Origin of the sequence: Actinospica robiniae DSM 44927 (assembly GCF_000504285.1) — a bacterium.
Taxonomy (GTDB): domain Bacteria; phylum Actinomycetota; class Actinomycetes; order Streptomycetales; family Catenulisporaceae; genus Actinospica; species Actinospica robiniae.
This window is the reverse complement of record NZ_KI632511.1, coordinates 6,320,137-6,434,664: the sequence shown is the minus strand read 5'-3', so window position 1 is coordinate 6,434,664 and position 114,528 is coordinate 6,320,137. Positions and strand designations below refer to the sequence as shown.

99 protein-coding genes, 1 tRNA gene, 3 rRNA genes and 1 pseudogene (2 of these 104 cut by a window edge) are annotated in these 114,528 nt (G+C 70.6%); 25 read left to right on the top strand and 79 right to left on the bottom strand.

All coding sequences use genetic code 11. The features are described 5' to 3' along the window. The 3 genes and pseudogenes from ACTRO_RS27525 to ACTRO_RS27515 all read right to left on the bottom strand — a co-directional run. Window positions 1–437 carry the 5' portion of an NADH-quinone oxidoreductase subunit C gene (locus tag ACTRO_RS27525; protein ID WP_034277019.1) on the bottom strand. 232 nt of this gene lie to the left of the window's left edge, so only the first 437 of its 669 coding nucleotides appear in the window; it begins with the start codon at window positions 435–437; its stop codon lies beyond the left edge, outside the window. Window positions 438–714: 277 nt separating this feature from the next. Next, window positions 715–1,341, bottom strand: a pseudogene (locus ACTRO_RS49890) (NADH-quinone oxidoreductase subunit B); the annotation flags it as partial. Window positions 1,342–1,370: 29 nt separating this feature from the next. Next, a complete protein-coding gene (locus tag ACTRO_RS27515; protein ID WP_034267656.1) occupies window positions 1,371–1,754 on the bottom strand; it encodes an NADH-quinone oxidoreductase subunit A in 384 nt (127 codons plus the stop codon). Window positions 1,755–1,987: 233 nt separating this feature from the next. Between ACTRO_RS27515 and ACTRO_RS27510 the strand changes: the two genes are divergently transcribed. The 3 genes from ACTRO_RS27510 (at window position 1,988) to ACTRO_RS27500 (ending at window position 7,764) form a co-directional block, all read left to right on the top strand. Continuing rightward, window positions 1,988–3,937: a 2-oxoacid:acceptor oxidoreductase subunit alpha gene (locus tag ACTRO_RS27510; protein WP_084316556.1), complete on the top strand. Its 1,950-nt coding sequence runs from the start codon at window positions 1,988–1,990 to the stop codon at window positions 3,935–3,937. Further along, the gene (locus ACTRO_RS27505; RefSeq protein ID WP_051451473.1) at window positions 3,930–4,952 is read left to right on the top strand and encodes a 2-oxoacid:ferredoxin oxidoreductase subunit beta; all 1,023 of its coding nucleotides are present in this window, start codon (window positions 3,930–3,932) and stop codon (window positions 4,950–4,952) included. Before ACTRO_RS27510 ends, ACTRO_RS27505 begins: the two co-directional genes overlap by 8 nt. Window positions 4,953–5,310: 358 nt before the next feature. Further along, window positions 5,311–7,764, top strand: a complete 2,454-nt coding sequence (locus ACTRO_RS27500; protein ID WP_084316555.1) for an amino acid permease — start codon at window positions 5,311–5,313, stop codon at window positions 7,762–7,764. On the opposite strand, the gene ACTRO_RS27495 is transcribed toward ACTRO_RS27500, so the two are convergent. Both ACTRO_RS27495 and ACTRO_RS27490 read right to left on the bottom strand, forming a co-directional pair. Then, window positions 7,713–8,036 (bottom strand): hypothetical protein, encoded by a 324-nt coding sequence (locus ACTRO_RS27495; protein WP_034267650.1) that lies wholly within the window; start codon window positions 8,034–8,036, stop codon window positions 7,713–7,715. The two genes, ACTRO_RS27500 and ACTRO_RS27495, sit on opposite strands and share 52 nt — an antisense overlap. An 87-nt stretch (window positions 8,037–8,123) precedes the next feature. Then, on the bottom strand, window positions 8,124–8,648 hold the full coding sequence (locus ACTRO_RS27490; RefSeq protein WP_034267648.1) for a hypothetical protein: 525 nt from the start codon (window positions 8,646–8,648) through the stop codon (window positions 8,124–8,126). 184 nt (window positions 8,649–8,832) lie between these two features. Between ACTRO_RS27490 and rarD the strand changes: the two genes are divergently transcribed. Further along, window positions 8,833–9,858, top strand: a complete 1,026-nt coding sequence (rarD, locus tag ACTRO_RS27485; protein ID WP_034267645.1) for an EamA family transporter RarD — start codon at window positions 8,833–8,835, stop codon at window positions 9,856–9,858. Here rarD and ACTRO_RS27480 read toward each other — a convergent pair. Beyond that, the gene (locus ACTRO_RS27480) at window positions 9,759–10,241 is read right to left on the bottom strand and encodes a hypothetical protein (protein ID WP_157436478.1); all 483 of its coding nucleotides are present in this window, start codon (window positions 10,239–10,241) and stop codon (window positions 9,759–9,761) included. The two genes, rarD and ACTRO_RS27480, sit on opposite strands and share 100 nt — an antisense overlap. On the opposite strand from ACTRO_RS27480, the gene ACTRO_RS47525 reads away from it, so the two are divergent. After that, window positions 10,219–10,509, top strand: a complete 291-nt coding sequence (locus ACTRO_RS47525) for a hypothetical protein (RefSeq protein ID WP_157436477.1) — start codon at window positions 10,219–10,221, stop codon at window positions 10,507–10,509. The two genes, ACTRO_RS27480 and ACTRO_RS47525, sit on opposite strands and share 23 nt — an antisense overlap. A gap of 10 nt (window positions 10,510–10,519) precedes the next feature. On the opposite strand, the gene ACTRO_RS27475 is transcribed toward ACTRO_RS47525, so the two are convergent. Further along, the gene (locus tag ACTRO_RS27475; protein WP_034267641.1) at window positions 10,520–11,056 is read right to left on the bottom strand and encodes a methylated-DNA--[protein]-cysteine S-methyltransferase; all 537 of its coding nucleotides are present in this window, start codon (window positions 11,054–11,056) and stop codon (window positions 10,520–10,522) included. Next, entirely contained in the window at window positions 11,053–12,519 is a 1,467-nt protein-coding gene (locus ACTRO_RS27470; RefSeq protein WP_034267638.1) for an AlkA N-terminal domain-containing protein, read from the bottom strand. Before ACTRO_RS27470 ends, ACTRO_RS27475 begins: the two co-directional genes overlap by 4 nt. Before the next feature lie 166 nt (window positions 12,520–12,685). Between ACTRO_RS27470 and ACTRO_RS27465 the strand changes: the two genes are divergently transcribed. Beyond that, window positions 12,686–13,582, top strand: a complete 897-nt coding sequence (locus ACTRO_RS27465) for a hypothetical protein (protein WP_157436476.1) — start codon at window positions 12,686–12,688, stop codon at window positions 13,580–13,582. Further along, window positions 13,582–13,851 carry a hypothetical protein gene (locus ACTRO_RS27460; RefSeq protein WP_034267634.1) on the top strand — a complete coding sequence of 90 codons (270 nt, stop codon included), beginning with the start codon at window positions 13,582–13,584 and terminating at the stop codon, window positions 13,849–13,851. Before ACTRO_RS27465 ends, ACTRO_RS27460 begins: the two co-directional genes overlap by 1 nt. Before the next feature lie 25 nt (window positions 13,852–13,876). Here ACTRO_RS27460 and ACTRO_RS27455 read toward each other — a convergent pair whose 3' ends face one another. The 17 genes from ACTRO_RS27455 to ACTRO_RS27375 all read right to left on the bottom strand — a co-directional run bounded on the left by ACTRO_RS27455 (window position 13,877) and on the right by ACTRO_RS27375 (window position 34,677). Beyond that, a complete protein-coding gene (locus ACTRO_RS27455) occupies window positions 13,877–14,899 on the bottom strand; it encodes a polyprenyl synthetase family protein (RefSeq protein WP_245594510.1) in 1,023 nt (340 codons plus the stop codon). A 163-nt stretch (window positions 14,900–15,062) separates the two neighbouring features. Beyond that, window positions 15,063–16,628, bottom strand: coding sequence for an NADH-quinone oxidoreductase subunit NuoN (gene nuoN, locus ACTRO_RS27450; protein WP_034267631.1), 1,566 nt, complete (start codon window positions 16,626–16,628; stop codon window positions 15,063–15,065). After that, the gene (locus tag ACTRO_RS27445) at window positions 16,625–18,172 is read right to left on the bottom strand and encodes an NADH-quinone oxidoreductase subunit M (protein WP_034267628.1); all 1,548 of its coding nucleotides are present in this window, start codon (window positions 18,170–18,172) and stop codon (window positions 16,625–16,627) included. Before ACTRO_RS27445 ends, nuoN begins: the two co-directional genes overlap by 4 nt. A gap of 4 nt (window positions 18,173–18,176) precedes the next feature. Then, window positions 18,177–20,105, bottom strand: a complete 1,929-nt coding sequence (gene nuoL / locus ACTRO_RS27440; RefSeq protein ID WP_051452513.1) for an NADH-quinone oxidoreductase subunit L — start codon at window positions 20,103–20,105, stop codon at window positions 18,177–18,179. Between the two features lie 18 nt (window positions 20,106–20,123). Beyond that, window positions 20,124–20,423, bottom strand: a complete 300-nt coding sequence (gene nuoK, locus ACTRO_RS27435; protein ID WP_034267625.1) for an NADH-quinone oxidoreductase subunit NuoK — start codon at window positions 20,421–20,423, stop codon at window positions 20,124–20,126. Next, window positions 20,420–21,211, bottom strand: a complete 792-nt coding sequence (locus ACTRO_RS27430; protein ID WP_063628082.1) for an NADH-quinone oxidoreductase subunit J — start codon at window positions 21,209–21,211, stop codon at window positions 20,420–20,422. The genes nuoK and ACTRO_RS27430 overlap by 4 nt, the downstream gene beginning before the upstream one ends. After that, complete coding sequence (nuoI, locus tag ACTRO_RS27425) at window positions 21,211–21,882, bottom strand: NADH-quinone oxidoreductase subunit NuoI (RefSeq protein WP_084316554.1); 672 nt, start codon at window positions 21,880–21,882, stop codon at window positions 21,211–21,213. The genes ACTRO_RS27430 and nuoI overlap by 1 nt, the downstream gene beginning before the upstream one ends. Next, window positions 21,872–23,233 carry an NADH-quinone oxidoreductase subunit NuoH gene (gene nuoH, locus ACTRO_RS27420; RefSeq protein WP_063628081.1) on the bottom strand — a complete coding sequence of 454 codons (1,362 nt, stop codon included), beginning with the start codon at window positions 23,231–23,233 and terminating at the stop codon, window positions 21,872–21,874. Before nuoH ends, nuoI begins: the two co-directional genes overlap by 11 nt. Next, complete coding sequence (locus ACTRO_RS27415; RefSeq protein ID WP_034267622.1) at window positions 23,233–25,788, bottom strand: NADH-quinone oxidoreductase subunit G; 2,556 nt, start codon at window positions 25,786–25,788, stop codon at window positions 23,233–23,235. The genes nuoH and ACTRO_RS27415 overlap by 1 nt, the downstream gene beginning before the upstream one ends. Window positions 25,789–25,790: 2 nt before the next feature. Beyond that, window positions 25,791–27,107 (bottom strand): NADH-quinone oxidoreductase subunit NuoF, encoded by a 1,317-nt coding sequence (gene nuoF, locus ACTRO_RS27410; protein ID WP_034267619.1) that lies wholly within the window; start codon window positions 27,105–27,107, stop codon window positions 25,791–25,793. Next, window positions 27,104–27,808, bottom strand: coding sequence for an NADH-quinone oxidoreductase subunit NuoE (gene nuoE, locus ACTRO_RS27405; RefSeq protein ID WP_051451472.1), 705 nt, complete (start codon window positions 27,806–27,808; stop codon window positions 27,104–27,106). The genes nuoF and nuoE overlap by 4 nt, the downstream gene beginning before the upstream one ends. Beyond that, window positions 27,805–29,214, bottom strand: a complete 1,410-nt coding sequence (locus tag ACTRO_RS27400; RefSeq protein ID WP_084316553.1) for an NADH-quinone oxidoreductase subunit D — start codon at window positions 29,212–29,214, stop codon at window positions 27,805–27,807. The genes nuoE and ACTRO_RS27400 overlap by 4 nt, the downstream gene beginning before the upstream one ends. 73 nt (window positions 29,215–29,287) lie before the next feature. Then, on the bottom strand, window positions 29,288–30,019 hold the full coding sequence (locus tag ACTRO_RS27395) for an NADH-quinone oxidoreductase subunit C (protein ID WP_034267616.1): 732 nt from the start codon (window positions 30,017–30,019) through the stop codon (window positions 29,288–29,290). 76 nt (window positions 30,020–30,095) lie between these two features. Continuing rightward, window positions 30,096–30,653: a NuoB/complex I 20 kDa subunit family protein gene (locus tag ACTRO_RS27390; protein ID WP_034267613.1), complete on the bottom strand. Its 558-nt coding sequence runs from the start codon at window positions 30,651–30,653 to the stop codon at window positions 30,096–30,098. Between the two features lie 9 nt (window positions 30,654–30,662). Next, a complete protein-coding gene (locus ACTRO_RS27385; protein WP_034267610.1) occupies window positions 30,663–31,022 on the bottom strand; it encodes an NADH-quinone oxidoreductase subunit A in 360 nt (119 codons plus the stop codon). Between the two features lie 663 nt (window positions 31,023–31,685). Continuing rightward, window positions 31,686–32,996 (bottom strand): geranylgeranyl reductase family protein, encoded by a 1,311-nt coding sequence (locus ACTRO_RS27380; protein WP_034267608.1) that lies wholly within the window; start codon window positions 32,994–32,996, stop codon window positions 31,686–31,688. Between the two features lie 76 nt (window positions 32,997–33,072). Next, on the bottom strand, window positions 33,073–34,677 hold the full coding sequence (locus tag ACTRO_RS27375; protein ID WP_157436475.1) for a N,N-dimethylformamidase beta subunit family domain-containing protein: 1,605 nt from the start codon (window positions 34,675–34,677) through the stop codon (window positions 33,073–33,075). A 52-nt stretch (window positions 34,678–34,729) separates the two neighbouring features. Between ACTRO_RS27375 and ACTRO_RS27370 the strand changes: the two genes are divergently transcribed. Further along, entirely contained in the window at window positions 34,730–35,419 is a 690-nt protein-coding gene (locus tag ACTRO_RS27370) for a demethylmenaquinone methyltransferase (protein ID WP_034267606.1), read from the top strand. A gap of 25 nt (window positions 35,420–35,444) precedes the next feature. Here ACTRO_RS27370 and ACTRO_RS27365 read toward each other — a convergent pair whose 3' ends face one another. The 11 genes from ACTRO_RS27365 to ACTRO_RS27315 all read right to left on the bottom strand — a co-directional run bounded on the left by ACTRO_RS27365 (window position 35,445) and on the right by ACTRO_RS27315 (window position 45,534). After that, window positions 35,445–36,719 (bottom strand): amidohydrolase family protein, encoded by a 1,275-nt coding sequence (locus ACTRO_RS27365; RefSeq protein WP_034276997.1) that lies wholly within the window; start codon window positions 36,717–36,719, stop codon window positions 35,445–35,447. 86 nt (window positions 36,720–36,805) lie between these two features. After that, window positions 36,806–37,951, bottom strand: a complete 1,146-nt coding sequence (mqnC, locus tag ACTRO_RS27360) for a cyclic dehypoxanthinyl futalosine synthase (RefSeq protein WP_034267603.1) — start codon at window positions 37,949–37,951, stop codon at window positions 36,806–36,808. 56 nt (window positions 37,952–38,007) lie between these two features. Then, window positions 38,008–38,865: a menaquinone biosynthetic enzyme MqnA/MqnD family protein gene (locus tag ACTRO_RS27355; protein ID WP_034267600.1), complete on the bottom strand. Its 858-nt coding sequence runs from the start codon at window positions 38,863–38,865 to the stop codon at window positions 38,008–38,010. After that, complete coding sequence (locus ACTRO_RS49125; protein ID WP_051451470.1) at window positions 38,862–39,212, bottom strand: DUF4229 domain-containing protein; 351 nt, start codon at window positions 39,210–39,212, stop codon at window positions 38,862–38,864. The genes ACTRO_RS27355 and ACTRO_RS49125 overlap by 4 nt, the downstream gene beginning before the upstream one ends. A 14-nt stretch (window positions 39,213–39,226) precedes the next feature. Continuing rightward, window positions 39,227–39,781, bottom strand: coding sequence for a GNAT family N-acetyltransferase (locus ACTRO_RS27345; RefSeq protein WP_034267597.1), 555 nt, complete (start codon window positions 39,779–39,781; stop codon window positions 39,227–39,229). Window positions 39,782–39,887: 106 nt separating this feature from the next. Then, complete coding sequence (mqnE, locus tag ACTRO_RS27340) at window positions 39,888–41,051, bottom strand: aminofutalosine synthase MqnE (protein ID WP_034276993.1); 1,164 nt, start codon at window positions 41,049–41,051, stop codon at window positions 39,888–39,890. A gap of 54 nt (window positions 41,052–41,105) precedes the next feature. Beyond that, a complete protein-coding gene (locus ACTRO_RS27335; protein WP_034276992.1) occupies window positions 41,106–41,561 on the bottom strand; it encodes an Lrp/AsnC family transcriptional regulator in 456 nt (151 codons plus the stop codon). A gap of 520 nt (window positions 41,562–42,081) precedes the next feature. Then, a complete protein-coding gene (locus ACTRO_RS27330; RefSeq protein WP_034267595.1) occupies window positions 42,082–42,759 on the bottom strand; it encodes a UbiX family flavin prenyltransferase in 678 nt (225 codons plus the stop codon). 15 nt (window positions 42,760–42,774) lie between these two features. After that, on the bottom strand, window positions 42,775–43,695 hold the full coding sequence (gene mqnP / locus ACTRO_RS27325) for a menaquinone biosynthesis prenyltransferase MqnP (protein ID WP_034267592.1): 921 nt from the start codon (window positions 43,693–43,695) through the stop codon (window positions 42,775–42,777). Then, window positions 43,692–45,158 carry a menaquinone biosynthesis decarboxylase gene (locus ACTRO_RS27320; RefSeq protein ID WP_034267589.1) on the bottom strand — a complete coding sequence of 489 codons (1,467 nt, stop codon included), beginning with the start codon at window positions 45,156–45,158 and terminating at the stop codon, window positions 43,692–43,694. The genes mqnP and ACTRO_RS27320 overlap by 4 nt, the downstream gene beginning before the upstream one ends. A gap of 31 nt (window positions 45,159–45,189) precedes the next feature. Next, entirely contained in the window at window positions 45,190–45,534 is a 345-nt protein-coding gene (locus tag ACTRO_RS27315) for a L,D-transpeptidase (protein ID WP_034267586.1), read from the bottom strand. Window positions 45,535–45,544: 10 nt separating this feature from the next. Here ACTRO_RS27315 and ACTRO_RS27310 point away from each other — a divergent pair, with 10 nt between their 5' ends. Further along, the gene (locus ACTRO_RS27310) at window positions 45,545–45,934 is read left to right on the top strand and encodes a hypothetical protein (protein ID WP_034267583.1); all 390 of its coding nucleotides are present in this window, start codon (window positions 45,545–45,547) and stop codon (window positions 45,932–45,934) included. Between the two features lie 106 nt (window positions 45,935–46,040). Here the strand turns inward: ACTRO_RS27310 and ACTRO_RS27305 are convergent, their stop codons facing one another. From ACTRO_RS27305 to hemL, 8 genes are all read right to left on the bottom strand, one after another. Continuing rightward, the gene (locus ACTRO_RS27305) at window positions 46,041–47,114 is read right to left on the bottom strand and encodes a dihydrofolate reductase family protein (protein WP_034267580.1); all 1,074 of its coding nucleotides are present in this window, start codon (window positions 47,112–47,114) and stop codon (window positions 46,041–46,043) included. Window positions 47,115–47,165: 51 nt separating this feature from the next. Then, window positions 47,166–48,770 (bottom strand): LCP family protein, encoded by a 1,605-nt coding sequence (locus ACTRO_RS27300; RefSeq protein WP_084316551.1) that lies wholly within the window; start codon window positions 48,768–48,770, stop codon window positions 47,166–47,168. 144 nt (window positions 48,771–48,914) lie between these two features. After that, on the bottom strand, window positions 48,915–49,961 hold the full coding sequence (gene ccsB, locus ACTRO_RS27295; RefSeq protein ID WP_034267577.1) for a c-type cytochrome biogenesis protein CcsB: 1,047 nt from the start codon (window positions 49,959–49,961) through the stop codon (window positions 48,915–48,917). Then, complete coding sequence (gene resB / locus ACTRO_RS27290) at window positions 49,958–51,754, bottom strand: cytochrome c biogenesis protein ResB (RefSeq protein WP_051451469.1); 1,797 nt, start codon at window positions 51,752–51,754, stop codon at window positions 49,958–49,960. The genes ccsB and resB overlap by 4 nt, the downstream gene beginning before the upstream one ends. 58 nt (window positions 51,755–51,812) lie before the next feature. After that, window positions 51,813–52,634: a cytochrome c biogenesis CcdA family protein gene (locus tag ACTRO_RS27285; RefSeq protein WP_034267574.1), complete on the bottom strand. Its 822-nt coding sequence runs from the start codon at window positions 52,632–52,634 to the stop codon at window positions 51,813–51,815. A gap of 3 nt (window positions 52,635–52,637) precedes the next feature. Continuing rightward, a complete protein-coding gene (locus ACTRO_RS27280) occupies window positions 52,638–53,222 on the bottom strand; it encodes a TlpA family protein disulfide reductase (RefSeq protein ID WP_034267572.1) in 585 nt (194 codons plus the stop codon). Between the two features lie 88 nt (window positions 53,223–53,310). Further along, window positions 53,311–53,985, bottom strand: coding sequence for a histidine phosphatase family protein (locus ACTRO_RS27275; protein ID WP_034267570.1), 675 nt, complete (start codon window positions 53,983–53,985; stop codon window positions 53,311–53,313). Between the two features lies 1 nt (window position 53,986). Continuing rightward, window positions 53,987–55,291, bottom strand: coding sequence for a glutamate-1-semialdehyde 2,1-aminomutase (hemL, locus tag ACTRO_RS27270; protein ID WP_034267568.1), 1,305 nt, complete (start codon window positions 55,289–55,291; stop codon window positions 53,987–53,989). Window positions 55,292–55,351: 60 nt separating this feature from the next. Here hemL and ACTRO_RS27265 point away from each other — a divergent pair, with 60 nt between their 5' ends. Next, complete coding sequence (locus tag ACTRO_RS27265; protein ID WP_034267565.1) at window positions 55,352–55,861, top strand: SigE family RNA polymerase sigma factor; 510 nt, start codon at window positions 55,352–55,354, stop codon at window positions 55,859–55,861. Window positions 55,862–55,880: 19 nt separating this feature from the next. After that, window positions 55,881–56,597, top strand: coding sequence for a hypothetical protein (locus tag ACTRO_RS27260; RefSeq protein WP_034267563.1), 717 nt, complete (start codon window positions 55,881–55,883; stop codon window positions 56,595–56,597). 12 nt (window positions 56,598–56,609) lie between these two features. Here ACTRO_RS27260 and pth read toward each other — a convergent pair whose 3' ends face one another. The 11 genes from pth to mtrA form a co-directional block, all read right to left on the bottom strand. Beyond that, window positions 56,610–57,185: an aminoacyl-tRNA hydrolase gene (gene pth, locus ACTRO_RS27255; protein WP_034267561.1), complete on the bottom strand. Its 576-nt coding sequence runs from the start codon at window positions 57,183–57,185 to the stop codon at window positions 56,610–56,612. 18 nt (window positions 57,186–57,203) lie between these two features. After that, complete coding sequence (locus tag ACTRO_RS27250) at window positions 57,204–57,827, bottom strand: 50S ribosomal protein L25/general stress protein Ctc (protein ID WP_034267559.1); 624 nt, start codon at window positions 57,825–57,827, stop codon at window positions 57,204–57,206. Between the two features lie 221 nt (window positions 57,828–58,048). After that, entirely contained in the window at window positions 58,049–59,026 is a 978-nt protein-coding gene (locus tag ACTRO_RS27245; RefSeq protein WP_034267555.1) for a ribose-phosphate diphosphokinase, read from the bottom strand. Between the two features lie 230 nt (window positions 59,027–59,256). Continuing rightward, window positions 59,257–60,729, bottom strand: coding sequence for a bifunctional UDP-N-acetylglucosamine diphosphorylase/glucosamine-1-phosphate N-acetyltransferase GlmU (gene glmU, locus ACTRO_RS27240; RefSeq protein ID WP_034276986.1), 1,473 nt, complete (start codon window positions 60,727–60,729; stop codon window positions 59,257–59,259). 154 nt (window positions 60,730–60,883) lie between these two features. Then, a tRNA-Gln gene (locus ACTRO_RS27235) sits at window positions 60,884–60,954 on the bottom strand. Between the two features lie 110 nt (window positions 60,955–61,064). Next, the gene (locus ACTRO_RS27230) at window positions 61,065–61,793 is read right to left on the bottom strand and encodes a response regulator (RefSeq protein ID WP_051451468.1); all 729 of its coding nucleotides are present in this window, start codon (window positions 61,791–61,793) and stop codon (window positions 61,065–61,067) included. Window positions 61,794–61,982: 189 nt separating this feature from the next. Further along, entirely contained in the window at window positions 61,983–62,663 is a 681-nt protein-coding gene (gene hpf, locus ACTRO_RS27225) for a ribosome hibernation-promoting factor, HPF/YfiA family (protein ID WP_051451467.1), read from the bottom strand. 251 nt (window positions 62,664–62,914) lie between these two features. Further along, on the bottom strand, window positions 62,915–63,634 hold the full coding sequence (locus ACTRO_RS27220) for a ComF family protein (protein WP_034267552.1): 720 nt from the start codon (window positions 63,632–63,634) through the stop codon (window positions 62,915–62,917). A gap of 166 nt (window positions 63,635–63,800) precedes the next feature. Next, the gene (locus ACTRO_RS27215) at window positions 63,801–65,630 is read right to left on the bottom strand and encodes an LpqB family beta-propeller domain-containing protein (RefSeq protein WP_034267550.1); all 1,830 of its coding nucleotides are present in this window, start codon (window positions 65,628–65,630) and stop codon (window positions 63,801–63,803) included. Next, entirely contained in the window at window positions 65,630–67,477 is a 1,848-nt protein-coding gene (gene mtrB, locus ACTRO_RS27210) for an MtrAB system histidine kinase MtrB (protein WP_063628080.1), read from the bottom strand. The genes ACTRO_RS27215 and mtrB overlap by 1 nt, the downstream gene beginning before the upstream one ends. A gap of 58 nt (window positions 67,478–67,535) precedes the next feature. After that, window positions 67,536–68,213: an MtrAB system response regulator MtrA gene (gene mtrA / locus ACTRO_RS27205; protein ID WP_034267548.1), complete on the bottom strand. Its 678-nt coding sequence runs from the start codon at window positions 68,211–68,213 to the stop codon at window positions 67,536–67,538. Window positions 68,214–68,401: 188 nt separating this feature from the next. Between mtrA and ACTRO_RS27200 the strand changes: the two genes are divergently transcribed. The 5 genes from ACTRO_RS27200 to ACTRO_RS27180 all read left to right on the top strand — a co-directional run bounded on the left by ACTRO_RS27200 (window position 68,402) and on the right by ACTRO_RS27180 (window position 74,361). Then, complete coding sequence (locus ACTRO_RS27200; RefSeq protein ID WP_157436472.1) at window positions 68,402–69,616, top strand: hypothetical protein; 1,215 nt, start codon at window positions 68,402–68,404, stop codon at window positions 69,614–69,616. Then, window positions 69,613–70,323, top strand: coding sequence for a DUF4129 domain-containing protein (locus ACTRO_RS43965; RefSeq protein WP_051451466.1), 711 nt, complete (start codon window positions 69,613–69,615; stop codon window positions 70,321–70,323). Before ACTRO_RS27200 ends, ACTRO_RS43965 begins: the two co-directional genes overlap by 4 nt. After that, entirely contained in the window at window positions 70,320–71,651 is a 1,332-nt protein-coding gene (locus ACTRO_RS43960) for a DUF4350 domain-containing protein (protein ID WP_051451465.1), read from the top strand. Before ACTRO_RS43965 ends, ACTRO_RS43960 begins: the two co-directional genes overlap by 4 nt. Before the next feature lie 86 nt (window positions 71,652–71,737). Next, the gene (locus ACTRO_RS27185; protein ID WP_051452510.1) at window positions 71,738–72,775 is read left to right on the top strand and encodes an AAA family ATPase; all 1,038 of its coding nucleotides are present in this window, start codon (window positions 71,738–71,740) and stop codon (window positions 72,773–72,775) included. Window positions 72,776–72,993: 218 nt separating this feature from the next. After that, entirely contained in the window at window positions 72,994–74,361 is a 1,368-nt protein-coding gene (locus ACTRO_RS27180) for a DUF58 domain-containing protein (protein ID WP_034276973.1), read from the top strand. Between the two features lie 335 nt (window positions 74,362–74,696). On the opposite strand, the gene rrf is transcribed toward ACTRO_RS27180, so the two are convergent. The 4 genes from rrf to ACTRO_RS27160 form a co-directional block, all read right to left on the bottom strand. Next, a 5S ribosomal RNA gene (rrf, locus tag ACTRO_RS27175) occupies window positions 74,697–74,813 on the bottom strand. 106 nt (window positions 74,814–74,919) lie between these two features. Beyond that, window positions 74,920–78,043 (bottom strand): 23S ribosomal RNA (locus ACTRO_RS27170). Window positions 78,044–78,425: 382 nt separating this feature from the next. Then, window positions 78,426–79,952, bottom strand: a 16S ribosomal RNA gene (locus tag ACTRO_RS27165). The 16S, 23S and 5S rRNA genes sit together here, the layout of an rRNA operon. 454 nt (window positions 79,953–80,406) lie before the next feature. Next, window positions 80,407–81,411 (bottom strand): stage II sporulation protein M, encoded by a 1,005-nt coding sequence (locus tag ACTRO_RS27160; RefSeq protein WP_034276970.1) that lies wholly within the window; start codon window positions 81,409–81,411, stop codon window positions 80,407–80,409. A gap of 95 nt (window positions 81,412–81,506) precedes the next feature. Here ACTRO_RS27160 and ACTRO_RS27155 point away from each other — a divergent pair, with 95 nt between their 5' ends. Next, window positions 81,507–82,376, top strand: a complete 870-nt coding sequence (locus ACTRO_RS27155; protein ID WP_157436471.1) for an RDD family protein — start codon at window positions 81,507–81,509, stop codon at window positions 82,374–82,376. Here ACTRO_RS27155 and ahcY read toward each other — a convergent pair. From ahcY to ACTRO_RS27125, 6 genes are all read right to left on the bottom strand, one after another. Further along, window positions 82,288–83,739 (bottom strand): adenosylhomocysteinase, encoded by a 1,452-nt coding sequence (ahcY, locus tag ACTRO_RS27150; protein WP_034267542.1) that lies wholly within the window; start codon window positions 83,737–83,739, stop codon window positions 82,288–82,290. The genes ACTRO_RS27155 and ahcY overlap by 89 nt on opposite strands. A gap of 97 nt (window positions 83,740–83,836) precedes the next feature. Next, window positions 83,837–84,133 (bottom strand): WXG100 family type VII secretion target, encoded by a 297-nt coding sequence (locus tag ACTRO_RS27145; protein ID WP_051451463.1) that lies wholly within the window; start codon window positions 84,131–84,133, stop codon window positions 83,837–83,839. A gap of 127 nt (window positions 84,134–84,260) precedes the next feature. Next, window positions 84,261–85,397 (bottom strand): SIS domain-containing protein, encoded by a 1,137-nt coding sequence (locus tag ACTRO_RS27140; RefSeq protein ID WP_051451462.1) that lies wholly within the window; start codon window positions 85,395–85,397, stop codon window positions 84,261–84,263. A gap of 5 nt (window positions 85,398–85,402) precedes the next feature. Further along, a complete protein-coding gene (locus ACTRO_RS27135; protein ID WP_034267540.1) occupies window positions 85,403–85,585 on the bottom strand; it encodes a Trm112 family protein in 183 nt (60 codons plus the stop codon). A 5-nt stretch (window positions 85,586–85,590) separates the two neighbouring features. Then, on the bottom strand, window positions 85,591–86,985 hold the full coding sequence (locus ACTRO_RS27130; RefSeq protein ID WP_034267537.1) for a phosphomannomutase/phosphoglucomutase: 1,395 nt from the start codon (window positions 86,983–86,985) through the stop codon (window positions 85,591–85,593). Between the two features lie 46 nt (window positions 86,986–87,031). Further along, window positions 87,032–87,436, bottom strand: a complete 405-nt coding sequence (locus tag ACTRO_RS27125; protein WP_051451461.1) for a DUF3499 domain-containing protein — start codon at window positions 87,434–87,436, stop codon at window positions 87,032–87,034. 168 nt (window positions 87,437–87,604) lie between these two features. On the opposite strand from ACTRO_RS27125, the gene ACTRO_RS27120 reads away from it, so the two are divergent. Next, the gene (locus ACTRO_RS27120; RefSeq protein ID WP_034267534.1) at window positions 87,605–88,060 is read left to right on the top strand and encodes a metallopeptidase family protein; all 456 of its coding nucleotides are present in this window, start codon (window positions 87,605–87,607) and stop codon (window positions 88,058–88,060) included. Window positions 88,061–88,141: 81 nt separating this feature from the next. On the opposite strand, the gene ACTRO_RS27115 is transcribed toward ACTRO_RS27120, so the two are convergent. The 3 genes from ACTRO_RS27115 to ACTRO_RS27105 all read right to left on the bottom strand — a co-directional run bounded on the left by ACTRO_RS27115 (window position 88,142) and on the right by ACTRO_RS27105 (window position 94,345). Continuing rightward, complete coding sequence (locus ACTRO_RS27115; protein WP_157436469.1) at window positions 88,142–89,725, bottom strand: DUF5719 family protein; 1,584 nt, start codon at window positions 89,723–89,725, stop codon at window positions 88,142–88,144. After that, a complete protein-coding gene (locus ACTRO_RS27110) occupies window positions 89,722–93,858 on the bottom strand; it encodes a glycosyltransferase (RefSeq protein ID WP_051451460.1) in 4,137 nt (1,378 codons plus the stop codon). The genes ACTRO_RS27115 and ACTRO_RS27110 overlap by 4 nt, the downstream gene beginning before the upstream one ends. Window positions 93,859–94,087: 229 nt before the next feature. Next, window positions 94,088–94,345 carry a WhiB family transcriptional regulator gene (locus ACTRO_RS27105; protein WP_034267527.1) on the bottom strand — a complete coding sequence of 86 codons (258 nt, stop codon included), beginning with the start codon at window positions 94,343–94,345 and terminating at the stop codon, window positions 94,088–94,090. Window positions 94,346–94,932: 587 nt separating this feature from the next. On the opposite strand from ACTRO_RS27105, the gene ACTRO_RS27100 reads away from it, so the two are divergent. From ACTRO_RS27100 to ACTRO_RS27090, 3 genes are read left to right on the top strand one after another with little or no spacing between them, the layout of a single operon-like run. After that, window positions 94,933–95,310, top strand: a complete 378-nt coding sequence (locus ACTRO_RS27100) for a hypothetical protein (protein ID WP_034267524.1) — start codon at window positions 94,933–94,935, stop codon at window positions 95,308–95,310. Window positions 95,311–95,342: 32 nt separating this feature from the next. Further along, window positions 95,343–96,314 (top strand): 2-phospho-L-lactate transferase, encoded by a 972-nt coding sequence (cofD, locus tag ACTRO_RS27095; protein ID WP_034267521.1) that lies wholly within the window; start codon window positions 95,343–95,345, stop codon window positions 96,312–96,314. Continuing rightward, window positions 96,311–97,654, top strand: a complete 1,344-nt coding sequence (locus ACTRO_RS27090) for a coenzyme F420-0:L-glutamate ligase (RefSeq protein ID WP_051451459.1) — start codon at window positions 96,311–96,313, stop codon at window positions 97,652–97,654. Before cofD ends, ACTRO_RS27090 begins: the two co-directional genes overlap by 4 nt. A 5-nt stretch (window positions 97,655–97,659) precedes the next feature. Here the strand turns inward: ACTRO_RS27090 and ACTRO_RS27085 are convergent, their stop codons facing one another. Beyond that, on the bottom strand, window positions 97,660–98,526 hold the full coding sequence (locus tag ACTRO_RS27085; RefSeq protein WP_157436468.1) for a DNA-3-methyladenine glycosylase family protein: 867 nt from the start codon (window positions 98,524–98,526) through the stop codon (window positions 97,660–97,662). A gap of 121 nt (window positions 98,527–98,647) precedes the next feature. Beyond that, the gene (manB, locus tag ACTRO_RS27080; RefSeq protein WP_034267518.1) at window positions 98,648–99,745 is read right to left on the bottom strand and encodes a mannose-1-phosphate guanylyltransferase; all 1,098 of its coding nucleotides are present in this window, start codon (window positions 99,743–99,745) and stop codon (window positions 98,648–98,650) included. A gap of 147 nt (window positions 99,746–99,892) precedes the next feature. Between manB and ACTRO_RS27075 the strand changes: the two genes are divergently transcribed. Next, entirely contained in the window at window positions 99,893–100,639 is a 747-nt protein-coding gene (locus ACTRO_RS27075; protein WP_157436467.1) for a TIGR03089 family protein, read from the top strand. 5 nt (window positions 100,640–100,644) lie between these two features. Here the strand turns inward: ACTRO_RS27075 and ACTRO_RS27070 are convergent, their stop codons facing one another. Further along, entirely contained in the window at window positions 100,645–101,661 is a 1,017-nt protein-coding gene (locus ACTRO_RS27070; RefSeq protein WP_034267513.1) for a glycosyltransferase family 2 protein, read from the bottom strand. A 54-nt stretch (window positions 101,662–101,715) separates the two neighbouring features. Beyond that, entirely contained in the window at window positions 101,716–102,243 is a 528-nt protein-coding gene (locus ACTRO_RS27065) for an acyl-CoA thioesterase (protein WP_157436466.1), read from the bottom strand. A gap of 97 nt (window positions 102,244–102,340) precedes the next feature. On the opposite strand from ACTRO_RS27065, the gene ACTRO_RS27060 reads away from it, so the two are divergent. Continuing rightward, window positions 102,341–103,618 carry a hypothetical protein gene (locus tag ACTRO_RS27060; protein WP_034267507.1) on the top strand — a complete coding sequence of 426 codons (1,278 nt, stop codon included), beginning with the start codon at window positions 102,341–102,343 and terminating at the stop codon, window positions 103,616–103,618. Window positions 103,619–103,739: 121 nt separating this feature from the next. Here ACTRO_RS27060 and ACTRO_RS27055 read toward each other — a convergent pair whose 3' ends face one another. Continuing rightward, entirely contained in the window at window positions 103,740–104,897 is a 1,158-nt protein-coding gene (locus tag ACTRO_RS27055; RefSeq protein ID WP_245594505.1) for an acyl-CoA dehydrogenase family protein, read from the bottom strand. Between the two features lie 165 nt (window positions 104,898–105,062). Between ACTRO_RS27055 and ACTRO_RS27050 the strand changes: the two genes are divergently transcribed. After that, window positions 105,063–106,397 (top strand): UDP-glucose dehydrogenase family protein, encoded by a 1,335-nt coding sequence (locus tag ACTRO_RS27050; RefSeq protein ID WP_034267502.1) that lies wholly within the window; start codon window positions 105,063–105,065, stop codon window positions 106,395–106,397. 75 nt (window positions 106,398–106,472) lie between these two features. On the opposite strand, the gene purE is transcribed toward ACTRO_RS27050, so the two are convergent. Together purE and ACTRO_RS27040 are read right to left on the bottom strand one after the other, a co-directional pair. Further along, the gene (gene purE / locus ACTRO_RS27045) at window positions 106,473–106,991 is read right to left on the bottom strand and encodes a 5-(carboxyamino)imidazole ribonucleotide mutase (protein WP_034267499.1); all 519 of its coding nucleotides are present in this window, start codon (window positions 106,989–106,991) and stop codon (window positions 106,473–106,475) included. Continuing rightward, on the bottom strand, window positions 106,984–108,159 hold the full coding sequence (locus ACTRO_RS27040; RefSeq protein WP_034267497.1) for a 5-(carboxyamino)imidazole ribonucleotide synthase: 1,176 nt from the start codon (window positions 108,157–108,159) through the stop codon (window positions 106,984–106,986). The genes purE and ACTRO_RS27040 overlap by 8 nt, the downstream gene beginning before the upstream one ends. A 236-nt stretch (window positions 108,160–108,395) precedes the next feature. Between ACTRO_RS27040 and ACTRO_RS27035 the strand changes: the two genes are divergently transcribed. Then, window positions 108,396–108,935, top strand: a complete 540-nt coding sequence (locus tag ACTRO_RS27035) for a GtrA family protein (RefSeq protein WP_169739950.1) — start codon at window positions 108,396–108,398, stop codon at window positions 108,933–108,935. Window positions 108,936–109,130: 195 nt separating this feature from the next. Here the strand turns inward: ACTRO_RS27035 and ACTRO_RS27030 are convergent, their stop codons facing one another. The 4 genes from ACTRO_RS27030 to ACTRO_RS27015 form a co-directional block, all read right to left on the bottom strand. Then, entirely contained in the window at window positions 109,131–110,354 is a 1,224-nt protein-coding gene (locus ACTRO_RS27030) for a sensor histidine kinase (protein ID WP_281177897.1), read from the bottom strand. Between the two features lie 62 nt (window positions 110,355–110,416). After that, on the bottom strand, window positions 110,417–111,088 hold the full coding sequence (locus ACTRO_RS27025) for a response regulator transcription factor (RefSeq protein WP_034267493.1): 672 nt from the start codon (window positions 111,086–111,088) through the stop codon (window positions 110,417–110,419). A gap of 243 nt (window positions 111,089–111,331) precedes the next feature. Then, window positions 111,332–113,251: an ABC transporter ATP-binding protein gene (locus tag ACTRO_RS27020; RefSeq protein ID WP_245594504.1), complete on the bottom strand. Its 1,920-nt coding sequence runs from the start codon at window positions 113,249–113,251 to the stop codon at window positions 111,332–111,334. Further along, on the bottom strand, window positions 113,248–114,528 hold the 3' portion of the coding sequence (locus ACTRO_RS27015; protein ID WP_034267491.1) for an ABC transporter ATP-binding protein. Its footprint extends 561 nt past the window's final position; the window shows 1,281 of its 1,842 coding nt (coding positions 562–1,842); its start codon lies off the right edge, out of view — the gene reads right to left on this strand; the stop codon is at window positions 113,248–113,250. Before ACTRO_RS27015 ends, ACTRO_RS27020 begins: the two co-directional genes overlap by 4 nt.

Sequence of the window (114,528 nt, the reverse complement as noted above, 5' to 3'; positions counted from 1 at the left end):
TCGAAACCGTCCGGCAGCAGCAGCGGCTTGAGGTCCGGGTGGCCCTCGAAGTCGATCCCGAACATCTCGAAGGTCTCCCGCTCGTGCCACGCGGCGCCGCGGTAGACGCCCGTGGCCGTGGCCAGCCGGGCCCGGCCGTCGGCACTCTTGGGCACGCGGGTACGCAGGATCAGACCGCGGGCTCGGCCCAACCCGGCCGCGCGGTCCTCGGTCGCGCAGACGAACGCGGCGACCAGGTAGCCGACGTCGAGCTCGTCGACGGCGGTGAGCCAGTCCAGGAAGTCGGCGCCGAGCCCGTCGCGCGCGGCCGTGAGCGCCGCGACCCAGCCCTCGGCCGGGACGGTGGCCAGCACTCGGCCGTACTGCTCGGCCACCTCGGCGCTCTCGCCCAGCACCTGGCTGATCCGCGCCGGCAGCTCGGGATTCTCAGCGCTCACGGTCACGGTCCTGCTCCCAGGCCTGGTCCTCGACCGCCCGGTCGAACAGTTCCATCCCGTGGTCCCGGGCCTTGCGCAGCTCGCGGAAGTAGCGGCGGCGCGGCGGCCGCTTGCGCACGGCGGGCAGTTCGGCGGTGGTCTCGGTGATGATCGGCAGCTGCTCGGTCGGCTGGTCGGTGGCCGGCCGCAGCGGCGCGGGCTCGGGCGACGCGGGCGGCTCAGGCGACGCGGTCAGCTCCGTCGGCTCCGTCGGCTCGGCCGTCGCCTCCGTCGGCGGTTCGGGCGCGGCCGCGGGCGCGGGCTCGGCCGTCGGCGCGGGCGCGGCGGCGACCGACGGCGCGGGGACCGGCTTCGGCCCCTCCCCCGCCGGCACGGCCGGCGTCGCCGGCTTGGCCCGTCCCGGCCCGATCTGCTCCCGGGCGATCCGCTCCTGCAGCTTCACGATCCCCTGCAGCAGCGCCTCCGGCCGCGGCGGGCAGCCGGGCACGTACACGTCCACCGGGATGATCTGGTCCACGCCCTTGGTCACGCAGTACGAGTCCCAGTACGGGCCGCCGCAGTTGGCGCAGGAGCCGAACGAGATGACGTACTTGGGCTCGGGCATCTGCTCGTAGAGCCGCTTGACCGCCGGCGCCATCTTGTCGCTGACCGTGCCGGAGACCACCATCAGGTCGGCCTGGCGCGGACCCGGAGCGAGCGGGATCACGCCGAGCCGGATGAAGTCGTGCCGGGCCATCGAGGCCGCGATGAACTCGATCGCGCAACACGCCAGGCCGAAGTTGAACACCCACAGCGAGTAGCGCCGGCCCCAGTTGAGCACCAGCTTGATCGGCTTGGGCGCGAGCTCGAAGGCCGAGCCGAAGCGCCGGTCGGCCCCCTCGTCGGCGGGAACCGTCCCCGGCATCCCGAGCGGCACCGGCGAGCCGGTCCCGGTCACTGCTGCAGCCACGTCAGCACGCCCTTCTTATAGGCGTAGAGGATTCCCACCGCGAGGAATCCGAGGAATACGAACATCTCCACCAGCGTGGTGCCGCGGAATCCGGGCGCGGCGAACACCGTCGCCCACGGGAACAGATACACCGAGTCGACCGCGAAGATGACGTAGAGGTAGCCATAGACGTAATAACGCACATGGGTGTGCGCCCAGCCGGAACCGACCGGATCCACCCCGCATTCATAGCTCAGCTGTTTCTCCGGGGTCGGCCGCAGCGGCGCGAGCAGCCGGTTCGCCAGGAACGCGGCCGCCACGAAGAACACCCCGAGCAACAGCAGGATACCGATGATCGAGTACGCGGAGTAGTACGTCGTGTCTTTCATCTCGCGACTCCCACCACTCCGACCGGCCGACCTCGTCGCACAAGCGTACCGGCCGTCCGCGGGCAGCCTACGCAAGCGTGCGGAGCCGCACGGCCGCCGCCCCCTTCCGGTCCCCTCCACCCCGTCGGCGGACGGGATGATCTGTGATCTGAAGGGCGCTCAGGCGTACGATGACTTTCACGCGATGTGTACGTGGCTTCACAAATCCGCAGGACGGAAGACGGTGATGGGCGATGGCGTTGCAGACGGCTGAGGCGGGCACGGGCCCGGCTGACGCGGAGCGGGGCTCTCCCGGCGACAAGCCGGTCGAGTCCCTCCACCGGGTGGTGATCAGGATCGCGGGCGACTCCGGTGACGGAATGCAGTTGACCGGTGACCGCTTCACCCAGGAGACCGCCGCCTACGGCAACGACCTGTCCACGCTGCCGGACTTCCCGGCCGAGATCCGCGCCCCCGCCGGCACCCTGCCCGGGGTCTCCGCCTTCCAGCTGCACTTCGCCGACCACGACATCCTCACCCCGGGCGACGCCCCGGACGTGCTGGTGGCGATGAACCCGGCGGCGCTCAAGACCAACCTCAAGGCCGTGCCGCGCGGCGGGACGGTGATCGTCAACACCGACGAGTTCACCTCCCGGGCCCTGAAGAAGGTCGGCTACGAGCAGGACCCGCTGCAGGACGGCACGCTCGATGCCTACCGGGTGCACCGGGTGGCGCTGACCTCGCAGACCGTCAAGGCGCTGGACGGGCACCCGCTCTCGCGCAAAGAGGCCGAGCGGGCCAAGAACATGTACGCCCTCGGCCTGCTCTCCTGGCTCTACCACCGGCCGGTGGACCAGACGCTGCGCTTCCTGGAGCAGAAGTTCGCCAAGCGGCCGGAGATCATCGCGGCCAACCGGGCCGCCTTCCAGGCCGGCTGGAACTTCGGCGAGACCACCGAGGAGTTCGAGGTCTCCTACGAGGTGGCCCCGGCCTCGCACCCGGCCGGGCGCTACCGCAACATCTCCGGCAACCCGGCGCTGGCCTACGGGCTGGTCGCGGCCGCCCAGCGCAGCGGGCTGACGCTGTTCCTCGGCTCCTACCCGATCACCCCGGCCTCGGACATCCTGCACGAGCTGGCCAAGCACAAGGCCTTCGGCGTGCGCACCTTCCAGGCCGAGGACGAGATCGCGGCCATCGGCGCGGCGCTCGGCGCCTCGTACGGCGGCGCCCTGGGCGTGACCACCACCTCCGGCCCGGGCGTGGCGCTGAAGTCCGAGGCGATCGGCCTGGCCGTCTCGCTCGAGCTGCCGCTGGTCATCTGCGACATCCAGCGCGGCGGGCCGTCCACCGGCCTGCCCACCAAGACCGAGCAGGCCGACCTGCTGCAGGCGATGTTCGGGCGCAACGGCGAGTCGCCGGTCCCGATCGTGGCCCCGCGCTCGCCGGCCGACTGCTTCGACGCCGCGCTCGAGGCCGCCCGGATCGCGCTGACCTACCGCACCCCGGTGTTCCTGCTCTCCGACGGCTACCTGGCCAACGGCTCCGAGCCCTGGCGCATCCCGCGGGTCGAGGACCTGCCCGACCTGACCGTGCGCTTCGCCCGGCCGGAGGAGTACCAGGGCGCGCCGTTCATGCCCTACCAGCGCGACCCGGAGACGCTCGCCCGGGCCTGGGCGCTGCCCGGCACCGCGGGGCTCGAGCACCGGATCGGCGGCCTGGAGAAGGCGGACGTCACCGGCGAGATCTCCTACGACCCGGCCAACCACGACCACATGGTGCGCACCCGCGCGGCCAAGGTGGCCGGGATCGCCAAGACCATCGCGCCGCTGGAGGCGGACGACCCCTCCGGCGAGGCACGGCTGCTGGTGCTCGGCTGGGGCTCGACCTATGGCCCGGCCCAGGCCGCCTGCCGGCTGGTGCGCGAGCAGGGCGGCCAGGTCGCGCACGCGCACCTGCGCCACCTCAACCCGTTCCCGCCGAACCTGGGCGAGCTGCTCGCCCGGTACGACCGGGTGCTGATCCCGGAGATGAACCTGGGTCAGCTCGCACTGCTGGTGCGGGCGCAGTTCCTGGTGGACGCGACCGGCTACAACAAGGTGCGCGGGCTTCCGTTCACCTCCACCGAGCTGGCCGAGGAGATCGGGCGGATCCTGCTCGAGGTCGCGAGCCGTTCCGTCGAAGGGGCGAAGAACTTCCATGCTTGATGTGACCGTCAAGAACGGCGCGCCGGTCGCCCGGGACTTCAAGTCCGACCAGGAGGTGCGCTGGTGCCCCGGCTGCGGGGACTACGCGGTGCTGGCGGCGGTGCAGAGCTTCCTGCCGAGCCTCGGCCTGGAGCGCGAGAAGATCGTGTTCGTCTCCGGCATCGGCTGCTCCTCGCGCTTCCCGTACTACCTGAGCACCTACGGCATGCACTCGATCCACGGCCGCGCCCCGGCGATCGCCACCGGCCTGGCCGCGAGCCGCACCGACCTGTCGGTGTGGGTGGTCACCGGCGACGGCGACGCCCTGTCCATCGGCGGCAACCACCTGATCCACGCCCTGCGGCGCAACGTGAACCTGAAGATCCTGCTGTTCAACAACCGGATCTACGGGCTGACCAAGGGCCAGTACTCGCCCACCTCCGAGCCCGGCAAGGTCACCAAGTCGACTCCGTACGGCTCGCTGGACGCCCCGTTCAACCCGATCTCGCTGGCGCTCGGCGCGGAGGCCACCTTCGTCGCCCGGACCATCGACTCGGACCGCAAGCACCTGACCGGGGTGCTGACCGCGGCCGCGCAGCACAAGGGCACGGCGCTGGTGGAGATCTACCAGAACTGCAACATCTTCAACGACAACGCGTTCGAGCACCTCAAGGCGCCGGGCGAGCGGGACCAGCACCTGCTGCGGCTCGAGGCCGGCGCCCCGCTGGTCTACGGCGACCGCAAGGTGGTCTGGGACGGCGAGCGCGGCGCGCTGACCGCCGTCGAGGAGTCGGACGAGCGTCCGGCGGTGCTGCACGATCCGACCGATGACGACCCGACCTACGCGTTCGCCGTCGCCCGGCTGCAGGACCCGGCCAGCCTCTCGCCCACCCCGATCGGCGTCTTCCGGAGTGTGATCCGGCCCACGTACGACGATCTGATGGAGCAGCAGCTGGCGGACGCCGGCCACGGATCGAACACGCCCGACCTCGCCGCGTTGCTGGCCGGCGCGGACACCTGGACCGTCGGCGAGTAACAGTCCGGCGGCGCCGTCATTCTGCTCGGCTTGCGGAGCCCCACCACGCCCGACCTCACACCAGGTCAGGCGGGTGGGGCTCTCGGCGTCACCGGGCCCGCACACGTGGCCGCCGCGCCGCCCAGGCCACAGTTCGGTAACTCATTCGGCCTAACTCAATTCTTCTTGCAGAGTTCTCACTCCGCACTTGGCCCGACAAGTGGATGAACGGACCGGCGGGGTGGTAGGAACGATCATTGGTATGGGCATGAGAAAGTCGCCAAAGGCGTCAGAAGGCGGCAAAAGCCTCTTGTGCACCGATACCACAGCGGGCTAAGGGCCCGAGGGCAGGACCAAGCGAGCAGAGGCTACGGGACACATGACCACCTCGACCACGAGGACGGCCGGCACCGAGACGGCGCAGCCGCCCGCGTTGTCCGCCACGGCGGTGAACATCCCGGAGAGCCTCGGCTACCGGATCAAGCGCAAGGCGCTGGGCAAGCCGCTGGTCAACGACCAGCTCTACGGCGAGAAGCTCTCCCGCCCGATCGCCCTCGGCGTGCTCGCGCCGGACTGCATCTCCTCCTCCGCGTACGGCACGGAGCAGATGCTCACCCAGCTGATCCCGGTGTTCGGCCTGACCGGATTCGTGCTGGTGATGCCGATCACCGGCGTCATCCTGGTCCTGCTGTTCGTCCTGACGCTCTGTTACCGCGACGTCGTGTCCGTGTACACCCGCGCCGGCGGCTCCTACGTGGTCGCGCGCGAGCAGTTCGGCGTGAAGGTGGCCCAGGTCGCCGCCGTCGCGCTGCTGATCGACTACGTCGTGACCGTCGCCGTGCAGATCTCGGCCGGCACCATCGCCGTCTCCTCCTATCTGTCGCTGACGTTCAACATCGACATCACCGGGTGGAGCCTGTGGATCTCCATCTTCATGATCTGCCTGCTGTGCTACGGCAACCTGCGGGGCATCCGTGAAGCCGGCCGCGCCTTCGCCTTCCCGATGTACTTCTACGTGGCGATGATCGGCCTGACCGTCATCGCCGGCCTCGTCCGCCTGGTGGTCGGCGACCTGCCGCAGGCGAACAACTTCACCGACCCGCGCTACGGCGGCGCGCTCGGCCTGCACCTCGACACGGGCGCCGGCACCCAGGCCATCCTGACCTTCGCCGCGATCTCCGGACTGCTGCGCGCCTTCGCCAACGGCGGCTCCTCGCTGACCGGGCTCGAGGCCATCTCCAACGGCGTGTCCGTCTTCCGCAAGCCCAACGGCCGCAACGCGCGCAAGTCCATGTTCTGGATGTCGCTGATGCTGGGCACCCTGGTGCTCGCGATCTCGATCCTGGCCTGGAAGACGCAGGCGACCCCCTACTCCAGCGGCAGCCCGTCCGTGATCGGCCAGCTCGCCAGCCTGATCTGGGGACACGGCGCGTTCGGCAACGTGATGCTCACGATCGTGCAGCTGGCCACGGCGCTGATCCTCTACGCCGGCGGCAACACCTCGTTCAACGGCTTCCCCTTCCTCGCCTCGTTCGTGGCCGAGGACTCCTTCCTGCCGCGCCAGTTCCTGCACCGCGGCCACCGGCTCTCCTTCTCCAACGGCATCATCGTGCTCGCGGGCCTGTCGCTGCTGCTGCTGATCGGCACCGACGGCAACCTGACCCGGCTCGTCTCGCTCTACGCGATCGGCGTGTTCACCGGTTTCACCATGGCCGCGGCCGGCCTGTTCCGCTACCACTCCCGCCGCAACGAGAAGAACCGCACGATCAAGCTGGTGATCAACGGCACGGCCTGCGTGCTCAGCGCCGCGGTCGTGCTGATCTTCGCTGTGTTCAAGTTCACCGAGGGCGCCTGGCTGGTCGTTGTGGTCTTCCCGATCGGCGTGTTCGCGCTGATCAAGCTGAACGAGCGATACCGCCGGGAGGCGGCCGCGCTGGCCGGCGCCCCGGCGAGCGCCAGCGTGCCGACACTGACCCGCAACACCGTGCTGGTCCTGGTGGACTCGGTGGACCTGGCCGTGGTCAAGGCCCTGCGCTACGCCCGGTCGCTGCGCCCGGTGGAGCTGCGCGCGGTGCACCTGATGATCGACTCCAAGCACGCCGAGCATCTTCGCAAGCGCTGGGACGCCTCGGTCGCCGCCGACGTCCCGCTCGAGGTGATCGAGGTGCCGGACCGCCGGCTGCGCCGGGCCGCGGCCGAACTCGCGGCGCGCACGGCCGACGAGTCGAGCAGCGAGGTGACCATCATGCTGCCGCGGCGCGCGTTCGCCCCGACCAGCCGACTGCTGCACGACCGCACCGCGGACAAGATCGCCTCGGCGGTCTCCCGGCTGCCGCACGTCGCGGCCATGATCGTACCCTTCGACGTGGTCGAGGCGATCGAGGAGATGGACACCGGCGAGACCCCGACCGGCAACGGGCCGGAGCACCACGGCCCCCGTCCGCCGCGTCCGGCCCGGCGCACCAAGAAGATGCTGCTCAACACCGAGTGCCCGACCCCGGACGAGGAGGCTCAGGCTCCGGCGAACCCGCACGACCCGATCGCCGTGCGCGAGGTGCGCTGGCGCAACCGGGCCACGCTCGAGGGCCGGATCCGCTCGGTCTACGTCGGCCCGGTCTCCGGCTCCCCCGCGCTCGAGGCCGAGCTCTACGACGAGACCGGCGGCATCACCCTGGTCTTCCTCGGCCGCCGCTCCATCCCGGGCATCGAGCCGGGCGCGAAGATAAGGGTCGAGGGCATGGTCGGCGAGACCGAGGGCTACCTGGCCATGACGAACCCGTCCTACCGCCTGCTGCCCCGCGAGGGCAACGGCGACGAGGAGGAAGAGGGCTGAGCCGCAACGCGCCCCGTCGGCTCGGCCGGGGCCGTCGCGGCGCGCCGGCGCCACTCCCCCGCGGCATAACTGACCAGCAGGAACGGCAGTATCGTGGCGAGCAGCTGCTGATGCCGGAAGCCCCAGACCCCCGCGGCCGCGGCGGAGGTGGCCGCCGCGGCCAGCGCCCAGTCCAGGTTCGTGCGCCGCGGCACCCGCGGCCCGGCGTAGACCCCGGCCACCGCGACGAGGGCGCCGACGGCGGCGGAACTGAATACGCTGATATGTCTCACAATCCGGACACTCTAGGCCATCAGAGCGCAAACGTGTGTACCCCCGTCATCCGACGGGGGTACACACGTTCGGGTGGTGACGCCGGGTCAGGCGGCGGCCGGGACCAGGCTCGGGGTGCGGGCCGCGCGGGCGGCCAGGCCGAGGGTGCGCGCCACCAGCATCGCGATCGCCATGAACACCAGCGCGTCGGTCAGGGCCGCGACGGTGAGCTGGTGGGCTATGCCGAAGCGCACCAGCTGGCCCGGGAACCAGTTCACGCTGCCGTAGGAGAAGGCCATCCGCGCGCCGATCACGGCCGTCCACAGCGCCGCGTAGCCCCACCCGGCCCGGGAGACCGGCTTGCCCGTCTCCGGCACCCGGCGCACCCGCATCAGCGCGGCGGCGGCCAGGCCGCAGACCGTGCCGAGCAGGATGCCGGCGAGTTCGAGGACCAGGCCGGTGCCGGAGGCGGCCGGGCTCTTGATGAACAGCGGGACGATCACGGCGGCCACGATCAGCGGTCGCAGGATGCGGGCCTTGCCGATCTTGCGGGCCGGACCCAGGTCGGTGGCGAGCACCGAGCCCAGCACGAGCACGTTGACCAGCAGGGCCTGGGACACGGAAGACGACATCTCAACGCTCCGGAACTCGTGGCCGCCTCGTGCGGCCGGTGGCTTGTCGTGCTGACAAGGAACACTCTCGTCTTCGAGGCGGTACCACCGGATCGGAGCGCACGGGTAAACGCGGTACCAGGCGGCGCCGGCGCCGCTACAACCGTGGTACCAGTACGGTAATAATCTAACTACACTCATGCCTATGACAGCGCAGGCGGCCGCGACCGAGCAGCGACGCGGCCTCATATACGGGATAGCGGCCTACGCCCTGTGGGGCCTGTTCCCCTTGTACTGGCCGCTGCTCAAGCCCGCCGGGGCGCTGGAGATCCTGGCCAGCCGGATGATCTGGTCCCTGGTCGCGGTGGCCGTCCTGCTCGCCGCCCGCAAGCACTGGTCCTGGTTCGCCGAACTGCGCCGCACCCCGCGCAAGATCGCGCTGCTCGGCGCCGCCGCGGCCCTGGTGAGCGTGAACTGGGGCACCTACATCTGGGCGGTCAACGCCGGGCGGGTGCTCGAGACCTCGCTCGGCTACTTCCTCAACCCGCTGGTCACGATCGTCTTCGGCGTGCTGATCCTGCACGAGACGCTGCGCCCGGTCCAGTGGCTGGCAGTCGGGATCGGCGCCGCGGCCGTGGTCGAACTCGGTGTCGCCTACGGCCAGCTGCCCTGGATCGCGCTCGTGCTCGCCGCGTCCTTCGGCTGCTACGGCCTGTGCAAGAAGCTCGCCAAGGTGCCCGCGCAGGAGTCGATGGCGGTCGAGTCCGCGTTCCAATTCCTGCCCGCACTCGGCTATATGACCTTCCTTCAGGTCGACGGCACCGCCGCGTACGGCCACGTCGCCTGGTACATCACGGCGCTGCTGACCTTCGCCGGCGTGGTCACGCTGGTGCCGCTGCTGCTGTTCGCCGGGGCCACGAACCGGCTTCCGCTCTCCACCGTGGGCCTGCTGCAGTTCCTCGCGCCGATCCTGCAGCTGGCCTGCGGCGTGTTCGTGGTGCACGAGAAGGCGGCGGGCAGCGAGTGGGTCGGCTTCGGCATCGTGTGGCTCGCGCTGGTCGTGCTGACCTGGGACGGCCTGCGCCAGGCGGCCCGGGCCGGGCAAGGCCGGCCGGACGCACCGGACGGGCCTCAGCCCCGGATCCCCCGGCCCGACCAGCCGGAGGGCACGGCGTCCTCGATCACGTCCTCGAACACGGCGGCCCCCGCGGCCCCCGCGGCGGGCAGCTGACCGGCCGCCAGCTGCGGCTCGGCCAGGATCAGGTCCGCTCGCGCGCTCTCGAAGCACTCCCGGTTCACCCGCCGGAAGACGAAAACCGTGAGGGCGGCATAAACCAGGCTCAGGCTGGCCGCGGCGTAGTTCTCGATCTGCGCGCGGATGACGCTGTGCGGCGGCGGATCGTAGAGGATGTGCGTCACCGGGAGGATCGCGAGGAAAGCGACCAGGAACAGCGACGACGGCCAGGAGGTGTACCGGCGCCAGCGGCGGATCGACGGCTGCCGCGCCACCCACAGCCGGCCGACAGGCCCGTGCGTCCGCGCCCGCAACAACAACGCGCCCACCCAGTTGATGCCGTAGGAGAACCCTGCCGTGGCCAGCATCGCCACCAGCATGGGGCCCACATTGAGTATGCCGCCGAATGGCGGTCTGCCGTGGTTTCGAGTCCGCAGCCAGGCGCTGACCAGCTCACCGGCGCCGAAGAGCACCCAACAGCCTGCCTCGACCCACAGTAACCGGGCCGTCGAACGAAACGCGGCGTCGATACTGACGTGGGGCTTCCTCTTGGCCCCCTTCTCCGCCGCCTTTTCGACCTGCCACAGCCAACGCGGAATGCGGGTGGAGGTCGTCGATTTCGCAGCCATGGGCGGGATTATCCGGTAAGGCAGGGCCTTTACGCCAGGGGCTGCGGGAGCACGCCCTCCAGCACCAGGAGCGCCTCCTTGTTCTCCAGGCCGCCGGCGTAGCCGGTCAACGCGCCCTTCGCACCGAGCACGCGGTGGCAAGGGACGACGATGCCGAGCGGGTTGGAGCCGATCGCGCTGCCCACCGCGCGCGCCTGCACCCGCTCGTACCCGAGATCGGCCGTGATGGTGCCGTAGGTCGTCGTGGTGCCGTACGGGATCTCTCGCAGCGCTGCCCAGACCCGCTCCTGGAACGGCGTGCCGTGGGTGGCGAATTCGAGGTCGAACGACTTGAGGGTGCCGGCGAAGTAGGCCTCGAGTTGGCCGACGGCGTGTTCGAAGGCGTCCGGGGCGTACTCCCAGTCCGCTTCGACGCGCACGTCGCCCTTCCACTTCTCCATCTTCACGCTGCACAGCGCCACACCGCCGGGCGCCGAAGGCGAACGCACGCCCGCAAGGACGAGGTCGCCGACCGGGCTGTCCATCCGCGTGTAGATGACGGTGCCGAAGGTGTCAGGGGTGCTCATGAGTTGCTCCAAAGGTAGTGGATCGCATACGAAGACCAGGGGTGCCAGCGCTCTGTCTCCTCGCGGCCTAATCCGGCACGCTTCAGCGCCCCCTTGATGACCACGTCGCCGGGCAGCAGCACGTCCGGGTCGCTCAGTGCCCGCATCCGCAGGTAGCCCGCCGTCCACGGCCCGATCCCGCGCAGCGCCAGCAGTTCCCGCTGGGCCTGTTCCCGGTCGGCCCCGGCGTCGAGCCGCAGGCTGCCGTCGGCCAGCGCCCGGCTCACCGTGCGCAGCGTCTCCTTGCGCGAGGCCGGCATGCCGAGCTCGGCGAAGTCCGCCTCGGCCAGGTCGGCCGCGAGCGGGAACAGGTGCGTCAGCCCGCCGCTCGGATTCTCCAGCGGCTCGCCGCGGGCGGCGACCAGCTTGCCCGCGAGCGCGCGGGCCGAGCCGACGGTGATCTGCTGGCCGAGCACCGCGCGGATCGCCATCTCCTGCGGCTCGGCCGCGCCGACCGAGCGGATGCCCGGGTTCTTCAGCGTCAGCGGGCCGAGGATCTGGTCCGGGGCGAAGGTCTCGGCCACCGCCACCGGATCCGCGTCGAGGTCGAACAGCCGCCGCACCCGGCCGATCGCGGCGGTGAAGCCGCGCAGGTCGGCCAGATCGAGCCGGCACTCCAGCCAGGCGCCGCCGGTGACCCGCTCGTGCACCTCGATGATGCCGGGCCCGTGCTCGAACCGCAGGGTTCGCCGATAGACCCGGTCTCCCGGCGGTCCCAGGATCTCCTCGATTCCGGGGATGGCACGAGCGCCGAGGAAGTCGAAGACGTGCCCGCGCGCATACGGCTCGCGGTACGCCAAGCGCAGCGGGATCCCGGTGCCGGCCGACGTCCCGCGCTTCGCTGTCGCCGTGGCGACGGCGTCGCGTAACGAGGTGGGCGTGGCCGCGTATACCTCGCGGATCGTGTCGTTGAACTGCCGGATGCTGGAGAACCCGGCGGCGAACGCGACGTCCGCGGCCGCCAGCGGCGTGGTCTGCAGCAGCACCCGCGCCGTGTGCGCGCGCTGCGCGCGAGCCAGCGCGAGCGGCCCGGCACCCAGCGAGGCGACCAAGTGCCGCTGCACCTGCCGTTCGCTGTAACCCAACTGCCCGGCCAGCCCGCCCACGCCCTCGCGGTCGATCACCCCGTCGTTGATCAGCCGCATCGCCCGCCCGACGACGTCCGCACGCACGTTCCACTCGGCCGACCCCGGCACCGCGTCCGGCCGGCAGCGCCGGCAGGCTCGGAACCCGGCCGCCTGCGCCCCCGCCGCCGAAGCGTAGAACCGCACGTTCTCGCGCTTCGGCGTGGTCGCCGGGCAACTCGGCCGGCAGTAGATCCCGGTGCTGGTCACAGCCGTGAAGAACACCCCGTCGAACCGGGGGTCGCGCCCGCGCACCGCCTGGTAGCGGTGCTCGTCCGTCAGCGGAGTCGTAGAAGCCATGCCTCCATCATGCGCCTGCCCACCGACACGATCTGGCGGGTTTCGGACACCAAGCATGTCCCACTACGTCGCCGTACCCTCGTACGAGCGACCCCGCTCGTCACTCGAAACGGTGGTCGCGCGGGATTCGGGCGATAATCCTCTGTACAGAGCTTAGGGTGACCGCATGGTCACCAATCACCATGAGGTCAGCCACACCCTTTTCGACGATGATCCGGATCTCATTGTCCGAGCACTCGAACGCTGCGGTGTGCATTTCTCGAAATTCGAGGAGATCGAGCGCCTCGGCACTGATCTCAGCACCGTCGAACCGGTCGAGCGCCGCGTCGACCGCGTGTTCAAATTCCGCACAGCAGATGGGAGGGAAGGCATCTTCGCCTTCGAAACCCAACTGCAGACGGATCACGACAAGCCGAGGGCCTGGGGCTACTACGGGATGACCCTGGCCAACCGCTACAGCCTCCCGGTCACGCTCGTTGTCGTCACCAGCAGCAAGCGGTGCGAAGAATGGGCGCGCAAGGGCTTCGATTTCGGCCACGGACTGGGCGACTCGTTGTACGTTCGCCCGATCGTGCTCGGCCCCAGCAATGTCGAGATGATCATCGACGACCACGCCGCCGCTATGGACCTCTACTACACCGCGCTTTCCGTGACGGTCCACCTCGGTTCACGCCACATCAATGCCATACTCAAAGCGGCGGCGAAGGCCGTCGGGACCGCACCCGAACCCACGGCTGTCGCCGTCGCGAACAACATCGACCTCACGCTGGGCAGGACCGACGTCGGAGACTTCTGGAGGCAACTGATGGCAGCGAACAGTCACGTCGTCTACGGCCCCATGATCCAGGGCATGCTCGACGAAGCCAAGGCGAAGGCCGAGGCCAAGGGCATGGCCAAGCTCTTGCTGAAGAGCCTGGACCTGCGGGGCATCGTCATCAGCGACGAGCAGCGCGAGCGCATCGCGACGTGCACGGACGAGCAGCTCATCGAGGAGTGGTTCGCCCGCGCGGTCACCGCCACCACCGCCGAGGACGTCTTCAACGACCGCTCCGGAGACCTCTGATGCCGCAGGGCCCGGGCGCCTACCCCGACGACAGTGCGGTGCCGTGGTTCTACCGGGGCATCTTCAACTCGATCATCGAGGCTAATCTAGCCACCGCAAGAGCCAAGGGCTTGGCCGATCTCCTGCTGGAAAAGCTGGAAATGCGGCGTATCTCCCTCGACTCCGCGCAGTTCGAGCGCATCCGGAACTGCACCAACGAAACGAGCCTCGAGATCTGGTACATCCGTGCCGTCCATGCCACGAAAGCCGAGCACGTATTCAGGGACTGATCTCGATCTCCCGGCCCCGCGCCCGTCACACCGTGCGGGAGTAGACCAGCTCGCAGAGGGCGTGCAGGGCGTCGCGGGCCGGGATGTCAGGGAGGCCCTCGAGCATGGTGCGGGCTTCTTCGGCGTACCGGCGGGCGGTAACGCGGGCCTGGTCCATCGCGGCATGGGCGCGGAGGCGGTCGAGGGCTTCGAGGACGAGTTCGTCCTCTTCGATCGGGGCGGACAGCAGCTCGCGCAGGCGGGCCGACTCCGGGTCGGTGGAGGCCAGGGCGTAGAGCGTGGGGAGGGTGGGGACGCCCTCGCGCAGGTCGGTGCCGGGGAGCTTGCCGGACTGCTCGGCTTCGCCGGCGATGTCGATGATGTCGTCGACGAGCTGGAACGCCACGCCGAAGGTCTCGCCGAAGCGGGTCAGCTGCTCGACCACGGTCGGGGACGCGCCGGAGAGCAGCGCGCCGAAGCGCAGGGAGGTCGCGATCAGCGAGCCGGTCTTGTCCTCGAGCACCTTCAGGTAGTGGTCGATCGCGCTCTCGTCCGGGCCCGGCTCGATGCACTCGTTGATCTGGCCGGTCACCAGCCGCTCGAAGGTGGCGGCCTGCAGCCGCACCGCCTCCGGGCCCAGATCGGCCAGCAGCATCGAGGCCTTGGCGAACAGGTAGTCGCCGGTGAGGATCGCGATCGTATTGTCCCAGCGGGCGTTCGCGGTCGGCACGCCCCGGCGCATGGTGGCCTCGTCCATCACGTCGTCGTGGTAGAGCGTGGCCAGGTGGGTCAGCTCCACCACGCAGCCGGCCACGGCCACCTGCGGCACCGAGGGCTCGCCGAACTCGGCGGCCACGACCGTCAGCAGCGGACGGAACCGCTTGCCGCCGGCCTCGACCAGGTGGACGGCGGACTCCCGGATCAGCGCGTGGTCGCTGTGCGCGCAGCGCAGCAGCAGTTCCTCCACCTCGGCGAGGCCCGTGCGCGCCCGGGCCACCAGGCCGGGGTCACTGGTGACGAGGCCCCAGGGCAGGCTGCCCGCGCGTTCGGTCGCCACCTGCACGCTCACGCCATTCGCCTCTCACCCGATCGGGTCACCCGTCGTCTACTCTTACCGATTCCCAACCTAGTGCATCGACATCGGGCTATGGCACGCGGCCGGGCCGTGACTTCATCCTCGTCGCGGCCCGGTCGATGTTCCCGATTTCCCTCTGCCCTAGGCGGCTTCGCCGCTACTTGGCCAGAATGCCCGCCGAGTTGTTCGCCAGGTGCAGCAACAGGCTCGGCGCGATGCCCAGGGCCACCGTGGCGAGGGCCGCCACGGCCAGCGCCGTCTTCACCGCGATCGACGGGTGGGCGATGGTCGGCCCGTCCGGCAGCGGCTCGGAGAAGAACATCACCACGACCACGCGCAGGTAGAAGAACGCGGCCAGGGCGCTGGCGAGTACGGCCACGATGACCAGCGCGGGGGCGCCGGCGTTCAGGGCCGCCTGGAAGATGGCGAACTTGCCGATGAAGATCGAGGTGAACGGGATGCCGGCGAAGGCCAGCAGGAACACCGCGAGCAGCGCGGCCGGGATCGGGGCGCGCTTGCCCAGGCCGGCCCAGCGGCTCAGGTCGGTGGCCTCGCCGCCGGCGTCGCGCACCAGGGTCACCACGGCAAACGCGCCGATGATGGCGACGCCGTACACCGGCAGGTAGAACAGCACCGCCGCCCGGGCCTGCGCGGTGGTGGAGGTCACGCCGATCAGCAGGTAGCCGGCGTTGAGGATGGCCGAGTAGGCCAGCATCCGCTTGATGTCGCGCTGGGTCAGCGCCAGGATGCCGCCGACCAGCATGGTGATCACGGCCACGGCCTGGAGCACCGGGCGCCACACCGTGACCGCGTTCGGGCCGCCGAGGCCCACGTCGAGCACCCGCACCAGCGCGCCGAAGGCGGCGATCTTGGTGGCCGCGGCCATGAAGCCGGTCACCGGGGTCGGCGCGCCCTGATACACGTCCGGGGTCCACATGTGGAACGGCGCGGCGCCGACCTTGAACAGCAGGCCCATGCCGAGCATGGCCAGGCCGGCGTAGAGCAGGGCCGAGCCGGCGTCCGGGTGCGCCACGTGCTGTGCGATCACGTCGAGGTTCACCGAGCCGGCGTAGCCGTAGAGCATGGCCGCGCCGTACAGGAAGAACGCCGAGGAGAACGCGCCGAGCAGGAAGTACTTGAGCGCGGCCTCCTGCGAGAGCAGCCGGCGGTGCCGGGCCAGGCCGCAGACGATGTACAGCGGCAGCGAGAGCACCTCGAGCGCGACGAACATGGTCAGCAGGTCGTTGGCCGCCGGGAAGAGCAGCATGCCGCCGACCGAGAACATCAGCAGCGGGTAGATCTCCGTGCTCTGCCAGCCCATCCGGGTGGTGTCCCGCTCGGACTGGGAGCCGGGCACCGAGGCGCCCTGCGCGGCGAAGGCGTCCTGGTTCTGGTCGGTCTTGCGCTCGGCGATCACCAGGAAGCCGACGAAGGCGATCACCAGGATCGTGCCCTGCAGGAAGAGCGTCGTGCCGTCTATGGCGACCGACCCCTGCGCGACGAGCTGCACGCCGGTCTTGGACAGCGCGAGCACGGCGCCGAACGCGGCGGCGATGCCCACGAGGGCGAGGCCGACCTGCACCCGGTAGCGGGAGGCCCGCGGCACCAGGCCCTCGACCAGGATGCCCAGGGTCGCCGCGCCGAAGGCGATCAGCATCGGCGAGAGCTTGCCGAATTCGACCGGCGGCGCATGGAAGGTGGTGGCTGCGGCGAGAGTGCTCACTGCTGGCTCCCCTGGGCTTGGGTCGCGGTGGACGGATGCTGCGTCACCGACAGGGACGTCGACTGGGTGACGGCCGGGTTGATGTACTTCGTCAGGATGCCGGGCGCGAAGCCGAGCACCAGGATCAGCGCGAGCAGCGGGGCCACCGCGGCGATCTCCCGCCGGCTCAGGTCCTTGAAGCCGCTGACCGCCGCCGTCACCGGCCCGGTCATGGTGCGCTGGTAGAGCCACAGGATGTAGACCGCGGCGAGCACGATCGAGGTGACCGCGAAGATCGCCGCGACCGGGTACTTCTCGAAGGTGCCGACCAGCACCAGGAACTCGCTGACGAACGAGCTCAGGCCCGGCAGCGCCAGCGAGGACAGGCCGGCCACCAGGAAGGTCCCGGCGAGCAGCGGCGCCACCTTCTGCACACCGCCGTAGGCGTCGATCTCGGTCGAGCCGCGGCGGGTGATCAGGAATCCGGCGAGCAGGAACAGCGCGCCGGTGGACAGGCCGTGGTTGACCATGTAGAGCGTCGCGCCGACCTGGCCGCGGGCGGTCCAGGCGAACACGCCGAGGGTGATCAGGCCGAAGTGCGAGATCGAGGTGTAGGCGATCAGGCGCTTCATGTCCTTCTGCCCGATCGCCAGCAGCGCGCCGTACAGGGTGCTGATGACCGCGAGCACCAGGATCGCCGGGGTGAAGTAGTGCGAGGCGTTCGGGAACAGCTCGAGGCAGAACCGGAGCATGCCGAAGGTGCCGATCTTGTCGAGCACGCCGACGAGCAGGACGGCGGTGCCCGGCGTGGCCTCGGCGGCGGCGTCCGGCAGCCAGGTGTGGAACGGCCACAGCGGCGCCTTGACCGCGAACGCGATGAAGAAGCCGAGGAAGAGCCAGCGCTCGACGCCGGTGCTGAAGTGCAGCTGCCCGGTGGACACCGCGTGCGCGAGGGCCGGGAAGTTGAACGGATCGGCCACGGTGCGGTTGGCGACCACGTACAGGCCGATCACCGCCGCCAGCATCAGCAGGCCGCCGAGCAGGTTGTAGAGCAGGAACTTCACCGCGGCGTAGGACCGGTGCTTCTCCCCGCTCTGCCCGTACGAGCCGATCAGGAAGTAGCTCGGGATCAGCAGCGCTTCGAAGAGCACGTAGAACATGAAGACGTCGGTGGCCGCGAAGACACCGATCATCATGACTTCCAGGACCAGCATCAGGCTGAAGAAGGCCCGCGGGGTGTTCTTCCCGTCATGCCAGGAGGCGAGCAGCACCACCGGCACCAGCACAGCCGTCATCAGGATCAGGACGAGCGCGATCCCGTCGACGCCGATGCTGTAGTTGATGTGGAACTGGGAGATCCAGGAGTGATTCTCGGTCAGCTGGTACTGGGCTCCACCGACGTTGAACTTCACCGCGTCGATGATCGCCAGCACCAGGGTGAGCACGGAGGTCGCCACGGCGATCTCCTTGGCCCGCTTCTGCTGCCCGCGTGGCAGCAGCGCGATCCCGGCGACGCCGACGAGCGGCGAGGCGATCGTGACGGTCAGATAGGGGAAGCTGGACATCGAGTTAACCCCTTACCAGCAGGAGGGCGACGATCAGCAGCGTGGCGCCGCCGAACATCGACAGGGCGTAGGAGCGGACGAAGCCGGTCTGCAGCCGGCGCAGTCGGCCGGAGCTGCCGCCGAGGCCCGCGGCGATGCCGTTGACCGCGCCGTCCACGCCCTTGAGGTCGAAGTAGACCAGGACTCTGGTCAGGTACTGGCCGGTGCGCATGAACACCAGCTCGTTGAACGCGTCGCCGTACAGGTCGCGGCGCGCGGCCCGGGTGACGAAGGCGCCGGCCGGGGCCGTCGCCGGGACCTCCTGGCGGAAGTAGAGGTTCATGGCGTAGAGGAAACCGAGCGCGACCGCGCCGAGGATGATCGCCTGCATCTCGAGCTGGCTGAACGGCAGCTTGCCCTCGCTGTGGCCGGTGACCGGGGCGAGCCAGTTCACGAACGAGCTGTGGTACGAGAACAGGGCGCCCGCGGCGACCGAACCCACGGCCAGCAGGGCCATCGGGAACACCATGGTCCGCGGCGACTCGTGCGGGTGCGGCTCGTGGCCGTGCTCGTCCTCGACCCAGCGCTTCGTGCCGAAGAAGGTCATCAGCATGACCCGGGTCATGTAGAACGCGGTGACCAGCGCGCCGAGCAGAGCCGTGAAGCCGAGGATCCAGCCGGAGGTGCCGCCCTGGCTGAACGCGGCCTCGATGATCTTGTCCTTGGACCAGTACCCGGAGAACGGCGGGCAGCCGATGATCGCCAGGTAGCCGAGGCCGAAGGTGACGTAGGTCCAGAGCATGTACTTGCGCAGGGCGCCGTAGTGGCGCATGTTCACGTCGTCGTTCATGCCGTGCATCACCGAGCCGGCGCCGAGGAACAGCCCCGCCTTGAAGAAGCCGTGCGTGACCAGGTGCATGATCGCGAACGCGTAGCCGATCGGGCCGAGCCCGGCGGCCAGGATCATGTAGCCGATCTGCGACATGGTCGAGCCGGCCAGCGCCTTCTTGATGTCGTCCTTCGCGCAACCGACGATCGCGCCGAACATCAGCGTGATCGCGCCCACGATGGTCACCACCAGGCGCGCGTTCGGGGCGGCGTCGAAGATCGCGTTGGAGCGCACGATCAGGTACACCCCCGCGGTCACCATCGTCGCCGCGTGGATCAGAGCACTGACCGGGGTCGGGCCCTCCATCGCGTCGCCGAGCCAGGACTGCAGCGGGAACTGCGCGCTCTTGCCGCAGGCGCCGAGCAGCAGCAGCAGGCCGATCGCGGTGAGCGTGCCGGTCTTGGCGGCGGGCACGCCGTTGAACACCGGCCCGAAGGCGAAGCTGCCGAAGGTGGTGTACATGAGCATCACCGCCACCGACAGGCCGATGTCGCCGACCCGGTTGACGATGAACGCCTTCTTGGCCGCCACCGCCGCCGAGGGCTTGTGCTGCCAGAACCCGATCAGCAGGTACGAGGCCAGGCCCACGCCCTCCCAGCCGGCGTAGAGCAGCAGGTAGTTGTCGGCGAGCACGAGCACGAGCATCGCGGCCAGGAACAGGTTCAGGTACGCGAAGAACTTGCGCTTGTTCTCGTCGTGCTGCATGTAGCCGACCGAGTAGATGTGGATCAGCGAGCCCACGCCGGTGATCAGCAGCACGAAGACGATCGAGAGCTGATCCAGGTGGAACCCGGCGTCGGCGGTGAAGCCGGGCACCGGGATCCAGGTGTAGACGTGCTGGTCGTAGGAGCGCTGGTCGCCCGGCTTGGCCAGCAGGGCGAAGAAGAGCACCGCGCCGAGGACGAACGAGCCGAGCGCGGCCGCGCAGCCGAGCAGGTGGCCGAAGCGGTTCGACTTGCGCCCGCCGAGCAGCAGGATCGCGGCCCCGGCCAGCGGCAGGGCGATCACCCAGGCGGTCAGGGCGAAGGTACCGGTCGCCGCGAGCGGCGCGTAGGACGAGGGCATCGTCGAGGCCACCTATTCCTAGTACTTCAGCAGGTTGGCGTCGTCGACCGAGGCCGAACGGCGGGTACGGAAGACCATGATGATGATCGCGAGGCCCACCACGACCTCGGCCGCGGCCACCACCATCGTGAAGAACGCGATGATCTGCCCGTCCAGGGCGCCGCGCATCCGGGCGAAGGTGACGAAGGCCAGGTTCGCCGCGTTCAGCATCAGCTCGATGCACATGAACACGACGATGGCGTTGCGCCGGATCAGCACCCCGAGCGCGCCGAGGGTGAACAGGATCGCGGACAGGTAGAGGTAGTTGTCCGGGTTCACTTCGACACCTCCTTGCTCTGCTTGCCGTTCGCCTGGCCGGGCAGCGGCAGCGGTCGGAAGCCGCGGACCGTGTCGCGGCCGCGCAGCGTGGCGTTGACGCTCGCCTCGCTCGGCGTGCCGTCGGGCAGCAGCGCCGGGGTGTCCACCGCGTTGTGCTGCGCGTAGACGCCCGGGTTGGGCAGGCCGGTGAGCGAGACCTTCTCGCCGCGGCCCCAGCGCTCGAAGCGCTCGATCGAGATCTCGCGCTGCGACTTGCGCGGGGCGATGCGCTCCTTGTGGGTGAGCACCATCGCGCCCACGGCCGAGACGATCAGCACCGCCGAGGAGACCTCGAAGGCCCAGTAGTAGCGGGAGAAGAGCAGCTGGGCCAGCGCCGGGACGTTGCCGCCGCCCTTGGCGTTCGCCGCGTCGGTGCCGACGAAGGCGGGCAGGTTCGCGTGCGCGTACACGCCGAGCAGCACCGCGCCGAAGCCGATCACGAGCGGCACGGCCAGCCAGCGCTGGCCGCGGATCGTCTCGGTCAGCGAGTCCTGCGACTCGATGCCGATCAGCATCAGCACGAACAGGAACAGCATCATGACCGCGCCGGTGTAGACGACGATCTGCACGACGCCGAGGAAGACGGCGCCCTGGGCCATGTAGAAGAAGGCCAGGCAGAGCATCACCGAGCACAGGCACAGCGCCGCGTGCACGATCTTCTTGGAGAAGATCAGGCCCAGCGCGCCGAGCACGGAGACGGCCGAACCGATCCAGAACAGGAAGGTCTCGCCGTGGCCGGTGTTCCCCATCAGGACTCCTCTCCCGAGCCCGAGCCCGCGGCCGAGCCCGCGGCCGCCGCGTCGGCGGCGCGGGCCGCGGCGAGCAGCGGCCGCAGCAGGTCGTCGTCGGCGCGCGGGACCTCGCCGCGGTAGTACTCCTTCTCGGTCACCTCGTGGCCGGCGCCGTCCTGGTACATCCGGTGCGGCGGCGGGACCATGCCCTCGCCCATCGGCGCGAGCAGCCGGTCCTTGGTGTAGATCAGCGATTCGCGGCTGGTGTCGGCGAGCTCGTACTCGTTCGTCATGGTCAGCGCGCGGGTCGGGCAGGCCTCGATGCACAGGCCGCACAGGATGCACCGCAGATAGTTGATCTGGTAGACCCGGCCGTAGCGCTCGCCCGGGGAGAAGCGCTCCTCCTCGGTGTTGTCCGCGCCCTCGACGTAGATGGCGTCGGCCGGACAGGCCCAGGCGCACAGCTCGCAGCCGATGCACTTCTCCAGCCCGTCCGGGTGCCGGTTGAGCTGGTGGCGGCCGTGGAAGCGCAGCTGGGTGGGGACCTTCTGCTCCGGGTAGCGCTCGGTGTTCGGCTTCTTGAACTGGGTCAGGAAGGTCACTCCGAAGCCGGCCACCCCGGCCAGCGGTCCCGCCTTGGCGGTCTCCGCCCCCGACGCGCCCTTCGGGGGCTGCTTCTTACTCGCCATCAGACGACTCCTCCGTGGAATGGCCGTTGGCGGCCAGGGCGAGGCTCGGGGTGCGCGGGGCGCGCCGGGCGACGACCGGCCGCACCTGGCCGGGCAGCGGCGGCACCGGGAAGCCGCCGGCGAAGCCGGAGGCGTCCTGCTCGCGCAGTGCCTCCTCGGCGTTGCGCCGGCGCAGATCGCGCGCGTCCTGGTTGCGCTCGCGCACCTCCAGGCCGACCAGCAGGGCCACGAAGAGCGCGGCCGCGGCCAGGCAGATCGGCACCAGGTGGCCGGAGTCCATGTCCCCGGCGTTGCGCAGCTGGCGGATCACCGCGACCAGCAGCAGCCAGACCAGCGAGACCGGGATGAGCACCTTCCAGCCCAGCCGCATGAACTGGTCGTAGCGCAGCCGGGGCAGCGTGCCGCGCAGCCAGATGAAGACGAACACGAAGATCAGCAGCTTGGCCAGGAACCAGATCATCGGGAACCAGCCCGCGTTCGCGCCGTGCCACCAGTGCGCGATCGGGGCCGGAGCCCGCCATCCGCCGAAGAACATCGTGATCGCCAGGCAGGAGACGACGACCAGGTTGATGTACTCGGCCAGGAAGAAGAGGGCGAACTTCAGCGAGGTGTACTCGGTGTGGAAGCCGCCGACCAGTTCGCCCTCGGCCTCGGGCAGGTCGAAGGGGGCGCGGTTGGTCTCGCCCACCATCGAGATCATGTAGATCAGCCCGGAGACGCACAGCGGGATGATGTACCAGATGTGCGCCTGCGCGGCCACGATCCCGCTGGTGGACATCGTCCCGGCGTACAGGAACACCCCGGCGAAGCTCAGGCCCATGGCGATCTCGTAGGAGATCATCTGGGCGGAGGAGCGGATGCCGCCGAGCAGCGGATAGGTCGAGCCCGAGCTCCAGCCGGCCAGCACGATCCCGTAGATGCCGATCGAGGAGACCGCGAGGATGTAGAGCACGCCGATCGGCAGGTCCACCAGCTGCAGCGTGGTCCAGTGGTGGAAGATCGAGACCGCGCCGCCCCAGGGGATCACCGCGAAGGCGAGGAACGCCGGGATGGTGGAGATCACCGGGGCCGCCCAGAACACCGGCTTGTCGGCGTTCGTCGGGACGATGTCCTCCTTGAGCGCGAGCTTCACGCCGTCGGCCAGCGACTGCAGCAGACCCTGCGGGCCGACCCGGTTCGGGCCCACCCGCATCTGCATCCGGGACACCACGCGGCGCTCGAACCAGATGTTGAACAGGGTGAGCACGACCAGCATCGCGAAGGCGGCCACCGCCTTGATCGCGGCCAGCAGGAACCACCACGGGATGTGGGTGTCGAACCCGTTGATCACCCAGTGGTCCATGTTCGCCATCAGCGCTCCTCCTCCTCGGCGCCCGCCTCGCCGGCGGTGGCGGCGGACGCGGGCGCCTCGGCGGCCAGCGTCACGATGGCCCCGGTGTCCGCGCACAGGGCGGCGCGCACGTGCGAGCCCGGGGAGTTCGTCGGCAGCCAGACCACCCGGTCGGGCAGGTCGGCGATCTCCAGCGGCAGCACCACCGCGCCGGCGTCGGTGCGCACCGAGACGGGCGCGCCGGCGAAGGCGCCGATCTCCTTGGCCGTGGCCGGAGACAGGTGCACCACCGCGCGGTGCGCGGTGCCGGCCAGGAACTTCTCGCCGTCCTGCAGCCGCCCGTCGTCGAGCAGCTGGTGCCAGGTGGCGAGCACGGCCTGGCCGACGCCGGGCGCGGGCAGGGTCAGCACCTCGGCGCGCGGGGGCAGCGCCCGCGGGCCGTCCCAGACGCCGAGCTCGTCGAGCTCGCGCCGGGCCGCGGCCACGTCGGGCAGGCCCAGGTGCACGTCCATCGCGTCGGCGAGCCGGTCGAGCACGCGCAGGTCGGTGACGTGGCCGCCGTGGGTCTGCACCACCTCGGGGCTCAGCGCCTGCTCGAACCGGCGCACCCGGCCCTCCCAGTCCAGGAAGGTGCCGGACTTCTCCGCCACGGCCGCGACCGGCAGCACCACGTCGGCGCGCTCGGTCACCGCGCTGCGGCGCAGTTCGAGGCTGACCACGAAGCCGGCCGCGTCCAGGGCGGAGCGCACGCCGGCCGGGTCGGGCAGGTCGTCCGGGTCCACCGCGCCGACGAGCAGGGCGCCGATCTCGCCGGAGCGGGCGGCGGTCAGGATCGCGTCGCCGTCCCGGCCCTCCAGGGTCGGCAGGGCCCTGACGCCCCAGGCCGTGGCGACCTGGCCGCGGGCGAGCGGGTCGCCGATCGGCCGGCCGCCGGGCAGCAGGTTGGCCAGCGCGCCGGCCTCGACCGCGCCGCGCTCGCCGGCCCGCCGCGGCACCCAGGCGAGCCGGGCTCCGGTGGCCTTGGCCAGGCGCACCGCGGCGCTGAGGCCGCCGGGCACTCCGGCCAGCCGCTCGCCGACGAGGATGACCGAGCCCTCCTCGCGCAGCGTCTTGGCCGCGGCCAGGCCCGCGTGGTCGAGCCCTGCGTCGTAGCTGCCGGCGCCGAGCGCGCCCAGGAACTCCGGCTCGGTGTGCGGCGCGGCCTTGAGCAGCGTGCCGCCGCACTTGCGCAGTCCGCGCGTGGCGAACGGCGCTATGGCCACGACCTGGGTCTTGTTGACCCGGAAGGCCTTGCGCAGCCGCAGGAAGACGATCGGGGACTCGTCCTCGGGTTCGAACCCGACCAGCAGCACCGCCGGGGCCTTCTCCAGGTCGGCGTACGTGACGGCGGCCCGGTTCGCCTCCTCGGCGCCGTCCGGCGAGAGGCCGGCCACGTGCGAGGCGAGGAACTCGGCCTCCTCGTGGCTGTGCGGCCGGGCCCGGAAGTCGATGTCGTTGGTGTCCAGGGCGAGCCGGGCGAACTTCGCGTAGGCGTACGCGTCCTCGAGGCTCACCCGCCCGCCGACCAGCACGCCGGCCTGGCCGCGGGCGGTGCGCAGTCCGGCCGCGGCCGTGCGCAGCGCTTCGGGCCAGGAGGCCGGCACCAGCTCGCCGTCCCTGCGCACCAGCGGACCGGTGATCCGGTCGCCGAGGGTCGGGTACTGGAAGGCCCAGCGGCCCTTGTCGCAGTTCCACTCCTCGTTGACCTCCGGGTCCTCCCCGGCCAGGCGTCGCAGCACCTTGCCGCGCCGGTGGTCGGTGCGCAGCGCGCAGCCGGAGGCGCAGTGCTCGCACGCGGTCGGCGTGGAGACCAGGTCGAACGGGCGGGAGCGGAAGCGGTAGGCCGCGCCGGTGAGCGCGCCGACCGGGCAGATCTGCACCGTGTTACCGGAGAAGTAGGACTCGAAGTCCTGGTCCCCGGCGGTGGAGATGCCCACCTGCTGCTGCGCGCCGCGCTCGATCAGGGCGATGAACGGGTCGCCGGCGATCTGCTCGGAGAAGCGGGTGCAGCGGGCGCAGTTGACGCAGCGTTCGCGGTCGAGCAGCACCTGGGTCGAGACGTTGATCGGCTTGGCGAAGGTGCGCTTGAGGCCCTCGAACCGGGTCTCGCCGCGGCCGTTGCTCAGCGCCTGGTTCTGCAGCGGGCACTCGCCGCCCTTGTCGCACACCGGGCAGTCCAGCGGGTGGTTGATCAGCAGCAGCTCCATCACACCCTGCTGTGCCTTGTCCGCTATCGGCGAGGTGCGCTGGGTCTTGACCACCATGCCGTCGGCCACGGTGGTGGTGCACGAGGCCAGCGGCTTGCGCTGACCCTCCACCTCCACCAGGCACTGCCGGCAGGCGCCGACCGGGTCGAGCAGCGGGTGGTCGCAGAAGCGCGGGATGGCGATGCCGAGCCGCTCGGCGACCCGGATGACCAGCTCGCCCTTCTTGGCCACGACCGCGATCCCGTCCACGGTCAGCTGCACGTGCCCGGGCGGGACCTCGAGTTCGCCGCCGTTGGGCTGGGCGGGGATGTCCGCTGTGGTGACGCTCATGCTCAGTACGCTCCCGTCAGCGCCGGGGCCCACACCGTGGTTCGCGCCGGATCGAAGGGGCAGCCGCCGTGGCGCAGGTGGTCGAGGTACTCGTCCCGGAAGTACTTGATGGACGAGACGATCGGCGCCACCGCGCCGTCGCCCAGCGCGCAGAAGGCACGGCCGTTGATGTTGTCGCAGATGTCGAGCAGCTTCTCCAGCTCGGCCTCGCCGCCCTGGCCGGCCTCCAGCCTGCGGTAGGCCTGGACCAGCCAGTAGGTGCCCTCGCGGCACGGGGTGCACTTGCCGCAGGATTCGTGCGCGTAGAACTCGGTCCAGCGCAGCGCCGCGCGCACCACGCAGGTGGTCTCGTCGAACACCTGCAGCGCGCGGGTGCCCAGGATCGAGCCGGCCGCGGCGACGTTCTCGAAGTCCAGCGGCACGTCGAGGTGGTCCTCGGTGAACAGCGGGGTCGAGGAGCCGCCGGGGGTCCAGAACTTCAGCCGGTGCCCGTGCCGGATCCCGCCGGCCAGCTCCAGCAGCTCGCGCAGCGTCACCCCGAGCCCGGCCTCGTACTGGCCCGGCCGCACCACGTGCCCGGAGAGCGAGAAGAAGCCGAAGCCGGCGCTCTTCTCGGTGCCGAAGGTGCGGAACCAGTCCTTGCCGTTGCGGATGATCGAGGGCACCGAGGCGACCGACTCGACGTTGTTGACCACGGTCGGGCTGGCGTAGAGCCCTTCGACCGCCGGGAACGGCGGCCGGTTGCGCGGCTGGCCGCGGCGCCCCTCGAGCGAGTCGAGCAGCGCGGTCTCCTCGCCGCAGATGTACGCGCCGGCCCCGACGTGCACGGTGAGTTCGAGGTCGAACCCGGAGCCGAGGATGTCCTTGCCGAGGAATCCGGCCGCGTAGGCCTCGCGCACCGCCGCGAGCAGCCGCCGGGCCACGTGGGTGACCTCGCCGCGCACGTAGATGAAGGCGTGCCCGGAGCGGATCGCGTAGGCGCCGATGACGATGCCCTCGATCAGCTCGTGCGGGTTGGCCAGCATGAACGGGATGTCCTTGCAGGTGCCCGGCTCGGACTCGTCCGCGTTGACCACGAAGTAGTGCGGCTTGCCGTCGCCCTGCGGGATGAAGGACCACTTGACCCCGGTGGGGAAGCCGCCGCCGCCGCGCCCGCGCAGGCCGGAGTCCTTGACCTCGGTGATCACCTCGTCCGGGGTCATCTCGGTCAGGGCCTTGCGCAGTGCGGTGTAGCCCTGGTGCCGCCGGTAGCCCTCGAGCGTGTACGAGTCGTGCTCGTCCCACGCGCGGGAGAGGACCGGGGCCAGCTTGAGCGTCATGCCGTCTCTCCCCGCTGCTGCGCGATGCGCAGGCCCGCCAGCGACTCGGCGCCGGCCGAGCCGCCGCCGTCCACCGCGTCCTCGCGCCGGTCCTCGAATCCGGCCAGGATCCGCTCGGTCTCCCGGAAGGAGCACACCGCCGGACCGCGGCTGGCCACCGCAGGACGGCCCGCGAGCAGGTCGTCGACCAGCGCCTTGGCCTTGTCCGGGGTCATGTTGTCGAAGAACTCCCAGTTGACCGTCATCACCGGGGCGAAGTCGCAGGCGGCGTTGCACTCGATGTGCTCGAGCGTCAGGCTCCTGCCTTCCGGGCTGACGGCGGTGCGCTCGTCGTTGCCCACGCCGAGGTGGGCCTTGAGCGCGGCGAAGATCTCGTCGCCGCCGAGCACCGCGCACAGGGTGTTGGTGCACACCCCGACGTGGTAGTCGCCGACCTGGCGCCGCTTGTACATGGTGTAGAACGTGGCGACGCCGGTGACGTCGGCCGTGGAGAGCTCGAGCTTCTCGGCGCAGTACCGGATGCCGTCGCCGGAGACGTAGCCCTCCTCGGCCTGCACCAGGTGCAGCAGCGGCAGCAGGGCCGAGCGCTTGACCGGGTAACGCGCGATGACCGCGTCGGCGTCCTGGTCCAGCCGGTCCTTCACGTCCTCGGGATAGCCCTTGGCCGGCACGGACGGAAGCCCGAGTTCGGCGGTGCTCATCGGTCTACACCTCCCATCACTGGGTCGATGGACGCGACGGCCACGATCAGGTCGGCCAGCATGCCGCCCTCCGACATCGCCGCCACGGCCTGCAGGTTGTTGAACGAGGGGTCGCGGAAGTGCACCCGGTAGGGCCGGGTCCCGCCGTCGGAGACCGCGTGGCAGCCGATCTCGCCCTTGGGCGACTCGAGGCCGACGTACACCTGGCCGGGCGGCACCCGGAAGCCCTCGGTCACCAGCTTGAAGTGGTGGATCAGGGCCTCCATGGACTCGCCCATGATGTGCCGGATGTGGTCGAGCGAGTTGCCCATGCCGTCCCCGCCCAGGGCCAGCTGCGCGGGCCAGGCGATCTTCCGGTCCTCGATCATCACCGGGCCCGGCTCGAGCTTGTCCAGGCACTGGGCCACGATCCGCAGCGACTGGCGCACCTCGTCCATCCGGATCCGGTAGCGCCCGTAGGCGTCCGCGGTGTCCCAGGTGACGACGTCGAACTCGTAGTCCTCGTAGCCGCAGTACGGCTGGGACTTGCGCAGGTCGTGCGGCAGGCCGGTGGCGCGCAGGCAGGGCCCGGTGATGCCCAGGGCCATGCAGCCGGTCAGGTCCAGGTAGCCGACGTTCTCGGTGCGGCCCTTGAAGATCGCGTTCTCATTGCACAGCGCCTCGATGTCCTTGATCCGCGTGGGCATCAGGGCGAGGAACTCGCGGATCTTGTCCACCGCGCCGGGCGGCAGGTCCTGGGCCACTCCGCCGGGCCGGACGAACGCGTGGTTCATCCGCAGGCCGGTGATCATCTCGAAGATGTCCAGCACCAGCTCGCGCTCGCGGAAGCCGAAGATCATCGCGCTCAGCGCGCCCATCTCCATGCCGCCGGTGGCGATGCACACCAGGTGCGAGGCGATCCGGTTGAGCTCCATCAGCAGGACCCGGATCACGTTGGCCCGCTTGGGGATCTGGTCCTCCACCCCGAGCAGCTTCTCCACCGCGAGGCAGTAGGCCACCTCCTGGTAGAACGGCGTCGTGTAGTCCATCCGGGTGACGAAGGTGACGCCCTGGGTCCAGTTGCGGAACTCCAGGTTCTTCTCGATCCCGGTGTGCAGGAAGCCGATGCCGCAGCGCACCTCGGTGACGGTCTCGCCCTCGGTCTCCACCACCAGGCGCAGCACGCCGTGCGTGGAAGGGTGCTGCGGTCCCATGTTGACCACGATGCGCTCTTCGGGCGCGCTGCCCTCGTTGCGGGAGAGCTCGCGGGCGATCTCGTCCCAGTCGCCGCCGGCGAGCGTGAAGACCTGCTCCCCGGCCGCCTCGGCGCCCGGCGCGTACGGGTCGCCCACGTACACGTTCGTGTTCTGCTTCGGGTCGGGCTGCTCGGCGCCCTCGTCGACAGCAGCTGCTACGTCAACGCTCATGACGCGACCTCGCTAGCGCTCGGTCGGCGCATGCGCGCGCACACTGTGCCCGTTGATTCGCTCGCAAGCTCGCTCATCGGTAGCTCCTTCGCTGGTCCGGCGACGGAATCTGGGCGCCCTTGAACTCGACCGGGATGCCGCCGAGCGGGTAGTCCTTGCGCTGCGGGTGGCCGGGCCAGTCGTCCGGCATCAGGATCCTGGTGAGCGCCGGGTGGCCGTCGAAGACGATCCCGAACATGTCCCAGGTCTCCCGCTCGTGCCAGTCCGTGGCGGGGTAGACGCCGGTCAGCGAGGGCACGTGCGGGTCCTCGTCCGGGCAGCCGGTCGCCAGGTGCACCCGGCGGTTGTGCGAGATCGAGAGCAGCGGCACCAGGATCTGCAACTCCCGGCCGGCCTCCTCGGGGAAGTGCACCCCGGACACGCCGAGGCAGAGCTCGAACCGGAGCGCCGCGTCGTCGCGCAGGGTCCTGGCCACCTGCACCAGGTGCTCGCGGCGGACGTGGAAGGTGAGCTGGTCGCGGTAGACCACCACCTTCTCGATCGCGGTCTCCGGTGCCAGGCCCTGCTCCTCGAGCGCGCCGAACAGCTCGTTCTCGACCTCGTCGAAGTAGCCGCCGTAGGGCCGCGGGGACTGGCCGGGGAACTCGATCACCCGCACCAGCCGGGAGTAGCCGGAGGTGTCGCCGCCGTTTCCGTTGCCGCCGAACATGCCCCGGCGCACCGCGACGACTTCGGCCGCCTGCATCGCGAGCGGCTGCGGGACCTCGGCGCCGGCGTTCTCAGGAAGGTTCTGATTCTCACTCATGACGCGACCTCGCTAGCGCTCGGTCGGCGCATTCGCGCGCACACTGTGTTCATCGATTCGCTCGCAAGCTCGCTCATCATCCGCGCAGCAGCCCCTTCATCTCGATCGTGGGGACGGCCTTGAGCGCGGCTTCCTCGGCCGCCCGGGCGGCCGCGACCCGGTCGACGCCGAGCGGCATCTTCTGGATCTCCTCGTGCAGCTTGATGATCGCGTCCATCAGCATCTCCGGCCGCGGCGGACAGCCGGGCAGGTAGATGTCCACCGGGACCACGTGGTCCACGCCCTGGACGATCGCGTAGTTGTTGAACATGCCGCCGGACGAGGCGCACACGCCCATCGACAGCACCCACTTGGGGTTCGGCATCTGGTCGTAGATCTGCCGCAGCACCGGCGCCATCTTCTGGCTCACCCGGCCCGCGACGATCATCAGGTCGGCCTGCCGCGGCGACGCGCGGAAGACCTCCATGCCGAAGCGGGCGAGGTCGTAGCGTCCCGCGCCGGTGGCCATCATCTCGATGGCGCAGCAGGCCAGGCCGAAGGTCGCGGGCCACAGCGAGCCCTTGCGCATGTAGCCGGCCAGGCCCTCCACCGTGCTGAGCAGGAAGCCGCTCGGCACCTTCTCCTCAATACCCATGGGGATCTCCTAGTCCCACTCGAGTCCGCCCCGCCGCCACACGTACGTGTAGGCGACGAAGACCGTGACGATGAACAGGACCATCTCCGTCAGGCCGAACCAGCCCAGTGAGTCGAAGGCCACGGCCCAGGGGTAGAGGAAGACGATCTCGATGTCGAAGACGATGAAGAGCATCGCCGTCAGGTAGTACTTCACCGGGAAGCGCCCGCCGCCGGCCGGCTGCGGGGTCGGCTCGATGCCGCATTCGTAGGCGTCGTATTTGGCCCGGTTGTACCGCTTGGGTCCGGTCATCGCCCCCATGATCACGGAGAACACCGCGAATCCGCCCGCGATCAGGCCCAGGAGGAGCACCGGTACGTACGTATCCATCCCGCGCTGCCATCTCCCTACTCGTGAAGAAATTCACAAGCACAACGCGTCAGGTGCCCTTCGCGTCACGCTTCTGCGCTCCCGGACGCGACCTCGCACCCGGGCCGGGGCTTGCCGAACCACCGCACACTGCCTAGCTGGCCGACATCCTACGCCGCGGTGGCTGTGATGTCCGCCACGGCCCTGGAGTGCGGGCTCTTGCTGATCTGTAACGTAGTCCTTACACCGCGCGCCGCGCTTCGTGATCTGCATCACGCCCAGGTCAGGGCTAATCGGATAGATCCGAATTGATCGTCGATCATGAACCGGACATTTAGTGATGATCACGGCTTGTGAGGGCCGTCACAATCCCGAGGGTGAAAGCCGCATGGATGATCCGATTCCTGAGATCGTTTTGACGCGGCGACTCTACTTAATGTAGAAGCCGATCTCTGTTGCCACGCCGAAACCCGCAGGTCGCGCGTCCGGCCGCGTGGTGACGGCGCGGAGACGGCGCGATGACATGTTCGTGATCCCGTCATGACACGACGGTGACAGTCGTGACAGAGAGCTTGTGATCTCGTGCACGAGCGCGGGCAACGAAAAGCCGCCGGGGGCGCGCTGCCCCCGGCGGCTTTCTCGGCTACGCCGCGGCCTGATCCGACGCTAGTTCGAAGACACGGCCTAGGCCCGCGGCGTCACCTTGGCCAGACCGTTGATGATCCGGTCCATCGCGTCGCCGCCGCGCGGATCGGTCAGGTTCGCCAGCAGCTTCAGGGTGAACTTCATCAGCATCGGGTGGGAGAGGCCGCGCTGGGTGGCCAGCTTCATCACCTTCGGGTTGCCGATCAGCTTCACGAACACCCGGCCGAGGGTGTAGTACCCGCCGTAGGTCTCGCCGAGGATGCGCGGGTAGTCGGACAGGGCGAGTTCGCGCTCGTAGGTGCCGGTGCGCGCCTTCGCCTGCGCGATGACGCGGGCGGCGAGCTCGCCGGACTCCATGGCGTAGGCGATGCCCTCGCCGTTGAACGGGTTCACCATGCCGCCGGCGTCGCCGACGAGCAGCAGGCCCCTGGTGTAGTGCGGCTTGCGGTTGAAGCCCATCGGCAGCGCGGCACCGCGGATCGGGCAGGTGCGGTTGTCCTCGGTCAGCTCCCACTCCTCCGGGGTGCCGGCCAGCCAACGGCGCATCATGTCGCGGTAGTCGACCTTGCCGAAGGCCTTGGAGGTGTCCAGGATGCCCAGGCCGATGTTCGAGGTGCCGTCGCCCATGCCGAAGATCCAGCCGTACCCGGGCAGCAGCCGGTCCGGCTGCTTCGAGTCGGTCAGCTCGAGCCAGGATTCGAGGTAGTCGTCGTTGTGCCGCGGATTCTTGTAGTACGCGCGGTAGGCCACGCCCATCGGGCGGTCCTCGCGCTTGTGCAGGCCCATCGCGATGGACAGCCGGGTCGAGTTGCCGTCGGCCGCCACCACCAATGGGGCGCGGAACTCCACCTCGCGGGCCGCGCCCGCGTCACCCGCGGCGTCGTCGCCCGCGCCGGCGCCGAGCTTCGCGCTCACCCCGACGATGCGGGAGGTACGCGGGTCCAGGATCGGGCCGGAGACGTTGCAGTTCTCCAGTAGCCGCACCCCGGCGCCCTTGGCCTGCCGGGCGAGCAGCTCGTCGAAGTCCGAGCGCGGACGCACCAGGCCGTAGTTGGGATGGGCGGCCAGCTCCGGCCAGTCCAGCTCGAGCTGCACGCCGCCGGCCATGATGCGCAGACCCCTGTTGTGCAGCCAGCCGTTGTCCACCGAGGTGTCGATGCCCATCCGGACCAGCTGGGTGACCGCGCGCGGGGTCAGGCCGTCACCGCAGATCTTCTCGCGCGGAAACGAGGTCTTCTCCAGCAGCAGTACGTCCAGCCCGGCCTTGGCCAGGTGGTACGCCGTGGACGAACCGGCCGGACCGGCGCCGACGACGATGACGTCGGCCTGATTCTCACTCAAGCTCTGCACATGGGAAGTCTATCCGGAACGGATTTCCGGAACGATTGTCGGCCCGGATGGCGGCCACGGCCGTGACCGCTACGGCTCAGTCGACGCCCATTCCCTCGCCCTGCGGCGCGTGGTCGGCCGCGGAGTTGTCGACGGCGGGGTGGGCGCGCCCGGCCGGTCCCCGCGCGAACGCGGTGAGCAGGGTGAGCGTGGCCCGGCGGACGAAGGCGCGCGCGGCCTGGCCGAAGTGCGAGGAGCACTGGCTGCCGAGCGCGCACTCCCAGCGCATCGTGCCCGCGTCGAAGACGGCCGCGCCGGATGCCACCGTGTAATAGGCCGACTCCTGGTAGCTGGCCGAGCCCTGGCAGGTCAACGGCGAATGGCTCAGCACCTCGATCGGGTGCGGCGTGGTCGCGATGTCGACGACGCGGTCGAACTCCGGCCCGACCAGGCCCGGGAACGCAGTGCTCTTGGTCGCTCCGGTGCCGGCGAAGATCCAGTTGGCCGGGTCGTAGACGACGTACGGCGCGTCGACCGGATTGCACTGGTAGAGCGAGCCGGTGAGCACGTTCTCCGGCCGCGGATCCGGGGCGTAGCGCCAGTCCTGCGTGGTCTGGGTCGGGTCGCTCGCGGCGAGCGGATCCTCGGTCGCGTCCTTGTAGCAGACGACCAGCCGGTCCGCGCCGAGCCGGGTCGAGCCCCAACGGATGTGCCGGAAGACCGCGTTCGCGCCGAGGAACGCGAGATTGGTGGACTGCTGGTCGCGGGCATCCTGCAGGGTGGCGCGCATGGCCTGCGAGTAGTACTCGTCGTGGCCGTCGGAGACGATCGCGCGGGCGCCCTGGAACAGCTGCGGACTCGTCTCGAGCTCGAGGTCGGTCTCGTAGGCCACCGGCAGGTCGTGCTGTTCGGCGAAGGACACGAGCGCTTGGTCGAAGGGGAAGAACAGGCCGTCGCCCTCGGCCTCGTCAGGGTCGAGATACGGCCGATCGAAGGACACCGCCCTGGCCCGGGTGGCGTATGAGCCATCTGACCCCCGATAGAGCGAATAGCCGCCCCAAGTGTTGTAGGCCTGCCAGGTGGTGATGCCGGCCAGCAGGACGATGTGCCCGGCGGTGGCCGTGGAGTGCACGATCAGCGGCACCAGCCGCTGGTTCCCGGCCGAGGAGACGAGCTTGAGCAGGTACTCGCCGGGCACCCAGCCCGCCGTGGCGACGGTGAGCGAGGGCTGCCATTCGCATTCGACCGTATGAGTGGCCGGATCGACCGATTGAGCCGTCTGACGGACGCCCTTGGTCCGCGGGGACTGCCACACCAGGTGTCCGTCGGCGCCGCCGTAGTACCCGATCCGGTAGGCGGCCACGGTGAACGCGGGCGCCGTCGTGGAGACGTACAGGTGGAACGACTGGCCGGGGGCGACGGAAGCGTGGTCGGTGTAGCCCTCGATGGCGTTCTGCGCCCCGAGCGCCCCGCCCGCGACGGCCCAAGCGCGCGTGCCCGCCTTGCCGTTCTCGGCCGCCACGTCGATCCCGGCGGAGGATTCGTTCGGCCCGTTCGCAGAGAACTGCGGCCCGGAGCTTGTCGAGGACGAGCCGCAGGAGGCGCTCACCAGCGCCGTGACGGCCGCGATCACACAGATCAACACGGCCGACAGAACGCGGGTGTAAGGGGCGACGCGAGCCTGGTCAGAGCGCCGCGTCATGTTTTGGAGCCCCTTCGCTCACCCGCATTCCGATAGATGCCAGGATAGGGGCATGAGCAGAGCGTCGTTGGCCAAGGAACCGCATGAAGTCGCCGCCATGTTCGACGGAGTCGCCGAGCGCTACGACCTGACGAACGACCTGTTGTCGCTCGGTCAGACCCGCCTGTGGCGCAAGGCCGTGGCCCATGCGGTCGACGCCCGACCGGGTGAGCGCGTGTTGGATCTGGCCGCCGGCACCGGAACCTCCTCGGTGCCGTTCCAGCAGGCCGGCGCCAGCGTGGTGGCGTGCGACTTCTCGCTGGGCATGCTCGAGGTCGGCCGCGAGCGCAACCCGTTCCTGGACTTCTGCGCCGGCGACGCGATGCGCCTGCCCTTCGCCGACGGCGTGTTCGACGTGGTGACGATCTCCTTCGGGCTGCGCAACATCTCCGACACCACCGCCGCGCTGCGCGAGATGCGCCGGGTGACCAAGCCGGGCGGCCGCCTGGTGGTGTGCGAGTTCTCGCACCCGACCTTCGCCCCGTTCCGCACGGTCTACCTCGAGTACCTGATGCGCGCCCTGCCCGCGATCGCCAGCCGCGCCTCATCGAACCCTGAGGCCTACGTCTACCTGGCCGAGTCCATCCGCGCCTGGCCCGACCAGCGCGGCCTGGCCACGCTGCTGCAGGCCTCCGGCTGGCGCAACGTCGCCTGGCGCGACCTCACCGGCGGCATCGTCACCCTCCACCGCGGCCGCGCCTGAGCCGGCGGCGACCGCCGCGCCGCCCTCAGGCCGCGCGGTGCACGAGCGTGCCGCCGAGCACGGTGACGAGGCAGCGGTGGGCGCCCTCGGCGGCGGCGTCGAGGAGGGCGGAGTAGGCGTCGGCGGGGTCCAGGCCGGCGAGGCCGGGGATGGCGAAGGCGGCGAGGTCGGCCGGGCCGCCCGGCTCGATCCGGCCCGCGTCCGCGAGGGCCATCGCGCCGGCGCCGCCGAGGGTGGCGGCCTCGAAGATCCGGCGGTCGAGGTCGGCTTCGTGGTAGCCCTGGGCCCGCGCCAGTTCGCGCAGCGCCGCGGCCTCCTCCAGCAGGTCCAGCGACGGGGATGAAGCCAGCGAGTCGGTGCCGATGCCGAACGGCGAGCCTTCGCGCAGGTAATCGGCCACCGGCGGCTGGCCGGACTGCAAGATCTTGTTCGACCGCGCGCACAGCGCCGGGTAGACGCCGCGTTCGCGCAGCACGGCGCGGTCGGCCGCGTCGCAGTGCACGCAGTGGGCCGCGTGCACGTCCGGGCCGAGGACGCCGAGCTTGTCCAGGTAGCCGGTCGGGGTCAGGCCGCTGCCGCCGTCGCGGATGAGCTCCATCGCCTTGCCTGCCTTGGCCATCGTCTCCGCGAACGGACCGGTCCCCTCGGCCACGTACCGCGACTCGGCGGGCGACTCGGCCACGTGCGGGTGGATCCGCAGGCCCTTGTCCCGGGCGATGGCCACCGCGTCGGCGAAGACGGCGCCGGCGACCGTGAACGGCGTGTGCGGGGAGACGCCGACGCGTCGGCCGGCCGGGGCGGCGGCGAGCTGGTCGAGCAGCCGGGTGCGGCCGGACTCGGACCAGCTGCGGGCGTCCTGGAAGACGACCTCGAGGTAGGAGATGCCGCCGATGCCGCTGCGCGCGGTCGGCGCCAGCACGCAGGCGTCGGTGACGATGTCGGCGACGGCGGTGGTGCCCGAGTCGAGCATCAGGTTCACGCCGCGGCGCGCGGACTCGCACCACATCGCCTCGGTGAAGCTCGGCCGGCGCGCGGTCAGCTGGCTGATCCAGACGGGGAACGGCTGGCCCAGCGCGTTGAGGTCCTCGAAGTCGGTGTACTGCAGATGGGCGTGCGCGTTGACCAGGCCCGGGGTCAGCACGCCGGCCCAGCGGCGCTCCCGCACGCCCGGGTGGGCCGCGGCCAGCTCGGCCCGCGGTCCGACGGCCGCCACCCGGTCCCCGTCGACGAGCACCGCGCCGTCGCCGATCGGCTCCGCGGACACGGGCAGGACTATCGGCGCGCTGTGGAGGGTCTGCATGCGCATGACCTTACCGAACCGCCCTCTTCGCGCCGACGGCGCACAGGTCTGATTCACGCGCGCTGCCGGGGGCGCGGCGGTGGGCTCTAATCGACCAGGGTCAGCGCGGTCGAGGCGATGTGCGAGCGCACGCGGTCGTCGACCGGGTCCTGGCTCGGGTCCTCGTGCACGGCGAGCAGCTCGTAGGTGGTCGAACGCTGCGCCGGGATCCGGCCGGCCGAGCGGATCAGGTGGATCAGCTCGCTGCGCTTGGAGCGGTGCCGGGCGCCGGCCGAGGAGACCACGTTCTCCTCCAGCATCACCGAGCCGAGGTCGTCCGCGCCGTAGTGCAGGCTCAGCTGGCCGGCCTCCTTGCCGGTGGTCAGCCAGGAGCCCTGGATGTGGTTGACGTTGTGCAGGAACAGCCGCGCCACCGCGATCAGCCGCAGGTACTCCAGCGTGGTGGTCTGGGTACGGCCCTTGAGATGGTTGTTGTGCGGCTGGTAGGTGTACGGGATGAAGGCGCGGAAGCCGCCGGTGCGCTCCTGCACCTCCCGGATCATGGCCAGGTGCCGGATCCGCTCGGCGTTGGTCTCACCGGTGCCCATCAGCATGGTGGAGGTGGACTCCAGGCCGAGCGTGTGCGCGGTCTCCATGATCTCCAGCCAGCGCTCGCCGGACTCCTTGAGCGGGGCGATCACGGTGCGCGGACGGGCGGGCAGCAGCTCGGCGCCGGCGCCGGCCAGCGAGTCGAGGCCGGCCGCCTTGATCCGGGTGACCGCCTCCTCGATGCCCACGCCGGAGACCTTGGCCATGTGCTGGATCTCGGAGGCGCCGAGGGAGTGGATCACCAGCTCCGGGTAGCTCTCCTTGATCGCGGAGAACGCCCGCTCGTAGTATTCGACCCCGTATTCGGGGTGGTGCCCGCCCTGGAACATCACCTGGGTGCCGCCGAGCTCGACCGTCTCGCCGCAGCGGCGCAGGATCTCCTCGAGGTCGCGCGACCAGCCGTCCGGGGACTTGGGCGGGACGTAGAACGCGCAGAACTTGCACGCCGTCACGCAGACGTTCGTGTAGTTGATGTTGCGTTCGATGATGTACGTCGCGGTGTCGGCGAGGTAGGGCAGCTTGAGCCGGCGCGCGGTGTCCGCGGCCTTGCCGAGCTCGTGCAGGGGCGCGTGGCGGTAGAGCTCCAGCGCCTCGTCCTCGGTGATCCGTCCGCCCTCGGCGGCCCGCTCCAGCACGTCAGTCATGGCCTACACCCTACTTCTCGCGTCGCGCTCCGCCCGGACCTTGCATCTTCTTGCCGCTAGTGCGCTTCGTGCGCCCCGAGCACCTCGATGTGCACGTCGGGGTCGACCTCGATCAGGCCGCCGACCTGGCGGGCGAACTCCCGGGCGCCGGCCAGCTGGCGCGGGCCGAAGGAGAAGTCGAGGGTGGTGAAGTAGCGTTCGAGCACGTCGGCGTCGAACTCCTCCCAGCGCGCGGCCTGGGCGGCCACCTTGTCCACCGAATCGATGGCCAGGTCGCGGGAGTAGAGGAAGGAGCGGTGCACCTCGCCGACCAGCTGCGGGTGGGCGGCCAGATAGTCCTTGCGCACGGCCCAGACCGCGAAGACCATCGGCAGGCCGGACCATTCCTTCCAGGCCGCGCCGAGGTCGAGCACGCGCAGGCCGCGGCGCGGGGCCTCGTACAGCGCGGCGCGCAGCGCGACGTCGCCGATGACGACGGCGGCCGGGGCCTCCTGCATCATGATCGCCAGGTCCGGCGGGCAGCTGTAGTAGTTCGGTGACACCTGGAACTTGTCCCGCAGCAGCAGCTGCGCCAGCTGGATCGTGGTGCGGGAGGTGGAGCCGAGGGCGACGCGCTGCCCGTCGAGGTCCTCGAAGGGCACCTGGGAGACGAGGTTGCAGGACATCACCGGGCCGTCCGAGCCCACCGCGACGTCGGCGAGCACGACGAGCTCGTCGCTGTGCCGCAGGAACTCGACGAAGGAGATCGGCGAGATGTCCAGCTGCCCGGCGACGAGGCGCTCGCCGAGCCGCTCCGGGCTGTCCTTGACGAGTTCGAGGTCGAGCAGAGCGCCGGAGTGCATCAGCCCCCAGTAGATCGGCACGCAGTTGAGGAACTGGATGTGGCCGACCCGGGGCCGGCGCTCCAGGCTCACGCGCCGGCTTCTTCGTCTTCGAAGGAGGCCGAGTCGCTCACCTTCCGGCTCAGCTTCTCGGAGAAGTTCTCCGACCGCCTGCCCGCGCGCGCGACGAGCCCGGCGGACATGGCGCCGCGGTACTTGCCGAGCGCGAAGAACGAGGCCACCGACGAGACCACCAGCGCGATGGCCAGCAGGAACAGCCGGTTGAACTGGTCGTCCAGGTGCATGCCGGCGAGCTCCGCGATACCCCAGATCAGCACCAGGGTGACGAGGAAGAGCCCGAGCCGCAACGTGGTGTAGCGCAGCGTCGCGTGCGGGATGCGCGGGGTGGTCGCAGTGACCGGCTCATTGTTCGCACTCACGGATTCACGGTACCTCACAGCTCCAGCGCCATGAGGATGAGGTCCCGGTACGGGGTCGCCCCCGGCTCGTCGCCCGGCCGCTCCGGCAGCTTCAGCCCCTTGTGGATGCGCCCGATCTCGTTGTATCCGCACTTCTTGTAGAACAGCTCGTTGCCGGTGCCGCCCCGGCAGTCGAGGTGCAGCTGCTCGACCCCGCCCTCCCGGGCGACCGCGGCGAGCTCGGCCATCAGCCGGTAGCCGTAGCCCTTGCCCTGGTGGTCCGGGTGCACCATCACGCGTTTGACGCTCTGCCAGTGCGCGGTGAAGGCGAAGGCGTTGCCGACCAGGAAGGCGAGCGCGGCCAGGGTGCCGGCCCGCTCCCCCTGCGTCTCGCGCCCGATCACCAGCCGGTCGCGCCCGCCGAGCACGCCGGCGAACTGCTCACGCGCCGTCAGCTCCACGTCGTCCATGCTGACCGGCGGCACGAAGCCGACGGCTCCGCCCGCGTTGGTCACATCCGTCCAACAGGCCACGATCTCCGCCTGGAGCAGGTCGGTCAGCTCCGGGTCGGACACGAATTCCACCGTCATGCGCCCATTGTTGCATGGATTCACACTCGGCCGCATGAAGTTTCACGCGAAACGCCGCGCGACTTCGCCGGCGCCGGAGACGGCGGCCGCCGCCCCCGCCGCTCCCCTATGCGAACGCCATCGACTGCGGGTTCTCCCGGCGCAGCGGGTCCGGCCCGGGGAACTCGCGCACGACCTCGTACCTGGTGTTGCGCTCGACCGGGGTGAACCCGGCGTCGCGGATCAGGTCGAGCAGGCTGTCGCGGGTCATCTTGTTCGGCGTGCCGAACTCGTCCGCGTCATGAGTGATCTTGTATTCGACCACGGAGCCGTCGAGGTCGTCGACGCCGTAGTTGAGCGAGAGCCCGGCGGTGCCGAGTCCGTGCATCACCCAGAAGCACTTGACGTGGTCGAAGTTGTCGAGCAGCAGCCGGGAGACGGCGAAGGTCTTGAGCGCCTCGGCTCCGGTGGCCATCGGCTGGTCCATCAGCCGGTTGCGCTGCTTGCCGTCCTTGGAGTCGTGGTAGTCGTGCTGGAAGCGCAGCGGGATGAACACGGCGAAGCCGCCGGTCTCGTCCTGCAGCTCACGCAGCCGCAGCACGTGGTCGACGCGGTGACGCGGCTCCTCGATGTGGCCGTAGAGCATGGTCGAGGGGGTGCGCAGGCCCTTGCCGTGGGCGAGCCGGTGGATGCGCGACCAGTCCTCCCAGTGCGTCTCGTGGTCCACGATCCGGCGGCGCACCTCCTCGTCGAAGATCTCCGCGCCGCCCCCGGTGAGCGATTCCAGGCCGGCCTCGATCAGCTCGTCCAGGATCTCGTCCGCGCTGAGGCCCGAGATCCGCTCGAACCAGTGGATCTCGGTCGCGGTGAACGCCTTGATCGAGACGTTCGGCAGCACGGCCTTGAGCTCGCTGATCGACTTGGGGTAGTAGCGCCACGGCAGGGTCGGGTGCAGGCCGTTGACGATGTGCAGCTCGGTGATGCCGTCCGGCTCCATCTCCTTGGCCAGCCGCACGGCCTCCTCGATGCGCATCGTGTACGCGTCCTTCTCGCCCGGCTTGCGCTGGAAGGAGCAGTAGGCGCAGGAGGCCGAACAGACGTTGGTCATGTTCAGGTGCCGGTTGACGTTGAAGTAGACCCGGTCGCCGTTCTTGCGGGTGCGCACCTCGTGCGCGAGCGAGCCGAGCCAGGCGAGGTCGTCGCAGGCGTAGAGGGCTTCGCCGTCGGCGCGCTCGAGCCGTTCGCCGGCGAGCACCTTGGCTTCCAGTTCCCGCTTGAGACCGACGTCCACGGCCCGCTCCTTCACACCTTCGGCAGTAGATAGCGGGCCCAGCCTACGCCGGGATCAGTCCTCGGCCGGGATGGGGATCTGCCGGCCCTCCCACTTGGTGGACAGGGCGATGGTGGTGCGGGTGCGGGCGACGCCGCGGATGCGGCCGAGCCGGCCGATGATCTTCTCCAGGCCCAGCGGGTCGGCGGCGCGCACCTTGAGCAGGTAGGACTCCTCGCCGGCCACGAACCAGCAGTCCTCGATCTCGGGCACGTCCTTGAGCCGGCGGGCGACGTCGTCGTGGTCGGCGGCGTCCGAGAGCAGCACGCCGATCAGCGCGGTCACCCCGAGCCCGAGCGAGCCCGGGTTCACCGCCGCGCGGTAGCCGGTGATCACCCCGGCCTGTTCCAGCCGGTTGATCCGGTCGGTCACGCTCGGGCCGGACAGGCCCACCAGCCGGGCCAGTTCGGCGTAGGTGGCCCGCCCGTTGGCTCGCAGCGCCTCCACCAGGGTGCGGTCGACCGCGTCCACCGTGCTCTCCGCCTTCCGCCCGTCCGGGTCGCGCCCGGATCCCGCCAGAACCGGCGCGAAGGGGGCGCGCGGGTCGGGTCCCAGGGTACCGCCGCGCGCGAAGGCCCGAACCACGCCTGTGATCAATTAGACATTCCCGCCTTGGAGCCTTAGAATCTAAGGCATACAGACGACAACATCTTCAATTTTAAAGAGGCTGCGGAGAAGATGATCTACAACACCGAGTTCCTGAAAGCCCTTCACGCCGAGCGGCTCGCCGAGGCGCGCCAGGCCCGCCTGGTCAAGATCGCCCGCAAGCGCCCGCGTACGAAGACCGCGCGCTGACCAGCGCGCCGAAGACCATCTGACCGCTCTCCCCCCGAGGCGCCGCACCCGAGCCGTCCCCCTCCCTCCGGCCGGGTCCGGCGCCTCGCGCTTTCCGAGCCGTCCCCCACCCAGATCTCCCCGACCGGGTCCGGCGCCTCGCGCTTTCCGAGCCGTCCCCCACCCAGATCTCCCCGACCGGGTCCGGCGCCTCGCGCTATTCCGCCCCGTCTTCGAGCCGGGCCTCGCCGAGCGTGCCCGACCAGCGGCGCAGCAGATCGTGCTGGACGCCAAGCGCGTCCAGGGCCTTGCCGGCCACGAAGTCCACCAGCCGCTGCACGCTCTGGCCGCCCGCGTAGAAGCCCGGGGACGCGGGCAGCACCACCGCGCCGGCTCGGCTGAGCGCGAGCAACTGCTCGAGTGTGCTCGAGCTCAGCGGTGCCTCGCGCAGCACGATCACCAGCGGCCGGCGCTCCTTCAGATTCACCGAAGCCGCGCGCTGCAGCAGATCCTTCGACAGTCCGATGCTGATGCCGGCCACTGCCGCCGCCGTCGCGGGGATGACCACCATGCCCTTGGCCGGATAGCTGCCGGAGGACGGGCCCGCGGCGAAGTCCCCCGCGTGCCAGTAGCGCACCGCGTCCAACCGCGGGTCAGTGCTCTTCCAGTCCAGCAGTGCGGCCAGGTCCTCGCGCCAGTGCGCGTCGCGGAACGAGATCCCGGTCTCGTCCAGGATGGTCAGCCGCGCCGCCCGGCTGACCACCAGGTCGACCTGCTCCCCCGCCCCCAGCAGCCCGCCGATCGCGGAGAGCGCGTACGGGGTCCCGGACGCGCCGGAGATCCCGACCACCCAGGGTCGGCGCGGCGCATACCGGGACGAATCAGGCTCGCTCATGGCTTTGACGCTACGTCACCCGCGCAGACCGCGCACCAGCAGGTCGATCAGCGCGAAGCAGAACAGCGCGATGCCGACGAAGCCGTTCACGGTGAAGAACGCGCGGTTGAGGCGGGTCAGGTCGGTCGGGCTGAGCAGCGCGTGCTCGTAGACGAAGGCCGCGGCCACCACGACGATGCCGAACCACCAGAACGCCCCGGCGTGGGTGAGCCCGCCGAACAGGATGAACAGCGCCATGGTCACCACGTGCGAGCCGCGCGCGGCGTTCAGCGCCACGGCCACGCCCCACTTGGCCGGCACCGAGCCGAGACCCTGCTCGCGGTCGGTCTCGATGTCCTGCAGCGCGAAGATCAGGTCGAACCCGCCGATCCAGATGCCCACGGCCAGGCCGAGCACCACCGCGTCCCAGCTCCACGTGCCGGTCACCGCGACCCACGCGCCGATCGGGCCGATCGCCTGGGCCAGGCCCAGCAGCGCGTGCGGGACGTTGGTGAACCGCTTGCCGTAGGGGTAGAGCACCAGCGGCAGCACCGCGAGCGGCGCCAGCCAGAAGGCCAGCCAGTTGAGCGACGCGGCCGCGGCCAGGAACACCGCGAGAGCGGTGATCGCGCCGACCCAGGCGGTCTTGACCGAGAGCACACCGGTCACCAGCTCGCGCCGGGCAGTGCGCGGATTGCGCGCGTCGAACTCGCGGTCGATGATCCGGTTGACCGCCATGGCGAAGCTGCGCGCGCCCACCATCGCGATCGTCACCAGCACCAGCTGGCGCCAGTGCACCGTCTTCGAATCGGAGAACATGGCCGTCAGGGCGGCGATGTAGGCGAAGGGCAGCGCGAACACCGAGTGCTCGAGCAGCACCAGGTTCTTGAACGCCTTCGCCTTGCCGCCGAGGCCGCGGGCCGGTACCGCCCCGGTCGCGTCGTTGACCGTGGTCACAGGCCGTACTCCTTCCAACGCCGATCCACCTTGGCCGCGGTGGCCGGATCGGAGACGATCATCTCGGGCCAGCCGCCGTTGCGCGTGTACCCCTCCTCGGGCAGTTTCCGCGTGGCGTCCAGGCCGATCTTGCCACCCCAGAACTGCTGGTAGGAGGCGTGGTCCAGGTGGTCCACGGCGCCCTCGGTGAGCATCAGGTCGCGCGCGTAGTCCACGTTCCCGAAGGCGCGCCAGGACACTTCGGCGTAGTCGTGCACGTCGCAGTCCGCGTCGACGACCACGATCAGCTTGGTCAGCGACATCAGGCCGGCGCCCCAGATCGCGTGCATCACCTTCTGCGCGTGCTTGGGGAAGCGCTTGTCGATCGAGACGATGGCGCAGTTGTGGAAGCCGCCGGTCTCCGGCAGGTCGTAGTCGACGATGTCCGGGATGATCATCTTGAGCAGCGGCAGGAAGAAACGCTCCGTGGCCTTGCCCAGCGGGCCGTCCTCGGTGGGCGGCCGGCCGACCACGATGGACTGGAACATCGCGTTCTTGCGCATCGTCATGGTGGTGACGGTCAGCGCGGGGAACGGCTCGACCGGGGTGTAGAAGCCGGTGTGGTCGCCGAACGGGCCCTCGGGCCGGGTGACGCCGGGCTCGAGCCAGCCCTCGAGCACCACCTCGCAGTGCGCGGGCACCTGCAGCGGCACCGTCTTGCAGTCCACCAGCTCGACCCGCTCGCGCTGGATGAATCCGGCGAACAAGTACTCGTCGATGTCCGCCGGCAGCGGCGCGGTGGCCGCGTAGCTGACCACCGGCGGGCAGCCGAACGCGATCGCGACCGGCAGCCGCTCGCCGCGGCGCTGCGCGACGGCGTAGTGGTTGGTGGAGTCCTTGTGGATCTGCCAGTGCATGCCGACCGTGCGCGCGTCGTGGCGCTGCAGGCGGTACAGGCCCAGGTTGCGCTGGCCGGTCTCCGGGTGCTTGGTGTGGGTCAGGCCCAGGTTGAAGAACGCGCCGCCGTCCTGCGGCCAGGTGTGCAGCGCGGGCAGCAGGTCCAGGTCGACCTCGTCGCCGCTGAGCACGATCTCCTGGCACGGCGCGGTGCGCACCTTCTTCGGCGGCACGGTGCGCAGCTGCGCCGCCTTGCCCAGCGCGTCCTTGAAGCCGGAGACGCCGTGCGGCATCTCCGGCTTGAGCAGACCGGCGATCCGGTCGCCGATCTCGTCCAGGCTCTGCAGCCCGAGGGCGAGGCACAGCCGCCGCTCGCTCCCGAAGACGTTCATGGCGAGCGGCAGCTTCGAGCCCTTGACGTTCTCGAACAGCAGCGCCGGTCCGAGCTGCCCGGCCGGCCGGTGCTTCTGCACCCGGTCGGTGATCTCGCCGATCTCGAGGTAGGGGTCGACCTCCGCCTTCACCCGGCGCAGCTCGCCCTCCTTCTCGAGGGCCTTGAGAAACGAGCGGAGATCTTCATAGGCCATGTCGACAAGTATCCACCGCCCCGGTCGACTGTCAGGACCGGACTTCCACCTTGTCCCCGAGGTGCAGGAACTTGTAGAAGTACTCGGCGTGCGTCAGCGACAGGTGGACGCAGCCGTGGGAACGCACGGTGACCGGGTCCTCGTGGAAGGCGTCGCCCTTGTAGAAGAAGACGCTGTAGGGCATCGGGGCGCTGTAGGTGGTCGACCAGCCGTCCACCACCTTGTAGTAGACCTTGAAGTCCCCGGCCGGCGTGGGCAGGCTGGCGCGGCCGGTGGCGACCTTGACCGGGCCGTAGACGACCTTGCCGTCCTTGAGCAGCCAGGCCTCCTGCTTGGACAGCGAGACGCAGGCTATAGCGGTCGCGTCGCAGGGCACTCCTTCGCGCTTGAGCGCGGCGTTCTTCGCGGCGAGGACGTCGGCCGCGGACTCGGTCGACGGCTTGCTCTTCGGGGTGGTCGAGGGCGTGGCGGCGGCGCTGGACTTAGAGGCCGACGGGGAGTCGGACGGCGACGGGCTCGCCGAGGTCGCGGCCGGCGAGGCGGACGGCGACGCGGACGGCGACGCGGACGGCGACGCGGACGGCGACGCGGACGGCGACGCGGCGGACGTGGTGGTGGTGGCCGCGGCGGTGGCCCCCGCGGCGTGCGCGACGGGTTCGGCTTCGGCCGTGGCCGAGCATCCGGAGGCGGCGAACGCGGAGGCGGCGAGCAGGACGCCTCCGGCGATGAACGGGATGGAACGGCGGAATGCGGACACTGCGCTCTCCCTGCGCTGACGGCGGCCCTGCCCCTCAAGCAGGTCTCACCGGGGTTGTAGCCCGATGACATGACGCCTAGCCAGGGCCTCAGGTTGATGTGTGTCCGAGTTGTTATTCAGTATGTTCAATCCTGAGACAGAACGACCCTGTTTACCTCGCCGACGGCGGCGGCGAAGCCTTCCGGCTCGACCACCTCCACCCCGGCGGCCCGCAGCCTTTCTGCGCCGTCGCACACGGCGAGCAGGGCCGGTTCGCGCCAGGCCAGCACGACCCTGGGGATGCCGGCCGCGAGGATGTGGTCGCTGCAGCTGACGGGGCGTGAGGCGCGCGGGGAACAGGGTTCGAGCGAACTGTAGATCGTCGCGGTGCGCAGCCGCGGATCGTCGTGCCCCAGCTTGGCGATGGCCACTTCTTCGGCGTGGTTGGCTGACGGATCGCCGAGCCCGTAGAGCGGTTCGCGCGAGTATCCGGTACTGAGCACGGTGCCGTCCGGCGCCGCGATGATCGCGCCGACCGAATAAGCCCTGAGCACCGGCGGGCAGGAACGGGAGAGCTCGACGGTCAGCCGCAGCAGTTCCTCGTCGGAATGGCCGCGGCGCACCAGATAACGCGAGTACTGCACGTCGCCGAGGGCGCGCGACTCGGCCAGGATCATCCGGCGGGACGGGCTCTGCGGGAACACGGCGGCGCCGGGCAGCCCGAACGCGCGCGGCGCGACGGCGTCGCCGATCAGGAAGGGCGCCGAGGCGAGCTGGATCTCGTCGACGAGGTCCGCGGCCAGAAACGCGGCGAGCACGGCGGATCCGCCCTCGACCATCAGACGTCGTACACCGCGCCGCTCGAGCTCGGCCAGCACCGCGCGCGGCTCCGGACGGCCCTCGATCACCACGGTCTCGGCGCCCGGAACCGTCAGCACCGCGGCGCCGGGATCGATCCCGCCGGCTCCGCCGAGCACCACCCGCAGCGGGCTCGGCGGCAGGCCCCTGGCCACCCGCGCGGCCCGCCGCTCGGCCGAGCGCACCAGCAGCCGCGGGTCGTCTGCGCGGACGGTGCCCGCCCCGACGAGGATCGCGTCGCATTCGGCCCGGACGGCGTCCACCCGGTCGAAGTCCGCCGGGTTGGACAGGAGCAGCCGGTTCGGCGAGGCGTCGTCGAGGAAGCCGTCCAGGGAGGCGGCGAAACTCAGCAGGACGTGCATGGGGCCGATCGTAGCGTCCCGGTCGGCCGCCGACGCCCGGCCCCTACCGGGTCAGTGCACGATGTCGTTGGAGGCGACCTGCACGCACTGGCCGGTGGTGGCGGCGTTCAGGGCCGAGGACTCGGACGGCGCGCTGGCCGCGGACGTCGCCGACGCGCCGCCGCCGCTCGCCGGGTAGCTCGTGCCGGTGCTCCAGTCCGTGCCGACGACGACCGTCACCTCGGAGTACGAGCTCGACTTCACCAGGTCCGTGCTGGGGATGCCCAGCGCGTCGGCCACCGCCGCGGCGGAGTCGGCCCGGTTGGACGGGTAGTAGACCACGGTCTTCGCGGTCGAGGCGATGTTGCCGGTGGACAGGTCGGCCGAGCTGAAGCCGGCCGAGGTCAGCGCCTCGGTCAGGTCGGCGGCGCGGCCGGAGACGCCGGTGCTGTTCAGGATCCGCGCGTGCACCTGCGAGGTGACCACGTCCGAGGCGCTGCCGGAATCGGGCGTGGCGCTGTCGGTCCCGGGGCTCGAGGTGGCGGAGTCGGCGCTCTTGGTGCCGGAGTAGGCGACGTCGTTCTTGATGTTGCTGAACATCTTCTCGGCCTGGGCCTGCTCCGGGATCACCCGCTCGGTGTTGGCCGGGTCGAGCTCCCAGGGCATGGTGACGAAGGTGACCCGGTCGGTCGGGACCTTGTTCATGGTGTTGAACAGGCTGATCAGGTTGGTCACCCCGGCCAGTCCGTTGTCCACCTGCAGCGACTTGGTCGCCGCGTTGGCTATGGAGTAGAGGTTGCCCAGGTTGGTGAGCGAGGCCTCGGAGCGCAGCTGCCGGATCATGTCGGACAGGAAGATGTGCTGCGCCTTCTCGCGGCCGAGGTCGGAGCCGTCGTAGAAGCCGTGCCGGGTGCGCACGAACTCCAGCGCCTGCTTGCCCTTGACCACCGTGGTGCCGGCGTTCAGCCGCAGGCCCGAGTCCTTGTCGTACATCGAGTCGCTCACGCACACCGGGACGCCGCCGAGCGCGTCGGACATGTTCACGACGCCCTCGAAGTCGACCTCCATGTAGTGGTCGATGGTCAGGCCGGTGAGCTTGTTCACGGTGGCGACGGTGCAGGAGGCGCCGTACTGCATCGAGGAGTTGATCATCCCGTAGTACGACTTGTTCGAGCCGCAGTCGGGGACCTGGGTCATGGTGTCCCGGGGTATGGACATGATGGTCGAGTTGGACCGGTCGGCCGCGAGGTGCACGACCATCATCACGTCCGAGTTCCCGCTGCCGCTGCTCGAGCAGTCCCCGCCGAGCGAGCAGTCCGCCGCGCTCACCCGCGCGTCCGTGCCGATGACCAGGATGTTCATGGCGGTGTCGCCGAACTTGTCCGGGGCCTCGGAGGACTGGGTGATCCCGGTCGGCAGCAGCGCGGTGTGCTTGATGTTCCCGTCGAGGTGCAGCACCAGGTAGGTGCCGAGGCCGGCCACCACGGCCACGACCGCGGCGGTGCCGATCGCGGTCCACTTCAGGATCTTGCGCCGGCGCGAGGGTGAGCCGCCGGTCCGCCCGCGCCCGCGGCGGCGCCCGCCGCCGCCCAGCTCGTCCAGGTCCAGTTCCCTGTTGACCTGGCCCTCAGGCGGCGGGTTCCACAACTCCTCGGTCTCCGAACCGCCGTCGTGCATGATCCTCGTCCTTCCCGACACGGCGGCGGCGGCCGTACCTCAGCCGCCGCGCCTGATGTCCGAAGAGAGAGACGAGGGGCGATTAGCCCCGGTTTCCCGATTTGGGGTTCGTCGCCCGGTTGTTACAGAACGGTCTACAGACCTTTACAGTCCCGCGTAGGAGTGCTTGCCGGTGAGCATCGTGTTCACACCGAAGTAGTTGAACAGCACGCAGGCGAACGCCAGCAGCGCGACGTAGGCCGCGGCCTTGCCCTTCCAGCCGTGCGTGGCCCGCGCGTGCAGGTAGGCGGCGTAGACCACCCAGACGATGAACGACCAGGTCTCCTTGGGGTCCCAGCCCCAGTACCGGCCCCAGGCCTTCTCCGCCCAGACCGCGCCGGCCATGATGGCGAAGGTCCACAGCGGGAAGATGAAGGCGATCACCCGGTACGCGGTGCGGTCCAGCGCCACCGAGGACGGCAGCCGGTCCAGGGCGTCGGTCAGCCGGGACAGCCCGCCCTCCTCGTTCGCCGCCTTGACCAGGTAGAGCAGCGTCGCCACGGTGGCCACGCCGAAGGCGCCGGTGCTGATCACAGCCGCGGTGACGTGGATGTAGAGCCAGTACGAGTGCAGCGCCGGGACCAGTTCCTCGGCGTCGGTGTAGAGCAGCGTCCAGGCGATGCCCAGGGTGATCAGCACGATGAAGGTGACCGGCAGACCGAGCCAGCGCACCTTCTTGCGCAGGCCGAGCAGGACCACGTAGGCCAGGCTCATGGCCAGCGAGGCGGCGCAGGAGAACTCGTACATGTTCGCCCACGGCACCCGGTGCGCGGCCAGGCCGCGGCAGAGCACGCCGGCGAAGTGGAAGGCGAACGCGAGCACGCTGACGATCACGGCGAAGCGGCCGACCAGTTCGGCCCGCAGGTTGCCGTTGGAGATCGTCGGCTCCTCGTCCTCGGCCACCGCGCGGGTCAGCACGGTCACGCCGTTGCCGCCGTCGGCCGCGTTCACCGACTCCACCGCCGGGGCCGCCGCCTGGCGCACCAGCCGGGCCTCCTGCTTCGAGCCGACCTGCTCGACCTTGCGGCCGAACCGGGACCGCGTGCCGAAGGCCCACTCCGCGGTGTAGGCCACGAACGCGATCGCGTACATGGTCAGCGCCAGGATGATGAACAGATTGCTGTAGTGCGCGAATGTCTCGTTGATGCTCACGCGGAGGCTCCATCGGGAACGGGACGCCGGACGGCGGCGGCCAGGGCTTGCGCGGTTTGGGTCACTTCGGCGGTGGGCGTCGCGCCCTCGGTCCGGGCCAGGCCGGCCACCTCGACCAGGCGGGTGCCGTCTTCCTGCTCGGTCACCCGCACCCAGATCCGGCGGCGGCGGATGCCGAGCGAGCCGACCAGGCCGAGCACGGCGAGCACCGCCGAGGGCAGCACCACCTTCTGGCCCGGGTCGTCGGCGATGTTGAACTGCGCCCACTGCTTGTACCCGACGAAGGTGATCGAGCCGAGCCCGCCGGGCAGGGTGGCGGTGTCGCCCACCTTCAGTTCCAGGGCGTTGCCGGAGTCGGCGCTCGAGCTCTTGGACTTCACGTCGAGCTGCTTCATCTTCGAGGTGTCCAGGCTGTAGACGCTCTGGTCCTCGCCGCCGTCCATGTTCAGGTCGCCGGAGTAGGCGGACAGGATCAGCATCGGGTTCTCCGCCGCCGGGAAGATCGACGTCGGCATGGCGCCGGTCTGCACGAACGCGTCCGGCAGGAACCAGCCGGAGAAGCCGAGGTCGGCGCCGCTGCTCGAGCCGTAGCCCGGGGCCTTGATCGCGCCGCTGGAGTTGAAGTACTCGTCGCCGTCACTCAGGAAGATCTGCGGCCCGTCGAACAGGACGTGACCCTGGCCGTCCTTGACCTCGACCACCGGGGAGTAGCCGTGGCTCTCCAGGAACACGTTCGTCCCGTTGACGTTGATCGGCTTGTTGACCTGGACGTCGACCTTGTTCGGCTTGCTGGCGGGCGTGTCGTAGAGGGTGACGTAGGCGTCGAAGGTGCGCGGCTGGGCGAACTGGTCGCCGCTCTCCTGGTAGGTGGCGGAGAACTTGTTCAGCGTGAAGCGGAAGTTCGGCAGGTCCTGCGGGCCCACGGCCGGGCCGAGGGTGAGGCTGTCGTAGTTGGCGACCGTGTCGCTGAAGCCGCCGCCCTCGGTGACCAGCACCGCGCCCTTGAAGCCGAAGAAGTGGCCCATCGCCACGCCGACCAGGATGCCGATCAGGGAGAGGTGGAAGAGCAGGTTGCCGGTCTCGCGCAGGTAGCCCTTCTCCGCCGAGATCCAGCCGTTGCCGGTGCGGTCGGTGCCGCGCACGGCCTTGAACCGGCGGGTCTTGAGCCGCTTCGCCGCCAGGGCGAGCACCTCGTCCGGCGCGGAGGTGGTGGTGAACGAGGCGTGCACCGGCAGCCGCTTGAGGTTGCGCGGCGCGGCCGGCGGGCTGGTGCGCATCGCCTTGTAGTGCGCCCACGAGCGCGGCACGATGCAGCCGATCAGCGAGATGAACAGCAGCAGGTAGATCGCGCCGAACCAGGTCGACTCGAACACGTTGAACAGCTGCAGGTCGTTGAGGATCGGCGCCCAGGTCTTGTGCGTCTGGTAGAACGTGGTGACCTTGGACGGGTCGATGCTCAGCTGGGGCAGGATCGAGCCGGGGATCGCGGCCAGCGACAGCATGAACAGCAGCACCAGCGCGATGCGCATGGAGGTCAGCTGCCGCCAGAACCAGCGCGCCATGCCGAGGGCGCCGAGGCGCGGCACCGCTATGGCGGCGTCGTCGGCCTTCGGCGCGGTGGAGAGCTTCTCCGCCCGCTCGGTCGCCAGGGCCTCGGCCGCGTCCTCGGCGGAGCCGGGCGCGACGAAGCCGCCCTCGGCGGCCTGGTCGGCCGGCGCGGTCGCGGCCGCCCCCTCGTCGGGCGCGGGTTCGGGCCCGGCCGCCTCGGCGGCCTCCTGCGCTGTCTCACTCACTTGGGCTGTCCTTCTCGTCATCCCCGCGTCCAACGGTCCTTCTACGCTCTCGCGGGAGTCACAGGGGCAGGTTGAATCCGTGCACCAGGCTCTGCATATGCGCGATCAGCTGTTGCCAGACCCCGCTGACCAGGGCCAGTCCGACCAGGGCGAGCATGCCGCCGCCGAGCCGGGTGATCGCGGTGTAGTGCCGCTTGAGCCAGCCGATCGCCTGCATCGCCCGGCCGAAGAGCAGCGCGGTGAGCAGGAACGGCAGGCCGAGACCGAGGCAGTAGAACGCGGCCAGCACCGCGCCGCGAACGGCCGTGCCCTGATCCACCGCCAGTTCCTGGACCACCGCCAGGGTCGGCCCGAGGCAGGGGGTCCAGCCGAGGCCGAAGACCACCCCGAGCAGCGGCGCGCCGACCAGTCCCATCGCCGGGCGGTAGTGCACCCGCGCGTCGCGCATCAGCAGGGAGCTCCAGCGGTCCGGCACCAGGCCGGCGAAGAAGACCCCCATCAGGATCATGACCAGGCCGAAGGCTATGTCCAGCCCGCGCTGATGGGCCAGCAGATGCGCGCCCGCGTAGCCGAAGGCGGCCCCGGCGGAGACGAACACGGCGGAGAAGCCCAGCACGAACAGCAGCGCGCCGAGCAGCGTCCGGTGCCGGGCGCCGAAGCGCGACCACCGCCCGGCCGCGGCCTCGCCGTCGGCCGCGGTCCGCTCGGCCGACTGCCGGTCCTGCGCGTCCACCGCGGACATGCCGGTGACGTAGGAGAGGTAGCCGGGCACCAGCGGCAGCACGCACGGCGAGGCGAAGGAGACCGCCCCGGCGGCGACGGCCACCGGGACCGCGAGCAGCAGCGAGCCGCTGTAGATCAGGGGCTGGACAGACGACACCGGTCAGCTCCCGAGGACGTAGTCGAGCTCTTTGGCGAGCTCGGGCTCGGTGATGCTGCCGAGGCAGCGCACCGCGACCTTGCCGTTCGCGTCCACGATCACGGTGGCCGGAACGCTGGTGGCCGGGATGATCTGCTTGAGGTCGAGCACCAGCGTCTCGTTCGGGTCCTGCAGCGAGGGGTAGCCGATGTCGAAGTGCGCCTGGTAGGTCAGCGCCGCGGCGTTGTCGTCCCGGGTGTTGATGCCGAGGAACTGCACGCCCTTGCCCTCGTACTTCTGGTACGTCTCGGCCAGGCTCGCGGCCTCCTCCCGGCACGGCGTGCACCAGGAGCCCCAGACGTTGATCACGGTCACGTGCCCCGAGTACGACGTCGTGTACGCGGCGCCGTCCAGCGTGCTGCCGGCCAGCTTGGGGGCGGCCTGCCGGTCCGCCGCCTTGATCTGGGTGATACCGGTGGCGACGTTGACGTACCCGATGTTGCCCCCGTCGGAGCTGCCCGAGCCGGAACAGCCGGCCAGCAGCGCTGCGGCGGCGGACAGCGAGAGCGCGAGCGCTCCGGCCCGACGGCCTGGGTTCGATGCGACCATGCGAAGAGTCTCGCACGGCCGATTTCGGACGAAGCCGTCGGGTCAGCCGTTCTCAGGCTGACTCAGGTGAGGGCCCCTGCGGCCGCCGTCAGGCCCCCGCGACGAACTTCTTGGTGGCCTTGATCGGCAGCAGGTCCCCGGAGGGCTCGTGGTACTCGAGCCCGACGAGCTGCTCGCCCACGAACACGAACGAGGTGACCGAGGCCAGCGAGCACTGCCGCTTGCGCGGGTCGTGCCACAGCGGCCGGTGCTCCGCGGCGAGCCGGGAGACCCAGATCGGCAGCTGGTGGCTGACGCACACCGCCTCGTGTCCGAGCGCGTTGTCCCGGGCCGTCTCGATCGCGGCGCGCATCCGGGCCACCTGCTCCTTGTACGGCTCGCCCCAGGACGGGCGCAGCGGGTTGTAGAGCTTGGGCCACGTCTGCGGCTTCTTGAGCACCCCGTCACCGACGCTGAAGCGCTTGCCCTCGAAGAAGTTCGCCGCCTCGATCAGCCGGCCGTCGGTGGCCACCTCGAGGTCGCGCCGGGCCGCGATCGGCGCCGCGGTCTCCTGCGCCCGGTCCAGCGGCGAGGCGACCACGTGCACCACGTCGCGCTCGGCGAAGAACTCGGCACCGCGCTCGGCCATCTTGCGGCCGAGCTCGGACAGGTGGAAGTCGGGCAGGCGTCCGTAGAGGATGCCCTGGGGGTTGTGCACCTCGCCGTGGCGCATCACGTGCACGACGGTCTTGACCCCGGGATCGATCTGCGTCATGTCGCTCATCCTACGAGTGCGCGGCGGCTGCTCGGGCCGCCGCGGGCAGCGCGTCCGCGATCCGGGCCACCGCGGCGTCGTCGTGCGCGGCCGAGACGAACCAGGCCTCGAACGCGCTCGGCGGCAGGTAGACGCCGTGGGCGAGCATGGCGTGGAAGAAGGCCTTGAACCGGTCGGTGTCCTGGGTCTTCGCGGTGGCGTAGTCCACCACCTCGGCGTCGGTGAAGAAGATCGAGAACATGGTGCCGGCGAACTGCACCCGGTGCGCCACGCCCTCGCGGGCGAGGGCCTCGGAGGCCAGGGACGCGATCGTCTTCGCGGTCGCCTCCAGATGGGTGTAGACCTCCGGGGTGCAGTGCCGCAGCGTGGCCAGGCCCGCCGCGGTGGCCACCGGGTTCCCGGAGAGCGTGCCGGCCTGGTAGACCGGGCCGTTCGGGGCGAGCTGGGCCATCACCTCGGCCCGGCCGCCGAACGCGGCGGTCGGGAAGCCGCCGCCCATGACCTTGCCGAAGGTCATCAGGTCCGGCACCACCCCGTCGATGCCGAACCAGCCCTCGCGCGAGGTGCGGAAGCCGGTCATCACCTCGTCGGAGATGTAGAGCGCGCCGTGGGTGTGGCACAACTCACGCAGACCCGCGTTGAAGCCCGGCAGCGGCGGGACCACGCCCATGTTCCCGGCGGCCGCCTCGGTGATCACGCACGCGATCTCGCCACCGTGCTCGGCGAACGCGGCCCGTACCGCGTCGAGGTCGTTGTACGGCAGCACGATGGTGTCGCCGGTCTGCGTGCCGGTCACCCCGGGGGTGTCCGGCAGGGCGAGCGTCGCGAGGCCGGAGCCGGCCGCCGCGAGCAGCGCGTCGACGTGGCCGTGGTAGCAGCCGGCGAACTTCACCACCTTGGAGCGGCCCGTGTAGCCGCGGGCGAGCCGGATCGCGGACATGGTGGCCTCGGTGCCGGAGGAGACCAGCCGCACCTGCTCGACCGGCGCGATCCGGGCCGTGATCTCCTCGGCCAGCGCCACCTCGCCCTCGCTCGGCGTGCCGAAGGACGTGCCGTGGGCCAGCGCGGCGCCCGCCGCCTCGAGCACGGCCGGGTGCGCGTGCCCGAGGATCATCGGCCCCCAGGAGCAGACCAGGTCGACGTACTCGCGCCCGTCCGCGTCGGTGAGGTAGGCGCCCTTGCCGGACACCATGAACCGGGGCGTGCCGCCCACGCCGCGGAACGCGCGCACCGGCGAGTTGACCCCGCCGGGGGTGACCAGCTGGGCGCGGTCGAAGAGTCTGGCCGAGGCGGGGGCGTCGTAGTCGTAGCTCACCGTCCCAGTCTCTCATCGGCTCCCTGCAACCCGGGCACGCCGGGGGCGCTCAGAGTGGGTATGGATGAGGATTTCGCGGCCTTCGCCCGCGAGCGACAACAACAGCTCTACCGGACCGCGTACCTGCTGTGCGGCAACCGGGACCGGGCCCAGGACCTGGTCCAGTCCACCCTGGTGGCGTTGCTGAAGTCCTGGAACCGGGTGCGGGACGCGGACAATCCCGACGGCTACGTGCACACGGCGCTGGTGCGCACGTTCCTGTCCGAGCGGCGCCGGCTGCGGCGCGAGGCGGAGATCCACACGCTGGCGAGCAGCCGGTCCGCGGCGCACCACGCCCCCGCGCACGACGCGACGACGGATCTGCGGCTGACGATCCTTCAGGCCCTCCGGCAGCTGCCGCCCAAGCCGCGGGCGATGGTGATCCTGCGCTACTGGGAGGACCTGACGATCGAGCAGACCGCGGCGGCGCTCGGCTGCAGCGAGGGCAACGTGAAAAGCCAGTGCTCCAGATCCCTGGAGAAACTCAGGAACCTGCTCGGCGATCAGTTCACCGAACTCGTCGCGCACTGAAACGAAGAAGGAGAGCACCATGGACCTGCACGAACTGATGGGCACGGCCGTCGCCGACCTGCCCGAACTGCCCGACCAGCTCGACGACGTGGAGCGCGTCCACCGTCGGCGCACCGCCGCCAAGCGCGCCACCCTCGTCAGCGTGAGCACGGCGCTGGTGCTCGGCGTCGGCACGCTCACCATCGCCTCGCCCTGGGCGCATCCGGGCTCCGACCACGCTGCCGTAGGGTCCGAGGACTCGGGCGGACCAGGGCAGGTGACACGACCTCAGCCGACCGGCTCGGGCCCCCGGACACCGACGGTCTCGGCCTCGCAGCTCTCCCGGTTCGAGGAGAGCGCGACCTCGACGCTGCAGTCGATCTGGCCCTATCCGGACCAGAAGGTCACCTGGAATCCGGACCCGAACGGCGGCCCGTACCCGGACCTGGACTACCAGATCGACACACCGCACGGGAAGATCACGTTCTGGGTCTACTACTCCGTCGGCTTCGGCAGCCACCCCCCGGACGCACCCACCGGAAACGCCGTCTACGCCGTCGTCACCATCGGCGAGAACAGCTCCGGCAACCCCTCGGTGATGGTCGAGTCCTGGCAGGGCCCGAACGAGTTCCTCACCTTTCAGATCGACGGCGCGGTCAGCGAGATGACCAAGACGCAGTGGACCGCGTTCGGGTCCTCGCCGAAACTGCTCGGCCTCTACCAGGACGCCAAGCAACTGGGCCTGGAAGGCTCCTGACGCCGCGTCGGCTCAGACGCCCGCGTGGTACCGGTTCTGCGCGGTCTCCAGCGGGCCGGTGAGCAGCGCCTCGACGGCGTCGGCGGCCCGGTCGACGTTCAGCGCGAGTTCCTTGGCCTCGGTGGAGGAGAAGGGCTTGAGCACGAAGTCGGCCGGGTCCTGGCGGCCCGGCGGGCGGCCGATGCCGACCCGCACCCGCAGGTACTCGCGGGAGCCGAGGGACTTGGTGAGCGACTTCAGCCCGTTGTGCCCGCCGTCGCCGCCGCCGCGCTTGAGCCGCAGGGCGCCGAAGTCGATGTCGAGCTCGTCGTGCACGACGACGATCTGCTCGAGCGGGACCTTGTAGAAGTTCTGGGCGGCGGCGGCCGGGCCGCCGGAGAGGTTCATGTAGGACTGCGGCTTGACCAGCACCACCCGCTGGCCGGCGATCCGGCCCTCGAGCACGTGCGCGCCGCCCTTGCCGGCCTTGAACCGGCCGGACATCCGCTCGGCGAGCAGGTCGACGACCATGAAGCCGGCGTTGTGCCGGGTGGCGGCGTAGCCGGGCCCGGGGTTTCCGAGCCCGACCACCAACCAGGGTTCGTTCATGCGTGCAGAATACGCAGACTACTCGGCGTCCGCTTCGCCCTCTTCGCCCTCGGCCTCGGCGCCCTCTTCGGCCTCGCCCTCGGCGGGCTCCTCCTCGACCAGGTTCGCGGCCGGGGTGAGCACGTGCACGACGACGGCCTCGGCGTCGGTGACCAGCGAGACGCCGTTGGGCAGCGAGACCTGGCCGGCGAGGACCTGCTGGCCCTCCTCCAGGCCCTGGACCGAGACCTCGAAGGAGGCCGGGATGTGGGTGGCCTCGGCCTCGACCGAGAGCGAGGTCGCCACCAGCTCGAGCAGGCCGCCCGGGGCGATGTCGCCGGTGGTGATCACCGGCACGTCCACGGTGACCTTCTCGCCGCGGCGCACGAGCAGCAGGTCGACGTGCTCGAGGGTGCGCCGGACCGGGTCCTTCTGCACGGCCTTCGGGATGGCCAGCTGGCTCTTGCCGCCGAAGTCCAGGTTCAGCAGGACGTTCGGGGTCTTGAGCGCGAGGAAGAGCTCGTGCTCCGGCAGGGAGAGGTGCACGACCTCTTCCTTGTGCCCGTAGAGCACGGCCGGGATGCGGCCGTCGCGGCGCAGCTGGCGAGCCGCGCCCTTGCCGAAGTTCTCGCGCGCCTCGGCGCTTATCTTGATCTCGGACATGGTGATGCCTCCTTGGTGGGGTCGGTTTCAGCCTGGACGATCTGGCGAATCGACCCCGCGCGCGGCGGGTGGCCCCGTCCGCGCCTGGAGCGCGATCAGCACGTCGATCACGGAGCCCGTCGGCAGCGCGGATGCGCCGCCGGCCACTCCCTCGCCGGGCGTTGCGGAAAGTCTAGCGGGTCGGGCGCGGCCTCCCGGCCACGCCCTCGAACGTGCGGGGTCTAGGCGACGCCCTCGAACATCGAGGTCACCGAGCCGTTGTCGAAGACCTCCGAGATGGCCTGGGCCACGATCGGGGCGACCGAGAGCACGGTGAGCTTGTCGAAGCGGCGCTCGTCCGGCAGCGGCAGGGTGTCGGTGACGATGACCTTGCTCACCCGGGAGTTCTTGAGCCGGTCCACCGCCGGGCCGGAGAAGACCGCGTGGGTGGCGACTATGACGACCTCGGCCGCGCCGTTCTCGTAGAGCGCGTCGGCGGCGGCGCAGATGGTGCCGGCGGTGTCGATCATGTCGTCGACCAGGACGCAGACCCGGTCCTTGATGTCGCCGACGATCTCGTGCACGGAGACCTGGTTGGCCACGTTGACGTCGCGGCGCTTGTGCACGATGGCCAGCGGCGCGGCGAGCTTGTCGCACCACTTGTCCGCCACCTTCACCCGGCCCGCGTCCGGGGAGACGATGGTCAGCCGCTCCCGGTCGATGTTCTCCCGGATGTAGTCGACCAGCAGCGGCATCGCCCACAGGTGGTCGACCGGGCCGTCGAAGTAGCCCTGGATCTGGTCGGTGTGCAGGTCGATGGCCATCAGCCGGTTCGCGCCCGCCTGCTTGAACAGGTCCGCCATCAGCCGGGCCGAGATCGGCTCGCGGCCGCGGTGCTTCTTGTCCTGCCGGGCGTAGCCGTAGAACGGCATGATCACGGTGATGGTCTTGGCCGAGGCGCGCTTGAGCGCGTCGACCATGATCAGCTGCTCCATGATCCACTGGTTGATCGGAGCGGCGTGGCTCTGCAGCACGAACGCGTCGCTGCCGCGCACCGACTCCTCGAAGCGGACGTAGATCTCGCCGTTGGCGAAGTCTCTGGCCTGGGTCGGCGCGAGCTCTATGCCGAGCTGGTCGGCCACGGCCTCGGCCAGATCCGGATGCGCCCGGCCGGAGAACAGCATCAGTTTCTTCTGGCCGGTGGCCTCGATCCCGGTCACTGCGAGATGCTCCCTTAACGGCTTCGACGGGTTGTGCCCGATCCTGTGGCGTATTCGGTGGAACCGGGGGCTGCCACCCGTTCCGTCGCCAGACGGAGGGATCTGCCCCGCCCTATTGTCGCAGAAATTGTCCGGCCCTCACCCCGCCGGACACCGTACGGCGGTGTGGGGTTCATCCCGATTGCCGGGATCGGACCCCGCACCCGCCGTTCGGCGTCGGTGCGGACGGCTCAGTCGCCCGGCGCTTCCTCGGCCGAGCCGGTCCGGCCGGCCTCGCGGGCGAGCGCGGCGGCCTGCGCGGCCTTGCTGCCGGGCCGCTTGCGCTCGATGTAGCCGGCGATGTTGCGCTGCCGGCCGCGGGCCACGGCCAGCTCGCCGGGGCCGACCGCGCTGTTGACCGCGGATCCGGCCGCGACGAACGCGCCGTCCTCGAGCTTGACCGGCGCGATCAGCACGCTGTTCGAACCGACGAAGACGTAGTCGCCGATCTCGGTGCGGTGCTTGGCCACGCCGTCGTAGTTCGCCGTGATGGTGCCGGCGCCGAGGTTGCAGCCGACGCCGATGCGGGTGTCGCCGACGTACGACAGGTGCGGCACCTTCGAGCCCTCGCCGAGCTCCGCGTTCTTCATCTCCACGAAGCCGCCGGCCTTGGCGCGGAGGCCGAGCCGGGTGCCGGGGCGCAGGTAGGTGTACGGGCCGACGGTCGCCTCCGGGCCGATCTCGGCGCCCTCGCTGGTGGTGTTGACGACCACCGCGCCGGTGCCCACGATCGTGTCGGTGAGCGTGCAGTTCGGCCCGACCTCGGCGCCCTCGCCGATCACGGTGGTGCCGTGCAGCTGGGTGTTGGGGTGCAGCACGGCGTCGCGCTCGAGGGTGACCTGCACGTCGATGAAGGTGGTGGCCGGGTCGATGACGGACACGCCCTCGCGCATCCAGTGCTCGTTGATCCGGCGGTTGAGCAGCCGGCGCATCTCGGCCAGCTGCACCCGGTCGTTCACGCCCAGGGTCTCGTGCCAGTCCTCGACCACGTGCGCGCCGACGGCCAGGCCGTCCTGCACGGCGATGCCGAGCACGTCGGTCAGGTACTCCTCGCCCTGCGAGTTGTCCCGCCGGACCCGGCCGAGGGCCTCGCGCAGCACCTTGGCGTCGAAGGCGAACAGCCCGGAGTTGATCTCGGTGATCTCGGCCTGCGCGGCGTCGGCGTCCCGCTGCTCGACGATCGCGACCACGGCCCCGTCCTCACGCACGATCCGGCCGTAGCCGGCCGGGTCCGGCACGATCGCGCTGAGCACGGTGACCGCGCGTCCGGCGCCCTCGTGCGCGGCCAGCAGCGCGCGCAGGGTGGCCGGGGTGAGCAGCGGAGCGTCGCCGGTGACGACCAGGACCGTGCCGTCGAGCTCCTGCTCGGCGCCCAGCGCCTCCATCGCGATGCGGGTGGCGTGCCCGGTGCCGTGCTGCTCCTCCTGGACCACGGCCCGCACCGCCGGCTCCGCCTCGGCCAGGTACGCGGCCACCTGCTCGCGCCCGTGGCCCACCACCACCGCGAGCTCCCGCGGCTCGAGCGCCCGGGCCGCCGCCACGACGTGGCCCACCAGGGGCCGTCCGCACAGTTCGTGCAGCACCTTGGGGGTGGCCGATTTCATCCGGGTACCGCCGCCGGCGGCGAGGACGATGACCGCGGCGGGTCGATTCTCAGTGGGCACGTTGACTGCCTCCACGTCGACGAGGGTTTCGCCGCCGAGCCTACCGGCTGGCCGTGAACGCAGGGTGCCGCCGTGATCTTGCAGGTAGGCCGTCCAGGCCACGGCTTCGCACCGCCGCCGGGTCCGACGCCGGTGTGCGGGCACGGCCTCGGTGCTCCCGGGGGAGGATTCGAACCTCCGTACTCAGAACCAAAATCTGATGTCCTGCCGCTAGACGACCCGGGATCGCCGCGTTCCTCCGCCCTGGGCGAGGGATCGCGATCCATGATGCCGTATGCGCGCACCCGGCCGCCAACGCGTTGCCGCGCGGGCCGGACGGCGCGCCTGACGGAGGGTCAGGGCAGGTCGAGGATCTTCTCGCGGACGGCGTACATGACCGCTTCCATCCGCGAGTGCAGCTGGAGCTTCTCCAGGATGTTGCGCACGTGGTTCTTGACCGTGTTCTCGCTGATGAACAGGGTCTTGGCGATCTTGCTGTTGTTCGCGCCGGTGGCGATCAGCTTGAGCACCTCGAGCTCGCGGTCGGTCAGCCGCGGCGCCGGCGGGCCCGGGTTCTTGCGGTCCTCGCCGTGGCGCACCATGGTGGCGAACTCGGTCAGCAGCTTCGCCGCCATGGGCGGGGAGATCAGCGACTGGCCGCCGACCACGGCGCGGATCGAGTCGGCGATCTCGTGTGGGGCGATGCCCTTGAGCAGGTAGCCCGACGCCCCGGCCTTGATCGCCTGGTAGAGGTCGTCCTCTTCCTCGCTCATGGTGAGCATGACGATCCGGGTGGACGGGGCGACCTCCTTGATCGCCGCGGCGGCCTGGATCCCGCCGCCGATCCCGTCGCGCGAGGGCATCTTGACGTCGAGCAGCACCAGGTCCGGCAGCAGCTCGGCCGCCTTGGCCACCGCCTCGCTGCCGTCCGCCGCCTCGCCGACCACGGCGATGTCCGGCTCGGTCTGCAGCACGATGTCCAGCCCCCGGCGCAACAGCGCGTGGTCGTCCACCAGCAGAACCCTGATCGGTTCGTCGTCTCCGCGCTGCGCCGGCACCGCGGGCCCTGGCCGAGTCCCGGTCATCCAAGCCCCTCCCTCGGACTCCACCGCTCGCCGTGTGTCCGGCCGGAACTCGACCGGACACACCGCGTAGTCGGACCATCATCGTCTGGGGTCGATGACTCCTGATAATAGCCCTCCGCGCGACGTGCATACGCACACTTGCACGCGCGGGGCCGCGAGCGGGCGGATCACTCTACCGGATCGGCGGGGTCAGGCCGCGGCCCGGCCGAGTTCCGCCTCGTACTGGCTGTAGTGGGACGCGTCCTCGTCGAGACGGATCACGCCGTAGTCGTAGCCGCGCCTGCGGTAGACCACCGAGGGCAGTTTGCTCTCCGAGTCCACGAACAGGAAGAAGTCGTGGCCGACCAGCTCCATCTCGTAGAGCGCCTGGTCCAGGGCCATCGGCCGGGCCGCGTGGGTCTTCTCCCGCACCACCAGCGGCCCCTCGCCCTCGACCTCGATCGAGCCGACCATGTGCCGCTCGTGCCCGCCCACCCGGGTCTCGCTCGGCGGCAGGAAGTCGCCGGCCTCGGGCCCGGCCAGATCCGCGGTGGCCACCGCCACCGAGACCGGGCTGCGCCGGCCGTGGTGCACCCGGCGCCGGTCGGCGGCCCGGCGCATCCGCGCCTCGAGCTTGCCGACGGCCATGTCCAGCGCGGCGTAGGCGTCCTGGGCGCAGGCCTCCGCACGGATCACCGGCCCGCGGGTGCGCATGGTGAGCTCGACCCGCTCCGAGCGGCCGTTCTGACGGGGGTTGCGCTCCTTCGAGAGTTCGACGTCGAGGCTGATCACCTTGTGGTCGTAGCGCTCGACCCGGCTGAGCTTCTCCTCGACGTGCTTGCGGAACCTGTCGGTCACCTCAGCCTTGCGACCCTTCACGACGATCTCCACGGGTGCATCCCTCTCGCTCGTTCCGTCAGGCTTGATCGACCATACGCCCGAACCATCCGCGGATGAATGGAAATGCGGGGATAGAAGCCTCTCGTTTAGAGCGGATCGGTTCGGGTAGCGCGGCCCCGCGGGCCGCCCCTGGCTGATCGTGTTTCCTCGTATTCAGGAAACTAATCCCCTGGGCCCGCATACGGTAGAGCCAAGCGGCTCCCGCTCATCCACGCGGGTGAAAGATGAGATACACCCAGCGTTCACCGCGACGGGCTCTGGCGCAACCGGGACGCGGCCAGCACCGCGGCGCCCACCGGCGTGCTCCCGGCCGCGCTCAGCGCCCGGGCCGCCTCGGCCAGCGTCGCCCCGCTGGTGACCACGTCGTCCAGGAGCACCACGGCCCGCTCCCCGAGCAGCCGCGCGCTGCCCCCGCGCACGGCGAGCGCGCCGGCCAGGTTCTCGGCCCGCGCCCGGCGGCCGAGCCCGGCCTGGTCGGCCACCTTGCGCCGGTGGGTGAGCGCGGGCAGCACCGCGGCGCTGCGGCCGGACTCGCGCAGCCGCCGGGCGGCCACCCGGGCCATCCGCAGCATCGGGTCCTGGCCGCGCCGCAGCGTGGCCGCGCGGGTCGAGGGCACCGGCACCAGCCAGAGCGGGTCGGCCCCGGCCGCGGCCGCCTCCGCCGCCCGGGCCAGCTCCTCGCCGAGCGGGCGGGCGAGGTCGAGCCGGCCGTGCTCCTTCTGCGCGATGATGATCTCCGGCACCGGGTCCAGGTACGCCGCGAGCGCGTGCACCGGCGGCACCGGGCCCAGCCCGGCCTCCGGCCGCGGCAGCCGGGCGGGCAGCGGCGGACCGGACAGGCTCAGCGCGCACAGGGTGCACAGCCCGGCCAGCCCGGATCGGGACCTCGACTCGCCGCAACCCGCGCATTCCAGCGGCAGCAGCAGGTCAGCCAGCAGCAGTCCCCAGCTCTTGAGCCTCATCTGACTGATGATAGGGCGGCCGCTGAGCAGACGTCAGTACCCACGAGCGCGCCGATCCGCAAGCGCACGCACGGATGCGCCGACGTGCGCCGCGCGCCGCGGATCCACGCGCCCCGCCTGGTCGCGGTACCGCGGACGCAGGAGTCTGCCGGCCGCTCGGCCTGGGTCAGTAGCTCGGCGAGGAGACCGGGCCGTCCGTCAACGGCTGCGCGTCCTGTCCCTCCACGGACAGCTCGTAGAGCTTGCCCTCCTTGGTCGAGACGATCGGCTGCCCGTCGGCGTTCCAGCACATGGCCGTGGTGTCGGTGACCGGGCTCGGTTCGACCTGCTGCTGGGTCAGCGCGTCGTAGACCGGCGACCCGTCGGCGTAGAGCCGGTAGAGCCGCAGCGAGGCCGCGGTGGCCGGGGTGCCCAGCACCGCGAGCGAATCCTCGTTGTACCAGCCGAAGTCGGAGATGTCGTTCCAGGAGTCGACCACGGTCTCCGCGTCGGTGAGGTCGAGCGTCCCGGTGCCGTCGGGCTGGACGGCCGCCGCGCCGATCACGATCGACTCGGGGGAATCGGACGAGCCGCCGGCGCTGTAGGCGACCGCCACCCGGTCCGAGTCGGGCGCGGCGGCGACCGACTTCACCTCACCGGTGAGCCCCTCGAGCTGGACCTGGTAGTAGTTCCCGTCGCTGTAGCGGTAGACCTGGGTGACGCCGTTGCTCACCGCGGTGAACCACAGGTGGCCGGACTCGTCCCAGCTGAGCGAGGAGATGTCCTGGCCGGTGAACACCGCGTGCAGACCGCCGGTGTAGGGCACCTGGTTGACCAGATACAGGTTCTTGCCGTCCTGGCTGGTCAGCGCGAGATTGAGCCGGGTCTGCCCGGGCTGCACCGCGACGTGGCCGAACTTGGTCTTGCCCGGCCCGATCGCCACCACCTTGGGCGCGTTCGTGCCCCCGGTCGAGCTCGGGTTGAGGCTGATCAGCTCCACCTGGCCGTCCGCGGAGACCATGTAGACGTTGGGGACCTTCTCGGCCCGGCCGCCGACGCCGTAGTCGTAGCTCGCGCTGGGGGCGTTCGCCTGGCCCGACGCCGAGTCCCCGGCGTCGAGGACCCGCACCATGTTCACCTTCGTGCTGCTCAGGCCGTTGCTGAAGGTCGCCGCCAGCTGCATGGCGAACTGGTCGCAGTCCGCGTGCGGCTTGGAGCAGGGCGTCCCGGCCAGGGTCACCTGGATCGTGTCGTCGGCCTCGAACTGCACGGAGCCCTTGCGCACCGCCTTGCCCACGCCGCTGCTCGCCGCCGACCCGAGGCGGGCCGGCACGCCGAGCAGCTCCAGATCGGTGAGCTTGTTCGCGGCGACCAGATCGGTGTCGCTCGCGGGCAGGTACACCTGAGTCGGGATCAGCTTGGTGTTGTTGAGCGCCGCGTTGCCGAAGTAGATGTCCTGCAGGGCGTATTCGGAGACGAAATCGTTCTGCTGGACCACCACGCCGAAATCGTCGGGCAGATGGGATATCCGGAAGCCCTGCTTCGTCTTCGTCAGCTCGAAGGTGTACTGCATGGCGACCGCCTGCGCCTGGTACTGCTGGTTCTCGTCCAGCGTGCCGACGAGGTCCCCGGTGAAGGTCTCGGTCGCGAACGTCACGTCGTCGGAGACCGAGCCGCCCGGGTTCGCCGAACCCTGGCTGCCGTCGGCGAGCACGAGGACGTTGTCCTGGTCCTGCTTCCACTCCTGCACGGCGGAGCCGGTCAGATAGGCGTCGGTGGTGGCGAGGTTCTCCGACCCGCTGGCCGCCGACTGCAGGAAGGCGGCGACGATCGCGCTCGGCTGCTCCCCCGGGAACGGCGGCGAGGGCAGCGTGCGCACGTCCGAGCCGCCGAGGTCCGCCTGCGTCACCGGAGTGACCGGCCCGCTCGTCTGCAGGCCCACACAGCCGGCCGTGCACGCCGCCAGCGCGCCGAGCGCGGCCACCCGCAGCGGCCGTCCGAGGCCGCGCCCGGTCATCACCCGTGTTCCCCCTCGTCGTGCGCCCGCCCGGCCTCGTCGCCGGCGGTGCTGTCCTGATCCGCGGCCGGCGGGGCCGGCGGCCGCGCCTCGTCCGGCTCCGGGTCCAGGCCGGGCAGCACGAAGGTGCTCGTGGTCAGCTCCAGCCGGGAGGCCGAGCTCGCGAGCGCCGAGGGCTGCGCCGCGGTCGTGCGCACCAGCCCGCGGGTCTGCGACGAGGCCGGCGGCAGCCGGCGGTGCCGCTGATGGTGCTGCGAGTCCTCCGGCTCCAGCCGGATCGGCGAGTGCAGCAGCTCGGTGCCCACCGTGCGCGGCACGGTCAGCCGGAACTGGGTGCCCCCGCCCGGCTCGCCCCAGGCCTGCAGCCAGCCGCGGTGCAGCTTGGCGTCCTCGAGCGCGATGGACAGGCCGAGGCCCGTCCCGCCGGTGGTCCGGGCCCGGGCCGGGTCGGCCCGCCAGAACCGGTTGAACACCAGCGAGGACTCGCCGGGGCGCAGCCCCACACCGTAGTCGCGCACGCTCACCGCGACCGCGTCCTCGTCCCCCGCGACGGTGACGACCACGTCCTTGCCCTCGCCGTGCTCGATCGCGTTGACCACCAGGTTGCGCAGGATCCGGTCGATCCGGCGGGTGTCCACCTCGGCCACCGCCGGGTCCTCCGGGAAGCGGGTGACCACCCGGCTGCCCTTGCGCTCGGCCAGCGGCGCGGCCGTGTCCACCACCTTCTGGCACAGCAGCCGCAGGTCCACCGGTTCGGCGTCGAGCACCGCGGCGCCGGCGTCGAAGCGGCTGATCTCCAGCAGGTCCGCCAGCAGCTCCTCGAACCGGTCGAGCTGGGTCTGGAGCAGCTCGGCCGAGCGGGCCACGGTCGGGTCGAAGCTCTCGCGCTCGTCGTGGATCACGTCGGCGGCCATCCGCACCGTGGTCAGCGGGGTGCGCAGCTCGTGCGAGACGTCCGAGACGAACCGGCGCTGCATCCGGGAGAGCTCCTCGAGCCGCCGGATCTGGCTCTGCAGGTTCATCGCCATCTTGTTGAAGGACGTGGCCAGCGAGGCCAGGTCGTCCTCCCCGCGCACCCGCATCTGCTCGTCCAGGCGCCCGGCGGCCAGCCGCTCGGCGATGGTCGCGGCCATCCGCACCGGCACCACCACCTGCCGGGTGACGAACCAGGCGATCCCGGCCACCGCGAGCACCAGGATCAGCCCGGCCAGCGCGAGCGACTCCTCGACCAGGTTCAGCGTCTGCTGGTCCTGGGCCAGCGGGAAGGCGTAGTAGATGTCCGCGGTGGCCCCGGAGTTGACCGACACCCGCTTGGCGAAGACGACCGACGGCACGTCCTGGCCGTTCTCCTGCAGGACCGCGTACTCCTGGAAGGTCTGGTTGGCGTTGCCGGGCGCCTTGAGCTGGTTGCGCAGCGTGGTCGGCAGCGTGGACGCGTCGAAGGGGGGCAGCCCCTTCTGGAACTCGGGCGCGTTCTTGTCGGTGACCAGTTCCACCGCGACCTGGTAGAGCTGACCGCCGGCCGACCCCCGGTTGAGCTGGTTGGTCAGCGCGCGCACCTCGGAGTCGACGTTCCCGCTGCTGGTCGCGGTGCTCATGTTCGTCAGCTGGGCCTGCGCCTGGGAGAAGCCGGACTCGGCCACCCCGGCGGCCACGGTCAGCCGGGTCGACTCCAGCCCGCGGGCGACCCGGTCGGCCACGTACTCGCCGAGCCCGACGGCGACGATGACGGAGAGCACCATCGTCACCGCCACCACCCGGAACTGCAGGGAGCGGCGCCAGTGGAAGCGCACCCGGCCGGGGAAGCGCAGCGCGGCCGCGCCCCACCGGCGCAACCTCAGCGCCATGATCAGCAGTCACCCATCGCGTCGTTCCCCATCACGCATCGCGTCCGCGCTGCGCCGCTCAGGCCGGACCGGCCTTGTACCCGACACCGCGGACCGTGATGACGATCTCCGGCTTCTCCGGGTCGTGCTCGATCTTCGAGCGCAGCCGCTGGACGTGCACGTTCACCAGCCGGGTGTCGGCCGCGTGCCGGTAGCCCCAGACCTGCTCGAGCAGCACCTCGCGGGTGAAGACCTGCCACGGCTTGCGGGCGAGGGCGACCAGCAGGTCGAACTCCAGCGGGGTCAGCGCGATCGGCTCGCCGCCGCGCTTGACCGAGTGCCCGGCCACGTCGATGGTCAGGTCGCCGATAGCCAGGGTCTCCGGCTTCGGCTCGTCCGCCCGGCGCAGCCGCGCGCGCACCCGCGCCACCAGCTCCTTCGGCTTGAACGGCTTGATCACGTAGTCGTCCGCGCCGGACTCGAGCCCGACCACCACGTCCACCGTGTCGCTCTTCGCGGTCAGCATGACGATGGGCACCCCGGACTCGGCCCGGATCTGCCGGGCCACGTCGATCCCGTCCCGGCCGGGCAGCATCAGGTCCAGCAGCACGAGGTCCGGCTTGAACTCCCGGAAGGCGCTGAACGCGCGGTCCCCGTCGGCGACCGCGGCGGTCTCGAAGCCCTCGCCACGCAGGACGATGCCCAACATCTCCGCCAACGCCGTGTCGTCGTCGACGATCAGCACGCGACCCTTCATGCGGGGTTCGCTCCTTCCACACGGTTACTCGGACATCCTCGCATACAGCGACAACTTCACACCTAGTTCGCGTAGTCGACAAGGTCCCCGGGGACTCGGATCGGTCGCGATCGGCGGTCTCACTCAGTGGATTTGTCTCCACCTGGCATGACAGAATCTGCACCCTACGCGGTTGCGGGAGACACCGCGTGGAGTTCGACGAATCGCGTGCTGAGGGTGGGGAATTGCCCGAGACTCCGGGAACCGAGGCGGCCAGGCCGTGGGCCTCGCCGTCCGCCTCCGCGACGGCCGGGATCCGGGCCTCCGCCGACCCCTCGGGGCTCGCGGCGCCGGCCGCCGGCGCCGCCGCCTCGACGGACCGGGCTTCGCTGCGGCCGGCCCGGCGCCGGGAGTTCCGGCAGCGGCCCATCCCGCTTCGCCCGATGACCGTGCTGGAGCTGATCGACGGCGCGGTGGCCGCGGTGCCGAGCGTGCCCCGGTTCCTGCTGGTGCGCGCGGGCCTGGTCGTCTCCGGGTTCGGCGCCCTCGCCTTCGCGCTGACCTGGTGGGTCAACCGGGTCGTGGCCTCGGCCGTGCGGGCCCACCCGATGTGGAGCACGGTGGACTTCGACGGCCAGAACGAGTTCCACCTCGCCCCCAGCGGGAGTGAGAAATTCTGCCTGACCACCACCGAGATCCTCATCGCAGTGGTCTGCTCCGGCTTCGCCGCCACCATCGTGGCCGGCTTGTTCGCCCCGTCGGTCAAGGCGTACGTCGACGCCGAGCCGGCCGACGCGTCGGCACTGCGCGCCTTGCTGCGCGGCCGGGTCGCCCGGCTGTGGACGCTCGCGCTGATCACCTCGCTGCCGCGGATCGCCCTCGTCGCCGCGCTCGCCCTGCTCAGCCGGGCCACCGCGGTGCATCCGGGCATGGCGGCGGGGGGCTGGCTCGCGATGATCGCCATCTTCCTCGGCGTGCCCTGCTTCCTGGTCACCGCCACGACCGCGGTCGCGGCGCCGGCCTCGACGCTGGAGGGCGTCGGCGTGCGGGCGGCGCTGCGCCGGTCGCGCCGGCTGGCCCGGCAGGGCGTGGTCCGGGCGGGCTGGACCTGCCTGCTCGCGCTGTTCATCGTCGCGCTCGCGACCGCGGCGCTGGACTTCTGCGGCAGGGAGCTGCGCGAGACCTACGGTGTCGGCGGGCAGTTCGCCGGCCTGCCCGGCAGCCCCGGCTTCAGCTGGTGGCTGCTGCTCTACGCCTTGATATACCTGGTGACCCTGTTGCTGACCACGCCGTACCGGTCCGCGACGGCCGTGCTGCTGTACGTGGACCGCCGTTTCCGCCGGGAGGGACTCGACATCCGCATCGCCTGGGCGCGACTCGCGCAGAACGCACCGCGGCGGACGGGCGGAGGCCCGAACACGTGAACGCGCTGCGCGCCGACGCGCCGATGACACCCAGCCGGCAGCAGGCCCAGAAGATGGCCCAGCAGGAGCTGGCGCAGGGCAAGTACCACCTCTCGCCGTCCCCTTCGCCGTCGCCGAGCCAGGCCTCCACTCCGCCGCATCCGACGCCGACGCCCACGCCGACCCAGGCCGCGGCGCACCACGCCTCCTCCGGCACGACCACGGTGCTGGTGATCGTGCTCATCATCGTCTTCGGGGTGGCACTGCTGCTGATTCTGCGCAAGGTCGGCATGCCGCGATGGGGCCGGGACAAGGACGAGAAGAAGACCGGCGAGGAGAAGACCCCGGACAAGGCGAAGCAGAAGTCGAAGCATCCTGCGGCGCCGATCGTGATCCCGTTGACCGGGGCCGCCTTGCACCGGCACCAAGCCGAGCAGGCCGCCGGCGAAGCAGACTGGCAGGAGGCCATCCGCGAGCGCTTCCGCGCGGTCATCGCGGTGCTCGACGAACGGGGCCTGCTGCCGGAGCGCCGCGACCGCACCGCCGACGAGGCCGCCCGAGACGCCGGCCTGCTGCTGCCCGAGCACGCCGACGCGCTGCGCGAAGCCGCGCGCGCTTTCGACGAGGTCGAATACGGCGAGTACTCCGGCACGCCTGAGGGCTACGCCGTGATCAGCGGCGTCGACCAGGCCGTGAGCACCGGCGCCGCCCAGGCGGTGAGCCGATGAGCCTGCGGGGCAAGGGTTCCCGGGCCGCGCTGGTGCTGGCCGCGGCCGCGCTCGCGCTCGGCCCGAGCGCGGTGGCCCGCGCGGATTCCAGCACGCTGATCGACCCGACCAGCAACGACGCGATGCTCAATATCCTGATTCGCAACGGCGTCGAGTACGACACCGCCGAGGATGTGGACGAGGTCATCTCCTACGGGAATCCGGACGCCACCCTCGTCATCGACGGCGACGAGGTCGCGCTGGAACCGTTCGAGATCGCGGAGTTGGCCACGGGCGACTGGGGCCGGGTCGTCATCCTGACCGACGATCCGGCGGTGCTCGCGGCCTTCGCGCCCGGGGTGAGGCCGGCCGGCACGACGCACGACGCCGAGCAGAACGCGGGGCAGCTCGATCCGTCCTGCGACCAGACCGACGCGGCCACGGCCGGATCGGTCCGCGCGCCCGGCACCACCGAGTACTTCTCCATCGGCGGTGCCGACGGGACGACGGCGTCGGCGAGCCCGTCCGCCAGTCCGCCCGCCGACGACACGCCGGCGGGTTCGGACTTCGCGACCGACGTGACCGGCTGCTACGACGTCGAGGCTGATGGCGGCGGGCGCGGGGCCATGATGGTCACGGCGAACGACAGCGATACCGGTGGCGACGTCGTCGTGCTCGGCAGCACCACATTCACGGAGGACCAGTACCTGGCCGACGACGGCGACGCGGCCCTGGCGCTGTCGCTGTTCGGCGCGCACAGCGAACTGGTCTGGCTGGCCACCTCGTTCACCGAGGATCCGAACCTCGGCTGCAGCACGGCCTGCGGCGGCGACGGCCAGCCGAGCACGCAGAACCCTTACGGCAACGGCAACCCGACCGCAACCCCGGTTCCCCCTCCAGGGAGCGCGAATGCGCGCCAGGTGAACTCCCTGCTGCCGCACTGGATCTGGTGGGCGGTGCTGCAGTTGGCGATCGCGGCCGCGGCCCTGGCCTATTGGCGGGCCCGGCGGATGGGCCGGCTGGTGGGCGAGGCCCTGCCGGTGCGGGTCCGCGCGGCCGAGACGGTCGAGGGCCACGCGAATCTCTACCGCAGGGCGGCCGCGCACGGCCGCGCGGCCGCACTGCTGCGAGCAGCCACCGCCCGCCGGATCGCGCCGCTGCTCGGCCTGCCGGCCGGGCCGGCGGGCCGAGCTCCGCAGACCCTGGTGGCGCCGCTGGCGGCACGGCTGGGGCGCACACCCGAGGAGGTGCACGCCGTCCTCGCGGGCGCCGTGCCGCAGACCGAAGCAGAACTGGTGCGGCTGACCGACCAGCTCGACCGATTGGAACAGGAGGTCCGGTCGCGGTGAGCGAGTCCGGAGCCACACATGTCACGCCGGTGAGCGACGGCGTCCCCGGGATACCCCAGCAGCAGCCGGCCGCACCGCCGCAGCCGATGACGGCGCAGGCGGTCCCGCAGCAGGCGCAGCCCTACGACGCCACGCTGCCGGCCACGCCGGTCGCCCCGGCCCCTTCCGCCGAGTCGGCCGCGGCGCTCCAAGCGCTGCGCGCCGTCCGGGCGGAGGTGGCCAAGGCCGTCGTGGGCCAGGACGCCGCCGTCACCGGCATGGTGATCGCGCTGCTCTCGCAGGGGCACGTGCTGCTCGAGGGCGTGCCCGGGGTCGCCAAGACCCTCCTGGTGCGCGCGCTGTCCGCCTCGATCTCCCTGGACACCAAGCGAGTCCAGTTCACGCCGGACCTGATGCCGGGCGACATCACCGGCTCGCTGGTCTACGACGCGCGGACCGCGGAGTTCTCCTTCCGCGAGGGCCCGGTGTTCACCAACCTCCTGCTCGCGGACGAGATCAACCGCACGCCGCCGAAGACGCAGGCGGCGCTGCTCGAGGCGATGGAGGAGCGGCAGGTCTCGGCGGACGGCGAGTCCCGTCCGCTGCCCACCCCGTTCCTCGTCGCCGCTACGCAGAACCCGCTCGAGTTCGAGGGCACCTATCCGCTGCCGGAGGCGCAGCTCGACCGGTTCCTGCTCAAGCTCGTGCTCCCGCTCCCGACCCGGGACGAGGAGATCGCGGTGCTCCAGCGGCACGCCCAGGGCTTCGACCCGCGCGACCTCGCGGCGGCGGGCGTGCGCGCGGTGGCCGGCCCCGAGGAACTGGCCGTGGCCAGGGCGGCCGTGCGCAAGGTGACGGCGGCGCAGGAGGTCCTGGGCTACATCGCCGACCTGGTCCGCGCCACCCGCAGCTCGGCCGCGTTCGAGGTCGGCGTCTCGCCCCGTGGCGCGACCGCGCTGCTGCAGGCCTCGCGGGCCTGGGCGTGGCTCTCCGGCCGCGACTACGTGACCCCCGATGACGTGAAGTCGCTGGCGAAGCCGGTGATGCGGCACCGCGTCCGGCTGCGCCCGGAGATGGAGCTCGAGGGCGTCTCGGCCGACTCGGTGCTCGATTCGATCCTCGGCGCCGTGGTCGTCCCGCGGTGATCATGGGCAGCAGGCGCGGTACGGGCAAGCCGGTCCAGGCTCCGGCCACACAGGTGCCGGGGCCGGTGCTCGCGCCTACCCTCCAGCTCCAAGGCGGCGCGTGGCCGTCCACCGCCGCGCCTGTCGCCCCGACCGCGCTCCTCCCGTTGGCACCGTCGCCGGCGCTCACTCCGGCTTCCGGCACCACTGCCGAGTCCGCCCGGCACGCCGTGCGCAGCATCGTGCTCACCGGCCGGGCCGGCCTCGCAGCCGGTTGCGGCAGCGTCCTCATCGGCGCGGGCTCAGGCCTGATGCACGTGCCCGGTCTGCTGTGCATCGCGGCGTTCGAAGCGGTGCTGGGCTTCGGAATCACGCTGGACCTGATCCAGTGCGGCCGGCCGCAGGACCTCGAGTTCGAACGCACCGGCGATGTGACGGTCCGTCTGGGCGCGCAGGCGCGCACCACGCTGCTGGTGCGCAACACCGGCCGGCGCCCGCTCCAGGGCGTGCTGCGCGACGCCTGGACGCCGAGCGCCGGCAGCACCGCCGCCGCCAACGCGGGCAGCTCTGCCGCCTCGCCCCCGCCCGGGCGACTGCCGATCGAGCCGCGCCACACGCTGGACCTGGCCCCGGGAGCCGAGCAGCGGGTCGAAACCCTGCTCACCCCGACGCGACGTGGCGACCGCCACCCGGACCTGGTGACGGTCCGCACCTTCGGCCCCTTCGGCCTGGCGGGACGTCAGGTCTCGCACGAGGTCCCGTGGCGGCTGCGGGTGCTGCCGCCGTTCCACAGCCGCAGGCATCTGCCGTCGCGGCTCAGGCACCTGCGGGAGACCGACGGCGCCACATCGGTGCTGGTGCGCGGCCAGGGCAGCGAGTTCGACTCCCTGCGCGAGTACGTGATCGGCGACGACGTGCGCTCGATCGACTGGCGAGCCACCGCCCGCCGCAACGACGTCGTCGTGCGCACGTGGCGCCCGGAACGCGACCGCCATGTGGTCATCGCGCTGGACACCGGTCGCACCTCCGCCGGCCGCGTCGGCGACGAGCCGAAGCTGGACTCGGCGATCGACGCCGCACTCCTGCTCACGGCCCTCGCCACCCGGGCCGGCGACCGCGTGGATCTGCTGGCCTACGACCAGGATCTGCGCGCCTCCGTCACCGGCGCCCTCCCCGGCCGCACGCTCGCGCTCTTCAGCGACGCCATGTCCGGACTCGAACCGGCCCTCGTCGAGCTCGACGGCAGCGGCCTGACCCGCCAGCTCCTCGCGCAGGTGCGTCATCGCTCCCTGATCGTGCTGCTGACGAGTCTGGACGCCGCCGCCATCCACGAAGGCCTGCTGCCGGAGCTCAAGCAGCTGGCCCGCCGGCACACGGTGATCGTGGCCTCAGTGGCCGACCCCCGCATCGCGGAGATGGCCGCAGGCCGCGGAACGGCCAACGCGGTCTTCGCCGCGGCCTCCTCGGAGCTGGCCCTCAGCGTCCGCCGCGGCACCGCGGCCGAGCTCGACCGCATCGGCGTCGAGGTCGTCGACGCGGTGCCGGCCGAATTCGCCCCCGCGCTCGCGGACAAGTACCTGTCGCTCAAGGCGCAGGGCAAGCTCTAAGCACTGCTTCCTCTGAGCACTGCTTCGGGACAAGTCGACCGACGTGGTGCTGAGACTGACCCCGTCGTCGCTCGAGCTGGATGTGGATTGCCCTGGGAGGCCACGCTCTCGGGCCTCGATCAGACGATGTTCCCGCTCCTTGGTGCGCTGGATCCGTGCGGGGATGCGGTCTTCAATCACCGGCATGGATTGACGCTAGAACCGCGGCCACGCACCAGCGAGCCGGCTCTGTCCCGTGACAGAAAGGCTGTCAGCTGGCCGGTGACAGAAAGGTCGTCAAATGGCTGTAGGCCCCTGGACCGTTTCGGGTCCGGGAGCCTACAGCTCTACGGGTTGCGCGGCGGCGTCCTACTCTCCCACCAGGTCTCCCTGGCAGTACCATCGGCGCTGGCGGGCTTAGCTTCCGGGTTCGGGATGGGACCGGGCGTTTCCCCGCCGCCATGACCGCCGCACGTCATTCAGGTTTCCTAGCAACTACTCCCGGGCGGGAGCGGCCGGGTACCTGTGAACCGGCTAGTGGATGCGAGCAAGCAGAAGATCAAGAAAGTCTATGTTGGGGTGTGTAAGCCCTCGGCCTATTAGTACCGGTCCACTCCACACCTCACGGCGCTTCCATGTCCGGCCTATCAACCCCATGGTCTCTAGGGGGCCTTACCCACTCAAGGTGGTGGGAGGACTCATCTCGAAGCAGGCTTCCCGCTTAGATGCTTTCAGCGGTTATCCCTTCCGAACGTAGCCAACCAGCCATGCCCCTGGCGGGACAACTGGCACACCAGAGGTCCGTCCATCCCGGTCCTCTCGTACTAGGGACAGCCCTTCTCAATCCTCCAACGCGCGCAGCGGATAGGGACCGAACTGTCTCACGACGTTCTAAACCCAGCTCGCGTACCGCTTTAATGGGCGAACAGCCCAACCCTTGGGACCTACTCCAGCCCCAGGATGCGACGAGCCGACATCGAGGTGCCAAACCATGCCGTCGATATGGACTCTTGGGCAAGATCAGCCTGTTATCCCCAGGGTACCTTTTATCCGTTGAGCGACGGCGCTTCCACCAGCCACCGCCGGATCACTAGTCCCAGCTTTCGCTCCTGCTCGACCCGTCAGTCTCACAGTCAAGCCCCCTTGTGCACTTACACTCGCCACCTGATTGCCAACCAGGCTGAGGGAACCTTTGGGCGCCTCCGTTACTCTTTAGGAGGCAACCGCCCCAGTTAAACTACCCACCAGACACTGTCCCCGATCCGGATCACGGACCCGGGTTAGACACCCGAGACGGCCAGAGTGGTATTTCAACAACGACTCCACCATGGCTGGCGCCACGACTTCACAGTCTCCCACCTATCCTACACAAGCCGCCCCGGACACCAATATCAAGCTATAGTAAAGGTCCTGGGGTCTTTCCGTCCTGCTGCGCGAAACGAGCATCTTTACTCGTAGTGCAATTTCACCGGGCCTGTGGTTGAGACAGTCGGGAAGTCGTTACGCCATTCGTGCAGGTCGGAACTTACCCGACAAGGAATTTCGCTACCTTAGGATGGTTATAGTTACCACCGCCGTTTACTGGCGCTTCAGTTCACCGCTTCGCCGTGAGGCTGACGGGTCCCCTTAACGTTCCAGCACCGGGCAGGCGTCAGTCCGTATACATCGCCTTGCGGCTTCGCACGGACCTGTGTTTTTAGTAAACAGTCGCTTCCCGCTGGTCTCTGCGACCCACACCAGCTCGGAGCGCGAAGCTCGTCACCAGCACGGGTCCCCCTTCTCCCGAAGTTACGGGGGTATTTTGCCGAGTTCCTTAACCACAGTTCACCCGAACACCTCGGTATTCTCTACCTGACCACCTGTGTCGGTTTGGGGTACGGGCCGCCGTGTCCCTCGCTAGAAGCTTTTCTCGACAGCATAGGATCATCCACTTCGCCCCTACGGGCTCCCCATCACATCTCAGCCTTGATGACTGGCGGATTTGCCTACCAGCCGGCCTACCTGCTTGGCCCGGGACGACCACCGCCCGGGATGAACTACCTTCCTGCGTCACTCCATCGCTCGCCTACTACCCGATCAGGTCACCGGCCTCCACTCCCATGGCCCGAAGGCTTCCGGAAGATTCAGCGGGCTTAGTATCACGGGGCTCGGCCCTTGCGGTCCACAGCGGGTACGGGAATATCAACCCGTTGTCCATCGACTACGCCTGTCGGCCTCGCCTTAGGTCCCGACTCACCCTGGGCGGAACAGCCTGGCCCAGGAACCCTTGGTCATTCGGTGCCACCGATTCTCACGGTGGATTCGCTACTCATGCCTGCATTCTCACTCGCATGCCCTCCACGACTCCCTCACAGGGCCGCTTCACCGGACATGCGACGCTCCCCTACCCAACACCACACCTGGCCCCGGAACGACCCGGGGCGGGCTCATGGCATTGACACGACTTCGGCGGCGTACTTGAGCCCCGCTACATTGTCGGCGCGGAACCACTTGACCAGTGAGCTATTACGCACTCTTTCAAGGGTGGCTGCTTCTAAGCCAACCTCCTGGTTGTCACCGCGGTCCCACATCCTTTCCCACTTAGCACGCGCTTAGGGGCCTTAGTCGATGTTCTGGGCTGTTTCCCTCTCGACCATGGAGCTTATCCCCCACAGTCTCACTGCCACGCTCAACGTACCGGCATTCGAAGTTTGGCTGACGTCAGTAACCTGGTCGGGCCCATCGGCCATCCAGCGCCCTACCTCCGGCACGCACACGCAACGCTGCACCTAAATGCATTTCGGGGAGAACCAGCTATCACGGAGTTTGATTGGCCTTTCACCCCTAACCACAGGTCATCCCCCAGGTTTTCAACCCTGGTGGGTTCGGGCCTCCACACCGTCTTACCGGCGCTTCACCCTGCCCATGGCTAGATCACTCCGCTTCGGGTCTAGAACGCGCGACTATAAACGCCCTTATCGGACTCGCTTTCGCTACGGCTACCCCACCCGGGTTAACCTCGCCACGCGCCACTAACTCGCAGGCTCATTCTTCAAAAGGCACGCCGTCACGGCCCCACCGCTACCGGTGAGACGACGCTCCGACGGATTGTAGGCACACGGTTTCAGGAACTCTTTCACTCCCCTCCCGGGGTACTTTTCACCCTTCCCTCACGGTACTCGTGCACTATCGGTCACCAGGAAGTATTCAGCCTTACCAGGTGGTCCTGGCAGATTCACACGGGATTTCACGGGCCCCGCGCTACTCGGGAACAGCGCCACGAGCCTGCAGCATGTCGTCTACGGGACTCTCACCCACTACGGTCGGCCACTCGCATGCCGTTCGACTACACCACAGGTTTCTTACTCGTCGGATCGCCGGCAGACGATCCAGGCACGTCCCACAACCCCTCACACGCAACCCCTGCCGGGTATCACACGCACAAGGTTTAGGCTAGATCCGCTTTCGCTCGCCACTACTCACGGAATCACATGTTGTTTTCTCTTCCACCGGGTACTGAGATGTTTCACTTCCCCGGGTTCCCTCCACTCGCCCTATACATTCAGGCGAGGGTGACACCCCATGACGGGTGCCGGGTTCCCCCATTCGGACACCCCCGGATCAAAGCCCTCTCGGCGGCTCCCCGGGGCCTATCGCGGCCAGACACGTCCTTCATCGGCTCCTGGTACCAAGGCATCCACCGTGCGCCCTTAAACACTTACACACACAGAGAACAGACTTGATTCGCCGCTCAAACGCGGCGATATTCAGATGCTCGCATCCACTATCCAGTTCACAAACACCCCACCGAACCCCAGACCACCAAGGAACCCACCAGACCACAACCCCGGAAGGCTGCGCGGTATACGTCCCAGGCCTGAACCCGGACGAAGAAGACCCACCACACGCGAGGAACCCGGACCACACGATCCGGGCTCCACTGTGGCTGTCCCTTCAGGACCCAACAGTGTGCCCGCCAGGACCCCGAAGGGACCCGGCTGTCTACGATGTTTCCACCCATGAGCACCGCCACCGGACACTCGCCGGTGAAGCGGGTCTAGCCCGGCCGGCCCACTACAGGCCTACCTGGGCGAGAAGCTCCTTAGAAAGGAGGTGATCCAGCCGCACCTTCCGGTACGGCTACCTTGTTACGACTTCGTCCCAATCGCCAGTCCCACCTTCGACCACTCCCTCCCTAAAAGGGTTGGGCCATGGGCTTCGGGTGTTACCGACTTTCGTGACGTGACGGGCGGTGTGTACAAGGCCCGGGAACGTATTCACCGCAGCGTTGCTGATCTGCGATTACTAGCGACTCCGACTTCACGGGGTCGAGTTGCAGACCCCGATCCGAACTGAGACCGGCTTTACGGGATTCGCTCCACCTCACGGTATCGCAGCCCTCTGTACCGGCCATTGTAGCATGCGTGCAGCCCAGGACATAAGGGGCATGATGATTTGACGTCGTCCCCACCTTCCTCCGAGTTGACCCCGGCAGTCTCCCGCAAGTCCCCAGCCATCCGAAGATGCTGCTGGCAATACAGGACGAGGGTTGCGCTCGTTGCGGGACTTAACCCAACATCTCACGACACGAGCTGACGACAACCATGCACCACCTGTGCACGACCCCAAAGGACCCTCTATCTCTAGAGGTGCACCGTGCATGTCAAGCCCTGGTAAGGTTCTTCGCGTTGCATCGAATTAAGCCGCATGCTCCGCCGCTTGTGCGGGCCCCCGTCAATTCCTTTGAGTTTTAGCCTTGCGGCCGTACTCCCCAGGCGGGGCGCTTAATGCGTTAGCTCCGGCACGGAGACCGTGGAAACAGTCCCCACACCTAGCGCCCAACGTTTACGGCGTGGACTACCAGGGTATCTAATCCTGTTCGCTCCCCACGCTTTCGCTCCTCAGCGTCAGTAATGGCCCAGAGACCCGCCTTCGCCACCGGTGTTCCTCCTGATATCTGCGCATTCCACCGCTACACCAGGAATTCCAGTCTCCCCTGCCATACTCTAGCCCGCCCGTACCGGAAGCAGACCCACCGTTAAGCAGTGGGCTTTCACTCCCGACGCGACAGGCCGCCTACGAGCCCTTTACGCCCAATAAATCCGGACAACGCTCGCACCCTACGTATTACCGCGGCTGCTGGCACGTAGTTAGCCGGTGCTTCTTCTGCAGGTACACTCAGTCACCCTTGGTCCCTGCTGAAAGAGGTTTACAACCCGAAGGCCGTCATCCCTCACGCGGCGTCGCTGCGTCAGGCTTCCGCCCATTGCGCAATATTCCCCACTGCTGCCTCCCGCAGGAGTCTGGGCCGTGTCTCAGTCCCAGTGTGGCCGGTCGCCCTCTCAGGCCGGCTACCCGTCACCGCCTTGGTAGGCCATCACCCCACCAACAAGCTGATAGGCCGCGGGCCCATCCTCCACCGAAAAACTTTCCACCCAAGGCCATGCGACCCCAGGTCATATCCGGTATTAGCCCCGGTTTCCCGGAGTTATCCCAGAGTGGAGGGCAGGTTGCCCACGTGTTACTCACCCGTTCGCCACTAATCCCCGGCCGAAACCGGATCATCGTTCGACTTGCATGTGTTAAGCACGCCGCCAGCGTTCGTCCTGAGCCAGGATCAAACTCTCCAAAAAAGAATTCAATGACCTGGCTAAACATCCCGACGGGGGTCGGGATATACTAGCCAATTCAAAACTATTGGCATCGTAAACAAATGACACACTGTTGAGTTCTCAAGAAACAGACACACTCGCCGTTCGCTGACTTGCGTCAGTATCGCCGACCGGTGTTTCCGCTTTCCGCGTTGTTTTCGCTGCGGTAACTCTACCACAACTTGATCTTGGCTCTTGCGCTCCGCTCGCTTCGGCCCTAAGCTGTTGCTTTTGGACCTCGGCGCCGCGTCCCGCTTGACCGCAACCCTTCCACCTTAGCCATCCGACTCTCTCGAGTCAAGCGGCCCGAGCTTCAGACCTTCCGGCCTGTCGTTCGCGGCGATGTTTGAAAGTATGCACCACGGGGGACCGATCTGGCTAATCGGCAGGTGATGCGGCGTCAGTTCGACTGCGGCGCGGGCGTACCCGGATCGGGTCAGGCGACCGCCGGGACCTCGGCGACCTGGTCGATCACGCTGACGTCCCCGATCTCGCCGTTGCGAAAGGCCCGCCGGCCGGCGATGAAAACATACGAAAGGAAGCCGAGCTCGGCCAGCGCGCCCACCCCGATGCGGGCCGCGGTCGGCAGCCCGGAGGGCGTCACGAACGCCTCGATCAGGCCCGAGCAGCCGAGCGTCAGCACCAGGCCGATCGCGATGACGCCGGCGATCCGGCCCTCCTGCTGCAGCGCGGCCACCCGGGATCGCGCGCCCGGCGCGATGATGGTCCAGCCGAGCTTGAGCCCCACCCCCGCGGCCACGAACACGGACGTCAGCTCCAGCATGCCGTGCGGCAGGATCAGCGAGAAGAAAACGTCACCGCGTCCGGCGTCGACCATGAACGCGCCGTCGACCGAGACGCTCGCGCAGTTGGCCAGCAGCACCGGCAGTACCGGCAGCCCGAGCAGGATGCCGGAGAACAGGCACTCCCAGCTGATGAAGAAGTTGTTCGTCCACACGTGGAAGGCGAAGTCCTTGGCCGGCGCGGACCGGTAGTAGGTCTCGAACGCTCCGCCCGGCTCGGTCAGCTGACGCACGTCGTCGGGCATCGCCAGCTGGTTGCGCGCGCTCGGGTCGTGGGCCAGCCAGACGCCGATCGCCAGGATGACGACCAGTGAGATCAACGTGGTCAGACCCCACCACCAGCGGGCCCGGTAGAGCGCGGCCGGGAGCTTCGTGGTGAAGAAGTCCCCTACGACCGCCCAGCGCGCCACCCGCGGCGCGGTCAACGCGGCGCGGGACGCGGCGAGCGTGCCGGACAGGCGCCCGACCATCTCCGCGTCCGGCAGCTGCGAGCGGACCAGGGACAGGTCGCGCGCGGTGGCCTGATGCAACGCCAGCAGCTCGTCGGCTTCGCCCACGGTCAGCCGGCGCTGCCGGGTCAGCCGGCTGAGCCGGTTCCATTTCGGAGCGTTGCGCGCCACGAACGCGTCGATGTCCACGCGCACACGCTATCGGCGCAGCGCTGTTCCGAGCCAGGGTGTCGGTGCCGTAGTTTGGTCCCCACCTGAATCGAGTGGCAAGGGTGGGGATCCGCGTGTCCGAACTGGTGGTTGCCGAAGGCGTCGCCCTCGAGCTGCGCCCCGCCCGGCTGGCGGGCCGGGCCATGGCGCTGCTGCTCGACGCGGTGCTGATGCTGGTCGTCTACGTGGTCTGCGTCATCGTCTGCTCGGCCGTGCTGGCCGGCGCGTCGGCGGACACCACGTCGGCGATGCGGATCGTCGTCTTCATCGTGGTCGTCGTCGGCTACCCGCTCTTCAACGAGACGGTGAGCTCCGGCCGCTCGGTCGGCAAGCTCGCCGCCGGGCTGCGCGTGGTCCGGCTGGACGGCGGCCCTGAGCGCTTCCGGCACGCCCTGGTGCGCGCGCTGACCCTGCTGTTCGCGGACATCGGCCTGCCGCTCAGCCTGGGCAACGCACTGGTCAGCGGCCTTCCCGACATCGTGCTCTTCGGCCTGCCCGGTGCGGCCGCGGTGGCCTGCTCCCGGCAGGGGCGGCGGATCGGCGATCTGCTGGCCGGCACCATCGTCGTGCGCGAACGCACCGAGGGCGGCGCCGGCACGCTGCCGATGCCGCCCAATCCGGCGCTGAGCATGTGGGCCGCCGGGGCCCGGGTGCAGGACGTGCCGCCGGGCCTGATCCTCGCGGCCCGGCAGCTGATCTCCCGCGTGTTCGAACTCGACCGCGCCGCGGCCGCGGAGCTGACCGACCAGCTCTCCCGCCAGGTGGCCGGCTACGTCACGCCCGCTCCGCCGCCGGGGGTCGCGCCGTACCAGTACCTGGTCGCGGTGACGGCGGAGCGGTATCGCAGGGAGCTGCTCAGTAACGGTAAGAGTCCGGCTTATACGGACCGTCGGCCGGGATTCCGAGGTAGGCGGCCTGGCGCTCGGTCAGCTTGGTCAGCCTGACCCCGAGCGCGTCCAGGTGCAGCCGGGCGACGTGCTCGTCGAGCTGCTTGGGCAGGGTGTAGACCCCGACCGGGTAGTTGTCCGGCTTCGTGAACAGCTCGATCTGCGCCAGCACCTGGTTGGCGAACGAGTTCGACATCACGAACGAGGGGTGCCCGGTCGCGTTGCCCAGGTTCAGCAGCCGCCCCTCGGACAGGATGATCACGTTGTGGCCGTCCGTGAACTCCCACGTGTGCACCTGCGGCTTGACCTCGGTGCGCACGATCCCGGGGATGCGGCCGAGCCCGGCCATGTCGATCTCGTTGTCGAAGTGCCCGATGTTGCCCACGATCGCCTGGTGCTTCATCCGGGCCATGTGCTCGGCCATGATGATGTCCCGGTTGCCGGTGCAGGTGACGAAGATGTCGCCGATCTCGACGACGTCCTCGAGCGTGGCCACCTGGTAGCCGTCCATCGCCGCCTGCAGCGCGCAGATCGGGTCGATCTCGGTGACGATCACCCGGGCGCCCTGGCCGCGCAGCGACTCGGCGCAGCCCTTGCCGACGTCGCCGTACCCGCACACGACCGCGACCTTGCCGCCGATCAGCACGTCGGTGGCGCGGTTGATCCCGTCGATCAGGGAGTGGCGGCAGCCGTACTTGTTGTCGAACTTGGACTTGGTCACCGCGTCGTTCACGTTGATCGCCGGGAAGCGCAGGCTGCCGGCCCGGGCCATCTCGTAGAGCCGGTGCACGCCGGTGGTGGTCTCCTCGGTGACGCCGCGGATGGACTCGGCCACCCGCGTCCACTTGCGCGGGTCGGCGGCGAAGGAGGCGCGCAGCGTCTCGAGGATCACCCGCCACTCGTCCGAGTCCTCTTCGCGCGGCGCCGGGATCAGGCCGGCCGCCTCGTACTCGGCGCCCTTGTGCACGAACAGCGTCGCGTCCCCGCCGTCGTCCAGGATCATGTTCGGGCCCTCGCCGTCCGGCCAGGTCAGCGCCTGCTCGGTGCACCACCAGTACTCTTCCAGGCTCTCGCCCTTCCAGGCGAAGACCGGCACGCCGGACGGGTTCTCGGCGGTACCCTCGGGGCCGACCGCGATCGCCGCGGCGGCGTGGTCCTGGGTGGAGAAGATGTTGCACGAGGCCCAGCGGACCTGGGCGCCGAGGGCGACCAGCGTCTCGATCAGCACCGCGGTCTGCACGGTCATGTGCAGCGAACCGGTGACCCGGGCCCCGGCCAGCGGCCGCTCCTGGGCATACTCCCGGCGCACCGCCATCAGGCCCGGCATCTCATGCTCGGCCAGGGTGATCTCCTTGCGGCCGAACTCGGCCAGCGAGAGATCCCGCACCTTGAAATCGGACAACACGCCAAGCTGGGTCATCGCGACCGTTCCTCCACGGAAGTAGGCAGGGCACTACGCAGAGCGAGTCTAATCTCCCTGGTGACGCCGCGTCAGCCGGAAGGGGGGAGCTGGGAAATCATTCACTCCACAGCGCGGCGGTGTCCGCCTCCGCCTGGGTGTAGGCGGCGTGGGAGTCCTGCAGCAGCACGGCGATGTGCGAGAGCACGGAGTTGAGGTCGTCGGCGGCCTTCACCCAGACCTGGTGCTGGTACTGGAAGCTCTCGGACGCGTCACCGCTCCAGTTGGCGACGATCGGGGCCAGCATCCGGTAGAGGTCGTCGAGTTCGACTTGGACAGCCCGGTTCGCCGCGCCGACCGCGGCCGCCGCGTCCTGCATGTCGCCGAAGCCGACGTGCACCGTTCCGCTCGCCATGTCCTGGCCCCCAGGATCCGCGGGCGCCCCCGATGGCGTCCCGCCTAGAATTCTAACGCAATCGTGTCCTGATTCGACCACGTGTTACCGCATCGTTGGGGCCGCGCGCGACCCGGTCCCGGCCGGCTCACTGGGCGGTGCGCACGCGGTATTCCTCGATGGATCGCCCCTGGTCCGGGCCCGCCTGCACGGCCGCGGCGAGGTAGCAGCCGGCGAAGTCGGCCAACGCGATCAGGTACGCCGCCCGCTCGAGCGGACGCGGCTGTTGCGCCGTCACCGTGGTCAGCGGAAGGCCGTGGTCGGTCAGCATCGCCTCCACCACCGAGGTGCGCGGATCCACGCCCTCCTCGGCCAGCAGCACGAACGCGGGGTTCGCGCCCCCGCCGCGGGGACCGTCGACGTCCGGGTCGTAGAAGAGGTCTGCCGTGTCCGCCGCGGCCGGGCCGTCGAGCAGGCCGAGCTGGCCGCGCCCGAGGTCGGGCAGCGCGGCGTGCAGCACCGGTCGCCCGGCCCGCAGCGCGGCGAGGTCGGCCAGCCGGTTGGCCGCGACCATGGCCACCAGGCCGCCGGCCCAGACCGCCACCGGATGCTCGGCGCAGCGCAGCGCGATCTCCTTGGCGGGGTTGACGAAGGTCTCCTGGCTCGGCCGGAAGCGCACCGCGGCGTCGTCCGCGGCGGCCGCGGCGGCCTCGTACGACTGCGCGGGCAGCACCCCGGCGGCCTCGAGCACCAGCAGCACCGGGACCGCCACCGACCAGAGCCGGGCCCAGACCGGCGCCGCCTCGTCCGCCATCGGCAGCAGCGCGGCGCGGCTGTCCGCGGCGAGCCGGCCGATCGGCGAGGCGGGCGGGGCCACCACGACGCAGCGGCAGCCCCGGCGCACGGCCTCGGTCAGCGCGGCGGCGATCTCCGGGGAGCGGCCGGTGGTGGAGGCCACCACGACCAGGTCGAGCGACCCTATCCAGCCGGGCAGCGAGGGCCCGGGCACGGACTGGATCGGCACGTTCGCGCCGGGGCCGGCGACCGCGGCCACCAGCCCGGCCACGGTCGCCCCGGTGCCGTAGCCGAGCAGCACCAGGGCCCGCGGACGGCCCTCCGCGGCGAGCGCGCGCAGCGCCTCGTCGGCGGCCGGGTCCAGCTCGCGCAGCGCCGCCGCGCGCCGGATCCGGGCCCCGCCCATCGCGACCAGGCGCAGCGTGCCGCCGTGGTCGGCCTGCTCCACCAGCCGCGGGTCGCCCAGCAGCTCCTCGGGGTCGGCGCTCACCGTGCTTACGCGGCCTTCCTGGCCTCGTCGATCAGCAGCACCGGGATGTGGTCGCGGACCGGGTAGGCCAGCGCGCAGGCCGGGTCGGTGCACACCAGCTCGCTCGCCTCCGCGTCCTCGCGCAGCGGGCAGTGGCAGGCCGGGCAGGCCAGGATCTCCAGCAGGGCGGGCTCGATCAGGGTGCTCATGGTGTTCAGGCCTCCGGGAGACGGACGATGGCGAGGACCTCGTCGCGCACGGCGGCGACCTCGTCGGTGGAGCGCGCCTCGATGTTCAGGCGCAGCAGCGGTTCGGTGTTGGACGGCCGCAGATTGAACCACCAGCCGTCGCCGGCCACGGTCATCCCGTCGAGGTCGTCGATGCTCACGCCGGGCCGGTCGGCGAACGCGGAACGCACCGCGGCGGTGCGCCCGGCCTGGTCGGCCACCTGGCTGTTGATCTCGCCGGAGGCGTGGTAGCGCTCGAACACGGCGGTGAGCTCGGACAGCGGCTGCTCCTGGCCGCCGAGGGCCGCGAGCACGTGCATCGCGGCCAGCATCCCGGTGTCGGCCTTCCAGAAGTCGGCGAAGTAGTAGTGCGCGGAGTGCTCGCCGCCGAAGACGGCGCCGGTGACGGCCATCTCCTGCTTGATGAACGAGTGCCCGACCCGGGTGCGCACCGGGACGCCGCCGTGCTCGCGCACGATCTCCGGCACCGCCTGAGAGGTGATCAGGTTGTGGATGACGGTGGCGCCCGGGTGCTTGGCCAGTTCGCGGGTGGCCACCAGCGCGGTGATCGCGGACGGGGAGACCGGCTCGCCGCGCTCGTCCACGATGAAGCAGCGGTCCGCGTCGCCGTCGAAGGCCAGGCCGAGGTCGGCTCCGGTCTCGGTCACCTTGGCCTGCAGGTCGACCAGGTTCTTCGGGTCCAGCGGGTTGGCCTCGTGGTTCGGGAAGGTGCCGTCGAGCTCGAAGTACATCGGGACCAGGTCGAGCGGCAGGCCGTGGAAGACGGTCGGCACGGTGTGCCCGCCCATGCCGTTGGCCGCGTCCACCACGACCTTGAGCGGGCGGATCTCGGTCAGGTCGACCAGCGAGCGCAGGTGCGCCGCGTACGCCGTGAGCAGGTCGCGCTCGGTGATCGAGCCCTGCTTCTCCGCCGGGACCAGCACGGTGCCGGGGGCGGCGAGCTCGCGGGCGGCGAGGGCGCGGATGTCCTCGAGGCCGGTGTCCTGGCCGACCGGCGCGGCGCCGGCCCGGCACATCTTGATCCCGTTGTACTTGGCCGGGTTGTGGCTCGCGGTGAACATCGCGCCGGGCAGGTCGAGGTGGCCGGAGGCGAAGTAGAGCTCGTCGGTCGAGGCCAGGCCGATCTTGACCACGTCGGCGCCCTGGGCCGCGGCTCCGCGGGCGAACGCGTCAGCCAGGGTCGGGGAGGACGGGCGCATGTCCCAGCCGATGGTGATCGCCTCGGCGCCGACCACGCGGACGAACGCGGCGCCGAGTGCGGTGGCGATGGTCTCGTCGAGCTGCTCGGGAACGAGGGCGCGGATGTCGTACGCCTTCACGACGTGGGTCAGGTCGCCGGCGGTCGGGTGCGGGGCTGTCACGTGGGTGGGCTCCGTTTCGTTCTGCGCTGGTCCGTCCCGGCAGAGCCTACCGGTTGGCCGAGTACGCCGGGCCGTCCGAGTCGTCCACCGGGCGCAGATGTCCACGGCGCGGCGGCTTGTCGCCCTGGCGCACCACCCGCACGCCCGGTTCCGGGGCGGGGGGCGCGGGTTCGGGGGCGCGCGCCGCCTCGCGCACGGCGATGGCGAGCGCCTCGAGGTCGTCGGTGGACGGGGCGCGCCGTCCGGTCTCGGGCGGGGAGAGTCTGACGATCTGCCAGCCGCGCGGCGCGGTGAGGCGCTCGGAGTGCTCGGCGCACAGGTCGTAGCAGTGCGGCTCGGCGAAGGTGGCCAGTGGTCCGAGGACCGCGGTCGAGTCCGCATAGACGTAGGTCAGCGTGGCCACCGCCTGGCGACCACAGGCGGTGCGCGAACAGCGACGGACAAGACTCACGTGCGCGAGTGTATTGCGATACGGGGCCGGGCGGCCATACGCCGCGCCCGTCGTTCTCGCGCCCGGGCCCTGGGCGGGCCCCGCCGGCGGGCCCCCGCGGCCCCGCTCACGCAGGATCCGGGGTAATGGCGGGAGCCCAGCCGCGTCCGGTGTATTACTGTCGGTGGCGTGCACAGTAAGTCGGGATCAGCCACGCCGCCGCCGAGCCAGCCGCGCCGGCGCAAGACGCGTGACCGGCGTGGACGCGGCCTGCGCGGGCCGCTGGCGCCGGCCGAGCTCCCGCTCAGCCTGACCCGGGCGGAGAAGTTCGACGACCTGGTCCTGGACGCGGTGGAGCGGCTGGAGCAGCGCTGGCCGCAGCTGGCCGCGGTGGAGTTCGCGGTGGAGCAGGTGCCGCCGCCAGGGGCGGAGTACTGGTCGGCCGACCCGGTGCCGCTGGGCCGGGCGATCCGGGCCGCGCGCGGGGAGCCGGACCGGATCGTGGTCTACCGCCGGCCGACGGAGGTGCGGGCGGCGACGCAGGCGGAGCTGGTCCCGCTGGTGTACGAAGTCGTGGTGGAGCAGGTGGCCGAGCTGCTCGGGCTGGACCCTGAGGTCATCGACCCGGAGTCGGACGTGGACTGAGACGCGCCGACGGCCCGTCAGCGGGAGCTGGACGGGCCGTCAGGCGGGCGCAGACCTCGGAGGCCTGCGCGGCGCGGGGCTTCAGTTCTGCGGCACCAGTCCGGACACGTCCTGGTCGACCGTGGGGATGGTCACCGTCTCCGCGGCCGTGCTCAGCGACTGGATGGTCAGCTGGTGGCCGCTGCCGCCGATCCGGGCCGCGTACACGGTGCCGCTGACGGGGGTGACGGTCAGCGCGTAGTCGGTGGCGCCCTTCGGCATGGTCAGGCTCTGGCCCAGGGTCGCGCCCGGCTTGACCGTGTAGGTGTTGGTGACCGGCGCCGGCGACTTGCTGTTCGGAGTCTGGGTGACCTTCACCGTCGCGGCGCTCGAGCCGGTGTTGGTGAGCGTGAGCACCGAGCTGGTCAGGTTGTGCGCGACCACACCGTCGCCGCTGAGCGCGGAGACCGGGGTGATGTACGCGACGTCCTTGCCCGAGCTGTCGGACTGGGCGATCTTGACCTCGCCGACGATGTCGATCGGCCCGTTGCTGCCGGTGACCGGCAGGCACTGGTTCGTGGCGCTGGCGGAGCCGCACACCGCCAGCGCCGCGTACTCCCCGGCATTGGCGACCGAGCTCAGATCCACCGACGCCACCTTGCCCTGCTCCAGCACGCCGGAGAAGGTGCCGGTGGCCGGGACGATGGTGGACTGGCCCACCCAGCGCAGCACGATCGTGGCGGGGGCGTTCGGGGAGAGCAGGCTCAGCTCGATCTTCTCGTTGTCCTCGGCCTGCGGGATGCCCGGCATGACGAGCGAGGTGGCGGCCTTCTGCGAGCCGATGAAGTCGCGGCCGGCGCCGTCGCTGTCGTAGTCGACCACGGCCGCGGCCACCCGGCCGACGGTGGCCACCACGTGCACCACGTACGGCGCGGTCTGGTTCTGTGCGATGTTCGAGATCAGCTCCTGGACCTGCGAGCCGGCGGTGATCGTCAGGCCCTGCAGGGCGGTGGCGCCGTTGCCGGCCAGCTGGCCGTTCCCGGAGTAGACGGTGACGTTCACGCTCGCCGGGATCGAGTCCGCGTCGACCATGTTGAGCAGGGAGAACTCGCTCTTGCTGCCGCCCAGGCCGGTGAACCAGAAGTCGGTGTCCGGGCTGCCGCAGTTCTCCGAGGCCGCCCCGCTCTCGACCTGCGGCCCGGGGACGGTCGACTCGGTGACGGTGAATCCCGGCGCGTTCGGCCCGGTGACCCTGGCCACGACCGGGTCGGAGAGCTCGTCCACACTGCCGGTGACCCCGCCGTTGAGGCTCTGCGCGGTGCCGACCAGCGCGCCCGGCTTGCCGACGGTGAGGATGGTCTTGGGCTTGCCGGTGCCGCCGAGCTGGGAGAGCTGGCTGACGGTGGCGGAGCCGGTGCCGGAGGCGGTGACCGTGGTGGGCGTGAAGACGCCCACGTTGGTGTCGGCGCTGTCCTTGACCACCGGGCAGATCACCTCGGCGGTGTTGACCGGGCTGGTGGTCGCGCCGTGCGACGTGTGCGCCACCGGTGCGGAGGCGGCCGGCTTGGCGTAGCCGTAGCCGAGGCCCGCCACCAGGGCGACGATCACGAAGCCGGCCACCTGGATCCGGCGGCCGACACCGGCCACCGGGCCGAGCCGGCTCTGCTTGGGTTGGTTCTCGCTCACCGGCCCCACCCTTCCTGACCGTACTGCTGCTCGGACTGGCCGTATCCGGCCGGATACTGGTCGAACTCCGGATACTGCTCGGCCTGCTGGGCCGGCTGCTCGCCGTACTGTTCCGGATAGCCCTGCTGGTTCTGCTGCGGATACGGCTCGGCGTAGGGGTCGTAGGCCGACTGGTCGCCGTAGTCCTGCTGCGGCAACGCCGCGGGCTGGTACGGCGCCGCGGAGTCGTAGCCGTAGCCCTCGCCGCCGTAGCCGGGCTGCTGCGCGTAGGGCTCGTAGGCCTCGTACTGCTGCTGCGGCTGCTCGTAGGCGCCCGGCTGCTCATAAGTCCCAGGCTGCTCGTAAGTCCCAGGCTGTTCGTACGAACCGGACTGGTCATACGAGCCCGACTGCTCATAAGAGCCGGACTGGTCATACGAACCCGACTGCTCGTAGGAACCGGACTGCTCGTAGGAACCGGACTGCTCGTACTGGCCCTGCTGGTACTGCTGCTGCTCGTAGCCGTATCCGGCGCCCGGCTGCTCGTAGCCGCCGTGCTCGCCGGTCGCGTACCCGCCGCTGCCGTACTGCTCGGGCTCGATGAAGGCCTGCGCGGTCTCGTAGACCGGCGCCTGGTAGGAGCCGCTCTCCGAGTACTGCTGCTCTTCTTCGTAGCCGTACTCGTCCTGATAACCCGTCGGCTGGTAGCTCTCCGCCGCCGGGGCCTGCGCCTGGGCCGGCATCGGGACACTCGGCTCCGGCTCGCGCCGGCGCTCGCGCGTCGGCAGCGGCTCGGCGAACTCCGGCTCGGGCTCCGGCTGCGCGGCCGGCTCCGGCTCCTCGGCGGCGCGGGTCCGGGAGCGCCGGCCCGCCAGCGCGTCGGCCGCGGCCTCCTCGGCGGCCTCGGCGTATTCGTCCTCCTCGTCCGGCTGGTCCTCCGGACGACGGCCGAACGGCAGCGCCATGATCATCGCGGCGGCGAAGGCCAGGGCCTCGATGAGCAGGTAGATCGAGTGCGTGTAGGACTGGTAGCCGATCACGATCGTGCCCGCGTCGGCCGGGACCGACCAGGCCTCGAGGCCGTCCGCCTGCGAGACCCGGGTCAGGCTCTGGCCGTTCTCCTTGGCGGTCCAGCCGCCGTCCGCCTGCTCGGCCAGCACCAGCACCCGGCCGGTCGCGCCCCCGGCGACCTGCACCGAAGCGGTCACGTCCTGGGCGCAGGCGGTGTTCGAGCCGGTGGGCTTGGTGCCGGCGCACTGGTAGGCCAGCGTGATCGCGCCGCCCTTGGCGTCCTGCAGCATGACCCGGCCGACTGTGCCGTTGACCTGCCAGTACTCCGAGCCCGCCGAGGTGCCGCCGGCGCCCAGCGCCTGCTCGGTCAGCCCGGAGGTGGAGCTGAGCGCGTGCTCGACGCCGGTCGGCACCGAGGACGAGGCCCAGACGTAGGCGATGCCCAGTTCGGTCAGCTGCTGCGCCGTGTCTCCGCCGCTGCCGGAGAGCAGCTGTCCGACCAGGGTGTCGAGCCTAGCCGCGTCGGCCGCGTCCGGGTGGATGTCGGCGAGGCCGAGGTAAGGGCCGGAGCCGCGCGCGATGGAGTAGGCGACGGTGCCGTCGGCGCCGCCGGTGAGCGTCAGGGTGCGCACCTGGCTCGGGCCGAGGTCCTCGGCCGCGAGGTACTGCGGCAGGCCGGCGTTGATCCGGCTGATCGGGTTCTGCGCGCCGTGGATGAGCCACCAGACCCCGGCCGCGGCCGGGGCGAGCACCGCGGCGCCGGTGACCAGCACGGTCAGCGGCTGGCGCCAGCCGAACTCGGCGCCGGCGATCCGCTCGCGCGCGCCCTCCGCGCCGACCACGGTCGCGGTGATCAGGCCGAAGCCGAGCAGTGCGGTGGACACGCCCGGCCACGGCACCACGCCGACGCCGGCGCCGATCGGGGCGACCGTGGTGCGGGTGAGCATGAGGGCGGAGACGAAGCCGAGCAGCGTGAGCATCCAGGCCGCGATCACCACCCGGCGGCGGGTGCCGCGCAGCAGCGCGGCCAGCGCCGTGAGCAGCAGGCCCGCGCCGAACCAGTACGGGTAGGTGCCGGGGCCGCCCGGGTCGCCGAGCAGCAGGCCGATCGGCTTGGACACCGGCGAGTTCAGGTTGAAGCCGGACGCGCCGACCTCGACCAGGAAGCCGCTGGGCTTGCGCAGCAGGGTCAGCGACCAGGGCGCGAGCACCACCATCGGGGTGGCCAGGATGATCGCCATCCGGATCGCCACCACGATCACGTTCGCCCGGGCCCGCCAGCCGACCGAGACCAGCGAGATCGCGCCCACCACGGCCGCGAGCAGCCACACCACCGGCGCGAACGCGGTGGCCAGGGTGAGCAGGAAGGCGCAGGTCCAGGCCGAGCGGGTGGAGCCGGCCCGGCCCGGGCCGCCGATCGCGTTGGCGGCGCTGGTGACGATGAGCGGGAGCAGGGCGACGGCGACCGCGGAACCGAGCCGGCCGCCGGACACCGCGCCGAGCGAGACGGCCAGCAGGCCGTAGGCGTAGCCGCCCCACAGGCGCAGCACGTGCGAGCCGGTGACCCGGCGGAAGGCGTAGGAGGCACTCAGGCCGGCCAGCGGGACCGAGCCGAGCAGCAGCACCAGCACGGCCAGGCTGGCCTTGCCGAGCAGGATCGTGGCCAGCAGCGCGACCAGGCCGATGTAGGCCGGGGCGGACGAGTTGGTGCCCAGGCCCACGCCGTGCCAGCCGGCGAGGTACTCGTGCCACAGGTCCGAGGCGCCGGCGGGGGTGGGCAGCAGCGCGCCGCCGGCCAGGGTGCCGCCGAACAGCAGGCTGCGTCCGGCGATCAGCGCGATCGCGGCCAGGCCGAGGCCGACCGCGATGATCGGCTGGCGCAGCAGCTTCTTGATGACGGCGAGGGAGTCGGTCTCGAGCGACTCGGACTCCTCGGAGACCGGTCCGGACTCCACCGAGCCGTGCCGGGAGGCGGTGACCCCGCCGTCGAGGGCGGCGTCGCCGCGGACCTGGGTCCAGATGGAGTCGATCGCGGCCCGGGTCAGGGCCCAGCGCGGCGGCAGCAGCTGCGCCACCTCGAGCGGGTCAGCCTCGCGATGCCTGCGCCGGGCCGCGCGGCCCCGCAGTATCCGGTCCGGCCGGGTGGCGAAGCCGAGCATGGCCAGGAACTCGTCCGAGGCCTTGCCCGGGCTCTTCGCGATCAGGTGGCCGAGCACCCGGAAGAAGGTGCCGGCCAGCAGCCGCAGGTACAGGAACGGCCAGAACAGGCTGGGCCGGTTGACCGAGACGGTGTAGAGCGCGTGCGCCCGGTCGAGCAGGTGCGGGCGGTTCGGGCCGGCGTCCACCCGGCGCCGTTCCCGGGCCGCGGCCTCGGCGTGCCGGATCACCGCCTCGGGGGCGACCAGCACCTTGTACCCGGCGTTGTTGGCCCGCCAGCAGAAGTCGAGGTCGTCGCGGAAGAGCGAGACCGCCCGGTCGAAGCCCTTGAGCTCGTCCCACACGTCCCGGCGCACCAGCATGCCGGCCGAGCCGACCGAGAGCACCGGACGTACTTCGTCGTACTGGCCCTGGTCGTGCTCGCCGCGCTCCAGGCCGGTCCAGCGCCGGCCGTTGCTGGCCACGCTGACGCCGACCTCGAGCAGCTGGCGCTTGTCGTACCAGCCGTGCACCTTGGGCCCGACGACGGCGACCTGCTCCTGCGGGTGCGCCTGGGCGTACTCCTCGGCCGTGAGCAGCAGCTGGCCGAGGCAGTCGGCCGAGGGCGCGGAGTCGTCGTGCAGCAGCCAGACCCACTCCACCGGCGGCTCGGCGTCGTAGCCGAACTCGTCGTAGGCGACCGGCGCGGAGTTCTTCAGCCCGAAGGCGACGGCCGAGCCGTAGCCGGAGGAGCGCTTGCGCTCGAGCACCGCGTCCGGACCGAGCGCCTGGCGCAGCAGGTCGGTGGAGCGGTCTCGGGAGGAGGTGTCCACGGCGACGATGCGCTGGACCGGGCGCTGCTGCCCGAGCAGCGCCTCGAGCACGGTGGGCAGCCACCGTTCCCCGTCGTGGCTGACCAGGACGGCCGTGACGACGTGCCGGCGCAGCGCCTCGTGCGGGTTGGCGGCGTACGCGAGGGAGGGTGGTGGCGGTGCGAACTGTGACATGCGAGGCCCGGGTCTCGACGGCGGTTGACACCCCGCCGCGCGCGATCCGCGCGGAGCGGCGGTTGCCCCACCCTAGTAGAAGAACCCGGAAACCGGGGCCGGGCCGAGAATATTGTCCCGGTTCAGCGCGATATCCGACGTGTGCCCGTGACCAAACCCGGACATCGACGTCGGCACCCGCGGATGGACGGGCCGGCCGCCGCGCCGGGCCCGTCTCTCGTCCGCCGTGCTACGCGGCCTTCTTCTTCAGCCGCCGGCGTTCGCGTTCCGACAGGCCGCCCCAGATGCCGAACCGCTCGTCGTGCGCGAGCGCGTACTCCAGGCACTCGGCCTTGACCTCGCAGGCCAGGCAGACCCGCTTGGCCTCGCGGGTGGAGCCGCCCTTCTCCGGGAAGAAGGACTCCGGATCGGTCTGCGCGCACAGGGCGCGCTCCTGCCAGCTGATCTCCTCGTCGAAACCGCCGAACAGCGGGAAGACCTCGGTCATCGTCCTCGCCTCCCGTCCTCGTCCGTGCTCGTCGCGCTCCGGGCCGGTGCCCGCCCGGCGCCGCCGCGCGGCACCCGCCCTGAAGGAACCACGCTTGGTGACGGGTCGTCACAATCCGGTGGTCTGAGGGAAATTACACGCGCGTCGTTCCCAGGGCGTCAAGCCGCGATCTGATAGCGGAGGCCTTATTCACTCGGAGGGAGCAGCCGGGGACCGCCCGCCCGGCCTGGCGAAGGTCCGGCGCCACCTGCGGCGCCGTGACGGGCGCGGAAGGCCGGGTCGAAAGGCCTTGCCGGGATCAATTGCACCCATACGAGTGAACAACCATTTGTCTGTTCCCCGTTCGGCGCGGAGCGCTCAGTCCGCGACGCGCCCGGACCGGCTACGCCGCGTGCTAGTCTCGACGCATCATGAGCGAGCGGTATGCCCTTTTCGCCGGACGCGCGGCCAGTCGGCCGACGCGCCACGCGAGCATGCCCGCCGTGACCCTGCACAGCTGTTGTCGCCGCTGTAGCTGACCCGTCCGGCCACTGGCGCGGACGGGATCGTCCGCAGACACCGGCCACTCCAGACGGGACCACGAGCGCATGTCCGCGCAGACCTTCGCCGCAGCCGCACCCACCATCACCCCCGACCTCGCCGCCGTGCTGCACGACGCCAGGCCGCATCCGCAGCTCGGTCCGGGGCGGGCCCCCGCCCCGAGCTCGGCGCAGCTCGGCCGGGCGGCCGCGGCGCTCGCCGCCGGACTGGCCGCGCAGATGGCCGCCGTCGGCTACGCCGTGGCCGAGGACGACGAGCTGATCGCGCTCGCCACCTCGTACCTGCTGCCCCCCGGCACCCGCGCGCGGGTGCACCGGGCCGGCGCGGAGGGCGTGCTCGTGCTCGCCCCCTCGGACCGTCCGCGCGCCGTGGCCGCCGCCGGGCCGGGCCTCTACGTGGTGGTGGAGACCGCCCCGGAAAGCTGAAGCTCTAAGCTCGAACCGTGAACACCAGCGGAATGAAGATCACGGTGCTGGCCGGCGGCGTCGGCGGGGCGCGCTTCCTCGAGGGTCTGCTCGTGGCGGCGCCGGACGCCGAGGTGACGGTGATCGGCAACGTCGGCGACGACATCACCCTGCACGGCCTGCGCGTCTGCGCGGACCTGGACACGGTGATGTACACGCTCGGCGGCGGCATCCACCCGGAGCAGCGCTGGGGGCGCGACGAGGAGAGCTTCGGGGTGGCCCGGGAGCTGGCCGAGTACGGCGTGGGCCCGGACTGGTTCACCCTCGGGGACAAGGACATCGCCACCCACCTGGTGCGCACGCAGATGCTCGAGGCCGGATACCCGCTCTCCGCCGTCACCGAGGCGCTGTGCGCGCGGTGGAAGCCGGGGGTGCGGCTGCTGCCGGCCACCGACGACCGCGCCGAGACCCACGTGGTGCTCGAGGACGAGGACGGCCGCCGCGCCGTGCACTTCCAGGAGTACTGGGTGCGGCTGCACGCGCCGGCCGCGCGGGAGATCGTGTTCGTCGGCGCCGACGAGGCGAAGCCGGGGCCGGGCGTGCTCGAGGCCATCGCGGCGGCCGACGTGGTGCTGCTGCCGCCGTCGAACCCGGTGGTCTCCATCGGCGCGATCCTGGCGGTGGGCGCGGGCTCGCCGGACGGCGGCATCCGGGGCGCGCTGACGCGGGTTCAGGCGCCGGTGGTCGGGCTCTCCCCCATCATCGGCGACGCCCCGGTGCGCGGCATGGCGGACAAGGTGCTGGCCGCGGTCGGCGTACAGACCAGTCCGTCCGCGGTGGCCGAGTACCTCGGCGCCGACCTGCTCGACGGCTGGCTGGTGCACGACGCCGACGCCGCGCACGTGGCCAAGGTGGAGCAGGAGGGCATCCGTTGTCAGGCGATCCCGTTGCTGATGACGGATCAGGAGGCGACCGCGGCGATGGCCCGCACCGCGCTGGCGTTCGCGGCGGAGCTGGCCGCATGACCGACACCGACAGCACCGCCGCGGTTATCAGCGTCCTGCCCGTGCCGGGCCTGCCCGAGGTGCGCCCCGGCGACGACCTGGCCGCGTTGATCGGCGCCGCGCTCACGGCCGGGCCCGGACCCGGCCTGATCGACGGCGACATCCTGGTGGTCACCTCGAAGATCGTCTCCAAGGCGGAGAACCGGGTGCGCCACGCCGCGGACCGCGAGGCCGCGATCGACGAGGAGAGCGTGCGCCTGGTCGCCCGGCGGGACAAGCTGCGGATCGTGGAGAACCGGCTCGGCCTGGTCATGGCCGCGGCCGGGGTGGACGCCTCGAACACCGAGCCGGGCACGGTGCTGCTGCTGCCCGAGGACCCGGACCGAAGCGCCCGCGAGCTGTCCGACGCCCTCGCCCGACGCCACGGCGCGCGGGTCGGGGTGATCGTGTCGGACACCTTCGGCCGGGTCTGGCGGGCCGGGCTGGTCGACCAGGCCATCGGCGCGGCGTATCTGACGCCGGTTCACGACCTGCGCGGCGTCCGGGACTCGCACGGCAACGAGCTCGCGGTGACGGTCACGGCGCTGGCCGACGAGCTGGCCTCGGCCGGCGAACTGGTCAAGGGCAAGCTCGGCGGCGTGCCGGTGGCGGTGGTGCGCGGCCTGTCCACGCTGGTGTCCGAGGACCCGGGCCCGGGTGCCAAGGTGCTGCTGCGTCCGAGCGAGCAGGACCTGTTCTCACTCGGCACAGCCGAGGCGCGCGCGGCCGGCCGGGCCGAGGCGGTCTCCGGCCGACGCACCATCAGGTCGTTCACCGACGAGCCGGTGGCCGAGGAGGCGGTGGCCCGCGCGGTGGCCGCCGCGATCACCGCTCCGGCGCCGCACCACACCACGCCGTGGAGCTTCGTCGAGGTGCGCACCCTGGATACGCAGAAGCGGCTGCTCGACGCGATGCTCGAGGACTGGGTCGCCGACCTGCGCGCGGACGGGTTCAGCGAGGCCGCGATCGTCCGGCGCACCCGCCGCGGCGACGTGCTGCGCGGCGCGCCGGTGCTGCTCGTGCCCTGTCTGACGATGGAGGGCTCGCACACCTATCCGGATGCCCGGCGCAACGGCTTCGAACGCGAGATGTTCCTCGTCTCCACCGGCGCCGCGATCGAGAACCTGCTGGTCACCCTGGCCGTCGAAGGCCTCGGCTCGGCCTGGATCTCCTCGTCGATCTTCTGCCGGCAGACCGTGCGCAGGGTGCTGGACCTGCCGGAGCACTGGGACCCGATGGGCTGCGTCGCGGTCGGCCATCCGGCGGCGCCGGCGAGCGAGCGTCCGCCGCGGCCGGTGGAGGGGTTCCTGATCAGGCGTTAGGGGCTCTACCGACGCTGCAGCAGCAGTCTGACGGCGCGTTGCCGGTGCGGGGCGAAGGGCTCGAGCAGCGCCATCATCTTCGCGTCGTCGTACCGCCGGTCCCCCGGCGTGCCGAGGATCCCGCAGATCAGCCGGGGCAGATGCAGGTCGCCGACGCTGACCAGGTCGGCCGCGCCGTGGCTGCGCTGGAGCGTCTCGGCGGCGGTCCACGGCCCGATGCCCTGGATCGTCTGGAGCCTGGCCGCCGCCTCCTCCACCGGCAAGGCGGCCAGCCGCTCGATCGCGGCCGAGCGCTGGCAGGCCCGGATGACGGTCTCGGCGCGCTTGCCGTCCACTTCGGCGCGCCGCCACTCCCAGGACGGGATCAGCATCCAGGCCCGCGGCGTCGGCGGTATCCGCAGGCCGCGCGGCATCGACTCCGGTCCGGGCGCCGGGGTGCCGTAGCGGTGGACCAGCCGGCGCCACGCGTCGTGCGCGGAGGTGGTGGTGACCTTCTGCTCGAGGATCGAGGGGATCAGCGACTGCAGCACCTGCCCGCAGCGGGAGAGCCGGAACTCCGGCCGGCGCCGATGCGCCTCGGCCAGCAGCGGGTGCGAGGCCGCCAGCTCGGCGAACCCGGCGAGGTCGTCATGCGCCCCGAGCAGGGCAGGACCCTGCTCGAGCAGCCAGGCCGCCCCCGGCCCCCAGGCCGTCAGCTCCACCTCGCCGCCCGCCGGAACGCGCACCCGCAAGGTGCCCGGGCCGCGCGGGGTCAGCGCCGTGCGCCAGACCGCGCGGACCGGACCGTCATCGGGCCCGTACTCGACCCGGTGGGTCGGGTCGGCCGCGCCGTGCCGCTGCATCCGCAGCGTCCGGGCGATCTGCGCGGGCACGCCGGAGACGGTGACCGAGGCGCCGTCCGCGCCGGTCCCCGTCTCGACGAGGGCCTCCGGCGCCGCGGCGGCGCGCTGAACCGGAAGCAGAGTCTTGTGGTGGATGCCCTGGCCCGTCCGCTCAGCTCGGGTCGTGGCTGAAGCGCACGGCCGAATCCGGGATGACGGCGTCGCAGGACACGCGCACGCCCGCGAGCAGTTCGTTGCCGGCGCCGACACTCGCGCCGTCGCCCACGACCGCGCCCTCGAGCACCGTGCCCGCGCCGACCCGGGCACCGCGCCCCACGATCGAGTCGCGCAGCACCGCCCCCTCGCCGATCGACGAGCCCGCGCCGAGCACCGTGCCGTACACCGCCGCCTGCTCGGCGACCCGCGCGCCGCGGCCGACCGTGGTCCCGCCGCCCAGCTTCGCCGACTCGGCCACCTCGGCCGCCTCGAGCACGAGCGCCTCCGGGTGGCTCGGGCAGGTGGAGGCGGGCACGGCCGGGGAGCTGATCGCGCCGAGCACCAGGTCCGCCGAGCCGCGCACGAACGCGGCCGGAGTGCCGAGGTCGAGCCAGTAGCTCTGCTCCACCACGCCGAGCACCTTCGCGCCCGCCGCCAGCAGGCCGGGGAAGGTCTCGCGCTCCACCGAGACCCGGCGCCCGGCCGGGATCCCGTCGATGATCTCGCGGCGGAAGACGTAGCAGCCGGCGTTGATCTGGTCGGTCACGATGTCCTCGGGGCGCTGCGGCTTCTCCCGGAACGCGGTGACCCAGCCGTCCTGGTCGGTGGGCACCAGGCCGAACGCGCGCGGGTCGGACACCTTGGTCAGGTGCAGGGTGACGTCGGCGGCGCGGGCCGCGTGCTGGGCCAGCAGCGCGCCGAGGTCCATGCCGGACAGGATGTCGGAGTTGAAGATCATCACCGGCTCGTCCGGGCCGCTGCGCAGGCGGTCGGCCACGTTGCGGATGGCGCCGCCGGTGTCGAGCGGCTCGACCTCCTGGACGTACTCCATCTCCAAGCCGAAGCGCGAGCCGTCCCCGTAGTACTCCTCGAACACCTCGGGCTTGTACGCCGTGGCGAACACGATCCGGGTGATCCCGGCCGCCTTCGCCCGGCTGAGCATGTGGCTGAGGAAGGGGACGCCGGCGACCTCGAGCATCGGCTTCGGCGTGTTGACGGTGAGCGGGCGCAGCCGGGTTCCCTTGCCCCCGACCAGCATGATCGCTTCAGACACGGTACGAAGTTCTTCCTAGTCGGGGCGTCGTTCCGGCCCATGATTACGGCTGACGGTGAACAAAGACCTGGTTGGAACTGAACACTAGCTGATGGCTGCGACCCCGCCGCGCCGGATCGTGCCGCGGACCCTCGGTAGGCTGGGCGCATGGCAATGGCTTCGGCACCAGACGGCGATCTGTCCGCGCTCTGGCGTTCCCGGGTGGCCGGCAGCGGCCCGCGTCCGTTCCTGACCTACCACGACTTCGGCACCGGGGAACGGGTCGAGCTGTCGTACGCGACGATGGACAACTGGGTCTCGAAGACCGGCAACCTGATCCAGGACGAGCTGATGGCCGATCCGGGCAGCAGGTTCCTGCTGGCCGCGCGGCCGCACTGGATGACGGCGGTCTGGGCGCTGGCGCCGCTGCTGTGCTCTGCGGTCGTCTCCCCCTGGGGCGACGCCGCCCGCGCCCGGTTCGCGGTGTCCGGCCCGGACGAGGCGGAGCTCGACTACGCCCGGGCCTGCCAGGGCGAGCGTTACGCGCTGTCCCTGCTGCCGCTCGGCCGTCCGTTCGCCGAGGTGCCTAAGGGCTTCCTCGACTACGTGGCCGAGGTCCGCATGCACGGCGACCGGTTCGCGCCGCTGGACCCGCCCGACGCCGACGCCCCCGCACTGACGACGGCCGACGGCGAGAGCCTGACGCATCGGCAACTGCTCGAGCAGGCCGCGCCGAAGTACTCGGCCGGTGCTCGTGTGCTGATCGCCACCGAGCGCACCTCCGCCGACGCGGCCGGCCTGATCGACTGGCTGTACGCGCCCTTGGCCGCCGGCGGCTCGGTCGTGCTCACCCGCGGGGGCGAGGACGCGGAGCTGGACCGGCTGGCCGAGATCGAGCGGGCCGAGCGGGTCTAGGCCCCTCAGAGCGTCGAGCGGTAGAGCGACTTCGGCGAGGTCAGAAAGCCCCAGCCCCAGGAGAAGTGCATCGTCGCCAACACAAGCGGCAGACGCGCCCTGACCCCGACGTCCTGCCCGCGCGTCTCCTGCAGCGAGCCGACGACGGTCCCGAGCACGTAGCCGATCAGCGGCGCGAACCCGGCCGCCAGCCACGGCACGGTGGCGAAGGAGATCAGCCCCAGCACCGTCCCGAGCAGGATCGCGAGCACGGCGATCGGCGGGGCGAGGTAGCGCAGACTGGCCGTGCCCGCGTGCGTGCGCATCACGACGCGCCGCCAGCGGCCGTAGTCGAAGTACTGCCTGGCGAGGGTCCGCACACTCGGCCGCGGCCGGTAGGTCACGTGCAGCTCGGGTGAGAAGTAGACCAGGCCGCCTTCCTCGCGGATGCGGTGGTTCAGCTCCCAGTCCTGGGCCCGGATGAAGGCCTCGTTGTAGCCGTGCCGCTTCTCCAGCACCTCGCGGCGGAAGACGCCCAGGTACACCGTCTCGGCCGGGCCGGCCGCGCCGCCGGTGTGGAACTTCGCGTTGCCCACACCCAGTTTCGAGGTCATCGCGACCGCGACGGCGCGTTCGAACACGCTCTGCCCCTCGGCGTGCATCACGCCGCCGACGTTCGCCGCGCCGGTCTCGGCCAGCAGCCGCACCGCCGTGCGCAGATAGCCCGGGGCCAGCAGGCCGTGCCCGTCCACCCGGACGACCACCTCGTGCCGGCTCGCCGCGATCGCGGCGTTGAGCCCGGCGGGCGTCCTGCCGGTCGGATTGGGCACCGTGCGCACCCGGGGATCCGCGGCGCACAGCCCGGCCGCGATCTCGTCGGTGCGGTCCTTCGACGGTCCGAGCGCGATGACGAGTTCGACCTCGCCGGGATAGTCCTGGCTCAGGATGTGCGCGACCGCCTCGGCCAGGTGGCGTTCCTCGTTGAGCACCGGCATGATCACGGAGATCGAGGGGGGCGGGATCAGATGTGCGTTCTCTTCCATGGCGCCTCGGACCCTACCGGGCCGAGGCGCCCGCGGGCCATCCCCCGCCTGCTTCTACCGCTCCGGCTCCGCCTCGCCCCTGCGCGACTGGGCGATCGCGGTGCGCCGGGCCAGCCGGTGCTCGCGCCGGATGGTGGCCTCGTGGAAGCGGCGTTCGTCCTCGGCGGACTCCAGCAGCAGCGGCGGCACCGAGCGCGGCTTGCCGTCGGTGTCGATGGCGACGAAGGCCAGGAACGCGGTGGCCACGTGCAGCGGCGTGCGCTCAGGCACGTCCCACGGCTCGGATTCGACCCGCACGCCGACCTCCATCGAGGTGCGCCCGGTCCAGTTCACCTGCGCGTAGGTGTGCACCAGATCGCCCACGTGCACCGGGAAGCGGAAGAGCATCTCGTCCATCGCCGCCGTCACCGCCGGTCCGGCGCTGTGCCGGGTCGCGACCAGTCCGGCGACGTCGTCGACGAGCTTCATCATCACCCCGCCGTGCACGGTGCCGAGCAGGTTCACATCGGCCTGCGTCATGATGCGGCTGAGCGCGATGCGCGAGACCGCGGGAGAAACCGGCTTGAGGGTCATGCCAGCCATGATCGCATCCGGATCTCCCCAGTACTCTCCGGGCGCTCTATGCTGCCCGGAAGTGTCCGCCGCGCGACCGGCGCAGGCGTGACGGAGGGGACGGGACATGCCGGCGACAGTGCTCCTGGCCATCGGTACCGCCGCGGTGTGGGTCGCCGGCCTCGGCGCGGTCTTCCTCCGTGGCCGGGGCCGGCGCGAGCACGGCCTGCCGGGCCCGACCCCGGCCGCGGTGCGGACGCTGCTGGTGGCGCCCGGCCGCGACGACGACCCGCGCGTGCTCAACTCGGCGGTCATGGAACTCGCCGCGCGCAACGTGATCGAGATCATCCCCGCCGACTCCCAGGGCCCTGCGATGATCCGCCCGGCCGCGCTCCCGGACGAGAGGCTGCTGCCGGAGTATCTCAATCTGCTGCTCGCGCGGGTGTGCCACCGTTCCGGGCCGCGCGGCGCGCCGATCCCGCTCACCTCGCTGCGGGCCGACGAAGACCGGGCGGCGCTCGGCTGGAGCTACCTCTTCGACGAGGCGGTGCGCGAGGAAGCGGTGGCCCGCGGCCTGTTGCAGCCGGCCGCGCGCCCGGTGGCGCGGCGGGCGCTGCTGATGACGAGCCTGCTGCCGAGCGTCCTGATCGCGGTAGCGCTCGGGGACTACGTGAAGCAGCCGTTCCCTCAAGCGATCGCGTTCATCACCGTGCAGACGCTGGCCCTGGTCCTCGGCGCGTCGGCGTCGCGCGTGCGCGTGACGAAGGCCGGTGTGGCCGAGCTCGCGGCGGCGTACCCGCGTGAACCGGTCGCCGTGCCGTCGCCCGCCCAGCCCGCGCAGAGCCCTGATCGCAGAGTTCTGCCGGAACAGCTCAGCCCGCTGCCCGAGCATCAGATCTGGTCCAGCTACGGGGGCTCCTGGCATCCGCTGGATCTGCGCTCACGCGAGGTCTACCGAGACTCCGGCGCCCGCCCGGCGCAAGCCGGCGGGATATTCGCGGGCACCTTCTGCGTCGGCTCCGCGATCGTCCAGAGCCACCGGAGCGGCCATATCTCGCCGGCGGTCGCGGTGGCGTTCGTCGGCCTGCCCCTCGCCTACTTCGCCGCGATCGGGATCCGGACCGCGCTGCGCCGGAAGCTGCCGAAGCGCCTCGTGCTGCAGGGCAAGATCGCGCGGCTGTGGGCGGTCGAGGACGCCGACGCGCGCACCAACCGGACCGCGGGCCGCAATCTGTCGAGGTACTACTGCGTCCTCGACGTCGGGCGCGCGCCGGAGAGCGTGCGCCTGAACCTCGGTCCGCGCACCTACGAGAGCCTGCGGGTCGGCGACGTCGTCGAGGTCTCCGTCCGCCCGCGCCGCGGCCGGATCGCCGGCCTGCGCAACCTCGGCGAGGACTTCGCCTGAGCGGCCAGAACGGCCTGAACGCGGTCACGGGGCAGGGACAGCGGAAACACCGCGTCCCCGCCCCCAGGTGAGGGGGCGGGGACGGGGACGCGGGTTGCGCCTGATCAGCCCTGAGCTCTGATCAGCCCTTGAGCAGCTGGCGTGCCATGACCACGCGCTGCACCTGGTTGGTGCCCTCGTAGATCTGGGTGATCTTCGCGTCGCGCATCATCCGCTCGAGCGGGTAATCCTGCGTATACCCGTATCCGCCCAGCAATTGCACCGCGTCGGTGGTGATCTCCATCGCGGCGTCGGACGCGAAGCACTTGGCCGCGGCGCCGAAGTAGGTCAGGTCCGGGTCGTTGCGCTCGGACTTGGCCGCGGCGGCGTACGTGAGCTGACGCGCCGCGGTGAGCTTCATGCCCATGTCCGCGAGCATGAACTGCACGCCCTGAAGCTCCGCGATCGCCTTGCCGAACTGCTTGCGCTCCTTGACGTAGTTCGTCGCGTAGTCGAGCGCGCCCTGGGCCACACCGACCGCCTGCGCGGCGATGGTCACCCGGGTGTGGTCGAGCGTGCGCATGGCGGTCTTGAAGCCGGTGCCCGGCTCGCCGATGATGCGGTCGCCCGGGATCCAGACGTTGTCGAAGTAGACCTCGCGGGTGGGCGAGCCCTTGATGCCGAGCTTGCGCTCCGGCGCGCCGAAGGAGACGCCCTCATCCGCCTTCTCCACCACGAAGGCCGAGATGCCGCGCGTGCCGATGCCCGGCTCGGTCACGACCATCACGGTGTAGTAGTCGGACACGCCCGCGTTGGTGATCCACCGCTTCACGCCGTTGAGCCGCCAGCCGTCGCCGTCGCGCACGGCCCGGGTGGTCATCCCGCCCGCGTCGGAGCCGGCGTCCGGCTCGCTCAGCGCGTAGGAGAACATCGCCTCGCCGCGCGCCACCGGCGGCAGGTAGCGCTGCTTGAGCTCCTCCGAGCCGGCCAGGATCACCGGCATGGTGCCGAGCTTGTTCACCGCCGGGATGAGCGAGGAGGACACGCAGGCGCGGGCCACCTCCTCGATCACGATGCACGTGGCCAGGGCGTCCGCCCCGGCGCCGCCGTACTCCTCCGGAATGTGGATGGCCGCCATGTCCGCCGCGTGCAAGGCGTCGTGCGCCTCCTGCGGATAGCGGGCGTCGTGGTCGACTTGGGCGGCGTAGGGCGCGATTTTGCTCTCCACAAGCGCGCGCACGGATTCGCGCAGCAGCTCGTGCTCTTCGCGCACGGCGTAGAGATCGAATTCCTGGGTCACGAAGCCCATGTTACCCATCAGTAGGGAAATTGCCAGGTCTTGGGCCGACGACTCCGCCCGAAGCGCCGCAGACAATGCTCCGGCGGGCTCGTTACCCTGGGGTGGCTGACAGACCACGGCCGCGGCGACGGCAGCGGTGACCACGGTGCGAGAAGGAGCGAACACGTGAAGCGGATCACCGTCATCGGGACCGGCTATCTCGGCGCGGTCCACGCCGCGAGCATGGCGTCGCTGGGCTACGACGTGCTCGGCATGGACGTCGACGCCGAGAAGATCGCCGCCCTGGCGGCCGGGCGCACTCCGTTCTTCGAGCCCGGCCTCGACGAGCTGCTGGCCGAGCAGGTGGCCTCCGGCCGGCTGCGCTTCACCACCTCGTACGCGGACGTCGCCAAGTTCGGCGGCGACGAGCGCGGCGAGACGGTCCACTTCGTGTGCGTCAACACCCCGCAGCGCAAGGGCGAGTACGCCGCGGACACCGCGTACATCGAGTCGGTCTTCGACAATCTGGCCCCGCTGCTCGACGTCGCCGCCCTCGTCGTCGGCAAGTCGACCGTCCCGGCCGGCACCGCCGGCCGGCTGACCGAGCGGCTGCGCTCGCTCTCTCCCGCCGCCGACGAGATGCGGCTGGCCTGGAATCCCGAGTTCCTGCGCGAGGGCTTCGCGATCGAGGACACGCTGCGTCCCGACCGCCTGGTCATCGGCGTGGCCGACGAGGTGGCCGAGCAGGCGCTACGCGAGCTGTACGCACCGCTGACCGAGGCCGGCGTCCCGCTGCTGGTGACCGATCTGGCCACCTCGGAGCTGGTCAAGACCGCCGCGAACGCGTTCCTGTCCACCAAGATCTCCTTCATCAACGCCATGGCCGAGGTCTGCGAAGCGGCCGGCGCCGACGTGATGCAGCTCTCCCAGGCGCTCTCCCTCGACCCGCGCATCGGCGGCCGATTCCTGGTCCCCGGCCTCGGCTTCGGCGGCGGCTGCCTGCCCAAGGACATCCGCGCGTTCATGGCCCGGGCCGGCGAGCTCGGCGTGGACCAGGCGCTGGCCTTCCTCAAGGAGGTCGACGCGATCAACATGCGCCGCCGGGCCAGGACCGTCGAGCTCGCCCGGCAGGAGTGCGACGGCTCGTTCCTCGGCAAGCACGTCGCCGTCTGGGGCGCCGCGTTCAAGCCGAACACCGACGACGTGCGCGACTCGCCCGCGCTCAACGTCGCGGCCTCCATCCTGCTCCAGGGCGCCCAGGTCTCGGTCTACGACCCGAAGGCCAACGAGACCGCCGCCAAGGACTTCCCGACGCTGCACTACGTCGACTCCGCCCTCGAGGCCGCCCGCGGCGCCGACCTGATCCTGCACCTGACCGAGTGGGCCGAGTTCCGCGAGCTCAACCCGGCCGCCGTCGGCGAGGTCGTCGCCGAGCGCCGCGTGCTCGACGGCCGCAACGCCCTCGACCAGGAGCGCTGGCGCGCCGCCGGGTTCAGCTACCGCGCGCTCGGCCGGCCGTAGCGGTCTGCGACTTGCGACTTCCGCGGAAAGCAGATCCCCCGGACGCGAACTGCGCGTCCGGGGGATCCGTGGTTTCTAGGCGCGGCCGACCGAGGCGCGCAGCGCCGCGCCCTTGGCCTTCGCCTGTGCGCTCAGCTGCGCCTGGAACTCGCGCATCGCGCCCATCAGGTCCGCATCCTGCGTGGCGAGGATCCGGGCGGCGAGCAGTCCCGCGTTGCGCGCGCCGCCGATCGAGACCGTGGCGACCGGCACGCCCGCCGGCATCTGCACGATGGAGAGCAGCGAGTCCATCCCGTCCAGGTACTTGAGCGGCACGGGCACGCCGATGACCGGCAGCGGGGTGACCGAGGCCAGCATCCCCGGCAGGTGCGCCGCGCCGCCGGCACCGGCGATCAGCACCTTGAGGCCGCGCTCGGCCGCCTGCTCGCCGTACTCGATCATCTCCTTCGGCATCCGGTGCGCGGAAACCACGTCCGCCTCGTAGGGCACGCCGAAGTCGTCGAGCGCCTCCGCGGCGGCGCGCATGGTCGGCCAGTCCGAGTCCGAACCCATGACGATCCCCACCACGGGCCGGCCGCCCGTCAACTCACTCATCGATCTCGCCTCTCAGATAGGCCGCCGCGTGGCGGGCGCGCTCGAGGCAGTCGTCGAGGTCGGCGCCGAGCACGGTCACGTGCCCGATCTTCCGCCCCGCCTTGACCGCCTTGCCGTACGTGTGGATCTTCAGGCCCGGGTCGCGGGCCAGGCAGTGCAGGTACGCCGGATACAGATCGGGCAGATCCAGCCCGATCACGTTCGCCATCACGGCCAGCGGCGCGTGCGGGTCGGGCGCGCCGAGCGGGAGGTCCAGCACCGCCCGCAGGTGATTCTCGAACTGGCTGGTCAGCGAGCCGTCGATACTCCAGTGCCCGGAGTTGTGCGGCCGCATGGCGAGCTCGTTGATCCACAGCGCGCCGTCCGCGGTCTGGAACAGCTCGACCGCGAGCATGCCGGTGACCTCGAGCTCCTTCGCGATGGTCAGCGCGATCCGCTGCGCCTCGAGCGCGGCGTCCTCGTCCACCCCGGGCGCCGGCGCGTAGACCTCGCGGCAGATGCCCTCGCGCTGCACCGTCTGCACGACGGGGTACGCCACCGCCTGGCCGTGCGGCGAGCGGGCCACCTGCGCGGACAGCTCCCGTACGAACGGCACGGCGGCCTCCGCGAGCAGCTTGACCCCGCGCTCGGCGGCCTCGGCGGCGACACGCCCGGCCGCGGCCTCGTCCTGCACCACCCAGACGCCGCGCCCGTCGTATCCGCCGCGGGTCGCCTTGAGCACGATCGGCCAGCCCGTCTCGGCGGCGAACTGCGCCGCCTCGGCCCCGGTCGCCACCAGCCGCCACGCCGGGCAGGGCAGCCCGAGCGCGCTCAGGCGGGCCCGCATCTCGCCCTTGTCCTGGGCGTAGAGCAGCGCCTGCGGCCCCGGCCGGACCGGGATACCCGTCTGCACCAGCCGCTCGAGCACCTCGGCCGGCACGTGCTCATGCTCGAAGGTGATCACGTCGCAGCCGCGGGCGAAGCCGAGCACGGCCTCGACGTCATCCACCTGGCCTAGCACGACGTCCGGAATCACCTGGTTCGCGCAATCCTGCGGGCTCGCGCTGAACACGCGCAGATGCAGGCCCAGCGCGACGGCGGCCGGCTGCATCATCCGGGCGAGCTGGCCGCCGCCGATGACACCGACGGTCGGACCTGTGGGAGGGGTGGGGCTGACGAGCTCGTTCACGCGCCCCAGCCTAGTCGAACCGCGCCGGGCGCCCGGGCGCCCGATATGATTTAGTTTGTCCTTGGGTGTCCCCGGCCGGCGGCCGGAGACCCACGAGGACGGACGGCTCTCCAACCGCCATCAGATCCGTCACAGCTCTGCTACGACCGGCTGAGCGGCGGCATGCCTTCAGGAGAAGCGGCTACTCTCGTACACGTACTGCTCCCGGAAATGTCAGGCAGGTACCCACGGTGGCATTGGCTAGTGCTGCGTACAGCCGCGTTCAGCACCTCGTCCACGAGGTCGTGAAATTCGGCGCCGTCGGAGGCATCGCCTATCTCGTCACCGTCGCGATCAACTACGCCTACCTGGTCGTGCAGAAGAACGACGAGCTCACGGCGTACATCGTCGCGAACGTGGTGGCCACCGGCGTCGCCTACATCGGCAACCGCTACTGGACCTACAAGGAGCGCGAGTCCGGCGGTTCCCGCGAGGTGGTTCTGTTCCTCGCGATCAACGGCATCGCCATCGCGATCCAGACCGGCATCACGGCTCTGACTTACTACGTGATGGACCTGGACAGTCACTTCGAGATCTTCTTCAGCAAGTTCATTCTCGGTATCGGCATCGGTATGGCTTTCCGGTTCTGGTGCTACCGCACCTTCATCTTCCCGGAGGCCGAGCCCGCGCTGGCCGGCGACCAGTTCCCGTACAGCGAGCCGCTGCCCACCTCGCAGCTGAAGACCGAAGCCCCGCGCTCCGGCTCCGGCGCGCTGCTGTCGAAGACCTCCCGCTGACCCGAGAACCTCAGCCCCCCGTCGCACTGCGGCGGGGGGCTTTCTTCTGCCCGTTTCCCGCCTGGGCGGCACGCCTGCGCGGCGCGGGCCTCATCCCGGTCGTCTTGCGCCCGAGTGCCCTCCACGGCTCTAGACGCGGCTTGACGCGGCTCAGCGGGCCTTCCCGCACGTCCCCGTCACCCGTCCAGCCGAACTTCAGCCGAACCTCGGCAGGAAGAGCGCGAACACCGGCGGCCGCTGCTGCAGCAGCTCCAGCCGTCCGCCGTCCGCCTCCGCGAGTTCGCGTGCCACGAACAGTCCGAGGCCGGTCGAGGCCCGCCCGGAGACGGCCCGCTCGAAGACGCGCGCGCCGAGTTCCGGCGGCACGCCCGGGCCCTCGTCTGAGACTTCCACTACCACCGAGCCACCGGCGGTGCGCGTTCGTATCGTCACCGGGCCGGCTCCGTGCATCAGCGAGTTCTCCAGCAACGTCGCCAGCACCTGCGCGAACGAGCCCGGCGTGGCCGCGGCGAGCAGCCCGCGGCCGCCGTCGACGCGGATCGGGCGCCGGGCGCTGCGGAAGGCCGGGCGCCACTCGAAGATCTGCTGCCGGATGATCAGGTCGATGTCCGTGGGGGTGCCCACGGTGTCCGCGCGGCGGGTGTCGCCGGAGTCGGTCAGCAGCCGCTGGACCACGTCCGTCAGCCGCTCCACCTGGGTCAGCGCGATCGCGGCCTCTTCCTTGACCGTCTCCATGTCGGCCGCCTCGCTGATCTCCTCCAGCCGCATCGACAACGCGGTCAGCGGCGTGCGCAGCTGGTGTGAGGCGTCCGCGGCGAGCCTGCGTTCCTTCGCCATCACCCGCGACACGCGGTCCGCGGAACGGTCGATCACCTCGGCGATCCGATCCAGCTCGGCGATGCCGTAGCGCCGGTGCCTCGGCCGCTGGTCCCCCGCGCCCAGCCGCTCGGCCGTGCCCGCGAGCTCGTGGAACGGCCGCGAGATACGCCGCGCCTGCAAGTAGGCGACGCCGGCCGCCGCGGCGAAGGCCGCCAGCGCGGCCGCGACCAGAAGCGAGAGCTGCAGCCGGATGCGCTGGACGATCGGCTGCCAGGACTCGCTGACCACCACCGTCTCGCCCTCGCGCCCCTGGTAGACCTCGCTCCGGTGCGGCTGGTCGGCGATCGCCGGTCCCAGGCTCACCGAGGATTCGTCCGAACCCACCGGGAACTCGATCCGCGCATTGCGGCCGGGCGAGAGGTCAGAGGTGAGCGCACCGGTGTCGAACTGCCCCGCGGTCAGCTGCACGTCGGTGAGTATCCCGATGCGCTGGACTTCCTGATTGAGCGAGTCCTGCTCCGAACGAGTGACGAATTTGTCGTCCAGGATGGCGAAGGGCACGCCGAGCAGGATGGTCACCAGGAACACGGCCGTGACCATCGACCGGATGAGCCTGCCCCGCATCTCCGCCTACCCGCGCCCTTTCCCCGCCCGGCCCGGACTCAGCTTCGTTCGAAACGGAAGCCGACACCGCGCACGGTGGAGATGAACCGCGGATTGCCCGCGTCGTCGCCGAGCTTCTTGCGCAGCCAGGAGATGTGCATGTCCAAAGTCTTCGTGGACGACCACCAGGTGGTGTCCCACACCTCGCGCATGAGCTGCTCGCGGGTTATCACCCGGCCGGCGTCGCGCACCAGCACACGCAGCAGGTCGAATTCCTTCGCGGTGAGGTTCAGCTCCTCCTCGCCCAGGTAGGCGCGGTGCGACTCGACGTCGATGCGCACGCCGCGGGCCGTGCTCGCGGTCTCCGGCGCGCCGCGCCGCAACAGGGCCCGGACCCGGGCGAGCAGCTCGGCCAGCCGGAACGGCTTGGTCACGTAGTCGTCCGCGCCGGCGTCGAGTCCGACGACCGTGTCCACCTCGTCCGCGCGCGCCGTGAGCACCAGCACCGGGAAGCCCAGGCCCTCCGAGCGCAGCCGGCGGCACACCTCGAGCCCGTCCATCCCCGGCAGACCGAGGTCGAGCACGAGCAGATCCACCGCCCCGGACATGGCGTGCTCCAGGGCCGTCGGCCCGTCGCCGCGCACCTGGACCTCGTACCCCTCCCGCCGAAGTGCCCGCGCCAGCGGATCGGCGATCGCGGTGTCGTCCTCTGCCAGCAAAACCCGGGTCATGGGCAGATCGTAGGACTTCGCAGGGGAATCCGACATCTCCCGCCCGAATTCTGCCCATTTGGCTGCCTTATTGAGACCAATTGTCACTGTTCCCCGCGCTTGCCACTCTTTCGGTCCAACAAATGGGGCCTTATCACCAGTGCGTCGGCCGACCATTGCCGCGTATCCACCGAACAATCGAGCCGGGCCCGGACGATTCCGGGCCCGGCCTTACCTCCGTCGTCTGACCGGCGAGCGCCGGCCTCACACCAGCGACTCGCGCCAAGCCTCGTGCAGCGCGGCGAATCGGGACGGCGCATCGCCGACGTCCACGGCCTTCGAGGCGATCAGCACGTCCGGCTCGCCGTCCTCGACGATCCGGCCGGCCTCCATCACCAGCACCCGGTCCGCGATCTCCACCGTGGACAGGCGGTGCGCGATGATCAGGGCCGTGCGATCCGCCAGGATCGTGCGCAGCGCCCGCTGCACCAGCCGCTCGCTCGGCACGTCCAGCGAGGAGGTGGCCTCGTCGAGGATCAGCACCGCCGGATCCGCCAGGAACGCCCGGGCGAACGCCACCAGCTGCCGCTGCCCGGCCGAGAGCCGCCCGCCGCGCTTCTTCACATCGGTCTGATAGCCCTCGGGCAGGCGCGAGATGAACTCGTGCGCGCCGATCGCCCGCGCCGCCTCCTGCACCTGCGCGTCCGTGGCATCCGGCCGCCCGAACCGGATGTTGTCCGCGACCGACCCGCTGAACAGGAAGTTCTCCTGCGTCACCATGATCACGCCGCGGCGCAGATCGCGATCGCGCAGGTCCCGCAGGTCGATCCCGTCCAGCTCCACCGTGCCCGCGATCGGGTCGTAGAAGCGGCACATCAGCCGGGCCAGGGTGGACTTGCCCGCACCGGTCGCCCCGACCAGCGCGACCGTCTGCCCGGCCGGGATGTCGAGATCCAGGCTCGGCAGGATGATCCGCTCGGCCTCGTCCTTGTCCCGCTTCGGGTAGGAGAAGCGCACGTCGGCGAACCGGACGTGCCCGCCCACCGCCTCCGGCAGGTCCCGCGGCTCGGTCGGTTCCGGCACCTCCGGCCGCTCCTCGAGCACGCCGGAGAGCTTCTCCAGCGCGGCCGTCGCGGACTGGTAGGAGGTGTAGAAGACCGCGAGATCCTGCATCGGGTCGAAGAACTTGCGCATGTAGAGGATGTACGCCGTCAGCAGGCCGACCTGGAGATCGCCGTCCATCACCTGGAAGCCGCCGAAGACCAGCACCGCCGCGGTGGCGGTGGCGCCCACCGCCACGATGCCCGGCATGAACCAGCCGAACATCATCATGCTCTTGGCGTTGGCGTCCACGTAGTCCTGGTTGAGCTTGCCGAAGATCTCGCGGTTGCGCTCCTCCCGCCGGAACGACTGCACGGCGCGGATGCCGTTGAGCGTCTCGACGAACTGCACGATGCACGCCGCCACCGCGGCCCGCTGCCGCCGGTAGGCCACCCGGGAACCCTTGGTGTACCAGACCAGCAGCCCGCCCAGGGCGGGCAGGCAGACCAGCACGATCAGCGAGAGCAGCGGGTCGATGACGACCAGCAGCGCGCCGATGACCACGATGTTCAGCAGAGCGCTGATCAGCCCGTCCAGGCTGGAGTTGATCAGATCGTTGAGCGCGTCGAGGTCGTTGGTCAGCCGCGAGATCACCCGGCCGGAGGTGTAGCGCTCGTGGAAGGCGATCGGCAGCGCCTGGAACTGGTTGAACACCCGCCGCCGCAGCTCGAGCAGCATGTCCTGGCCGATCCGTCCGGCCAGGGTGAGGAACTTGAGCCGGAGGGTGGACCCGAACAGCGCCGAGCCGCCGATGCCCACGGCGGCCAGCGCGATCGGGGTCCAGTCCCCGTGCTTGACGGCGGGCATGCCGTCGTCGATCCCCACCGACACCAGGTAGGGCGCGCACATCTCGAACGCGGTCACCACGATGATCAGCACCGTGGCCAGAAGCAGGCCCCTGCGATGCGGCCGGATCAGCGAGCCGAGCAGGCGGCGGGACCGGGCGCGCAGGAACACCCCGCCCTTCGCCGAGACCTCGTCGCTGTCCTCGGCCGCGACTCCGCGCCAGTCGTCCACGGGCACGGGATCGATCGACGCGTCCTCGGACGCGTCAGTGTTCTGTGTGTCGACGGCGGTGGTCAACGGACAACCTCCTCAGCCAGCTCGGACAGGTCGGCGAGCTCGGTCAGATCGGAACTCTGCGAGAGCAGGTCGCGGTAGACCGCGTTGTGCTCGAGCAGCTCGTGGTGGGTGCCCTCGGCCACCACCGTCGTGCCGCCGCCGGGCGCCGGCCCGAGCACGGCCACCCGGTCGGCCAACAGCACGGTCGAGGGCCGGTGCGCCACGACCAGGCCGGTGGTCTCCGCCAGCACCGAGCGCAGTGCCTGCTCGACCAGGCCTTCGGTGTGGATGTCGAGTGCGGAGAGCGGATCGTCGAGCACGAGGATCGACGGGCGTCCGAGCACCGCGCGCGCCAGAGCGAGCCGCTGGCGCTGCCCGCCGGAGAGCGACATGCCCTGTTCGCCCACTCGCGTGTCCAGCGCCCACGGAAGATCGTGGACGTACTGCGCCTGCGCCACCCGGAGCGCTTCCTCGACCTGTTCCTCGTCCGCATCGGGACGGCCGAGCGCCAGGTTCTCGCGCACACTGGCGGAGAAGAGCGTCGGGTCCTCGAAGGCGCAGGCCACTCGCGTGCGCAGGTCGGACAGCGAGAGCTCGCGCACGTCCACTCCGTCGAGCAGCACCCGCCCCTCGGTCACGTCGTAAAGCCGCGGCACCAGCGCGGTCAGCGTCGTCTTGCCGCAACCGGTCGGCCCCACGACGGCGAGCGTCTCACCTGGCTCGATGACCAGGTTGATCCCGGTCAGGAGCAACTCGTCGGACCCCGGATAGGAGAAGCCGACGTTCTCGAACTCCAGCCGTCCCGTTCCGTGCGAGGAACGCGCCTCGGCCGGCTCGACGATGGTCGGCTGCGCGTCGAGCACCTCGAAGATGCGCTCCGCCGCGGTGTTCGCCTCCTGGGAGGCGGCCAGCAGCCAGCCGGAGGACTCGATCGGCCAGATCAGCATCTGGTAGAGCGCGACGAAGGCGACCAGGGTGCCGAGGCTGAGCTTGCCGGCCGCCGTCGCGGCCACACCGAAGAGCGTGAGCAGAGCGAGCACGGTCTGCGGCTGCGCGATGATCATGGCCCAGATGTGCGCCAGCGTCCGGATCTGGGCGAGCTGGAGCTTACGCAGGTGCACGGCCTTGGCGTCGTACCGCTGGAAGAAGAGGTCGCGCCGCCCGAAGGACTTGATCGCCCGGATCCCGAGCGCCGACTCCTCGACGTCGGTGGCGACCTCGCCCTGCTGGTCCTGCACGGCACGGATGTTGCGGCGGTAGACCTTCTCGTAGCGGAACACCACGATGCTCAGCGGCAC

Excerpts from the sequence above, each read along its gene's own strand:
- ACTRO_RS27230 (WP_051451468.1), bottom strand. The coding sequence starts at position 61,793 with ATGACCGGGACTCGGCCAGGGCCCGCGGTGCCGGCGCAGCGCGGAGAC.
- ACTRO_RS27260 (WP_034267563.1), top strand. The coding sequence starts at position 55,881 with ATGGACCTGCACGAACTGATGGGCACGGCCGTCGCCGACCTGCCCGAA.
- ACTRO_RS27365 (WP_034276997.1), bottom strand. The coding sequence starts at position 36,719 with ATGCAGACCCTCCACAGCGCGCCGATAGTCCTGCCCGTGTCCGCGGAG.
- ACTRO_RS27100 (WP_034267524.1), top strand. The coding sequence starts at position 94,933 with ATGTCCGCGCAGACCTTCGCCGCAGCCGCACCCACCATCACCCCCGAC.
- ACTRO_RS27385 (WP_034267610.1), bottom strand. The coding sequence starts at position 31,022 with ATGGATACGTACGTACCGGTGCTCCTCCTGGGCCTGATCGCGGGCGGA.
- nuoI (WP_084316554.1), bottom strand. The coding sequence starts at position 21,882 with ATGGCGAGTAAGAAGCAGCCCCCGAAGGGCGCGTCGGGGGCGGAGACC.
- ACTRO_RS27250 (WP_034267559.1), bottom strand. The coding sequence starts at position 57,827 with ATGTCCGAGATCAAGATAAGCGCCGAGGCGCGCGAGAACTTCGGCAAG.
- ACTRO_RS27060 (WP_034267507.1), top strand. The coding sequence starts at position 102,341 with ATGCCGGCGACAGTGCTCCTGGCCATCGGTACCGCCGCGGTGTGGGTC.
- ACTRO_RS27030 (WP_281177897.1), bottom strand. The coding sequence starts at position 110,354 with ATGGTCACGGCCGTGTTCCTGGTGACCATCCTGCTCGGCGTGCCCTTC.
- ACTRO_RS27395 (WP_034267616.1), bottom strand. The coding sequence starts at position 30,019 with ATGAGTGAGAATCAGAACCTTCCTGAGAACGCCGGCGCCGAGGTCCCG.
- ACTRO_RS27490 (WP_034267648.1), bottom strand. The coding sequence starts at position 8,648 with ATGTCGTCTTCCGTGTCCCAGGCCCTGCTGGTCAACGTGCTCGTGCTG.
- ACTRO_RS27110 (WP_051451460.1), bottom strand. The coding sequence starts at position 93,858 with ATGTCACAGTTCGCACCGCCACCACCCTCCCTCGCGTACGCCGCCAAC.
- ACTRO_RS43960 (WP_051451465.1), top strand. The coding sequence starts at position 70,320 with ATGAGCCTGCGGGGCAAGGGTTCCCGGGCCGCGCTGGTGCTGGCCGCG.
- ACTRO_RS27070 (WP_034267513.1), bottom strand. The coding sequence starts at position 101,661 with ATGGAAGAGAACGCACATCTGATCCCGCCCCCCTCGATCTCCGTGATC.
- ACTRO_RS27415 (WP_034267622.1), bottom strand. The coding sequence starts at position 25,788 with ATGAGCGTCACCACAGCGGACATCCCCGCCCAGCCCAACGGCGGCGAA.
- mtrB (WP_063628080.1), bottom strand. The coding sequence starts at position 67,477 with ATGGCGCTGAGGTTGCGCCGGTGGGGCGCGGCCGCGCTGCGCTTCCCC.
- mtrA (WP_034267548.1), bottom strand. The coding sequence starts at position 68,213 with ATGAAGGGTCGCGTGCTGATCGTCGACGACGACACGGCGTTGGCGGAG.
- pth (WP_034267561.1), bottom strand. The coding sequence starts at position 57,185 with ATGAACGAACCCTGGTTGGTGGTCGGGCTCGGAAACCCCGGGCCCGGC.
- ACTRO_RS27500 (WP_084316555.1), top strand. The coding sequence starts at position 5,311 with ATGACCACCTCGACCACGAGGACGGCCGGCACCGAGACGGCGCAGCCG.
- ACTRO_RS27445 (WP_034267628.1), bottom strand. The coding sequence starts at position 18,172 with ATGTCCAGCTTCCCCTATCTGACCGTCACGATCGCCTCGCCGCTCGTC.
- ACTRO_RS27510 (WP_084316556.1), top strand. The coding sequence starts at position 1,988 with ATGGCGTTGCAGACGGCTGAGGCGGGCACGGGCCCGGCTGACGCGGAG.
- ACTRO_RS27465 (WP_157436476.1), top strand. The coding sequence starts at position 12,686 with ATGGTCACCAATCACCATGAGGTCAGCCACACCCTTTTCGACGATGAT.
- ACTRO_RS27330 (WP_034267595.1), bottom strand. The coding sequence starts at position 42,759 with ATGAGCGAGCCTGATTCGTCCCGGTATGCGCCGCGCCGACCCTGGGTG.
- ACTRO_RS27300 (WP_084316551.1), bottom strand. The coding sequence starts at position 48,770 with ATGCACGACGGCGGTTCGGAGACCGAGGAGTTGTGGAACCCGCCGCCT.
- ACTRO_RS27265 (WP_034267565.1), top strand. The coding sequence starts at position 55,352 with ATGGATGAGGATTTCGCGGCCTTCGCCCGCGAGCGACAACAACAGCTC.
- ACTRO_RS27480 (WP_157436478.1), bottom strand. The coding sequence starts at position 10,241 with ATGCTGGTGGCGATGCTGGCCACGGCAGGGTTCTCCTACGGCATCAAC.
- ACTRO_RS27345 (WP_034267597.1), bottom strand. The coding sequence starts at position 39,781 with ATGACGGTGGAATTCGTGTCCGACCCGGAGCTGACCGACCTGCTCCAG.
- purE (WP_034267499.1), bottom strand. The coding sequence starts at position 106,991 with ATGAGTGAGTTGACGGGCGGCCGGCCCGTGGTGGGGATCGTCATGGGT.
- ACTRO_RS27470 (WP_034267638.1), bottom strand. The coding sequence starts at position 12,519 with ATGGCTTCTACGACTCCGCTGACGGACGAGCACCGCTACCAGGCGGTG.
- ACTRO_RS27215 (WP_034267550.1), bottom strand. The coding sequence starts at position 65,630 with ATGACCGGGCGCGGCCTCGGACGGCCGCTGCGGGTGGCCGCGCTCGGC.
- ACTRO_RS27390 (WP_034267613.1), bottom strand. The coding sequence starts at position 30,653 with ATGGGTATTGAGGAGAAGGTGCCGAGCGGCTTCCTGCTCAGCACGGTG.
- ACTRO_RS27320 (WP_034267589.1), bottom strand. The coding sequence starts at position 45,158 with ATGGCCTATGAAGATCTCCGCTCGTTTCTCAAGGCCCTCGAGAAGGAG.
- ACTRO_RS27280 (WP_034267572.1), bottom strand. The coding sequence starts at position 53,222 with ATGGTCGCATCGAACCCAGGCCGTCGGGCCGGAGCGCTCGCGCTCTCG.
- nuoE (WP_051451472.1), bottom strand. The coding sequence starts at position 27,808 with ATGAGCACCGCCGAACTCGGGCTTCCGTCCGTGCCGGCCAAGGGCTAT.
- ACTRO_RS27400 (WP_084316553.1), bottom strand. The coding sequence starts at position 29,214 with ATGAGCGTTGACGTAGCAGCTGCTGTCGACGAGGGCGCCGAGCAGCCC.
- nuoH (WP_063628081.1), bottom strand. The coding sequence starts at position 23,233 with ATGGCGAACATGGACCACTGGGTGATCAACGGGTTCGACACCCACATC.
- ACTRO_RS27305 (WP_034267580.1), bottom strand. The coding sequence starts at position 47,114 with ATGCACGTCCTGCTGAGTTTCGCCGCCTCCCTGGACGGCTTCCTCGAC.
- ACTRO_RS27075 (WP_157436467.1), top strand. The coding sequence starts at position 99,893 with ATGGCAATGGCTTCGGCACCAGACGGCGATCTGTCCGCGCTCTGGCGT.
- ACTRO_RS27220 (WP_034267552.1), bottom strand. The coding sequence starts at position 63,634 with ATGAGGCTCAAGAGCTGGGGACTGCTGCTGGCTGACCTGCTGCTGCCG.
- ACTRO_RS27460 (WP_034267634.1), top strand. The coding sequence starts at position 13,582 with ATGCCGCAGGGCCCGGGCGCCTACCCCGACGACAGTGCGGTGCCGTGG.
- rarD (WP_034267645.1), top strand. The coding sequence starts at position 8,833 with ATGACAGCGCAGGCGGCCGCGACCGAGCAGCGACGCGGCCTCATATAC.
- nuoF (WP_034267619.1), bottom strand. The coding sequence starts at position 27,107 with ATGACGCTCAAGCTGGCCCCGGTCCTCTCCCGCGCGTGGGACGAGCAC.
- ACTRO_RS27505 (WP_051451473.1), top strand. The coding sequence starts at position 3,930 with ATGCTTGATGTGACCGTCAAGAACGGCGCGCCGGTCGCCCGGGACTTC.
- ACTRO_RS27370 (WP_034267606.1), top strand. The coding sequence starts at position 34,730 with ATGAGCAGAGCGTCGTTGGCCAAGGAACCGCATGAAGTCGCCGCCATG.
- ACTRO_RS27105 (WP_034267527.1), bottom strand. The coding sequence starts at position 94,345 with ATGACCGAGGTCTTCCCGCTGTTCGGCGGTTTCGACGAGGAGATCAGC.
- mqnC (WP_034267603.1), bottom strand. The coding sequence starts at position 37,951 with ATGACTGACGTGCTGGAGCGGGCCGCCGAGGGCGGACGGATCACCGAG.
- ACTRO_RS27135 (WP_034267540.1), bottom strand. The coding sequence starts at position 85,585 with ATGAGCACCCTGATCGAGCCCGCCCTGCTGGAGATCCTGGCCTGCCCG.
- ACTRO_RS27145 (WP_051451463.1), bottom strand. The coding sequence starts at position 84,133 with ATGGCGAGCGGAACGGTGCACGTCGGCTTCGGCGACATGCAGGACGCG.
- cofD (WP_034267521.1), top strand. The coding sequence starts at position 95,343 with ATGAAGATCACGGTGCTGGCCGGCGGCGTCGGCGGGGCGCGCTTCCTC.
- ACTRO_RS27475 (WP_034267641.1), bottom strand. The coding sequence starts at position 11,056 with ATGAGCACCCCTGACACCTTCGGCACCGTCATCTACACGCGGATGGAC.
- ACTRO_RS27065 (WP_157436466.1), bottom strand. The coding sequence starts at position 102,243 with ATGGCTGGCATGACCCTCAAGCCGGTTTCTCCCGCGGTCTCGCGCATC.
- ACTRO_RS27025 (WP_034267493.1), bottom strand. The coding sequence starts at position 111,088 with ATGACCCGGGTTTTGCTGGCAGAGGACGACACCGCGATCGCCGATCCG.
- nuoL (WP_051452513.1), bottom strand. The coding sequence starts at position 20,105 with ATGCCCTCGTCCTACGCGCCGCTCGCGGCGACCGGTACCTTCGCCCTG.
- ACTRO_RS27275 (WP_034267570.1), bottom strand. The coding sequence starts at position 53,985 with ATGAGCGACATGACGCAGATCGATCCCGGGGTCAAGACCGTCGTGCAC.
- ACTRO_RS27515 (WP_034267656.1), bottom strand. The coding sequence starts at position 1,754 with ATGAAAGACACGACGTACTACTCCGCGTACTCGATCATCGGTATCCTG.
- ACTRO_RS27430 (WP_063628082.1), bottom strand. The coding sequence starts at position 21,211 with ATGGGGAACACCGGCCACGGCGAGACCTTCCTGTTCTGGATCGGTTCG.
- ahcY (WP_034267542.1), bottom strand. The coding sequence starts at position 83,739 with ATGACCCAGCTTGGCGTGTTGTCCGATTTCAAGGTGCGGGATCTCTCG.
- ACTRO_RS27090 (WP_051451459.1), top strand. The coding sequence starts at position 96,311 with ATGACCGACACCGACAGCACCGCCGCGGTTATCAGCGTCCTGCCCGTG.
- ACTRO_RS27185 (WP_051452510.1), top strand. The coding sequence starts at position 71,738 with ATGACGGCGCAGGCGGTCCCGCAGCAGGCGCAGCCCTACGACGCCACG.
- ACTRO_RS27375 (WP_157436475.1), bottom strand. The coding sequence starts at position 34,677 with ATGACGCGGCGCTCTGACCAGGCTCGCGTCGCCCCTTACACCCGCGTT.